The sequence below is a fragment of the Streptomyces sp. BBFR25 genome (assembly GCF_044590125.1).
Classification (GTDB): Bacteria; Actinomycetota; Actinomycetes; order Streptomycetales; family Streptomycetaceae; genus Streptomyces; species Streptomyces canus_D.
This window is the reverse complement of record NZ_CP172447.1, coordinates 3,245,919-3,357,629: the sequence shown is the minus strand read 5'-3', so window position 1 is coordinate 3,357,629 and position 111,711 is coordinate 3,245,919. Positions and strand designations below refer to the sequence as shown.

The 111,711-nt window shown below is 71.6% G+C and carries 110 protein-coding genes, 2 tRNA genes and 1 riboswitch (2 of these 113 running past the window's edge); of the genes, 66 read left to right on the top strand and 46 right to left on the bottom strand.

Features of this window, described 5'->3' with window-relative positions; genetic code table 11:
• Positions 1-68 carry the beginning of a UDP-N-acetylglucosamine 1-carboxyvinyltransferase gene (gene murA / locus ACGH52_RS15230; RefSeq protein WP_059301592.1) on the bottom strand. It extends 1,279 nt beyond the left edge of the window, so only the first 68 of its 1,347 coding nucleotides appear in the window; the start codon lies at positions 66-68; its stop codon lies beyond the left edge, outside the window.
• A gap of 233 nt (positions 69-301) precedes the next feature.
• Here murA and ACGH52_RS15225 point away from each other — a divergent pair, with 233 nt between their 5' ends.
• The 10 genes from ACGH52_RS15225 (at position 302) to ACGH52_RS15180 (ending at position 12,667) form a co-directional block, all read left to right on the top strand.
• On the top strand, positions 302-874 hold the full coding sequence (locus ACGH52_RS15225; RefSeq protein WP_059301591.1) for a YqgE/AlgH family protein: 573 nt from the start codon (positions 302-304) through the stop codon (positions 872-874).
• Between the two features lie 30 nt (positions 875-904).
• Positions 905-1,189: a DUF3039 domain-containing protein gene (locus tag ACGH52_RS15220; protein WP_030402030.1), complete on the top strand. Its 285-nt coding sequence runs from the start codon at positions 905-907 to the stop codon at positions 1,187-1,189.
• Positions 1,190-1,424: 235 nt separating this feature from the next.
• Entirely contained in the window at positions 1,425-2,723 is a 1,299-nt protein-coding gene (locus ACGH52_RS15215) for an extracellular solute-binding protein (RefSeq protein WP_121702079.1), read from the top strand.
• Positions 2,720-3,685, top strand: coding sequence for a carbohydrate ABC transporter permease (locus ACGH52_RS15210; protein WP_059301589.1), 966 nt, complete (start codon positions 2,720-2,722; stop codon positions 3,683-3,685). The genes ACGH52_RS15215 and ACGH52_RS15210 overlap by 4 nt, the downstream gene beginning before the upstream one ends.
• The gene (locus ACGH52_RS15205) at positions 3,682-4,527 is read left to right on the top strand and encodes a carbohydrate ABC transporter permease (RefSeq protein ID WP_076974576.1); all 846 of its coding nucleotides are present in this window, start codon (positions 3,682-3,684) and stop codon (positions 4,525-4,527) included. Before ACGH52_RS15210 ends, ACGH52_RS15205 begins: the two co-directional genes overlap by 4 nt.
• Before the next feature lie 4 nt (positions 4,528-4,531).
• Positions 4,532-6,166: a beta-N-acetylhexosaminidase gene (locus ACGH52_RS15200; RefSeq protein ID WP_121702078.1), complete on the top strand. Its 1,635-nt coding sequence runs from the start codon at positions 4,532-4,534 to the stop codon at positions 6,164-6,166.
• A 290-nt stretch (positions 6,167-6,456) separates the two neighbouring features.
• Positions 6,457-7,350 carry a xanthine dehydrogenase family protein subunit M gene (locus ACGH52_RS15195; RefSeq protein ID WP_076974574.1) on the top strand — a complete coding sequence of 298 codons (894 nt, stop codon included), beginning with the start codon at positions 6,457-6,459 and terminating at the stop codon, positions 7,348-7,350.
• Positions 7,347-9,512, top strand: coding sequence for a 2Fe-2S iron-sulfur cluster-binding protein (locus ACGH52_RS15190; protein ID WP_399939791.1), 2,166 nt, complete (start codon positions 7,347-7,349; stop codon positions 9,510-9,512). The genes ACGH52_RS15195 and ACGH52_RS15190 overlap by 4 nt, the downstream gene beginning before the upstream one ends.
• Positions 9,509-11,818 carry a xanthine dehydrogenase family protein molybdopterin-binding subunit gene (locus ACGH52_RS15185; protein ID WP_399939787.1) on the top strand — a complete coding sequence of 770 codons (2,310 nt, stop codon included), beginning with the start codon at positions 9,509-9,511 and terminating at the stop codon, positions 11,816-11,818. The genes ACGH52_RS15190 and ACGH52_RS15185 overlap by 4 nt, the downstream gene beginning before the upstream one ends.
• Positions 11,819-11,992: 174 nt before the next feature.
• Complete coding sequence (locus tag ACGH52_RS15180; RefSeq protein WP_238696613.1) at positions 11,993-12,667, top strand: SUKH-4 family immunity protein; 675 nt, start codon at positions 11,993-11,995, stop codon at positions 12,665-12,667.
• Here ACGH52_RS15180 and ACGH52_RS15175 read toward each other — a convergent pair.
• Positions 12,636-12,710 (bottom strand) — tRNA-Cys (locus ACGH52_RS15175). The genes ACGH52_RS15180 and ACGH52_RS15175 overlap by 32 nt on opposite strands.
• Before the next feature lie 182 nt (positions 12,711-12,892).
• On the opposite strand from ACGH52_RS15175, the gene ACGH52_RS15170 reads away from it, so the two are divergent.
• The 4 genes from ACGH52_RS15170 (at position 12,893) to ACGH52_RS15155 (ending at position 18,097) form a co-directional block, all read left to right on the top strand.
• The gene (locus ACGH52_RS15170) at positions 12,893-14,347 is read left to right on the top strand and encodes an MFS transporter (protein WP_399939783.1); all 1,455 of its coding nucleotides are present in this window, start codon (positions 12,893-12,895) and stop codon (positions 14,345-14,347) included.
• Positions 14,348-14,501: 154 nt separating this feature from the next.
• Positions 14,502-16,298 carry a DEAD/DEAH box helicase gene (locus tag ACGH52_RS15165; protein ID WP_059301649.1) on the top strand — a complete coding sequence of 599 codons (1,797 nt, stop codon included), beginning with the start codon at positions 14,502-14,504 and terminating at the stop codon, positions 16,296-16,298.
• Between the two features lie 303 nt (positions 16,299-16,601).
• Positions 16,602-17,261 carry an IclR family transcriptional regulator gene (locus ACGH52_RS15160; RefSeq protein ID WP_399939780.1) on the top strand — a complete coding sequence of 220 codons (660 nt, stop codon included), beginning with the start codon at positions 16,602-16,604 and terminating at the stop codon, positions 17,259-17,261.
• 56 nt (positions 17,262-17,317) lie between these two features.
• Positions 17,318-18,097, top strand: coding sequence for a PDZ domain-containing protein (locus ACGH52_RS15155; protein ID WP_076974570.1), 780 nt, complete (start codon positions 17,318-17,320; stop codon positions 18,095-18,097).
• A 12-nt stretch (positions 18,098-18,109) separates the two neighbouring features.
• Here ACGH52_RS15155 and ACGH52_RS15150 read toward each other — a convergent pair whose 3' ends face one another.
• The 5 genes from ACGH52_RS15150 to ACGH52_RS15130 are packed head-to-tail and all read right to left on the bottom strand — an operon-like array spanning position 18,110 to position 22,354.
• On the bottom strand, positions 18,110-19,078 hold the full coding sequence (locus tag ACGH52_RS15150; RefSeq protein WP_121701178.1) for a glycine betaine ABC transporter substrate-binding protein: 969 nt from the start codon (positions 19,076-19,078) through the stop codon (positions 18,110-18,112).
• Entirely contained in the window at positions 19,075-19,947 is an 873-nt protein-coding gene (locus ACGH52_RS15145) for an ABC transporter permease (RefSeq protein ID WP_121701177.1), read from the bottom strand. The genes ACGH52_RS15150 and ACGH52_RS15145 overlap by 4 nt, the downstream gene beginning before the upstream one ends.
• Positions 19,944-21,194, bottom strand: coding sequence for a betaine/proline/choline family ABC transporter ATP-binding protein (locus tag ACGH52_RS15140; RefSeq protein ID WP_121701176.1), 1,251 nt, complete (start codon positions 21,192-21,194; stop codon positions 19,944-19,946). Before ACGH52_RS15140 ends, ACGH52_RS15145 begins: the two co-directional genes overlap by 4 nt.
• Positions 21,187-21,834 (bottom strand): ABC transporter permease, encoded by a 648-nt coding sequence (locus ACGH52_RS15135; protein ID WP_059301578.1) that lies wholly within the window; start codon positions 21,832-21,834, stop codon positions 21,187-21,189. Before ACGH52_RS15135 ends, ACGH52_RS15140 begins: the two co-directional genes overlap by 8 nt.
• Before the next feature lie 28 nt (positions 21,835-21,862).
• Positions 21,863-22,354, bottom strand: a complete 492-nt coding sequence (locus ACGH52_RS15130; protein WP_059301577.1) for an Lrp/AsnC family transcriptional regulator — start codon at positions 22,352-22,354, stop codon at positions 21,863-21,865.
• 126 nt (positions 22,355-22,480) lie between these two features.
• Between ACGH52_RS15130 and hppD the strand changes: the two genes are divergently transcribed.
• Positions 22,481-23,626 carry a 4-hydroxyphenylpyruvate dioxygenase gene (hppD, locus tag ACGH52_RS15125; protein ID WP_059301576.1) on the top strand — a complete coding sequence of 382 codons (1,146 nt, stop codon included), beginning with the start codon at positions 22,481-22,483 and terminating at the stop codon, positions 23,624-23,626.
• Between the two features lie 25 nt (positions 23,627-23,651).
• Here hppD and ACGH52_RS15120 read toward each other — a convergent pair whose 3' ends face one another.
• Entirely contained in the window at positions 23,652-25,064 is a 1,413-nt protein-coding gene (locus ACGH52_RS15120; protein ID WP_193777478.1) for a tetratricopeptide repeat protein, read from the bottom strand.
• A gap of 91 nt (positions 25,065-25,155) precedes the next feature.
• On the opposite strand from ACGH52_RS15120, the gene ACGH52_RS15115 reads away from it, so the two are divergent.
• Positions 25,156-26,598 carry an FAD-binding oxidoreductase gene (locus tag ACGH52_RS15115; RefSeq protein WP_399939771.1) on the top strand — a complete coding sequence of 481 codons (1,443 nt, stop codon included), beginning with the start codon at positions 25,156-25,158 and terminating at the stop codon, positions 26,596-26,598.
• A 13-nt stretch (positions 26,599-26,611) separates the two neighbouring features.
• On the opposite strand, the gene ACGH52_RS15110 is transcribed toward ACGH52_RS15115, so the two are convergent.
• Positions 26,612-27,040: an SsgA family sporulation/cell division regulator gene (locus tag ACGH52_RS15110; RefSeq protein WP_399939768.1), complete on the bottom strand. Its 429-nt coding sequence runs from the start codon at positions 27,038-27,040 to the stop codon at positions 26,612-26,614.
• Between the two features lie 246 nt (positions 27,041-27,286).
• On the opposite strand from ACGH52_RS15110, the gene ACGH52_RS15105 reads away from it, so the two are divergent.
• The gene (locus ACGH52_RS15105; RefSeq protein ID WP_399939764.1) at positions 27,287-28,801 is read left to right on the top strand and encodes an RDD family protein; all 1,515 of its coding nucleotides are present in this window, start codon (positions 27,287-27,289) and stop codon (positions 28,799-28,801) included.
• A gap of 298 nt (positions 28,802-29,099) precedes the next feature.
• Positions 29,100-29,777: an RDD family protein gene (locus tag ACGH52_RS15100; protein ID WP_399939761.1), complete on the top strand. Its 678-nt coding sequence runs from the start codon at positions 29,100-29,102 to the stop codon at positions 29,775-29,777.
• Between the two features lie 13 nt (positions 29,778-29,790).
• Here ACGH52_RS15100 and ACGH52_RS15095 read toward each other — a convergent pair whose 3' ends face one another.
• On the bottom strand, positions 29,791-30,084 hold the full coding sequence (locus ACGH52_RS15095) for a hypothetical protein (protein WP_193777809.1): 294 nt from the start codon (positions 30,082-30,084) through the stop codon (positions 29,791-29,793).
• Positions 30,085-30,521: 437 nt separating this feature from the next.
• On the opposite strand from ACGH52_RS15095, the gene ACGH52_RS15090 reads away from it, so the two are divergent.
• Both ACGH52_RS15090 and ACGH52_RS15085 read left to right on the top strand, forming a co-directional pair.
• Positions 30,522-32,867 (top strand): immune inhibitor A domain-containing protein, encoded by a 2,346-nt coding sequence (locus ACGH52_RS15090; protein ID WP_121703679.1) that lies wholly within the window; start codon positions 30,522-30,524, stop codon positions 32,865-32,867.
• 146 nt (positions 32,868-33,013) lie between these two features.
• Positions 33,014-33,358: a hypothetical protein gene (locus ACGH52_RS15085; protein ID WP_076974560.1), complete on the top strand. Its 345-nt coding sequence runs from the start codon at positions 33,014-33,016 to the stop codon at positions 33,356-33,358.
• 17 nt (positions 33,359-33,375) lie between these two features.
• Here the strand turns inward: ACGH52_RS15085 and ACGH52_RS15080 are convergent, their stop codons facing one another.
• A complete protein-coding gene (locus ACGH52_RS15080; RefSeq protein ID WP_059301567.1) occupies positions 33,376-33,963 on the bottom strand; it encodes a nicotinamidase in 588 nt (195 codons plus the stop codon).
• Between the two features lie 64 nt (positions 33,964-34,027).
• Positions 34,028-35,359, bottom strand: coding sequence for a nicotinate phosphoribosyltransferase (locus tag ACGH52_RS15075; protein WP_121703680.1), 1,332 nt, complete (start codon positions 35,357-35,359; stop codon positions 34,028-34,030).
• 109 nt (positions 35,360-35,468) lie between these two features.
• Between ACGH52_RS15075 and clpS the strand changes: the two genes are divergently transcribed.
• The 7 genes from clpS (at position 35,469) to ACGH52_RS15040 (ending at position 40,312) form a co-directional block, all read left to right on the top strand.
• Entirely contained in the window at positions 35,469-35,786 is a 318-nt protein-coding gene (gene clpS, locus ACGH52_RS15070) for an ATP-dependent Clp protease adapter ClpS (RefSeq protein ID WP_030180153.1), read from the top strand.
• Positions 35,787-35,827: 41 nt separating this feature from the next.
• Complete coding sequence (locus tag ACGH52_RS15065) at positions 35,828-36,436, top strand: DUF2017 domain-containing protein (protein ID WP_059301565.1); 609 nt, start codon at positions 35,828-35,830, stop codon at positions 36,434-36,436.
• Positions 36,437-36,786: 350 nt separating this feature from the next.
• Positions 36,787-38,214, top strand: coding sequence for an amino acid permease (locus ACGH52_RS15060; RefSeq protein ID WP_059301564.1), 1,428 nt, complete (start codon positions 36,787-36,789; stop codon positions 38,212-38,214).
• A 165-nt stretch (positions 38,215-38,379) separates the two neighbouring features.
• A complete protein-coding gene (locus ACGH52_RS15055; RefSeq protein WP_030180146.1) occupies positions 38,380-38,802 on the top strand; it encodes a Mov34/MPN/PAD-1 family protein in 423 nt (140 codons plus the stop codon).
• A 79-nt stretch (positions 38,803-38,881) separates the two neighbouring features.
• On the top strand, positions 38,882-38,977 hold the full coding sequence (locus ACGH52_RS15050; protein ID WP_328657635.1) for a putative leader peptide: 96 nt from the start codon (positions 38,882-38,884) through the stop codon (positions 38,975-38,977).
• A gap of 99 nt (positions 38,978-39,076) precedes the next feature.
• Positions 39,077-39,355 carry a MoaD/ThiS family protein gene (locus ACGH52_RS15045; protein WP_059301563.1) on the top strand — a complete coding sequence of 93 codons (279 nt, stop codon included), beginning with the start codon at positions 39,077-39,079 and terminating at the stop codon, positions 39,353-39,355.
• A 6-nt stretch (positions 39,356-39,361) separates the two neighbouring features.
• Positions 39,362-40,312 (top strand): PLP-dependent cysteine synthase family protein, encoded by a 951-nt coding sequence (locus ACGH52_RS15040; RefSeq protein ID WP_059301562.1) that lies wholly within the window; start codon positions 39,362-39,364, stop codon positions 40,310-40,312.
• Positions 40,313-40,319: 7 nt separating this feature from the next.
• Here the strand turns inward: ACGH52_RS15040 and ACGH52_RS15035 are convergent, their stop codons facing one another.
• Complete coding sequence (locus ACGH52_RS15035) at positions 40,320-40,784, bottom strand: type II toxin-antitoxin system PemK/MazF family toxin (RefSeq protein WP_399939752.1); 465 nt, start codon at positions 40,782-40,784, stop codon at positions 40,320-40,322.
• Between the two features lie 204 nt (positions 40,785-40,988).
• Here ACGH52_RS15035 and ACGH52_RS15030 point away from each other — a divergent pair, with 204 nt between their 5' ends.
• Positions 40,989-41,741, top strand: coding sequence for an MBL fold metallo-hydrolase (locus tag ACGH52_RS15030; RefSeq protein ID WP_121703682.1), 753 nt, complete (start codon positions 40,989-40,991; stop codon positions 41,739-41,741).
• Between the two features lie 82 nt (positions 41,742-41,823).
• Here ACGH52_RS15030 and ACGH52_RS15025 read toward each other — a convergent pair whose 3' ends face one another.
• Positions 41,824-43,074: a PTS transporter subunit EIIC gene (locus ACGH52_RS15025; RefSeq protein ID WP_076974555.1), complete on the bottom strand. Its 1,251-nt coding sequence runs from the start codon at positions 43,072-43,074 to the stop codon at positions 41,824-41,826.
• A gap of 227 nt (positions 43,075-43,301) precedes the next feature.
• Complete coding sequence (locus ACGH52_RS15020; RefSeq protein ID WP_059301558.1) at positions 43,302-44,597, bottom strand: PTS transporter subunit EIIC; 1,296 nt, start codon at positions 44,595-44,597, stop codon at positions 43,302-43,304.
• 158 nt (positions 44,598-44,755) lie between these two features.
• Between ACGH52_RS15020 and ACGH52_RS15015 the strand changes: the two genes are divergently transcribed.
• The 4 genes from ACGH52_RS15015 to rdgB all read left to right on the top strand — a co-directional run bounded on the left by ACGH52_RS15015 (position 44,756) and on the right by rdgB (position 47,044).
• Entirely contained in the window at positions 44,756-44,989 is a 234-nt protein-coding gene (locus ACGH52_RS15015; protein WP_003975905.1) for a glucose PTS transporter subunit EIIB, read from the top strand.
• Between the two features lie 92 nt (positions 44,990-45,081).
• Positions 45,082-45,819: a ribonuclease PH gene (gene rph, locus ACGH52_RS15010; RefSeq protein ID WP_076974553.1), complete on the top strand. Its 738-nt coding sequence runs from the start codon at positions 45,082-45,084 to the stop codon at positions 45,817-45,819.
• A gap of 171 nt (positions 45,820-45,990) precedes the next feature.
• Positions 45,991-46,395, top strand: a complete 405-nt coding sequence (locus tag ACGH52_RS15005; protein WP_399939747.1) for a hypothetical protein — start codon at positions 45,991-45,993, stop codon at positions 46,393-46,395.
• A gap of 46 nt (positions 46,396-46,441) precedes the next feature.
• Positions 46,442-47,044, top strand: a complete 603-nt coding sequence (rdgB, locus tag ACGH52_RS15000; protein ID WP_399939744.1) for an RdgB/HAM1 family non-canonical purine NTP pyrophosphatase — start codon at positions 46,442-46,444, stop codon at positions 47,042-47,044.
• Positions 47,045-47,099: 55 nt separating this feature from the next.
• Here the strand turns inward: rdgB and ACGH52_RS14995 are convergent.
• From ACGH52_RS14995 to bcp, 4 genes are all read right to left on the bottom strand, one after another.
• Positions 47,100-47,175: transfer RNA gene (locus tag ACGH52_RS14995), tRNA-Leu, on the bottom strand.
• A 15-nt stretch (positions 47,176-47,190) separates the two neighbouring features.
• Positions 47,191-47,862, bottom strand: coding sequence for an HNH endonuclease signature motif containing protein (locus ACGH52_RS14990; RefSeq protein ID WP_121703687.1), 672 nt, complete (start codon positions 47,860-47,862; stop codon positions 47,191-47,193).
• Positions 47,859-48,509 (bottom strand): HNH endonuclease signature motif containing protein, encoded by a 651-nt coding sequence (locus tag ACGH52_RS14985; protein WP_121703688.1) that lies wholly within the window; start codon positions 48,507-48,509, stop codon positions 47,859-47,861. Before ACGH52_RS14985 ends, ACGH52_RS14990 begins: the two co-directional genes overlap by 4 nt.
• 133 nt (positions 48,510-48,642) lie before the next feature.
• A complete protein-coding gene (gene bcp / locus ACGH52_RS14980; RefSeq protein WP_121703689.1) occupies positions 48,643-49,110 on the bottom strand; it encodes a thioredoxin-dependent thiol peroxidase in 468 nt (155 codons plus the stop codon).
• A 94-nt stretch (positions 49,111-49,204) separates the two neighbouring features.
• Between bcp and ACGH52_RS14975 the strand changes: the two genes are divergently transcribed.
• The 3 genes from ACGH52_RS14975 to ACGH52_RS14965 all read left to right on the top strand — a co-directional run bounded on the left by ACGH52_RS14975 (position 49,205) and on the right by ACGH52_RS14965 (position 50,387).
• A complete protein-coding gene (locus tag ACGH52_RS14975) occupies positions 49,205-49,537 on the top strand; it encodes a DUF3618 domain-containing protein (RefSeq protein WP_059301552.1) in 333 nt (110 codons plus the stop codon).
• Between the two features lie 23 nt (positions 49,538-49,560).
• The gene (locus ACGH52_RS14970) at positions 49,561-49,917 is read left to right on the top strand and encodes a co-chaperone GroES (protein ID WP_003975911.1); all 357 of its coding nucleotides are present in this window, start codon (positions 49,561-49,563) and stop codon (positions 49,915-49,917) included.
• 51 nt (positions 49,918-49,968) lie between these two features.
• A riboswitch (guanidine-III (ykkC-III) riboswitch) is annotated at positions 49,969-50,036 on the top strand.
• A 30-nt stretch (positions 50,037-50,066) separates the two neighbouring features.
• Complete coding sequence (locus tag ACGH52_RS14965; RefSeq protein ID WP_003975912.1) at positions 50,067-50,387, top strand: multidrug efflux SMR transporter; 321 nt, start codon at positions 50,067-50,069, stop codon at positions 50,385-50,387.
• On the opposite strand, the gene ACGH52_RS14960 is transcribed toward ACGH52_RS14965, so the two are convergent.
• Positions 50,381-52,795: a transglycosylase domain-containing protein gene (locus ACGH52_RS14960; RefSeq protein ID WP_193777810.1), complete on the bottom strand. Its 2,415-nt coding sequence runs from the start codon at positions 52,793-52,795 to the stop codon at positions 50,381-50,383. The two genes, ACGH52_RS14965 and ACGH52_RS14960, sit on opposite strands and share 7 nt — an antisense overlap.
• Before the next feature lie 193 nt (positions 52,796-52,988).
• Between ACGH52_RS14960 and ACGH52_RS14955 the strand changes: the two genes are divergently transcribed.
• From ACGH52_RS14955 to ACGH52_RS14940, 4 genes are read left to right on the top strand one after another with little or no spacing between them, the layout of a single operon-like run.
• A complete protein-coding gene (locus ACGH52_RS14955) occupies positions 52,989-53,795 on the top strand; it encodes an ABC-2 family transporter protein (protein WP_059301551.1) in 807 nt (268 codons plus the stop codon).
• Positions 53,788-54,639: an ABC transporter permease gene (locus ACGH52_RS14950; RefSeq protein ID WP_399939736.1), complete on the top strand. Its 852-nt coding sequence runs from the start codon at positions 53,788-53,790 to the stop codon at positions 54,637-54,639. The genes ACGH52_RS14955 and ACGH52_RS14950 overlap by 8 nt, the downstream gene beginning before the upstream one ends.
• Positions 54,640-54,644: 5 nt before the next feature.
• Entirely contained in the window at positions 54,645-55,667 is a 1,023-nt protein-coding gene (locus tag ACGH52_RS14945; RefSeq protein ID WP_374103212.1) for an ATP-binding cassette domain-containing protein, read from the top strand.
• Positions 55,668-55,700: 33 nt separating this feature from the next.
• Entirely contained in the window at positions 55,701-56,498 is a 798-nt protein-coding gene (locus ACGH52_RS14940; RefSeq protein WP_399939733.1) for a DUF1707 domain-containing protein, read from the top strand.
• A 411-nt stretch (positions 56,499-56,909) separates the two neighbouring features.
• Here ACGH52_RS14940 and ACGH52_RS14935 read toward each other — a convergent pair whose 3' ends face one another.
• Positions 56,910-58,274: an SGNH/GDSL hydrolase family protein gene (locus tag ACGH52_RS14935; protein ID WP_121703692.1), complete on the bottom strand. Its 1,365-nt coding sequence runs from the start codon at positions 58,272-58,274 to the stop codon at positions 56,910-56,912.
• A gap of 197 nt (positions 58,275-58,471) precedes the next feature.
• Between ACGH52_RS14935 and ACGH52_RS14930 the strand changes: the two genes are divergently transcribed.
• From ACGH52_RS14930 to ACGH52_RS14920, 3 genes are all read left to right on the top strand, one after another.
• Positions 58,472-59,842: a DUF445 domain-containing protein gene (locus ACGH52_RS14930; protein ID WP_076974545.1), complete on the top strand. Its 1,371-nt coding sequence runs from the start codon at positions 58,472-58,474 to the stop codon at positions 59,840-59,842.
• 72 nt (positions 59,843-59,914) lie between these two features.
• Complete coding sequence (locus tag ACGH52_RS14925) at positions 59,915-61,429, top strand: MFS transporter (RefSeq protein WP_121703693.1); 1,515 nt, start codon at positions 59,915-59,917, stop codon at positions 61,427-61,429.
• Between the two features lie 52 nt (positions 61,430-61,481).
• The gene (locus tag ACGH52_RS14920; protein ID WP_059301545.1) at positions 61,482-61,841 is read left to right on the top strand and encodes a VOC family protein; all 360 of its coding nucleotides are present in this window, start codon (positions 61,482-61,484) and stop codon (positions 61,839-61,841) included.
• Positions 61,842-61,857: 16 nt separating this feature from the next.
• Here ACGH52_RS14920 and ACGH52_RS14915 read toward each other — a convergent pair whose 3' ends face one another.
• A complete protein-coding gene (locus tag ACGH52_RS14915; RefSeq protein WP_076974543.1) occupies positions 61,858-62,160 on the bottom strand; it encodes a hypothetical protein in 303 nt (100 codons plus the stop codon).
• A 151-nt stretch (positions 62,161-62,311) separates the two neighbouring features.
• Here ACGH52_RS14915 and ACGH52_RS14910 point away from each other — a divergent pair, with 151 nt between their 5' ends.
• Positions 62,312-63,196: an alpha/beta fold hydrolase gene (locus ACGH52_RS14910; RefSeq protein WP_399939726.1), complete on the top strand. Its 885-nt coding sequence runs from the start codon at positions 62,312-62,314 to the stop codon at positions 63,194-63,196.
• A 101-nt stretch (positions 63,197-63,297) separates the two neighbouring features.
• Positions 63,298-63,771, top strand: a complete 474-nt coding sequence (locus ACGH52_RS14905) for a carboxymuconolactone decarboxylase family protein (RefSeq protein WP_059301542.1) — start codon at positions 63,298-63,300, stop codon at positions 63,769-63,771.
• A 59-nt stretch (positions 63,772-63,830) separates the two neighbouring features.
• On the opposite strand, the gene ACGH52_RS14900 is transcribed toward ACGH52_RS14905, so the two are convergent.
• From ACGH52_RS14900 to ACGH52_RS14870, 7 genes are all read right to left on the bottom strand, one after another.
• Complete coding sequence (locus ACGH52_RS14900; protein ID WP_210976324.1) at positions 63,831-65,057, bottom strand: cytochrome P450; 1,227 nt, start codon at positions 65,055-65,057, stop codon at positions 63,831-63,833.
• 11 nt (positions 65,058-65,068) lie between these two features.
• Positions 65,069-66,301 (bottom strand): cytochrome P450, encoded by a 1,233-nt coding sequence (locus ACGH52_RS14895; RefSeq protein WP_059301540.1) that lies wholly within the window; start codon positions 66,299-66,301, stop codon positions 65,069-65,071.
• Complete coding sequence (locus ACGH52_RS14890) at positions 66,298-66,945, bottom strand: ATP/GTP-binding protein (protein WP_171987191.1); 648 nt, start codon at positions 66,943-66,945, stop codon at positions 66,298-66,300. The genes ACGH52_RS14895 and ACGH52_RS14890 overlap by 4 nt, the downstream gene beginning before the upstream one ends.
• Positions 66,923-67,276: a DUF742 domain-containing protein gene (locus ACGH52_RS14885; RefSeq protein WP_059301539.1), complete on the bottom strand. Its 354-nt coding sequence runs from the start codon at positions 67,274-67,276 to the stop codon at positions 66,923-66,925. The genes ACGH52_RS14890 and ACGH52_RS14885 overlap by 23 nt, the downstream gene beginning before the upstream one ends.
• Positions 67,273-67,695, bottom strand: a complete 423-nt coding sequence (locus ACGH52_RS14880; RefSeq protein WP_059301538.1) for a roadblock/LC7 domain-containing protein — start codon at positions 67,693-67,695, stop codon at positions 67,273-67,275. Before ACGH52_RS14880 ends, ACGH52_RS14885 begins: the two co-directional genes overlap by 4 nt.
• Before the next feature lie 2 nt (positions 67,696-67,697).
• Positions 67,698-69,257, bottom strand: coding sequence for an ATP-binding protein (locus tag ACGH52_RS14875; RefSeq protein WP_399939721.1), 1,560 nt, complete (start codon positions 69,255-69,257; stop codon positions 67,698-67,700).
• A 430-nt stretch (positions 69,258-69,687) separates the two neighbouring features.
• Positions 69,688-70,380 (bottom strand): TetR/AcrR family transcriptional regulator, encoded by a 693-nt coding sequence (locus ACGH52_RS14870; RefSeq protein ID WP_399939718.1) that lies wholly within the window; start codon positions 70,378-70,380, stop codon positions 69,688-69,690.
• A 129-nt stretch (positions 70,381-70,509) separates the two neighbouring features.
• On the opposite strand from ACGH52_RS14870, the gene ACGH52_RS14865 reads away from it, so the two are divergent.
• Positions 70,510-71,415 (top strand): SDR family oxidoreductase, encoded by a 906-nt coding sequence (locus tag ACGH52_RS14865; protein ID WP_399939715.1) that lies wholly within the window; start codon positions 70,510-70,512, stop codon positions 71,413-71,415.
• 23 nt (positions 71,416-71,438) lie between these two features.
• Here ACGH52_RS14865 and ACGH52_RS14860 read toward each other — a convergent pair whose 3' ends face one another.
• On the bottom strand, positions 71,439-74,033 hold the full coding sequence (locus ACGH52_RS14860; RefSeq protein WP_238696845.1) for a hypothetical protein: 2,595 nt from the start codon (positions 74,031-74,033) through the stop codon (positions 71,439-71,441).
• A 185-nt stretch (positions 74,034-74,218) separates the two neighbouring features.
• Positions 74,219-74,611 (bottom strand): winged helix-turn-helix transcriptional regulator, encoded by a 393-nt coding sequence (locus ACGH52_RS14855; RefSeq protein ID WP_399939711.1) that lies wholly within the window; start codon positions 74,609-74,611, stop codon positions 74,219-74,221.
• A gap of 106 nt (positions 74,612-74,717) precedes the next feature.
• Here ACGH52_RS14855 and ACGH52_RS14850 point away from each other — a divergent pair, with 106 nt between their 5' ends.
• Positions 74,718-75,557, top strand: a complete 840-nt coding sequence (locus tag ACGH52_RS14850) for an enoyl-CoA hydratase/isomerase family protein (RefSeq protein WP_399939708.1) — start codon at positions 74,718-74,720, stop codon at positions 75,555-75,557.
• A gap of 34 nt (positions 75,558-75,591) precedes the next feature.
• Here the strand turns inward: ACGH52_RS14850 and ACGH52_RS14845 are convergent, their stop codons facing one another.
• Positions 75,592-76,170 (bottom strand): GNAT family N-acetyltransferase, encoded by a 579-nt coding sequence (locus ACGH52_RS14845; RefSeq protein WP_399939705.1) that lies wholly within the window; start codon positions 76,168-76,170, stop codon positions 75,592-75,594.
• Between the two features lie 89 nt (positions 76,171-76,259).
• Positions 76,260-76,682 (bottom strand): MerR family transcriptional regulator, encoded by a 423-nt coding sequence (locus ACGH52_RS14840; protein WP_193777692.1) that lies wholly within the window; start codon positions 76,680-76,682, stop codon positions 76,260-76,262.
• 55 nt (positions 76,683-76,737) lie between these two features.
• On the opposite strand from ACGH52_RS14840, the gene ACGH52_RS14835 reads away from it, so the two are divergent.
• Positions 76,738-77,709, top strand: coding sequence for an SDR family NAD(P)-dependent oxidoreductase (locus tag ACGH52_RS14835; protein WP_399939701.1), 972 nt, complete (start codon positions 76,738-76,740; stop codon positions 77,707-77,709).
• A 210-nt stretch (positions 77,710-77,919) separates the two neighbouring features.
• Positions 77,920-79,197, top strand: coding sequence for a hypothetical protein (locus ACGH52_RS14830; RefSeq protein ID WP_399939698.1), 1,278 nt, complete (start codon positions 77,920-77,922; stop codon positions 79,195-79,197).
• 44 nt (positions 79,198-79,241) lie between these two features.
• Here ACGH52_RS14830 and tgmC read toward each other — a convergent pair whose 3' ends face one another.
• The 3 genes from tgmC to tgmA are packed head-to-tail and all read right to left on the bottom strand — an operon-like array spanning position 79,242 to position 82,255.
• A complete protein-coding gene (gene tgmC / locus ACGH52_RS14825) occupies positions 79,242-80,474 on the bottom strand; it encodes an ATP-grasp peptide maturase system methyltransferase (protein ID WP_399939695.1) in 1,233 nt (410 codons plus the stop codon).
• The gene (gene tgmB / locus ACGH52_RS14820; RefSeq protein ID WP_399939692.1) at positions 80,471-81,451 is read right to left on the bottom strand and encodes an ATP-grasp ribosomal peptide maturase; all 981 of its coding nucleotides are present in this window, start codon (positions 81,449-81,451) and stop codon (positions 80,471-80,473) included. The genes tgmC and tgmB overlap by 4 nt, the downstream gene beginning before the upstream one ends.
• A gap of 3 nt (positions 81,452-81,454) precedes the next feature.
• Positions 81,455-82,255 carry a putative ATP-grasp-modified RiPP gene (gene tgmA, locus ACGH52_RS14815; protein WP_399939689.1) on the bottom strand — a complete coding sequence of 267 codons (801 nt, stop codon included), beginning with the start codon at positions 82,253-82,255 and terminating at the stop codon, positions 81,455-81,457.
• Positions 82,256-82,447: 192 nt separating this feature from the next.
• On the opposite strand from tgmA, the gene ACGH52_RS14810 reads away from it, so the two are divergent.
• Complete coding sequence (locus ACGH52_RS14810) at positions 82,448-83,722, top strand: transcriptional regulator (protein ID WP_361466230.1); 1,275 nt, start codon at positions 82,448-82,450, stop codon at positions 83,720-83,722.
• Here ACGH52_RS14810 and ACGH52_RS14805 read toward each other — a convergent pair.
• On the bottom strand, positions 83,703-84,365 hold the full coding sequence (locus ACGH52_RS14805) for an HAD family hydrolase (RefSeq protein WP_399939686.1): 663 nt from the start codon (positions 84,363-84,365) through the stop codon (positions 83,703-83,705). The genes ACGH52_RS14810 and ACGH52_RS14805 overlap by 20 nt on opposite strands.
• A gap of 112 nt (positions 84,366-84,477) precedes the next feature.
• Complete coding sequence (locus tag ACGH52_RS14800; RefSeq protein WP_399939683.1) at positions 84,478-87,627, bottom strand: DUF3427 domain-containing protein; 3,150 nt, start codon at positions 87,625-87,627, stop codon at positions 84,478-84,480.
• Between the two features lie 113 nt (positions 87,628-87,740).
• On the opposite strand from ACGH52_RS14800, the gene arr reads away from it, so the two are divergent.
• Both arr and ACGH52_RS14790 read left to right on the top strand, forming a co-directional pair.
• Complete coding sequence (gene arr, locus ACGH52_RS14795; RefSeq protein ID WP_399939680.1) at positions 87,741-88,151, top strand: NAD(+)--rifampin ADP-ribosyltransferase; 411 nt, start codon at positions 87,741-87,743, stop codon at positions 88,149-88,151.
• An 80-nt stretch (positions 88,152-88,231) separates the two neighbouring features.
• Positions 88,232-88,753 carry a hypothetical protein gene (locus ACGH52_RS14790; RefSeq protein ID WP_399939677.1) on the top strand — a complete coding sequence of 174 codons (522 nt, stop codon included), beginning with the start codon at positions 88,232-88,234 and terminating at the stop codon, positions 88,751-88,753.
• A gap of 119 nt (positions 88,754-88,872) precedes the next feature.
• On the opposite strand, the gene ACGH52_RS14785 is transcribed toward ACGH52_RS14790, so the two are convergent.
• The 3 genes from ACGH52_RS14785 to ACGH52_RS14775 all read right to left on the bottom strand — a co-directional run bounded on the left by ACGH52_RS14785 (position 88,873) and on the right by ACGH52_RS14775 (position 91,964).
• Positions 88,873-89,313, bottom strand: coding sequence for an SRPBCC domain-containing protein (locus ACGH52_RS14785; protein WP_399939674.1), 441 nt, complete (start codon positions 89,311-89,313; stop codon positions 88,873-88,875).
• Positions 89,314-89,412: 99 nt separating this feature from the next.
• Positions 89,413-90,447, bottom strand: a complete 1,035-nt coding sequence (locus ACGH52_RS14780) for an SEC-C domain-containing protein (protein ID WP_076974518.1) — start codon at positions 90,445-90,447, stop codon at positions 89,413-89,415.
• 110 nt (positions 90,448-90,557) lie between these two features.
• Positions 90,558-91,964, bottom strand: coding sequence for an MFS transporter (locus ACGH52_RS14775; protein WP_399939671.1), 1,407 nt, complete (start codon positions 91,962-91,964; stop codon positions 90,558-90,560).
• Positions 91,965-92,084: 120 nt separating this feature from the next.
• Between ACGH52_RS14775 and ACGH52_RS14770 the strand changes: the two genes are divergently transcribed.
• From ACGH52_RS14770 to ACGH52_RS14755, 4 genes are all read left to right on the top strand, one after another.
• Positions 92,085-92,606, top strand: coding sequence for a winged helix-turn-helix transcriptional regulator (locus ACGH52_RS14770; protein WP_399939668.1), 522 nt, complete (start codon positions 92,085-92,087; stop codon positions 92,604-92,606).
• Between the two features lie 82 nt (positions 92,607-92,688).
• Positions 92,689-93,000, top strand: coding sequence for a DUF6412 domain-containing protein (locus ACGH52_RS14765; protein ID WP_399939665.1), 312 nt, complete (start codon positions 92,689-92,691; stop codon positions 92,998-93,000).
• Positions 93,001-93,121: 121 nt separating this feature from the next.
• Positions 93,122-93,835 (top strand): YidC/Oxa1 family membrane protein insertase, encoded by a 714-nt coding sequence (locus ACGH52_RS14760; RefSeq protein WP_399939662.1) that lies wholly within the window; start codon positions 93,122-93,124, stop codon positions 93,833-93,835.
• Positions 93,836-94,003: 168 nt separating this feature from the next.
• Positions 94,004-94,861 carry a fumarylacetoacetate hydrolase family protein gene (locus ACGH52_RS14755; protein WP_399939659.1) on the top strand — a complete coding sequence of 286 codons (858 nt, stop codon included), beginning with the start codon at positions 94,004-94,006 and terminating at the stop codon, positions 94,859-94,861.
• A gap of 115 nt (positions 94,862-94,976) precedes the next feature.
• Here ACGH52_RS14755 and ACGH52_RS14750 read toward each other — a convergent pair whose 3' ends face one another.
• The 3 genes from ACGH52_RS14750 to ACGH52_RS14740 form a co-directional block, all read right to left on the bottom strand.
• Positions 94,977-95,849, bottom strand: a complete 873-nt coding sequence (locus ACGH52_RS14750) for an LLM class F420-dependent oxidoreductase (RefSeq protein WP_399939656.1) — start codon at positions 95,847-95,849, stop codon at positions 94,977-94,979.
• 107 nt (positions 95,850-95,956) lie between these two features.
• Positions 95,957-96,460 (bottom strand): heme-degrading domain-containing protein, encoded by a 504-nt coding sequence (locus ACGH52_RS14745; RefSeq protein ID WP_076974511.1) that lies wholly within the window; start codon positions 96,458-96,460, stop codon positions 95,957-95,959.
• A complete protein-coding gene (locus ACGH52_RS14740) occupies positions 96,457-97,539 on the bottom strand; it encodes a Gfo/Idh/MocA family oxidoreductase (RefSeq protein WP_399939652.1) in 1,083 nt (360 codons plus the stop codon). Before ACGH52_RS14740 ends, ACGH52_RS14745 begins: the two co-directional genes overlap by 4 nt.
• Positions 97,540-97,595: 56 nt before the next feature.
• Here ACGH52_RS14740 and ACGH52_RS14735 point away from each other — a divergent pair, with 56 nt between their 5' ends.
• Positions 97,596-98,882 (top strand): ROK family protein, encoded by a 1,287-nt coding sequence (locus tag ACGH52_RS14735; RefSeq protein ID WP_399939649.1) that lies wholly within the window; start codon positions 97,596-97,598, stop codon positions 98,880-98,882.
• 202 nt (positions 98,883-99,084) lie between these two features.
• On the opposite strand, the gene ACGH52_RS14730 is transcribed toward ACGH52_RS14735, so the two are convergent.
• Positions 99,085-100,575, bottom strand: coding sequence for a PQQ-dependent sugar dehydrogenase (locus ACGH52_RS14730; protein ID WP_399939646.1), 1,491 nt, complete (start codon positions 100,573-100,575; stop codon positions 99,085-99,087).
• 657 nt (positions 100,576-101,232) lie between these two features.
• Between ACGH52_RS14730 and ACGH52_RS14725 the strand changes: the two genes are divergently transcribed.
• The 10 genes from ACGH52_RS14725 (at position 101,233) to ACGH52_RS14680 (ending at position 110,787) form a co-directional block, all read left to right on the top strand.
• The gene (locus ACGH52_RS14725) at positions 101,233-101,988 is read left to right on the top strand and encodes a GntR family transcriptional regulator (protein ID WP_362769218.1); all 756 of its coding nucleotides are present in this window, start codon (positions 101,233-101,235) and stop codon (positions 101,986-101,988) included.
• 110 nt (positions 101,989-102,098) lie between these two features.
• The gene (locus ACGH52_RS14720; protein WP_399939643.1) at positions 102,099-103,244 is read left to right on the top strand and encodes a TIGR03364 family FAD-dependent oxidoreductase; all 1,146 of its coding nucleotides are present in this window, start codon (positions 102,099-102,101) and stop codon (positions 103,242-103,244) included.
• An 8-nt stretch (positions 103,245-103,252) separates the two neighbouring features.
• Complete coding sequence (locus ACGH52_RS14715; protein WP_193777762.1) at positions 103,253-103,954, top strand: HAD family hydrolase; 702 nt, start codon at positions 103,253-103,255, stop codon at positions 103,952-103,954.
• Entirely contained in the window at positions 103,954-105,021 is a 1,068-nt protein-coding gene (locus ACGH52_RS14710) for an ABC transporter ATP-binding protein (RefSeq protein ID WP_399939639.1), read from the top strand. Before ACGH52_RS14715 ends, ACGH52_RS14710 begins: the two co-directional genes overlap by 1 nt.
• Positions 105,011-105,835, top strand: coding sequence for a 2-aminoethylphosphonate ABC transporter permease subunit (locus tag ACGH52_RS14705; protein ID WP_399939636.1), 825 nt, complete (start codon positions 105,011-105,013; stop codon positions 105,833-105,835). Before ACGH52_RS14710 ends, ACGH52_RS14705 begins: the two co-directional genes overlap by 11 nt.
• Positions 105,822-106,619 carry an ABC transporter permease gene (locus tag ACGH52_RS14700; RefSeq protein WP_193777761.1) on the top strand — a complete coding sequence of 266 codons (798 nt, stop codon included), beginning with the start codon at positions 105,822-105,824 and terminating at the stop codon, positions 106,617-106,619. Before ACGH52_RS14705 ends, ACGH52_RS14700 begins: the two co-directional genes overlap by 14 nt.
• A gap of 36 nt (positions 106,620-106,655) precedes the next feature.
• Complete coding sequence (locus ACGH52_RS14695; RefSeq protein WP_399939633.1) at positions 106,656-107,708, top strand: 2-aminoethylphosphonate ABC transporter substrate-binding protein; 1,053 nt, start codon at positions 106,656-106,658, stop codon at positions 107,706-107,708.
• A 142-nt stretch (positions 107,709-107,850) separates the two neighbouring features.
• Positions 107,851-108,828, top strand: a complete 978-nt coding sequence (locus ACGH52_RS14690) for an ROK family protein (protein ID WP_121703192.1) — start codon at positions 107,851-107,853, stop codon at positions 108,826-108,828.
• Positions 108,829-108,859: 31 nt separating this feature from the next.
• Complete coding sequence (locus ACGH52_RS14685) at positions 108,860-109,798, top strand: HAD family hydrolase (RefSeq protein WP_399939629.1); 939 nt, start codon at positions 108,860-108,862, stop codon at positions 109,796-109,798.
• A complete protein-coding gene (locus tag ACGH52_RS14680; RefSeq protein ID WP_399939626.1) occupies positions 109,795-110,787 on the top strand; it encodes a hypothetical protein in 993 nt (330 codons plus the stop codon). Before ACGH52_RS14685 ends, ACGH52_RS14680 begins: the two co-directional genes overlap by 4 nt.
• A gap of 20 nt (positions 110,788-110,807) precedes the next feature.
• Here ACGH52_RS14680 and ACGH52_RS14675 read toward each other — a convergent pair whose 3' ends face one another.
• Positions 110,808-111,711, bottom strand: the 3' portion of a protein-coding gene (locus tag ACGH52_RS14675) for a hypothetical protein (protein WP_399939624.1). Its footprint extends 215 nt past the window's final position; the window shows 904 of its 1,119 coding nt (coding positions 216-1,119); its start codon lies off the right edge, out of view; its stop codon occupies positions 110,808-110,810.

The window sequence follows — 111,711 nt, the reverse complement described above, 5'->3', positions numbered from 1 at the left end:
CGGATCTCGCCCTCCAGCGGGGTTCCGCCGTGGACAAGCAGTACGTCATCAGCGCCGTTGACGGTCATGAATCTCGCGTTCCGTGGGGTTGGGCAGGGGCCAGAAGGGAAAGGGTAATCGTCTTGTACCCCCCTTCATGGCGCGTCCGCACGGTCCGGCAACGTCATGGATTTGTCACAACACGCGGTGTTCCCCGGCGCGCACGGGGGGTCACGATCGAAGGGCGTGCGCGGGTGCGTGTTCACCCCCGTGCCTCCGATTGCCTCCCCACGGGAGGGGAACATGCGGGATCATGTCTGGCATGACCGAGGTGTCCTCGCTCACGGGGCGGCTGCTCGTGGCAACGCCCGCCCTGGCGGACCCGAACTTCGAGCGTGCGGTGGTGCTCCTCCTCGACCACGACGAGGAGGGCTCCCTCGGTGTTGTCCTCAACCGTCCCACGCCGGTCGACGTGGGCGACATCCTGGAGGACTGGGCGGACCTGGCCGGCGATCCGGGCGTCGTCTTCCAGGGCGGCCCGGTGTCGCTGGACTCGGCCCTCGGTGTCGCCGTCGTCCCCGGCGGGGAGACCGGCGAGCGGGCGCCGCTGGGCTGGCGGCGGGTGCACGGCGCGATCGGCCTCGTGGACCTGGAGGCACCGCCGGAGCTGCTGGCGTCCGCCGTGGGCGCCCTGCGGATCTTCGCCGGGTACGCGGGCTGGGGACCCGGCCAGCTGGAGGACGAGCTGACCGAGGGCGCCTGGTACGTGGTCGAGTCCGAGCCCGGCGACGTCTCCTCGCCGTTCCCGGAGCGGCTCTGGCGCGAGGTGCTGCGCCGCCAGCGGGGCGACCTGGCGATGGTGGCGACGTATCCGGACGACCCGTCGCTCAACTGAAGCGTGTGAGCTTCAGTACCCTTGGCGGTTATGAGCACTCTCGAGCCCGAGCGCGGGACTGGTACGGGAACCCTCGTCGAGCCGACGCCGCAGACGTCCCACGGCGACGGCGATCACGAGCGCTTCGCGCATTACGTCCAGAAGGACAAGATCATGGCGAGCGCCCTCGACGGCACCCCCGTCGTGGCGCTGTGCGGCAAGGTCTGGGTGCCGGGCCGCGATCCCAAGAAGTATCCCGTCTGCCCCATGTGCAAGGAGATCTACGAGTCCATGAGCGGCGGCGGGGACGAGGGCAAGGGCGGCGACAAGAAGTAGGCGTCGAGACGTAGCGCCCCTGCCCGTACAGACCTCTCAGATCGTCCCGAAGGCCCCCGGAGTGTGCCCGCGCGCACTCCGGGGGCCTTCGTGCGTCGGGGCTGATTAACAAAGAGGTTTACGAATTGGTTCAGACCTCTTGTGGACAGGTTCATGTCTCCCTACGCTCCTGGGTGTTGTGCAGAGCGAAACCGTCATTGCATATGTTGCAACGCACGCCCGGAGGAAAGACTCCATGAAGCTCGCCCCCCGCCTGGCCGTACTGCTGGCCGCGGCCGTCGTCGCCGCGACCGCCTGCGCACCCCAGACGTCCGACAACTCCTCCTCCGGCAAGGACGAGAAGAGCGGCACGTTGCGCGTCTGGCTGTTCCAGGAGGTCAACAACAAGCCGAAGGAGAAGGTCGTCGACGCGGCCCTCGCCGACTTCAAGAAGGCGCACGAGGACACGAAGGTCACCCTGGAGTACATCCCGGTCGAGACCCGCGCCCAGCGCATCAAGGCCGCCTTCAACGACCCGAAGAGCGCCCCCGACGTCATCGAGTTCGGCAACACCGACACCGCCGGCTACGTCAAGGACGGCGGACTCGCCGACGTCACCGAGGAGTTCGCGGCCTGGGACGAGGCCAAGGACACCGACCCCACCGCCCGCCAGTCGGTCACCGTGGACGGAAAGGTCTACGGGGCCCCCTACTTCGTCGGCGTCCGCGCCCTCTACTACCGCACCGACGTCTTCGACGAACTCGGTCTCGAACCTCCCAAGTCGCTGGCGGAGCTGGCGTCCACCGCCAAGAAGGTGCACGCCGAGAAGCCCGACCTCTACGGCATCGCGGTCGGCGGCGCCTACACCTACGGCGCGATGCCGTTCATCTGGGCCAACGGCGGCGAACTCGCCACCGGCAAGGGCGGCTCGTACGCCTCCGCCATCGACAGCGCCGCCGCCCGCAAGGGCGTCGAGGCGTACACGTCCCTCTTCGGGGACGACAACTGCCCCGCCGCCAAGTGCGCCGGCATGGGCGGCAACGACACCGTCACCGCCTTCGCCTCCGGCAAGGCGGCCATGGCCATCGGCGGCGACTTCAGCCACCAGGCCGTGGAGGCCGGCAAGGCGAAGGGCAAGTACGCGGTCGTGCCGCTGCCCGGCGTCGAGCCCGGCTCCATCGCCCCCGCCTTCGCGGGCGGCAACAACATCGGCGTCCTGAAGAGCACCTCGCACCGCACCCTCGCCGTCGACCTGATGAAGCGGCTCGCGTCGAAGAAGGCGCAGGGTGAGCTGTTCGACGCGATGGGCTTCCTGCCCACCTTCACGGACGTACGGCAGCAGGTGGCGGCGCGGGAGCCGTTCGTGAAGCCGTTCGTCGACACGCTCGCCGCGGGCACGAAGTTCGTGCCGGCCTCGCCCGCGTGGGCGACGATCGACTCCTCGCAGGTGCTGCCGACGATGTTCCAGGAGGTGGTCAGCGGCAAGAAGGAGGTGGGCGCTGCCGCTGGGGACGCCGCGAAGAAGATGGACGACGCGTTTGGCTCCGCCGGATGAGTGTGTCGCCTTCCAGCTCGGGGGGTGCGGTGCGTTCGCGGGTGCGGCGGCGTCGTGGCTTGTCGCGCAGTTCCCCGCGCCCCTTCGGGCGCTCCTCCGCCACCCCCTGGATATATCTCGCGCCTGCTCTTGTCGTCCTTGGTGGGCTGCTGGTCTATCCCGTTTACCAGCTCGGGCTGATCTCGTTTCTGGAGTACACGCAGGCTCAGGTCAGTGGTGGGGAGCCGGCGACCTTCCAGGGGTTCGGGAACTACGCCGAGCTGTTCGGGGACGGGGAGTTCTGGCGGGTGCTGCTCGCCACCGTCGTGTTCGCCGCGGCCTGTGTGGTGTCCACGTTGGCCGTCGGGTGTGCGCTCGCCGTGCTGCTGACGCGGGTGCGGGCCGTGCCGCGGCTGGTGCTGATGCTGGCCGGGCTCGGCGCGTGGGCGACCCCGGCGGTCACCGGGTCCACGGTGTGGCTGCTGCTGTTCGACCCGGACTTCGGGCCCGTCAACCGGATGCTGGGCCTCGGCGACCACTCGTGGACGTACGGACGCTACAGCGCCTTCCTGCTCGTGCTGCTCGAAGTGGTCTGGTGCTCCTTCCCGTTCGTCATGGTGACCGTCTACGCCGGGATACGGGCCGTACCGGCCGAGGTGCTGGAGGCCGCCTCGCTCGACGGGGCCTCGCAGTGGCGGATCTGGCGCTCGGTGCTCGCGCCGATGCTCCGGCCGATCCTCGTCGTCGTCACCATCCAGTCGGTCATCTGGGACTTCAAGGTCTTCACCCAGATCTACGTCATGACCAACGGCGGCGGCATCGCCGGCCAGAACCTCGTCCTCAACGTCTACGCCTATCAGAAGGCCTTCGCGTCCTCGCAGTACAGCCTCGGCTCCGCCATCGGCGTGGTCATGCTGCTGATCCTGCTCGCCGTGACGCTGGTCTACCTGCGGCTGCTGCGCCGCCAGGGGGAGGAGCTGTGAATCTTCTGCGCGCGCGGGTGCGCCGTCCGTGGCGGCTCGCGGCCGAGGTGTCCGCGCTGCTCATCGCGGTGGTCGTCGCCTTCCCGCTGTACTGGATGGTGCTGAGCGCCTTCAAACCGGCCGGGGAGATCGAGTCGAGCGAGCCCCGGCCCTGGACGCTGACCCCCTCGCTGGATTCCTTCCGGCGGGTGTTCGAACAGCAGGAATTCGGCCGCTACTTTCTCAACAGCCTGATCGTGGCGGGTTGTGTGGTGATCGCCTCGGCGCTGATCGCGTTCCTCGCGGCGACCGCGGTGACGCGTTTCCGGTTCCGTTTCCGGACCACCCTGCTGATCATGTTCCTGGTGGCCCAGATGGTGCCCGTGGAGGCGCTCACGATCCCGCTGTTCTTCCTCATGCGGGACTTCGGCCAGCTGAACACGCTGGGTTCGCTGATCCTGCCCCACATCGCCTTCTCGCTGCCCTTCGCGATCTGGATGCTGCGGGGCTTCGTGAAAGCGGTGCCGGAGGCACTGGAGGAGGCCGCCTACATCGACGGGGCGAGCCGGACGCGCTTTCTGTGGCAGATCCTTTTCCCGCTGGTCCTCCCGGGTCTCGTGGCCACCAGCGTCTTCTCCTTCATCTCGACCTGGAACGACTTCCTGTTCGCCAAGTCGTTCATCATCAGCGACACCTCCCAGTCGACGCTGCCGATGGCGCTGCTGGTCTTCTACAAGCCGGACGATCCCGACTGGGGCGGCGTCATGGCCGCGTCCACGGTGATGACGATCCCGGTGCTGGTCTTCTTCGTACTCGTACAACGACGACTCGTCTCCGGCCTCGGCGGAGCGGTGAAGGACTGACAACGTGACCGACGTGACGCACTCGACCGACGTGATCCCCCAGCCGCGTCAAGTGGCCGCCCCGGACGCCGACTCCTTCTTCGACCTCGGCCCGGACACCGCTCTGGTGGCCGGAGAAGGCGCCGAGCACACCGAACGCTGGCTGCGCGCCACGCTGGGCGCGGCCACCGGCCTGCCGCTGGCGCCCGGGGCGGGGGACGGCGGCCTCGTCCGGCTGGACCTCGACGGCGAACTGGCCGAAGAGGGCTACCGCCTCGACATCGCGCCGGAGGGCGTGCACCTCACCGGCGGCGGTCCGGCCGGCCTCTTCTGGGGCGCCCAGACACTGCGCCAGCTGCTCGGCCCGGACGCCTTCCGGCGCGCCCCGCTGCCCGACCGCCGGTGGCGGCTGCCGCTGGGCCGCATCGAGGACGCGCCCCGCTTCCGCTGGCGCGGACTGATGCTGGACGTCTCCCGGCACTTCATGCCGAAGGACGGCGTCCTGCGCTACCTGGACCTGATGGCCGCCCACAAACTCAACGTCCTGCACTTCCACCTGACGGACGACCAGGGCTGGCGCGTGGAGATCAAACGCCATCCGAAGCTCACCGAGACCGGCTCCTGGCGGTCGCGCACCAAATTCGGCCACCGGGCCTCGCCGCTGTGGGAGGACAAACCCCACGGCGGCTACTACACCCAGGAGGACATCCGGGAGATCGTCGCCTACGCCGCCGCACGGCACATCACCGTCGTCCCCGAAATCGACGTACCCGGGCACTCGCAGGCCGCCATCGCCGCGTATCCGGAACTGGGCAACACGGATGTGATCGACACCACCGCCCTGTCCGTCTGGGACACCTGGGGCGTCTGCCCGAACGTGCTCAACCCTTCCGAGAACACCCTGCGCTTCTACGAGGGCGTGTTCGAGGAACTCCTGGAGCTTTTCCCCTCGGAGTTCGTCCACATCGGCGGCGACGAATGCCCCAAGGACCAGTGGCGGGCCTCCGCCACCGCGCAGGCGCGGATCGCGGAACTCGGCCTCGCCGACGAGGACGAACTCCAGTCCTGGTTCATCCAGCACTTCGACACCTGGCTCAGCGCGCGCGGACGCCGGCTCATCGGCTGGGACGAGATCCTGGAGGGCGGACTCGCCAAGGGCGCGGCCGTCTCCTCCTGGCGCGGTTACGCGGGCGGGATCGCCGCCGCGCGCGCGGGGCACGACGTCGTGATGTGCCCCGAGCAGCAGGTGTACCTGAACTTCCGGGAGGACGGCGGCGAGGACGAACCCGTGCCGATCGCCTACGTGCGCACCCTGGAGGACGTCTACCGGTTCGAGCCGGTTCCGGCGGAGCTGACCCCTGAGGAGGCCGGACACGTGATCGGCACCCAGGCGAACCTGTGGACCGAGGTGACGGAGAACCAGGAGCGGGTGGACTACCAGCTCTTCCCGAGGCTCGCCGCCTTCGCCGAGGTCGCCTGGAGCGCCCTGCCCGCCCCCGCCGACCGGGACTACGGCGCCTTCGAGCGGCGGATGGCCACCCACTACCGGCGGCTCGACGCCCTGGGCGTCGCCTACCGTCCGCCCGCCGGTCCGCGGCCCTGGCAGCGGCGGCCCGGCGTGCTCGGCCGTCCGATGGACGGGCCGCCGCCGAACATGTGAACAGGCGGCCAAGTGAGCGGGTGACCAAGTGAGTACGTGAGCAAGCAAGGGAAACGCCCCTAAACGACACCGAAGAGTGGCAACTCGTACGCATCACGCGTAACTCCGATCGTCGGAGATCCCGTGTGAAAACGGACCATCTCGCCGACGAGGTGGGCGAATGCCTCCTAGCGGACCCCTGCGTTCGGGCCCTGCGAAGATGTGCCAGAGTTGCCACGTCCGCCCTGTCAGGTCGTACCGTACGGCCACATGGGCGGGACCAGGTGGGACAGCGGGAAGGGGCAGTCGGTTTGACCACGCACGCACCGCAGGCGGCGCAGGCCGTCACGCTGCCCACGACACTGGACGAGGCCGTGGCGGCGCTCACCGCGATGCCCGCGGCCGTTCCGGTCGCGGGCGGCACCGACCTGATGGCGGCCGTCAACTCCGGTCAGCTCAGGCCCGCCGCGCTGGTGGGCCTCGGCCGGATCAGCGAGATCCGCGGCTGGCAGTACCAGGACGGGCACGCGCTGCTCGGCGCGGGCCTCACCCACGCCCGCATGGGCCGCCCCGACTTCGCCGCGCTCATCCCGGCGCTCGCCGCCGCCGCGCGGGCCGCCGGACCGCCGCAGATCCGCAACGCGGGCACCCTGGGCGGCAACATCGCCTCGGCCGCCCCCACCGGGGACGCGCTGCCGGTGCTGGCCGCCCTGGAGGCGACCCTGATCATCGCGGGCCCGGACGGCGCCCGCCGGGAGATGCCGGTCTCGCACCTGCTGGCGGGCATGGAGATGCTCCGCGCGGGAGAACTCATCGGCTACGTGCGCGTGCCGCTGCTGCACGCGCCGCAGGTCTTCCTGAAGGCGACCGGCCGCACCGGACCCGGCCGCGCGACGGCCTCCGTGGCGCTGGTCCTCGACCCCGCCCGGCGCGGAGTGCGGTGCGCGGTGGGCGCCATCGCGCCGATGCCGCTGCGGCCCCTGGAGGCCGAGCAGTGGGTGGCCTCGCTCATCGACTGGGACAACGGCCGCGCCGTCGTCCCGGAGGCGCTGCACGGATTCGGCGAGTACGTCGCCGCGGCCTGCATCCCCGACGCGGCCCCGGACGACGACGGCTCCGTGCCGCAGCTTCCGCCCGCCGTACTGCACCTGCGGCGCACCGTCGCCGCGCTGGCCCGACGAGCACTGGGGAGGGCGCTGTCATGACCGACGACCAGCACGGCGACCCGCACGGAGATCAGCACGCGGGGGGCACACCCCCCGGCGGCAGCCGCTGGGACCCGCTGCCCCAGGGCGACTACGACGACGGCGCCACCGCCTTCGTGAAACTCCCCGAGGGCGGTGTGGACGCGCTCCTCGCCTCCTCCGAGAGCCCGCTCGCCGCGCCCGGACACGGGTACGTGCCGCCCCAGATCACGGTCGCGCCCGCCACCACCGCCGGTACCGACCCGGCCGCCACCGGCTCCTGGGCGGTGCCGTCGGCCCCGTCCGCGCCCGTGGACGGCACCCAGTGGCAGACCCCGGACACCGGTCAGGACCCGGCCGCCCACCAGGGGTACGGCGACTACGCGGCCCAGCAGGACCCCTACGGCGGGGCGGCGCCCTACGGCGGGCACGCCGGGCAGGACGACCGGTTCGCCTACCAGCCCGGCGCCACCGGCCAGTGGGACTTCTCGCAGACACCGCAGGCACCGCAGGCCGACCCGGAGGCCGCGGCGTCCCGGCCCGCGCCGGGCCAGGACGTGACCGGGCAGTGGTCCATCCCCGTGGCCGACGGCGACCTGCCGGACGAGTCGGGCGAGTTCACCACCTCGTCCCTGGCCGAGCAGTGGGGCACCGGCGCTCCCGCCACCCTCCCCGGCGGCGCTCCCGCGCCCTGGGCGACCCAGCCGCCCGGCCAGCCGTGGGGCGAGGCCACGGAGCCGACCGGCCCGTCCGACGAGGAGCGGTCCGCCGCGAGCGGACACGGATACGGCTTTGTCGCGGGTGAGCACGGGCAGGGACACGGACCCGACTCCGGCGTCGGCGCGGACCCCGCGTCCGACCCCGCTGCCGGTCCACGGGAGCCGGACCCGACCCCGCACGGGCACGGGCACGGATACGAGTCCGCCCCCGCGGGCGGGCACGGGCACGAGTCCGACTCCGGCGTCGGCGCGGACCACGGCCCAGACACCGCTGCCGACCCACACGAGCCGGACGCGACCGCGACCCCGCACCGGCGCGACCCCGGCGCGAGCCTTGACGGCTCCCGTCCTGCCGACGGTCCGTACGCCCATGTGCCCGGCGACGCCGCCGAGCCCGTGACCGAAGCCGCCGCCGGGCTCGCCGCTGAGACTGGGACGGTCACCGACGGGCCGCATGGGGCCGAGGAGGCCGCTGAGGGCCCGGCAGGGCGTTCCGCGGGCCCTGCCGAGGAGGCGAGGGCGGCATCCCGTCCGGAGGCCGCTGACGGCCCCCTGGCGGCCCCGGCACCCACCGCCGCTGGGGAGCGCACCCCCGAGCCCGTCGACGAGCCCGGAGGGCCACCCGTGGGAGGGCCGCGGCCCGAGACCCCGGACGCCCCCGGGGACGACGCGGCCGACGCCGGTACGGGCCCGGACGCGGACGGGACCGACGCGGACACCACCGAGGCCGGCCCCGACGGCGCCCAGGAGCCGTCGGCCCCCGCCGGTTCGCGGGAGGAACACCCCCTTGCCTCCTACGTGCTGCGCGTCAACGGCGCCGACCGGCCCGTCACCGACGCCTGGATCGGCGAATCGCTGCTGTACGTGCTGCGCGAGCGGCTCGGCCTCGCGGGCGCCAAGGACGGCTGCTCGCAGGGTGAGTGCGGCGCCTGCAACGTGCAGGTCGACGGACGGCTCGTCGCCTCCTGCCTGGTCCCGTCCGTGACCGCGGCCGGCAGCGAGGTGCGCACCGTCGAGGGCCTGGCCACCGACGGACAGCCCTCGGACGTGCAGCGGGCCCTCGCCCGGCGCGGCGCCGTGCAGTGCGGCTTCTGCGTGCCCGGCATGGCGATGACCGTGCACAACCTCCTGGAGGGCAACCCGGCCCCGACCGAGCTGGAGGCCCGCCAGGCCCTGTGCGGCAACCTGTGCCGCTGCTCCGGCTACCGGGGCGTCCTGGAGGCCGTCCAGGAGGTCGTCGCCGAACGCGAGGCGCACGCCGACGCCGACGCCCAGGCGGGCGCCGGCACCGAGGAGCCCCGCATCCCGCACCAGGCAGGCCCCGGCGCGGGCGGCGTCAACCCGGCGGCGTTCGCGTCCCAGCCACCGCCCGGGGCGCAGGACCCGACAGGACCGCACGACCAGCCGCCGTACGGCGACCACGGCGACCACGGCACCCACGGCCGGGACGGAGGCCACGCGTGAGCAACGACGCCGCGACTGCGGAGGCCGAGGGAACCGCCGAGGCGGCGACCCCGGCCCCCGAACCGATCCCGCACGGCCTCGGCGCGTCCCTGCCGCCCGCCGACGCCCGCGCCAAGACCGAGGGCACCTTCCCCTACGCCGCCGACCTGTGGGCCGAGGGCCTGCTGTGGGCGGCCGTGCTGCGCTCACCGCACCCGCACGCGCGCATCGTGTCCATCGACACCACCCACGCGCGCGAGATGCCCGGCGTACGGGCCGTCGTCACCCACGAGGACGTGCCGGGCACCCCGCTGCACGGCCGCGGCTCCCGCGCCGACCGCCCGGTCTTCGCCTCCGAGGTCGTACGCCACCACGGCGAGCCCCTCGCCGCCGTCGCCGCCGACCACCCGGACACCGCGCGGATGGCCGCCGCCGCCGTCATCGTCGAGTACGAGGTGCTCGACCCGGTCACCGACCCGGAGCAGGCCTTCGAGGCCGAGCCGCTGCACCCCGACGGCAACCTGATCCGGCACATCCCGCTGCGCCAAGGCGACCCGGAGGCGGCCGGCGAGATCGTCGTCGAGGGCCTGTACCGCATCGGCCGTCAGGACCCGGCGCCCATAGGGGCCGAGGCGGGTCTCGCCGTACCGCGCCCCGACGGCGGCGTGGAGCTGTACCTGGCCTCCACCGACCCGCACGGCGACCGCGAGATCGCCGCCGCCTGCTACGGCCTGCCCCCCGAGCAGGTGAAGATCGTGGTCACCGGGGTGCCGGGCGCCACCGCCGACCGCGAGGACCAGGGCTTCCAGCTGCCGCTCGGCCTGCTCGCGCTGAAGACCGGCTGCCCGGTGAAACTGACCGCCACGCGCGAGGAGTCCTTCCTCGGGCACACCCACCGCCACCCCACCCTCCTGCGCTACCGCCACCACGCGGACGCCGAGGGCCGGGTCGTGAAGGTCGAGGCGCAGATCCTGCTCGACGCGGGCGCCTACGCGGACACCTCCTCCGACGCCCTGGCCGCCGCGGTCGCCTTCGCCTGCGGCCCCTACGTCGTCCCGAACGCCTTCATCGAGGGCTGGGCCGTACGCACCAACAACCCGCCCTCCGGCCATGTGCGCGGCGAGGGCGCCATGCAGGTCTGCGCCGCGTACGAGGCGCAGATGGACAAGGTCGCCAAGAAGCTCGGCCTCGACCCGGCCGAGGTGCGGCTGCGCAACGTCCTGGCCACCGGCGACGTGCTGCCCACCGGCCAGACGGTCACCTGCCCCGCCCCGGTCGCCGAACTCCTCCAGGCGGTCCGCGACTTCCCGCTGCCCGCGCCGCCCGAGGACGAGTGGCTGCTGCCCGGCGGCCCCGAGGGCGCGGGCGAACCGGGCGCGGTGCGCCGGGGCGTGGGCTACGGCATCGGCATGGTGCACATGCTCGGCGCGGAGGGCGCGGACGAGGTCTCCACGGCCACGGTGAAGGTCCAGGACGGCGTGGCGACGGTGCTGTGCGCGGCCGTCGAGACCGGCCAGGGTTTCACCACGCTGGCCCGGCAGATCGTGCAGGACACCCTCGGCGTCGACGAGGTGCAGGTGGCACCCGTCGACACCGACCAGCCCCCGGCCGGACCGGGCTGCCGGGGCCGGCACACCTGGGTGTCGGGCGGCGCGGTGGAGCGGGCGGCCAAGATGGTCCGCACCCAGCTCCTCCAGCCGCTGGCGCACCAGTTCGGGATGTCGACCGAGCTGCTCCAGATCGCCGACGGCAAGATCACCTCGTACGACGGCGTGCTCTCGACGACCGTCAGCGAGGCGCTGGACGGCAAGGAGCTGTGGGCCACCGCCCAGTGCCGCCCGCACCCGACCGAGCCGCTGGACGAGGCCGGGCAGGGCGACGCGTTCGTCGGGATGGCCTTCTGCGCGATCCGCGCGGTGGTGGACGTGGACATCGAGATCGGCTCGGTACGGGTCGTGGAGCTGGCCGTCGCCCAGGACGTCGGCCGGGTCCTGAACCCGGCCCAGCTGACCGCCCGGATCGAGGCGGGCGTCACCCAGGGCGTCGGCATCGCGCTCACGGAGAACCTCCGCACCCCGCGCGGTCTGATCCGCCACCCCGACCTGACCGGCTACGCCCTCCCGACGGCACTCGACACCCCCGACATCCGGATCGTGAAGCTCGTCGAGGAGCGTGACGTGGTCGCCCCCTTCGGCGCCAAGGCCGTCAGCGCGGCACCCGTGGTCGCGTCCCCGGCGGCCGTCGCCTCCGCGGTGCGCGCGGCCACCGGACGCCCGGTCAACCGCCTCCCGATCCGCCCGCAGGCGGCGGTGGCCACCGGCCACTGAGCCTCACGCGCACGAGCCGCCCGCGCGCGTGAGGCAACGCGTGCGGGGTCCGGCGCGTCCTCAAGGGCGAACGGGGTCCGTGCGCAGGTGCGTTGTCAGTGGTGGCGCGTAGTCTCCGAAGGAGTGCGAACGGCGGCCGTCGGCACCCGGACGGCCTGACAACTCGGGGGAGACATGCACGCGGTCACCGGCGGTACGACGACCACGCGGGACGCGGCGACGGACGTCCGCACGCCGCCTTCCTCGCTGGTCTCCCGGGTCCGCCTCGCCACGTCAGTGGAGGACCCGTCGTGGACGCGCGGCGCCACCCGACGGCCCCAGGGGAGCTGCGAGCGCCCCTCCCTGTGGAACACGTCCACCCTGATGAGCTGCCTGCTCCTGGCGGTGAGCCACCGCGCGGAGCCGGGGACCTCCCGCGACCTGCCGTCCCGGTTCCTGGACCGGGAGTTCGGCCGTCACCGCGTGACGCGCTTCGAGGACATCGACTTCCCCCGGACCCTCACCCACGAGCCCACCCGCCGCTTCCTGCGCGAGACGGGCCTGCCCGAGGACGCCCACCCCTTCCGGCTGGACGCGGACGACCTGCCCCTGCCGACGCTCGCGGAGTACGGCGAGGAGCACCCCGGGCATCCGGTCCCGGCCGACGCGGAGCGCCTCGTACGCCTGGGACGGCTCGCGGACGGCGCGCACGTGGTCGTCGACGGCACGACGGGCGCCGTCCTGACCTGGAGGACGCCCGACGGCACCCTCCACCCCCTGGTGGCGGACGTCTCCGCCCTCGCCCTCACCCTCTGGGCGTTGCGCCGCGCGGCGCTGCTGGAGGCCGTGGCGGGGATCGAACCCGCGTAACTCGCTTTGCAGGCGAGCCCCTCAACCACTCGGGCACACGGCCGTGTCCGACTTCGTGACTCGACGGTAGGCGGAGCGGGGGAGCGGCTCAAGGAATCCGGCGGGGCCGCAACACGACTGCCATACCGCGTTCACGAAGCAGGGGAGGTCGTACGACCAAGGTCCCGGTCCCGTACCGTCTCCCGACAGGGGTCAAGGCGGTCCTTGGCCCTTACTCTGGCGACCATGACCGTCCCTGAGCCCCGCGACACCGATGTCGCGGCCCCCGCCGAGCCCTCCGTCACCCCTGCTGCCGCACCCGCCGACACCGTGCTGAGCCGCGCCTACCGGGCGCTGAGCATCGGCATCGTCTCCGTCATCGTGCTGATCGCCTTCGAGGCGACGGCGGTCGGCACCGCGATGCCGGTGGCGGCGCGGGAGCTGGACGGGGTGTCGCTGTACGCGTTCGCGTTCTCGGGGTACTTCACGACCAGCTTGTTCGGGATGGTGCTCTCCGGGCAGTGGTCGGACCGGCGCGGGCCGCTGGCCCCGCTGACGACCGGCATCGCCTCCTTCGCGGCCGGTCTCGTGCTGTCCGGGACGGCGGGCGCGATGTGGCTGTTCATCCTGGGGCGGGCCGTGCAGGGGCTCGGCGGCGGGCTCGTCATCGTCGCGCTGTACGTCGTCGTGGGGCGGGCCTACCCGGAGCGGCTGCGGCCCGCGATCATGGCGGCGTTCGCGGCGGGCTGGGTGGTCCCGTCCGTCGTCGGCCCGCTGGCCGCCGGCGCGGTGACCGAGCACCTCGGCTGGCGCTGGGTGTTCGTCGGCATCCCGGTGCTGGTCGTCGTCCCGCTGGCCCTCGCGCTGCCGCAGATACGCAGCCGCGCGTCCGGCGCCGTGGGGGGAGGGGAGACGCCCGCCTCCTTCGACCGCCGCCGGATCCGCCTCGCCCTCGCCATCTCGCTGGGCGCGGGTCTGCTCCAGTACGCCGCCCAGGACCTGCGGTGGGTGTCGCTGCTGCCCGGCGCGGTGGGCGTGGCTCTGCTCGTCCCCGCCGTCCTCGGACTGCTGCCGCGCGGCACCTACCGGGCGGTGCGCGGCCTGCCCTCCGTGGTCCTGCTGCGTGGGGTGGCCGCGGGGTCCTTCATCGCCGCCGAGTCCTTCGTCCCGCTGATGCTGGTCACGCAGCGGGGCCTCAGCCCGACCCTCGCCGGACTCTCCCTCGCGGCGGGCGGCGCGACCTGGGCCGCCGGTTCCTGGCTCCAGTCCCGGCCCCGCCTGGAGTCGCACCGGGAGCGCCTGATGGCCCTCGGCATGCTCCTGGTCGCGGCGGCCGTCACCACGGCCCCCAGCGTGCTGATCGACGCCGTCCCCGCCTGGACGGTGGCCGTCGCCTGGGCCTTCGGCTGCTTCGGCATGGGCCTGGTGATCTCCTCCACCAGCGTGCTCCTGCTCAAGCTCTCCGCCCCCGAGGAGGCCGGCACCAACTCCGCCGCCCTGCAGATCTCCGACGGCCTGTCCAACGTCGTCCTGCTGTCCATCGGCGGCGCCGCGTTCGCGGCCCTCGGCGGCGGCACGGTGAGCCACGCGGCCACCGAGGCGACCGGCTCCCACCCGGCGGCCTTCGCGGCGGTGTTCCTGCCGATGGCGGCGGTGGCGCTGGTGGGGGCGTGGGTCGCGACGCGGGTGCGGGAGAAGTGAGCCGCGGACGAACCGACGGGGTGGACGGGGCGGCTGTGACGTCCGTCCCACCCGGGGGTGACCCGACCCCGTGCGCGCGTTGATCGCGTCGGCCCGCCGGTAGGGTGGCCCGGTTGTCATACGTGGCCGAGCCGTTCTACCCCCTTCGGAGACCGTGACTACCACCGCCAGCTCCAGCACCTCGCACCACCTGTCCCCGGCCTTCCCCGGCCGTGCCCCCTGGGGCACCGCCGGCAAGCTGCGGGCCTGGCAGGAGGGGGCGATGGAGAAGTACCTCCAGGACCAGCCCCGGGACTTCCTGGCCGTCGCCACCCCCGGCGCCGGGAAGACGACCTTCGCGCTGACGCTGGCGTCCTGGCTGCTGCACCACCACGTCGTGCAGCAGGTGACCGTCGTCGCGCCGACCGAGCACCTGAAGAAGCAGTGGGCCGAGGCCGCGGCGCGGATAGGCATCAAGCTGGACCCCGAGTACAGCGCGGGCCCGCTCAGCCGCGAGTACCAGGGCATCGCCATCACCTACGCGGGCGTCGGCGTACGGCCCATGCTGCACCGCAACCGCGTCGAGCAGCGCAAGACGCTCGTCATCCTCGACGAGATCCACCACGCCGGTGACTCCAAGTCCTGGGGCGAGGCCTGCCTGGAGGCGTTCGAGCCGGCCACCCGGCGCCTCGCGCTCACCGGCACGCCCTTCCGCTCCGACACCAACCCGATCCCCTTCGTGGCGTACGAGGAGGGCAACGACGGCATCCGCCGCTCCGCCGCCGACTACACCTACGGCTACGGCTCCGCGCTCTCCGACGGCGTCGTGCGCCCCGTCATCTTCATGAGCTACAGCGGCAACATGCGCTGGCGCACCAAGGCGGGCGACGAGATCGCCGCCCGGCTCGGCGAGCCGATGACCAAGGACGCCGTCAGCCAGGCCTGGCGCACCGCGCTCGACCCGCGCGGCGAGTGGATGCCGGCCGTGCTGCGCGCCGCCGACCAGCGGCTGACCGAGGTCAGGAAGGCCATCCCGGACGCCGGGGCGCTCGTCATCGCCGCCGACCAGGACTCCGCCCGCGCCTACGCCAAGCTGATCCGGGAGATCACCGGCGACAAGGCCACGGTCGTGCTGTCCGACGACGCGGGCGCCTCGAAGAACATCGACACCTTCAGCCAGAGCACCGACCGCTGGATGGTCGCCGTCCGCATGGTGTCCGAGGGCGTCGACGTCCCCCGCCTCGCGGTCGGGGTCTACGCCACGACGATCTCCACGCCCCTCTTCTTCGCCCAGGCCGTCGGCCGGTTCGTCCGGTCCCGCCGCCGCGGCGAGACCGCGTCCGTCTTCCTCCCCACCGTGCCCGACCTGCTCACCTTCGCCAACGAGATGGAGCGCGAGCGGGACCACGTCCTCGACAAGCCCAAGAAGGAGGGCGAGGAGGACCCCTACGCCGAGTCCGAGAAGGAGATGGACGAGGCGAACCGGGAACAGGACGAGGACACCGGCGAGCAGGAGCAGTTCGCCTTCGAGGCGCTGGAGTCCGAGGCCACCTTCGACCGCGTCATGTACAACGGCGCGGAGTTCGGGATGCAGGCCCACCCGGGCAGCGAGGAGGAGCAGGACTACCTCGGCATCCCGGGCCTGCTGGAGCCCGACCAGGTGCAGTTGCTGCTCCAGAAGCGGCAGGCCCGGCAGATCGCGCACAGCCGCAAGAAGCCGGACGAGGAGGCCGACCTGCTCGAACTGCCCGCCGAGCGGCGCCCGGTGGTCTCCCACAAGGAGCTGATGGAGCTGCGCAAGCAGCTCAACACCATGGTCGGCGCCTACGTCCACCAGAGCGGCAAACCGCACGGCGTGATCCACACCGAACTGCGCCGGGTGTGCGGCGGCCCGCCCAGCGCCGAGGCGACCGGCGGACAGCTGCGCCAGCGCATCGCCAAGGTGCAGGAGTGGGCGACGCGGATGAAGTGACGCGCGGGTGCTGCGGTACCGGAGGCGTGCGCGGAACGTACCGGGACAAACACCGGCAGTCGATAACGGTTGGCGCCCGGATTCTGGACGGAGCCTTCCGCTGAGCGGACCTGGTAGTTACTGTCCCGCTACGCACACGCCCCGTGGCAGCGCCGCCGCGGAGCGCAGCCGTGAAGCGACTGGGCCCGGGACAAGGCCGGGCCGTCAGCCGATCGGCGGCCTCTGAAGCGCGTCACTGACGGGACTCGGTGACGCACACCCCGCGAGGAGGGCCGCCGACCTCACCACTAAGGAGTGGGCGTCGTGACCGCGGAGACCTCTCAGACGCTCGACCGGGGACTGCGGGTCCTCAAACTGCTGGCCGATACGGACCACGGGCTGACCGTCACCGAGCTGTCCCACAAACTGGGCGTCAACCGGACCGTCGTGTACCGGTTGCTCGCCACGCTGGAGCAGCACGCACTCGTACGCCGCGACCTGGGCGGCCGCGCCCGCGTCGGCCTGGGCGTACTGGGCCTCGGCCGCCAGGTGCACCCCCTGGTCCGCGAGGCCGCGATGCCGGCCCTGCGGGCCCTCGCCGAGGACATCGGGGCGACGGCCCACCTGACCCTGGTGGACGGCGCGGAAGCCCTGGCCGTGGCGGTCGTGGAGCCGACCTGGACCGACTACCACGTCGCCTACCGCGCGGGCTTCCGCCACCCCCTGGAACGGGGCGCCGCCGGCAAGGCCATCCTGTCCGCCCGCCGCCCGCCCCAGCCCCCCGGCGAGGACACGGACGCCCCCGGCTACACCCTCACCCACGGCGAACTGGAAGCCGGCGCCTGCGGAGCGGCGGCGCCGCTCCTCGGGGTCACGGGCGTCGAGGGCAGCGTCGGCGTCGTCATGCTGGCCGACGTCGTCCCCGAACGAGTCGGCGAACGCGTGATGCACGCGGCCCGAGAGGTGGCGGAGGCGCTGCGGTGAGACGGGTCGTGCCGGGCGTCGGAGCCCCGCGGATCAGGCCACGTTAGATTGACCCCGTGCTCTCTCGTCTCACGCGTCCCCAGTTTCTCGCCGTCTGCGGTCTGCCCGTCGTGGCGTTGCTCGCGACCGCCGTGTTCGCGCCGTTGCCGTTCTCCGTGGCGCAGCCGGGGCTGACGGCCGATGTGCTGGGGGAGAACCGGGGGGCCGAGGTGATCACGGTCAGCGGCGCGCCGACGCACGAGACCAGCGGGCAGCTGCGGATGACGACGATCGAGGCGACCGGGCCGGACGCGAGCATCCGCCTCGGGGACGTGCTCGGCAGCTGGTTCGACACCGACCGGGCCGTGATGCCGCGCGACGCGGTCTACCCGAGCGGCGACGACGTGAGCGAGATCGAGCAGTACAACCAGGAGCAGATGAAGGAGTCGCAGGACACCGCCACCACGGCCGCGCTCCGGTACCTCCGGCTGGACAAGGGCGACGTCGACGTCGAGCTGCGGCTGGAGGACGTCGGCGGGCCCAGCGCCGGGCTGCTCTTCTCGCTCGGCATCGTCGACAAGCTCGGCGCCGGTGACCTCACCGGCGGCAAGGTCGTCGCCGGGACCGGGACCATCACCGGGGACGGCAAGGTCGGCGCCGTCGGCGGGGTTCCGCTCAAGACGCAGGCCGCCCGGCGGGACGGGGCCACCGTGTTCCTCGTACCGAAGGCGGAGTGCTCGGACGCGCAGGCCGAGCTGCCGAAGGGGCTCCGGCTGATCCCGGTGACGACGCTCAAGGGCGCGATCGACTCGCTCAAGGCGCTGGAGAGCGGGAAGGGGAGCGTCCCCGCCTGCTGAGCGGACCGGGTCCTACCCCTCCTTGACGAAGCCCCTCTCCTTCATCCAGTCCAGCGCCACCTGGTGCGGGTCCTCGCCGTCCACGTCGACCTTCGCGTTCAAAGTCCGCGCCACGTCGTTGGTCAGCGCCTTCGTGACCGGGTCCAGGACGGACGCGATGGCCGGCCACTTCTTCAGGGTGGCCGTGCGGACCATGGGCGCCGCGTTGTAGTTCGGGAAGAACTTCTTGTCGTCCTCCATCACCACCAGGTTCATGGACTTGATCCGCCCGTCGGTGGTGTACACCTCGCCGTAGGTGCAGGCGCCCTTCGCGGTCTGGGTGTAGATGATCCCGGTGTCCATCTGGGTGATGTTCCCGGCGGGCAGCGACATGCCGTACGCCTTCTCCAGGCCGGGCAGGCCGTCCGCGCGGTTGGCGAACTCGCCCTCCACACACAGCGTCACCGCACCCGGGTCCGACTTCGACAGGGCGGTGACCTCCGAGAGGGTCTTCGTCCGGTACTTCTTGTAGTTGGCCTGGTTCATCGCCAGCGCGTACGTGTTGTTCAGACGGGCCGGGGGCAGCCAGGTCAGGCCCTTCTTCGCGTCGGCCTCCTTCACCGCCACCCACTGCTGCTTCGGGTCGGGGATCGGCCTGCTGTTGCCCAGGTAGGTGATCCAGGCGGTGCCCGTGTACTCGTACGTGGCGTCGGCGTCGCCGTTCTCGACCGCCGCGCGGGTGCCGACCGAGCCCTGGATGCCGGTGCGGTCGAGCACCTCCGCGCCGGCCGCCTCGAAGGCGATGCCCATGATCGCGCCGAGCACCAGCTGCTCGGTGAACTCCTTCGAGGTGACCGTGAGATCGGCCCCTTCCAGTGGCTTCCCCTCACCGATGCTGCCGGGCTCGACGTCGTCGACCATCGGGGAGCCGCTGGTGAGACCGCACCCGGCAGAGGCACAAAGGAGTGCGGCTGCCAGCGCCCAGCGGGTACGCCGCCTCATGTGCCCACCTCCAAGCCCCGCGGCCGCAGCAGCAGCTCCGCCAGCGACGCCAGCCAGTCCACCAGCAGCGCCAGGGCCACGGTGAGGATCGAGCCCAGCACCAGCACCGGCATCCGCTGGCTGGTGATGCCGGTGGTGATCAGCACGCCCAGGCCGCCGCCGCCGCCGAAGGTCGCCAGCGTCGCCGTACCGACGTTCAGGACCAGGGCCGTGCGCACACCGGCCAGGATGAGCGGGACGGCCAGGGGGAGTTCCACCCGGGTGAGCACGCCCAGCGGGGACATCCCGATGCCGCGGGCCGCCTCCAGGAGCGTCGGGTCGTTCGCGTTCAGGCCGGCGATGGTGTTGGAGAGCACGGGCAGGACGGCGTAGATGATGATGCCGATGAGGGCGGCCCTGCGGCCGATGCCCAGCCAGATCACCAGCAGCGCCAGCAGACCGATCGCCGGGGTCGCCTGGCCCATGTTGGCGAACGCCATCGCGAACGGCGTGGCCTTCCGGAACGCCTTGCGGGTGAGCAGGATGCCCAGCGGGATCGCGATGATCAGCACGAAGAAGGTGGAGATCACCGTCAGCTGGACGTGCTGCCACAGGGCCTTGGTGACCTGGCCGTTGCCGAGGGCGTTCCGGCTGAGCGCGTCCAGGTCGGCCTGCCGGTACCACAGCCAGGTCGCCAGCAGTACGGCGATCAGGACGACGGGCAGGAAGGTCAGCTTGCGCCAGCCGACCCGGGGGCCCGCCGCCACCGGGGACGGCGGGGCAGCCCCGCCCTCTTCCTCCTCGTCCCGGTCGTCCCGGAAGGCGAGCCCCGTGACCTCGTGCTCGCCCGTGGGGCGGCGGCCGGGGGAGGGGCGCGAGGAGCCGCTCACGCGCGGCCTCCGACCCCGCCGAAGCCCTCCTGCTCGCTGTGCGTCTGCGTGGCCCGGGTCTCCTCCAGGTCGTGCTGGTGCTCCAGCGCGTCCAGCCGGTCGGCCTCCAGCAGTTCGTGCACGGAGTTCATCAGCGTCTCCATGTCCACGACGCCCTCGTACGTGCCGTGCCGCCCGGTGACCGCGACCCGCCCCGCGTTGTCGGTGAGCACCGCCTCCAGCGCGTCCCGCAGCGTCGCGTCCCGGGTCACCGTGTCGTGGACCAGCGTCCCGGCCCGCGCCAGCGAGCCCCTGGCCCGCATCAGGTCGCCGCGCCGCAGCCACTTGTAGGGGCGCCCGCGCCGGTCCAGGAGCAGGATCTCGTTGGTGCCCGACTCCCGCAGCCGGTCGAAGATGTGCTGCAGCGGGTCCTCCACGGTGACCGTCGGGTAGTCCGTGATGCCCACGTCCCGCACCCGGGTCAGGTTCAGGCGCTTGAGGGCCGCGCCCGCGCCCACGAAGCCGGAGACGAAGTCGTCCGCCGGGTTGGTGAGGATCGCCTCCGGGGTGTCGAACTGGGCGATGTGGGAGCGTTCGCGCAGCACGGCGATCCGGTCGCCCAGCTTGATCGCCTCGTCGAAGTCGTGGGTGACGAAGACGATCGTCTTGTGCAGTTCGTGCTGGAGGCGGATCAGCTCGTCCTGGAGGTGGTCCCGGGTGATCGGGTCGACCGCGCCGAACGGCTCGTCCATCAGCAGCACCGGCGGATCGGCCGCCAGCGCCCGCGCCACGCCCACCCGCTGCTGCTGGCCGCCGGAGAGCTGGCGCGGATAGCGGCCGTGGAACTCCCCGGCGTCCAGGCCGACCAGGTCCAGCATCTCCTCCACCCGCGCGCGGATGCGGGACTTGGACCAGCCGATCATCTTCGGCACCAGGGCGATGTTCTGGGCGACGGTCATGTGCGGGAAGAGACCGGAGGACTGGATCGCGTAGCCGACCTTGCGGCGCAGCTTCACCGGGTCGATGTCGGTGACGTCCTCGCCGTTGATGCGGATGCGTCCGCCGCTGGGCTCGATCAGCCGGTTGATCATCTTCAGGGTGGTGGACTTCCCGCAGCCCGAGGGGCCCACGAAGATGACCGTCTCCCCGGCCTTGATCTCCATCGACACGTTCTCGACGGCGGGCTGCGGGCTGCCCGGGTAGCGCTTGGTGAGGGAGTCCAGCTCGATGGTCGCGCCGGTGGTGCCGTCGTGGCCGTTCTCAGACACGGATCCCCCTCGGAATGGTCAGCCGTCCCAGCAGCACGTACGCCGCGTCGAACAGCAGGGCCAGGACGATGATCCCGAGCGTGCCCGCGAGGACCTGGTTGAGCGCGTTCTTGCTGCCCAGCGAGGCGATCCCGCGGAAGATCTCGTTGCCGAGGCCCGGCCCCGAGGCGTAGGCGGCGATCGCCGCGATGCCCATCAGCATCTGCGTGGAGACCCGGATGCCGGTCAGGATCGGCGGCCACGCCAGCGGCAGCTCCACCCGCAGCAGCCGCGCCGGACGCGACATCCCGATGCCCTTGGCGGCGTCCACCAGCGCCGGGTCGACCCCGCGCAGGCCCACGATCGAGTTCCGCACGATCGGCAGCAGCCCGTACAGGGTCAGCGCGGTCACCGTCGGCGGCACGCCGAGGCCGACGATCGGGATGAGCAGACCGATCATGGCCAGCGACGGGATGGTGAGGATCGTCGACGTGGTCAGGGTGGCCAGGTTCCCCGCCCAGTCGCTGCGGTAGGTGAGGACGCCGATCATCACCCCGAGCAGGGTCGCCACCACCATGCACTGGAAGACGGCGCTGGCGTGCTGATAGGCGTCGGCGAGCAGTTGCTGGTGGCGGCTGCCCAGGAAGTCCCAGAAGTTCACGTCCGCTCACCTCCGGGTCCGGCCCGCCTCAGTCGTGTCCGTCGCTGTCCCCGGCCGCCTGCTCCACCAGCGGGATGATCCGCAGCGGAACGGGGTTCTCCATGACGATCGCCGTGGCGGCCCGGACGATGCCATCAAAACCGACAACCCGGTCGATCACCCGCTGGAGATCGGCGTTCGAGCGGGCCACGAGGCGGCACAGCATGTCCCCGGTACCGGTCGTGGTGTGCAGCTCCAGGACCTCCGGCACGTTCGCCAAGTGCGCGCGTACGTCGGCTCCTTGGCCCTGCCGGATCTCCAGCGTGGCGAACGCGGTGACCGGGTAGCCGAGGGCCGCCGGGTCCACCTCCGGACCGAAGCCGCGGATGACTCCGTTCGACTGAAGCCGGTCGAGCCGCGCCTGCGCCGTGCCGCGCGCCACCCCCAGCCGCCGGGACATCTCCAGCACCCCGATCCGCGGCTCCCGCGCCAGCAGAGAGATGATCCGCCCATCCAGTCGGTCGATCCCCGTACCCGCCACACCCCTCACCCTCCCGGCTGGTCATCCTGTACAGATCGCCTGCCCCTACCGGCGTATCACTGGTCAGGTTGCCCACTGAAAACGCAAACTATTGCGCACCTTGCGGACACGGGAGAACCTGCGGCTATGACGCAGACCACACACCACACTCCCGACACCGCCCGGCAGGCCGACCCCTTCCCGGTCAAGGGAATGGACGCGGTCGTCTTCGCCGTGGGCAACGCCAAGCAGGCCGCGCACTACTACTCCACCGCCTTCGGCATGAAACTGGTCGCCTACTCCGGACCGGAGAACGGCAGCCGCGAGACCGCGAGCTACGTCCTGGAGAGCGGCTCCGCCCGCTTCGTGTTCACCTCGGTGATCAAGCCCTCGACCGACTGGGGCACCTTCCTCGCCCAGCACGTCGCAGAGCACGGCGACGGCGTCGTCGACCTCGCCATCGAGGTCCCGGACGCGCGCGCCGCCCACGCCTACGCCGTCGAGCACGGCGCCCGCTCGCTCGCCGAGCCGCACGAGGTCAAGGACGAGCACGGCACCGTCGTCCTCGCCGCCATCGCCACCTACGGCGAGACCCGGCACACCCTCGTCGAGCGCACCGGCTACGACGGCCCGTACCTGCCCGGGTACGTCCCCGCCAAGCCGATGGTCGCCCCGCCGGAGCAGCGCGTCTTCCAGGCCGTGGACCACTGCGTCGGCAACGTCGAACTCGGCCGCATGAACGAGTGGGTCGGCTTCTACAACAAGGTCATGGGCTTCACGAACATGAAGGAGTTCGTGGGCGACGACATCGCCACCGAGTACAGCGCGCTGATGTCGAAGGTCGTGGCCGACGGCACGCTCAAGGTCAAGTTCCCGATCAACGAGCCCGCCGTCGCCAAGAAGAAGTCCCAGATCGACGAGTACCTGGAGTTCTACGGCGGCGCCGGCGTCCAGCACATCGCGCTGAACACCAACGACATCGTGGCGACCGTCCGCGCGATGAAGGCGGCCGGGGTCGAGTTCCTGGACACCCCCGACTCGTACTACGACACGCTCGGCGAGTGGGCCGGCGAGACCCGGGTGCCCGTCGACATCCTGCGCGAGCTGAAGATCCTCGTCGACCGCGACGAGGACGGCTACCTGCTGCAGATCTTCACCAAGCCGGTCCAGGACCGTCCGACCGTCTTCTTCGAGATGATCGAACGCCACGGCTCGATGGGCTTCGGCAAGGGCAACTTCAAGGCCCTGTTCGAGGCGATCGAGCGCGAGCAGGAGAAGCGCGGCAACCTCTGAGACGCCCGGTGACACCTGGTGCCCTCTAGTCGGGCGGGCCCTCCACCGAGGGCTCGCCCAGCTCCGCCAGCGCCCGCTTCGCCTCCGGCGCCCGCAGCGGCGAGAAGTACGGGTTGATCGTCAGCGCCTCGCGCAGATGCCGCCGCGCGGGCCCGGACCGCCCCAGGTCCCGCTCGATCACGCCCCGGTGGAACGCGTACAGCGCGCTGCGCACCCCGCCGCCCTTGTCGCCGTCGGTCGCGATCGTCGCGAACTCCAGCGCCTCCTCGTCGGCACCGGTGCGGTGCAGCGCCCAGCCCAGCGCGTCGGCGACCGCGGTCCCCGGCTGCCGTCCCCACTCGGTCCGCAGCCGCTCCACCGCCGCCGCCGGATCGCCGTGGTCGGCGTCGAGCCGCCCCAGCACCAACTGCTCGTCGGCCCCGGCCGCCTCGGCGTCCCGCACCCGCTCCCGCAGCAGGTCGTACTCCACCCGCGCCGCCTGCCCGAGGCCCAGCGACTCGTACAGCTCGCCCAGCTCCAGCGCGTACTCGGGGCTGGGCCGCTTGGCCAGTGCCGCCTGGTACGCGGACAGCGCCTCCGTCGTCCGGCCCAGCGCCGCCAGCGCCCTGCCCTGCCCGGCCTGCGCGGCCCGCTGGTCGGGGTCGGTGCGCAGCGCCTCCTGGAAGAACCGCAGGGCCTCCTCCCGCTCCCCGCGCTCGAACGCCAGCCGCCCGGCCTGCTCCAGGTACGCCGCCCGCTCCGCCGGTGCCTCGGCGGCCGCCGCCGCGTCCGAGATCCGCGCCGCCGCGTCCTCCCGCCAGCCCCGGTCCCGGTAGACACCCGCGGCCAGCGCGTCCGCAACCGGGGTGCCCGGACGCAGCTCCGTCACCTTGTCCAGGGCCCGGCCCACGCCCTTGTCGTCGCCGAGCCCGGTGTACGCGCCGATCAGCACCGCGTGCGCCGTCCACCGCTTCGGCGCCGCCTTCACCGCGCTCTCGCCCCACTTCTTCGCCGCCGGGAAGTCCCGGCGCGCCACCGCCAGCGCGGCGAGCCCCTCCAGGGCCTGCGGATTGCGCTCCGGCCCGGTCTTCAGCGAGGTGCGCAGCGCCTTCTCGGCCTTCGGCCAGTTCGCGCCGTCCGCCGTACGGCGGCCCCGCTCGACGTAGGCCGCGCCGAGCACCGCCCACGCCGCCCCGTCCAGCGGATGCGCCCGCAGATGGGTCTCCCGGTCGCCGATCAGCGCCGCCAGGTCCGGCAGCGCGGCCGGCACCCCCGTGGTGACCGCCCCGCGCGCCAGCGCCGCGGGCCCCGGCGCAGGCGGGGGAGCGTCGCCGCCCTCCCGGGGGAGCAGCACCAGGACCCCGCCGAGCACGGCGGTCCCGGCGACGGAGGCGATCAGCACCCGGCGCCCGCGGCGCGACCGCCGGCCGGTTCCGGTCTCCCTCTGCATGGCGTCCATGGCGCTCACTGTGCGCCCATACGACGATCACACCGGGCAGGTGGCGGATGCCGCCCACGGGGTTCACACCGATGGCCGTGGATGCGAGCCTGTGATCATGAGCCGTATCGAAGCGCCTCGCGACGAAGACGACGCAGCCGCGACGGTCCACCGCACCCCCGGCGACCGGAGCACGCTCGTCGACCGCCTGCTGGCCGGTCTTCCCGCCGGGGCCGTCCTCACCGACCCCGACGTCACGGCCTCCTACGCCAACGACATGGCGAGCTTCTGCCCGGCCGGCGCCCCCGCCGTGGTCGTCCTGCCGCGCACCGTGGCGGACGTCCAGCACGTCATGTGCACCGCCACCGAGCTGCGCGTCCCGGTGGTCCCGCAGGGCGCCCGCACCGGCCTGTCCGGCGCGGCCAACGCCACCGACGGCTGCGTGGTCCTCTCCCTGACGAAGATGGACCGCATCCTGGAGATCAACCCGGTCGACCGCGTCGCCGTCGTCGAACCGGGCGTCGTCAACGCCACGCTCTCCCGCGCGGTGAACGAACACGGCCTCTACTACCCGCCGGACCCCTCCAGCTGGGAGATGTGCACCATCGGCGGCAACATCGGCACCGCCTCCGGCGGCCTGTGCTGCGTCAAGTACGGGGTGACCGCCGAGTACGTCCTCGGCCTCGACGTCGTCCTCGCCGACGGCCGCCTGATGTCCACCGGGCGCCGCACCGCCAAGGGCGTCGCCGGGTACGACCTCACCCGGCTCTTCGTCGGCTCCGAGGGTTCCCTCGGCATCGTCGTGAAGGCGGTCCTCGGACTGCGCCCCCAGCCGCCCCAGCAGCTGGTGCTGGCCGCCGAGTTCCCCTCCGCGTCCGCCGCCTGCGACGCGATCTGCCGGATCATGGAGGGCGGGCACGTGCCGTCCCTCCTCGAACTGATGGACCGTACGACCGTCAAGGCGGTCAACGACCTCGCCCACATGGGGCTGCCGGAGACCACCGAGGCGCTCCTGCTCGCGGCCTTCGACACCACCGACCCGGCCGCCGACCTCGCCGCCGTCGGCGCGCTGTGCGAGGCCGCGGGTGCCACGCAGGTGGTCCCGGCCGAGGACGCGGCCGAGTCCGAACTCCTCCTCCAGGCAAGGCGCCTGGCCCTCACCGCCCTCGAAGCCGTCAAGGGCACCACGATGATCGACGACGTGTGCGTGCCCCGCTCCCGGCTCGGCGACATGCTGGAAGGCATCGACCGCGTCGCCGCCAAGTACGGCCTCACCATCGGGGTCTGCGCCCACGCGGGCGACGGCAACACCCACCCCACCGTCTGCTTCGACGCCCAGGACCCCGACGAGTCCCGGCGGGCCCGCGAGTCCTTCGACGAGATCATGGCGCTCGGCCTGGAACTGGGCGGCACCATCACCGGCGAGCACGGCGTGGGCGTCCTGAAGAAGGAGTGGCTGGCGCGGGAGATCGGCCCGGTGGGCCTGGAGATGCAGCGGGCCGTCAAACAGGTCTTCGACCCGCTGGGCCTCCTCAACCCGGGCAAGCTCTTCTGACCGCTGCCCCTCCTCACCGGGCGAGCAGCTCGGCCAGCCCGTCGTCGATCCCGAGCCACGCGCCCTCGGCCCCCGGCGGCACCGCCCGCAGGGTCCGCTCCAGCCAGGCCGACACCTGGGGCGTGGGCGCCTCCAGAAGGGCGTCGCCGTCCGGGCTGCTCAGCGCGATCAGCACGACGCTGCGGCCCTCCGCCTTCGACGGCCACACCCGCACGTCCCCGTGCCCGGAGGGGCGGAAGACGCCCTCCACCAGGAGATCGCGGGCGAACGTCCAGTGCACCGGCCGGCCGGAGTCGATGTGGAAGGTGATGTGGACGGCGTAGGGGTCGTCGGTGTGGTAACCGAGCCTGGCCGGCACCGGGATGCCGCGCTCGGGCGACAGGACGAGCCTCAGCTCCAGCTCGCGTTCCACGACGGTGGGGCCGGTGGGGTTGGGGTGCATGGCGGGTTCCTCTCCCGGATCTCGTGCGGTCCTTTGCCGGGGAGACCGGCCGGGGGCCGGAGCATTACGCGGGTTCGGGGAATTTTTTTCCGCGCGCGGGGCCAGGGCGCGGCCCGGATGTGAAGGTCCCGGCACGAGGTTGCCCGGAAAGGGGTGGGTACGGCGGGACCGGCGGTGCGGATTGCGCCCGTCTGATAGATGTTGAGGCCCCCCTATCAACCCCCGAGCAGATACGGGACGACGGACATGAGCGCCCCAACCCCGGCCCCCGGCGACGACCGGCCCCGCGAAGGGTATTACCCGGACCCGTCCATTCCCGGATACGTCCGGTACTGGAACGGCGCCTCCTGGGTGGCGGGCACGAGCCGCCCCGCCCCCAAGGACGGCGAGCCGCTCGCGCCTCCGCCCGGCGCGCGGCCCTCCGTCGAGGAGACCGGGCCGCACTTCTTCGACGAGGACCCGGTCGAGGACCCCCCGCCCGCCGCCGCGGCCCAGCACGGCAGCCGCCCGGAGTCCGCCACCGCCTGGGGCGCCGACCGCTCCGGCCCGTCCGGCGGTCCCACCGACGCCCCGGAACCGCCCGTCGCCTGGCCGGGCACGGCGCGGGGCGCGGACCCGCGGGTCCCGCACGCCCGGCAGGAGGCCCCGCCCGCCCAGGGCGCCGCCGAGGCCGCCGCCTCCGCATCACCGGAGGCGGAAACGGGGGCGGAGGAGGAGCAGTCCGGCAACACCTTCGTCTTCCGCCGCCCGGCGGCGGGCCGGCGGAGCGCCCCCGCCGCCGAGGACGAGGGCACCATGACCTTCCGCGCGGTCACCCCGCGCACGGGCCCGCAGCCGGGCGGACCCGGTCCCGCTCCCGCCCCGGCTCCCGCTCCCGCCCCGGCTCCCGCTCCCGGCTCCGTTCCGGCTCCCGCTTCCGGTCCCGCCCCGGCTCCCGCTCCCGGCTCCGTTCCGGCTCCCGCTTCCGGCTCCGTTCCGGCTCCCGCTCCCGGCTCCGGACCCGGATTCAGCGCCGGCAAGGCGGCCGCCGCCCGGGCCGCCGCCGCGCAGGCTCAGGCTCCCGCGACGCCCGCCGCCCCCGCGGTGCCCCACCAGGCGCCCCCGCAGCAGCAGCCCGCCGCCTCCCCGCCGGTCGCGGCGGGCGGTCCCGGCGGCGGCCAGACCTCCTGGGCGCAGCAGGTGCACCGGCTGGCCGGGGCGGGCGGCGACGAGCAGCCCGTCGCACCGTGGAAGCCGCCGGTCGAGGACGTGTTCCAGGCCGCCGCCCGGCGCCAGGCCTCGGCCCGGCCCGCCGGGCTCGGCAAGCGGCTGGCCGCCCGGCTGATCGACACGGTCGTCCTCGCGGGCGTCACCGCCGTGGCCGCCGTCCCGCTCGGCGTCAAGGCGATGGACCACGTCAACGACAAGATCGACGAGGCCAAGCTGTCCGGCGAGACCGTCACGGTCTGGCTGCTGGACGGCACGACGTCCACGTACCTGGGCATCGTGCTGGCCGTCCTGCTGCTCTTCGGCGTCGCCTACGAGGCGCTGCCCACCGCCAAGTGGGGCCGCACCCTGGGCAAGCGGCTGCTCGGCCTGGAGGTGCGGGACATCGAGGCCCACGAGCCGCCGTCCTTCGGCGCGGCCCTGCGCCGCTGGCTGGTCTACAGCGTCCCCGGCCTCCTGGCCGTCGGCGTGGTCGGCGTCGCGTGGTGCCTCTTCGACCGCCCCTGGCACCAGTGCTGGCACGACAAGGCCGCCAACACGTTCGTTGCGGGCTAGCTGGGCGGGTGGGGTCCGGGAGCGCGGGTCTCGTCTTCGGGTGCGGGTGCGGGTGCGTGGGGGCTGGTCGCGCAGTTCCCCGCGCCCCTCGAGGTACGTGTACTGAACGCCCCTGAAAGGGGCGCGGGGCTGTATCGAATATGCGGCTCCGCCGCGCGGGCGCGAGCAACCACAACGCGCCCGCACCCGCCGACGCACCGTCATTCCCCGCCCGGACGGCGTCGGATCACGAACCCTCGCTACTCCGGACGGCCGCTCGCCGGATGCGAGGAGACAGACTCCGGGTTCGACTCGGGACATGAGCAGCGAACCGCCCCCCGGCTCCGGCGGGCAGCAGCCGCCGGACGACGACCCGCTGAGGAAGAACCCCTACGACAACCCGCCGCCGCCCCCCGGCGGAGGCGGCCCTTACGGCGGCCCCCCGCCCCCCGGCGGCGGAGGTCCCTACGGTGGGCCTCCTCCCGGCGGCGGCCCCTACGGCGGTGACCCGTACGGCGGTGGCGGCCGCCCCGGCGATCCGCCGGCCGGGATACCCCCGCTCGCCGACAGCGGGCGGCGCACGCTCGCGCGGATCGTCGACATGATCCTCGTGGGCATCGTGGTCTGGTTGCTCAGCTGGGCCTTCAACGTCCAGGAGTACACGGTGGACGGCGACGACGTCTCCGTGGGCAAGTCCTTCGGGCAGTCCGTGATCGCCGCCGTGCTCTACATCGCGTACGACACCTACATGACCACGAGGACGGGCCAGACCCTCGGCAAGAAGTGGCTCGGGATGCGGGTGGCCAACCTGGACAACGGGGCGACGCCCTCCGTGCAGACGTCGCTGATCCGGGCCCTGGTGCTGTGGATTCCGTTCGCCTTCTGCTGCGCCTGCGTGTGGACGATCATCGCGGGCGGCTGGAGCTTCTTCGACAGGCCCTACAAGCAGGGCCTGCACGACAAGGCGGCGAAGACGGTCGTGGTCAGCACCCGCTGACGGCCGCGGACGCTCAGGCGGCCCGCCCGCGCGTGGCCTCGCCCGCACCCGCGGAGACCCGGGCCCCCGCGGACACCTGCACCGGCTCCCGGTCCGCGCCGAACCGGTGGGCCGGCACGGCGGTCACCGCGCGCGTCCTGGGCTGGGGGACCGTCATGGCGACCAGCAGCCCGAGGGCGAGGGCCGCGACGGCGATGAGGGCGACTCCGGGACCCGAACTCGTCTGCGACAGCAGCAGCATGGCGAGCGTCGAGAAGATCACGGTGCACGAACCGTAGGCGAACTGGGCGGCAGTCGGACGGGGCATGGCCATCGTGTCCTCGGAAGACAATCATCGGGTGAGACGGGCTGTCGGCCTGGCTTTCCGCCGGCTTCCGGGCGTTCCGCCAAGCGACTCTAACCCGCTGTGTGCCCGAGTGGAACCGGCAGTAAGCACGACCTAACCGGCACGGCCGATGCACGGGGGGCGCACGGATTCATGACGTCCGGGAAGTGGACGGTCCCGCGCGCCCGTCGGGCCCCGGCCGGGCCCCGCGGGACCGGGCGAAGGTCACGATCCGGTGTCCGCAAAGCGAACGGCGACTCCGCATAGTGCACTTGTTCTGCTCAAGTCAAGGTCTGTCTTTTCCGTCGAACCTCTAGTCAAATGTCGTCACTTGATTACACGCGTTGATCACGTGTGCGCGGACTATGCACTGTCCTAGGTCCCCCTTCCGCGCGCGTGGACGCGGGGGAGGAACTCAAGTGACCAGAAGATCCTGGACGTTCAGAACCGCGGCGACCACCGTCGCACTCGCCGCCGCGACCGCCACGCTCTCGGCGGCCGGCGTGGCGCAGGCGGACTCGCCGTCCCGGCCGGAGGCCGTGAACCGCCACGATCCCAGCCCGGACAAGACGGCGCGCTCCCACGACCTCAAGGGCCCCCTGAGCGACACTCGGGCCGCCCAGCGTGAGGAGGCCCTGAAGCAGGTCATATCCGGCAACGCCTCGGTGAAGAAGAAGGACGGCTCCAACGTCGTCCAGCTGAAGAGCAAGAAGGGCGACGCCAAGTACGTCGAGCTGGGCCGGGAGAAGACCGACAAGATCTTCACCATCCTGGTCGAGTTCGGCGACCAGGTCGACAGCCGCTACGGCGGCACCCCCGGTCCGCTGCACAACGAGATAGCCAAGCCGAACCGCAAGACGGACAACTCCACAGCCTGGCAGGAGGACTACGACCAGGAGCACTTCCAGGACCTGTACTTCGGTTCCGGCGAGGGCGTCAACTCGGTCAAGACCTACTACGAGAAGCAGTCCTCCGGCCGCTACTCGGTCGACGGCGAGGTCTCCGACTGGGTCAAGGTCCCCTACAACGAGGCCCGCTACGGCTCCAACAAGTGCGACCCCGACAACTGCGCCTGGTACGCGGTGCAGGACGGCGTCACCGCCTGGGTCGCCGACCAGAAGGCGGCCGGCCGCACCGAGGCCCAGATCAAGTCCCAGCTGACCCAGTACGACCAGTGGGACCGCTACGACTTCGACGGCGACGGCGACTTCAACGAGCCCGACGGCTACATCGACCACTTCCAGATCGTGCACGCCGGCGAGGACGAGTCCGCCGGTGGCGGCGCGCAGGGCGAGGACGCCATCTGGGCCCACCGCTGGTACGCCTTCGGCACCGACGCCGGCGCCACCGGCCCCGCCGACAACAAGCTCGGCGGCACCCAGATCGGCGACACCGGCATCTGGGTCGGCGACTACACCATCCAGCCGGAGAACGGCGGACTCGGCGTCTACGCGCACGAGTACGGCCACGACCTCGGCCTGCCGGACCACTACGACACCGCCGGCGGCGACAACTCCACCGGCTTCTGGACGCTGATGTCGTCCGGCTCGTGGCTGGGCACCGGACGCAACGAGATCGGCGACCTGCCCGGCGACATGACCGCCTGGGACAAGCTCCAGCTGGGCTGGCTGAACTACGACACCGCCAAGGCGGGCGTCAATTCCTGGCACAAGCTGGGCGTGTCGGAGTACAACACCAAGCACAAGCAGGGCCTGGTCGTCGAACTGCCGAAGGAGAAGGTCACCACCGAGATCGTGCCTCCCGCCGAGGGCGAGACCCAGTGGTGGAGCGGCAGCGGCAACGACCTCAAGAACACCCTGAGCCGCAGCGTCGACCTCACCGGCAAGTCGTCCGCCTCCCTCACCCTGGACGGCTGGTACGACATCGAGGCCGACTACGACTTCCTCTACACCGAGGTGTCCACCGACGGCGGCGCCAACTGGACCGCGATCGACGGCACGTTCGACGGGCAGCCGATCCAGCGCGACGGCAGTGACAAGCCCGCCCTGAGCGCCACTGTGGACGCCTACGGCAAGCTGGTCTACCCGCTGGACGCCTACGCCGGCAAGAAGATCGACCTGCGCTTCCGCTACCAGACCGACGGCGGCCTGGCCATGAAGGGCTTCACCGCCGACCGGATCGCGGTGACGGCCGACGGCGAGACGCTCTTCTCGGACAACGCGGAGACCGAGGACGCCGCGTGGACGGCGAACGGCTTCACCCGCAAGGGCGCCTCCTTCACCAAGGAGTACGCGCAGTACTACATCGCCGAGAACCGGCAGTACGTGTCGTACGACAAGACGCTGAAGACCGGCCCGTACAACTTCGGCTTCTCGGAGCGCCCGAACTGGGTCGAGCACTACGCGTACCAGAACGGCCTGCTGATCTGGAAGTGGGACACCTCCCAGGCGGACAACAACACCAGCCAGCACCCGGGCAAGGGTCTGGTCCTGCCGATCGACTCGCACCCGACCGCGCTGAAGTGGAAGGACGGCACGCTCATGCGCAACCGCATGCAGGCGTACGACTCGCCGTTCAGCCTCTACCGCACGGACGGCATGACGCTGCACAAGGCGGACGTCGCGAAGTACGTCCCGGGCTCGAAGGGCGTCTCGGTCTTCAACGACCGCAAGAACGACTACTACGACCCGGCGAACCCGACCGGCGGTGTCAAGATCACTGACACCAACACGAAGATCAAGATTCTGAAGGAGGCCAAGAACGGCTCGACGATCGAGCTCGAGGTTGGCCCCGCGGGCAGGTAAATAGCATCTGCCCAGGTCAGAGCATGATCGGCGGTGACCCCCTGGCGGGTCGCCGCCGATCCGTGTTTAGGTGCGTCCTGTGGTTCTCTTATTGACACCGGGCCCGGGGCCCGGACCGACCCAGGCTGACTCGGGGGTATGACCGCATGGCCGCAGGAGGCTTCTGCAAGCTGCCGAACGGCACGGTGGTGGTGGCACTGAACCTGCCCAGCCCCGCCCCGTCGAGCGGCGGCAGCGTGCGTTTTCTCGTCCACGCCCAGAACCGGGCGCGCGCCCTGACCAGGCTGCGCAACCTGGGGCTGCGCAGCGTCTACCTGCGGGGCAACGCGGCCCCGCCGAGCCCGGACGAGATCACCGCGGTCCTGCACCACCCGGACGGCCTGATATGGCGCACGGCACCGGTGGCGGGGTCCGTGGGCGGCCCGGACCTGGTCCAGGAGCTGTGGCACCCGATCCGCGCCCTGCTCAGACGCCCGACCGCCCAGACCTAGGACAGGCCCTGGGGGAGCTACTGCACGACCGGCTTCCCGGACAGCTCCACGCCCGCCTCCCGCAGCTCCTCCAGCGCCCGCTCGGTGGTCTCCGCCGCCACTCCGGCGGTCAGGTCGAGCAGCACCTGCGTACGGAAGCCCGCGCGGGCGGCGTCCAGGGCGGTGGCCCGCACGCAGTGGTCGGTGGCGATGCCCACGACGTCGACCTCGTCGATCTCGCGGGACCGCAGCCACTCGGCGAGGCCCGTGCCGTTCTCGTCGGCGCCCTCGAAGCCGCTGTAGGCGGCCGCGTACGCCCCCTTGTCGAAGACGGCGTCTATCGCGCCGGAGGCGACGGCGGGGGCGAAGTTCGGGTGGAAGCCGACCCCCTCGGTACCGGCGACGCAGTGCGCCGGCCAGGAGTGGACGTAGTCCGGGTTGTCCGCGAAGTGGCCGCCCGGCGCGACGTGGTGGTCGCGGGTGGCCACCACGTGGCGGTAGCCGGCGGGCGCCTGCCCGATCAGCTCGGTGATGGCGGCGGCCACGTCCGCACCGCCGGACACGGCGAGGCTGCCCCCCTCGCAGAAGTCGTTCTGCACGTCTACGACGATCAAGGCGCGGCGCATGGTCGGTGTCCTTCGACTGGTTCGGATGTGCGGTTGGGGGGCACCAGCTTTAGCTACCCGACCCTCACTGTGCGTACTCCGTCGGAATGACGGGTTCCCCTCGGGAGAGCTGGGTGGCGGACAGCGGGAGGTTGGCGCGGGCGGCGGCGTGCCGGTCCCGGGCGGCGTCCAGCGGCTCGCGGGCGACGACCTCGCCGCCCTTGACCAGCTCGACCAGGAGCTGCCGGTCGGCCAGCGCGTCGGGCACAGGACCGGTGCCCACCACCTCGGCCTCGGCGTAGCCGTCCGCGTCCAGGCGCCGCGCGGCCCACTTGCGGCCGCCGATGGAGGTCTTGCCGCCGCTGGACTTCTTGGCCACCGGCACCAGCGGCGCGCCCTCCTCGCCGGACTCGGCGCGGGCGACCAGCTTGTAGACCATCGAGGCCGTCGGGTGCCCGGAACCGGTCACCAGCTGGGTGCCGACGCCGTAGGCGTCCACGGGCGCCGCCGCCAGGGAGGCGATGGCGTACTCGTCCAGGTCCGAGGTCACCACGATCTTCGTCCCGGTGGCGCCCAGCTCGTCGAGCTGCTGGCGCACCCGGTGGGCGACCAGGAGCAGGTCGCCGGAGTCGATGCGCACCGCGCCCAGCTCGGGCCCGGCGACCTCCACGGCCGTGCGGACGGCCTCGGTGACGTCGTAGGTGTCCACGAGCAGCGTGGTGTCCCGGCCCAGCGCGTCCACCTGGGCGCGGAAGGCGTCCCGCTCGTGGTCGTGCAGCAGGGTGAAGGCGTGGGCGGAGGTGCCGACGGTGGGGATGTTGTAGCGGAAGCCGGCGGCCAGGTCGGAGGTGGTCGCGAAGCCGCCGACGTAGGCGGAGCGGGCGGCGGCGACGGCGGCCAGCTCGTGGGTGCGGCGGGCGCCCATCTCGATCAGCGGCCGGTCACCGGCGGCGGAGGACATGCGGGAGGCGGCGGCGGCGATCGCCGAGTCGTGGTTGAGGATGGAGAGGATCACCGTCTCCAGCAGCACGCACTCGCCGAAGGTGCCCTCGACCCGCATGATCGGCGAGCCGGGGAAGTACACCTCGCCCTCCGGGTAGCCCCAGATGTCCCCGCCGAAGCGGTACTGGGCGAGCCACTCCAGGGTCTCCTCGTCGACGATGTCCTTCTCGCGCAGGAAGCGCAGGACGTCCGCGTCGAAGCGGAAGTTCTCCACCGCGTCCAGCACCCGTCCGGTGCCCGCCACGACGCCGTAGCGGCGGCCGTCGGGCAGTCGCCGGGTGAAGACCTCGAACACGCTCCGCCGCCCGGCCGTACCGGCCTTCAGCGCGGCTCGGAGCATGGTCAGCTCGTACTGGTCCGTGAAGAGCGCCGTCGAGGGGACGTCCACCGGCAGCCCAAGGTCCGCTGTGTTCATACGAGGGATCGTACCCCCATTTCGTCACTCTGACGATTTTGGTTCCGGTCGGGTTCGCGTGGCGCCCGCCACAGGCCCGTTTGTGCGGGTGCCCCCCTGTGGTGGCAGCATGGGGCTTGTGACGGCAGCCGCACCCATGGAGATCGAGAAGACCGAGTCGGCGGAGGAGGTCTTCGCCGTACCCGAGCCCGACGTGCCCTGGGTGACGATCGTCCACAACGACCCCGTGAACCTCATGAGCTATGTGACGTACGTCTTCCAGTCGTACTTCGGCTACTCCAAGGACAAGGCCACCAAGCTCATGATGGACGTCCACCACAAGGGCCGGGCGGTCGTGTCCAGCGGCAGCCGGGAGGAGATGGAACGGGACGTACAGGCCATGCACGGCTACGGCCTGTGGGCCACCCTCCAGCAGGACCGGAAATGACCCACGCCCGCCCGCAGGACGGAAGCAGCTGACTCGCCTTCATGCCCGGACAATTCGAACCGCTCCCCGGCGGCGGCGCGGCCGTCGCGCTCGACGAGGTCGAGATCTCCATCATCCGCTCCCTGGCCGTGCAGCTCCTGGAGCTGATCGGCCCCGGGCCCGCCGAGGACGCCTCCGACGACCCGCTCGCCGAGCTGTTCGCCGAGGGCCCGAGCGAGCCGCCCTCCGACCCGGTGCTGCGCCGCCTGTTCCCGGACGCCTACGGCGACCCCGAGGGCGCCCCGCAGGCCCGGGAGGCCGAGGAGCAGCGGGCGCACTCCGCGGAGTTCCGCCGCTACACCGAGAACGACCTGCGGGCGGGCAAGCGGGACAACGCGCTGGCGGTGGTCCGCACCCTGGACGCCCTCTCCTCGGCGTCGGCGGGCGAGGAGGGCGCGGTGCTGAAGCTGTCGCCCGAGGAGTCCCAGCAGTGGCTGCGCGCCCTGAACGACCTGCGCCTGGCGATCGGCTCCCGCCTGGAGATCGCCGACGAGGACGACACCGACCTGCTCTACCGGCTCCCCGACGAGGACCCGCGCAAGCCGATGGTGATGGCGTACCTGTGGCTCGGCGGGCTCCAGGAGTCGCTCGTCGCGACCCTTATGCCCTGAGCGAGGCGGTTTCGTCACTCTCCGTGTCCGCTCAGCGGAGCCTCAAATCCGGATAACGATCCCGTCAAAGCCGCGCCTTTTTTGCCCCGCAGGTGCGGCTTTTGTCCGCTTCTACCTGTGTGACACGTCACAGTCGGCCCCTGTGATCAGCGTCGCCGTCGTGGTAAATCTTCACGACCGCCCGGCGAACACCACCCGAATGTTCGGCCGGGTGCGCCACCGAGCCGGCAACCGTCGGCCAGGCACCGAGCGGGATGTGAGGCCCGCTCAGCTCCATCATCCGGGGGGATCGAGACCCGATCCGCGGCCGAGTCAAGGCCCGGGTCGGCATGGAGAAAGGCGCACCACACATGACCTCTGCGCAGGTCGACACGGACAAGGCCCCCGAAGAGGGCTACGAGCGCGGTCTCAACAGCCGCCAGGTCCAGATGATCGCGATCGGCGGCGCCATCGGCGTCGGCCTCTTCCTGGGCGCCGGGGCCAACATCGCCAAGGCCGGCCCCAGCATCATCCTCATGTACGCCCTCGCGGGTGTGATCATCTTCTTCATCATGCGGGCGCTCGGCGAGCTGCTCCTGTACCGACCCGTCTCCGGCTCCTTCGCCGAGTACTCGCGCGAGTTCCTCGGCCCCTTCTTCGGCTACTTCACCGGCTGGACGTACTGGCTGATGTGGGTGGTGACCGGCATGGCGGAACTCACCGCCGCCGCCATCTACATCCACTACTGGTTCCCGGACATCCCGCAATGGGTCTCGGCCCTGGTCTTCCTGGTGCTGCTGTTCGTGGCCAACCTGATCTCGGTGAAGCTGTTCGGCGAGATCGAGTTCTGGTTCTCGATGGTCAAGGTCACCGCCATCATCGGCATGATCGTGATCGGCATCGGTGTGCTCACCTTCGGCTTCAGCCAGGCCGGCGACACCGCCGCCGTCTCCAACCTGTGGGAGTTCGACGGCTTCTTCCCCAAGGGCATCGGCTCGTCCCTGATGACCCTCCAGGGCGTCATGTTCGCCTACCTCGCCGTCGAGCTGGTCGGCGTCACCGCCGGTGAGTCCGAGAACCCGGAGAAGACCCTCCCCAAGGCGATCAACACCCTGCCCTGGCGCATCGCCCTCTTCTACGTCGGCGCCCTCACCGTCATCCTGGCGGTGGTCAAGTGGACCGAGTTCGCCGAGGGCGTCAGCCCCTTCGTGGAGGCCTTCGCGGTCATCGGCATCCCGGCCGGCGCGGGCATCGTCAACTTCGTCGTGCTCACCGCGGCCCTGTCGTCCTGCAACTCCGGCATGTACTCCACGGGCCGGATGCTGCGCACCCTCGCGGACAACGGCGAGGCCCCCAGGGTCTTCAACAAGCTGTCCTCGACGAAGACCCCGGCCATCGGCATCGCCGTCTCGGTGGTCTTCATGGCCATCGGCGTGGTCCTGAACTACCTGGTCCCGGAGAAGGCCTTCGGCTACGTCACCTCCGTCGCCACCGCCGCCGGCATCTGGACCTGGCTGATGATCCTGATCAGCCACGTGCTGTACCGCCGCAAGGTCGTCGCGGGCCGGCTGCCCGCCTCCTCCTTCCCGGCGCCGGGCGGCTCGGTCTGCTCCTACATCGCCATCGCCTTCCTCCTCTTCGTCACCTGCCTGATCGCCTACGACGCCGACGCCCGCGTCTGCCTGTACGTGATGGCCGGCTGGGCCGCCGCCCTCGGCATCGGCTGGGCGGTGCTCAAGAGCCGCAACCCGCAGATCACCGAACGGCCCGGCGAGCCGGAGTTCGAGAAGATCGGCTGACGGCCGAACCGACTGCTGTGACCAGCGCGTTCGCGCGCACCACGGACGTCCGGCCGCACGGGGTGCTCGTGGCATCCGGCGCGTCCACCGCTCAGGATGTCCGGCATGCGGGCCTCTCCGTACCACCCATCGGTACGGAGGGGCCCGTCTGCTTATCCTGGCCGCATGCTGACCATCACCCAGGCCCTGTACGACCAGATCGTCGCCCACGCGCGCGAGGACCACCCCGACGAGGCGTGCGGCGTGGTGGCCGGTCCCGTCGGCGAGGGCCGCCCCGAGCGGTTCATCCCCATGCTCAACGCCGCCCGCTCGCCCACCTTCTACGAGTTCGACTCGCAGGACCTCCTCAAGCTCTACCGCGAGATGGACGACCGCGACGAGGAGCCGGTGGTCATCTACCACTCGCACACCGCCACCGAGGCCCACCCCTCCCGCACCGACATCTCCTACGCCAACGAGCCCGGCGCCCACTACGTCCTCGTCTCCACCGCGGACACCGACGGTGCCGGTGAGTTCCAGTTCCGCTCGTTCCGCATCGTGGAGGGCGAGGTCACGGAAGAGGAGGTCAAGGTCGTCGAGGCGTACTGATCTCACTCAGCGGACGAAAATCATCCAGCAGGTGAGATCACACTCCGGATGCCGGACCGGGAATCGATACGATGAGCCCATGGTTCTTCTCGACGTGAGTGACAAGGCGCCGGGCACGCTGCTCGTGGCGCGGCTGCACGTCGACCTGTGCAGGCTGAAAAGCGCCATCTGTTGATCTTCCTTGCCGCCGTACGGCCGTGAGCCGCGGCGTGCTGACGTGTGCCGCCGCGCGCCCTACGAACCCACGACAAACTTCCGACAGGAGCACTCAGCCATGGCCATCGAGGTCCGCATCCCGACCATCCTCCGCCAGTACACCGACGGCCAGAAGGCGGTGGAGGGCTCCGGGGACACCCTCGCCCAGCTCTTCGCCGACCTCGAGACCCGGCACACGGGCATCCAGGCCCGCATCGTCGACGGTGAGCAGCTCCGCCGCTTCGTCAACGTCTACCTGAACGACGAGGACGTCCGCTTCCTCGACGGCATCAACACCAAGCTCGGCGACGGCGACAGCATCACGATCCTGCCGGCCGTCGCCGGCGGCATGGCCTGATCGCCGATGCGCTACGACTCCCCGCTGGCCGCGGTGGGCAACACCCCCCTGGTGCGCCTGCCGCGGCTGTCGCCGTCCGACGACGTCCGCATCTGGGCCAAGCTGGAGGACCGCAACCCGACCGGCTCGATCAAGGACCGCCCCGCGCTCCACATGATCGAGCAGGCGGAGAAGGACGGCCGCCTCACCAAGGGCTGCACCATCCTGGAGCCGACCAGCGGAAACACCGGCATCTCGCTGGCCATGGCCGCCAGGCTCAAGGGCTACCGCATCGTCTGCGTGATGCCCGAGAACACCTCCCAGGAGCGCCGGGACCTGCTCGCCATGTGGGGCGCGGAGATCATCTCCTCCCCGGCCGCGGGCGGCTCCAACACCGCCGTCCGGGTGGCCAAGGAACTCTCCGCCGAGCACCCGGACTGGGTGATGCTCTACCAGTACGGCAACCCGGACAACGCCGGCGCCCACTACGCGGGCACCGGCCCCGAGATCCTCGCCGACCTGCCGTCCCTCACCCACTTCGTGGCCGGGCTCGGCACCACGGGCACCCTCATGGGCGTCGGCCGCTACCTGCGCGAACACAAGCCGGACGTGAAGATCGTCGCCGCCGAACCGCGCTATGACGACCTGGTGTACGGCCTGCGCAACCTCGACGAGGGCTTCGTACCCGAGCTGTACGACGCCTCCGTCCTCACCACCCGCTTCTCGGTGGGCTCCGCCGACGCGGTCACCCGCACCCGCGAGCTGCTCCAGCAGGAGGGCATCTTCGCGGGCGTCTCCACCGGCGCCGCCCTGCACGCCGCGATCGGCGTCGGCAACAAGGCGGTCAAGGCGGGGGAGAGCGCGGACATCGTCTTCGTCGTCGCCGACGGCGGCTGGAAGTACCTCTCCACCGGCGTCTACACCGCGGCCACCACCGAAGAGGCCATCGAAACCCTCCAGGGCCAGCTCTGGGCCTGAGGGCGCCCTACCCGGCGAGGTGACGGACCCGGTCCCACAGGGCCGGGTCCACCACCCGCACCCGGCGCCGGAAGTCACCCACCGGCACCTCGCGCAGCTCGTCGGTCTCCAGGTAGCTCGACCGCCCCCGCGCGTCGCCGACCGAACCCGGCGGCAGCGCGATCACCCCGGCCCGCCCGTCCCGGTGCCGCGTGGTGATCTTCGCGACCAGCGCCCGCCGCCCGCGCACCGCGATCACCAGACACGGCCGGTCCTTCGCACCGCCGGAGTCCTCGTACGGCACGTTCGCCCACCAGATCTCCGCGGGCCGCGGCCGCACCGCCCGCCCTCCCGGCCCCCGGGGACGACCCGGTGGCCGCCGGACACCGCCCGGCCGAGGCGGCCGCCGGCCCCGGCCCCAGCCGTCGACGACCGTGGCGACGAGCGCGAGCAGCACCACCGCCGCGAAGACGAGCCACCAGGACGTGTCCATACCGACGACGGTACCGGCGCGCGCCGCAACCGCGCGCCCCTTCCAGGGCCCCGCGCTCCCCGGTTCCAGCCGAACCGGTGATCCCGCAGGTGAGTTCGCCCACAACGGCCCCTGGCGGAGGAGCGACCGCAGGTTTTGCGCCTTACGCTCGACGGACCGCACGACCCCCGTCTCTCCACACGCGCCAGCGGAGGTTTCTGCTTCATGAAGCTCACCGTCGTCGGCTGCTCGGGGTCGTTCCCGTCCGCGGAATCGGCCTGCTCGAGCTACCTCGTCGAGGCCGACGGCTTCCGGCTGCTACTCGACATGGGCAACGGTGCCCTCGGCGAGTTGCAGCGCCACTGCGGTCTCTACGACCTCGACGCGATCTTCCTCAGCCATCTGCACGCCGACCACTGCATCGACATGTGCGCCTACTTCGTGGCGCGCTACTACCGGCACAACGGCGGCCGCTGCGCCCCGCTCCCGGTCTACGGACCCGAGGGCACCGAGCACCGGCTGACCACCGCCTACGCCGACACCCCCTCGGCCTCCTCCATGAGCGAGGTGTTCGACTTCCACACGGTCAAGCCCTCCACCTTCGAGGTCGGCCCGTTCACCGTGCACACCGAGCGCGTCGCCCACCCCGTGGAGGCCTACGCCATCCGCGTCGAGCACGGCGGCCGTTCACTGACGTACTCCGGCGACACGGGCACCACCCCGGTGCTGGACGAACTCGCCCGCGACACCGACCTGTTCCTGTGCGAGGCCGCCTTCACGCACGGCAAGGAGAACATCCCCGACCTGCACCTCAACGGACGCGAGGCGGGCGAGAGCGCGGCCCGGGCCGGTGCCCGGCGCCTGGTGCTCACCCACATCCCGCCGTGGACCGACCCCGCGGTCAACCTGGCCGACGCGCGCGAGGTGTACGACGGGACGGTGGAGGTCGCCACCACCGGCGCGGTGTACGAGATCTGAGCCCGCGTCGCCCGGCACACACGGGAAAAGGCCCCGGAACCTTCGCGGTTCCGGGGCCTTCCGCACGCCGTACGGCCGGGGCTCACGCCTTGGTGAGGTCCTCGACCTCCTCCTCGGGCTCGCGGCCCGGGGTCTTCAGGTTGAACTTGACGATCGCGAAACGGAACGTCACGTAGTAGATCGCCGCGAACACCAGACCGATCGGGATGATCAGCCATGGCTTGGTGGCGAGGTGCCAGTTCAGCGCGTAGTCGATGAAACCGGCCGAGAAGTTGAACCCGGCGTGCACACCCAGGCCCCACGTGATCGCCATCGAGATCGCGGTGAGCACCGCGTGCAGCACGTACAGGACCGGCGCGATGAACATGAAGGAGAACTCGATCGGCTCGGTCACACCGGTCACGAACGAGGTCGCGGCCAGCGAGACCATCATGCCGAGGACGGCCTTGCGGCGCTCCGGACGGGCGGTGTGCGCCATGGCCAGGGCGGCGGCCGGCAGACCGAACATCATGATCGGGAAGAAGCCCGCCTGGAAGATGCCGGCGGAGGGGTCACCCGCCAGGAAGCGGGTGATGTCGCCGTGCACCACGTCACCGGCGGAGTTGGTGAAGTCGCCGAGCTGGAACCAGGCCACCGTGTTCACGAACTGGTGCATGCCGACCGGGATCAGCGCGCGGTTCACGCCGCCGAACAGGGCCGCGCCGCCGGAGCCGAGGCCGGTCATCCACTCGCCGAAGTTCGAGATGCCGTCGCCGATGGGCTCCCAGACCAGACCGAAGAAGACACCCACGACGATGCCGACGAAGGCCATGATGATCGGCACGAGGCGGCGGCCGTTGAAGAAGCCGAGCCAGTCCACCAGCTTCTTGCGGTGGTACCGCTGCCACAGCACGGCGGCGAGCAGACCCATGATGATGCCGCCGAGCACACCCGGGTCGTTGTAGGTCGCGGCGACGTCCTCGCCGTTCTTGACCACCGCCTCGGTGACCGGGAAGGCCTCGAGCACCTTGCTGTAGACGAGGAAGCCCACCACCGCGGCCAGCGCGGTCGAGCCATCGGCCTTCTTGGCGAAGCCGATGGCCACGCCTATGCAGAACAGGATCGGCAGCGAGCCGGTGAGGGCGCCGCCCGCGTTGTTGAAGACCGCGGCGACCTTGTCCCAGCCGAGGCCGTCCTTGCCGAAGATGTCGTCCTGGCCGAGCCGGACCATGATGCCCGCCGCCGGAAGAACGGCGATCGGGAGCTGGAGGCTGCGGCCTACCTTCTGCAGCCCCTGGAAAAGACCGGATCCCCGCTTCTTTGCGGGGGCCGCCGTGTCGGTGGCGGTGCTCATGCTTCCTCCATCGGGTGGTGGTCTACACCACTCAGTGGTGTAGACCTGTTGTAGCACGATGAAGGCGGCGTAAGGAACCCGTGATTCCGCGACCGGACCGCTACGCGCAGTACCCGGTCAAGTCCCCTGGTCACAGGCGCGGGAGCGCGCGGAGAAGGCCCCCGGACCGACGGTCCGGGGGCCTTCGCGAGACCACTCCCAAAGGGTACGTGAGGAACGGGAGAGGTCTACACCTTGGTGACGTCCTCCACGTCTTCCTCCGGTTCCCGCCCCGGAGTCTTCAGATCGAACTTCGTGATCGCGAACCGGAAGACCGCGTAGTACACCACCGCGAAACACAGCCCGATCGGAATGATCAGCCACGGCTTGGTCGCCAGATTCCAGTTGATGACGTAGTCGATCAGCCCCGCCGAGAAGCTGAACCCGTCCTTCACCCCCAGCGCCCACGTCACCGCCATCGACACACCCGTCAGCACCGCGTGCGCCGCGTACAAGAGGGGAGCGATGAACAGGAACGAGTACTCCAGCGGCTCCGTGATCCCCGTCACGAACGACGTCAGACCCACCGACAGCATCAGTCCGCCGACCTCCTTGCGCCGGTGCGGCTTGGCGCAGTGGGTGATCGCCAGCGCCGCCGCAGGCAGCGCGAACATCATGATCGGGAAGAAGCCCGACGTGAACTGCCCCGCGTCCGGGTCGCCCGCCAGGAACATGTTGATGTCGCCGTGCACCACCGTGCCGTCCGGCTTCGTGTACGAACCGAACTGGAACCACATCGGCACGTTCAGGAACTGATGCAGACCGATCACCAGCAACGCCCGGTTCGCCAGACCGAAGACGCCCGAGCCCCACGCGCCGATCCCGTTCAGCCAGTCGCTGAAACTCTCCAGCGCGTCACCGATCGGCGGCCACACCCACAGGCACAGCGCCGCGAACACGATCGCCACGAACGCCATGATGATCGGCACCAGCCGGCGCCCGTTGAAGAAGCCCAGCCAGTCCACCAGCCTCGTGCGGTGGAAGCGCTGCCAGAAGTACGCCGTCAGCAGCCCCATCACGATGCCGCCGAACACCCCCGGATTCTGGAAGACGAACGCGGTCACCTCGCCCGAACCGTCGGTGACCTGGCAGCCGATCTGCGGGACCACCTCCGACCCCTCGGGACAGTCCTCCGGGAACTGCCGCAGCACGTTGTAGTAGACGAGGAACCCCGCCACCGCCGCGAGCGCCGTCGAACCGTCGGACTTCTTCGCCATCCCGATGGCCACGCCCACACAGAACAGCAGCGGCAGCCCCAGCGACCCGTCGAGCAGCGCACCGCCCGCGCCCGTCATCACCTTCGAGACGTTCGTCCAGCCCAGACCGTCGTCCCCGAACACGTCCGGCTGCCCCAGCCGGTTGAGAATGCCGGCGGCGGGCAGGACCGCGATGGGCAACTGAAGGCTGCGACCCATCTTCTGCAACCCTTGGAACGCGGTGTTCCAACGGGCGCGGGCGGGGCTGACCGCACTCTCGGCACTCATCCGGTCTCCATCCGGTCGCCGGTACACTGGTGTAGACCAGTTGACAGACGGCACCGCCGTCGTGACGCCATCATTCGGTACGCACCGCATGACCGCTCGCGAAGATGGGCCAACTGTGGGTTACTGCGACAAAGCGGCTCGGATCAGGGAGAACGAACATGGCCAGCAAGGCTGAGAAGATCGTCGCCGGCCTCGGCGGCATCGACAACATCGACGAGATCGAAGGCTGCATCACCCGACTCCGCACCGAGGTCAACGACCCCGCGCTGGTCAACGAAGCCGCCCTCAAGGCCGCCGGCGCCCACGGCGTCGTCAAGATGGGCACCGCCATCCAGGTCGTCATCGGCACCGACGCCGACCCGATCGCGGCGGAGATCGAAGACATGATGTGAGCCACCGGCTCACCGCTTCACCGCATCATCGGCAAGGGGCCTCCTCCACCGCGGGGAAGGCCCCTTCCCCGTGGGCCGCTAGGCTCACCCGCATGTCACGCATCGACGGCCGCACCCCCCAGCAGCTCCGCCCCGTCACCATCGAACGCGGCTGGAGCAAGCACGCCGAAGGCTCCGTCCTCGTCTCCTTCGGCGACACCAAGGTCCTCTGCAACGCCTCGGTCACCGAAGGCGTCCCGCGCTGGCGCAAGGGCAGCGGCGAAGGCTGGGTCACCGCCGAGTACGCCATGCTCCCGCGCGCCACCAACACCCGCGGCGACCGCGAGTCCGTCAAGGGCCGCATCGGCGGCCGCACCCACGAGATCAGCCGCCTCATCGGCCGGTCCCTGCGCGCCGTCATCGACTACAAGGCACTCGGCGAGAACACCGTCGTCCTGGACTGCGACGTCCTCCAGGCCGACGGCGGCACCCGCACCGCCGCCATCACCGGCGCCTACGTCGCCCTCGCCGACGCCATCGGCTGGGCCCAGGGCAGGAAGCTGATCAAGGCCAACCGCAAGCCGCTCACCGGCACCGTCTCCGCCGTCTCCGTCGGCATCGTCGACGGCACCCCGCTCCTCGACCTGCGCTACGAGGAGGACGTCCGCGCCGACACCGACATGAACGTCGTCTGCACCGGCGACGGCCGCTTCGTCGAGGTCCAGGGCACCGCCGAGGCCGAGCCCTTCTCCCGCGACGAGCTCAACACCCTGCTCGACCTCGCCGCCGGGGGCTGCACGGAACTGGCCGACCTCCAGCGCAAGGCACTCGAGACGGTCCTCGAAAGGTGAGCGAGAAAAGGTAAAGCGAGTAAAGGGAACGCCAAAGGCAGGCAACTGGGCAGCCCGCAGGCGCGTCCCTAGCAGTACAGCACCACGGGCGTACGGCAGACCTTGCCGTACGCCCGACGCCGCACCGCACACGGGCCGCCCGGCCCTGTCCCAAGGGGAGGACCGAGACCCATGGCCGCGAGCCGCCACCGCCGCCTTCGCCGCACCGCCACCGCCGTCGCCACCGCGGCGACCATCGCCCTGACGGTCGGCCTCACCACCGGCTGCGACGCCGTCGACAAGGCACTCGACTGCGTGCGCACGGCCGACGCGATAGCCGACAGCGTCACCGAACTCCAGCAGGCCGTGGAGAACGTGGACGACCCCACCCAGTGGGAGGAGTCCCTCGACTCCATCGACAAGAACCTCGACAAGATCGGCGACCAGACCGACAACACCGACGTCAACAAGGCCGTCGACGACCTCGGCAAGGCCGTCGACACCGTCCGCACCTCGGTGAAGAACGGCGACGAGACCCCCGACCTCAGCCCCGTCACCGACGCGGCGGGCGAGTTGACGAAGGTCTGCACGCCGTAGGGGGAGGGGGCAGGGACAGGCACGGGGGTCCGGAATACTGACCCCCATGAGCCGCCTGATCCTCGCCACCCGCAACGCCGGAAAGATCACCGAACTGAGGGCCATCCTCGCCGACGCGGGCCTGCCCCACGACCTCGTCGGCGCGGACGCCTACCCGCACATCCCCGACGTCAAGGAAACCGGCGTCACCTTCGCCGAGAACGCCCTGCTCAAGGCCCACGCCCTCGCGCAGGCCACCGGCCTCCCCGCCGTCGCCGACGACTCCGGCCTCTGCGTCGACGTCCTGAACGGCGCCCCGGGCATCTTCTCCGCCCGCTGGGCCGGCCGCCACGGCGACGACAAGGCCAACCTCGACCTCCTCCTCGCCCAGATCGGCGACATCGCCGACGAACACCGCGGCGCGTACTTCGCCTGCGCGGCGGCCCTGGCCCTGCCCGACGGCACGGAACGGGTGGTCGAGGGCCAGTTGAAGGGCACCCTCCGCCACGCCCCCGCCGGCACCGGCGGCTTCGGCTACGACCCGATCCTCCAGCCGGACGGCGAGACCCGCACCTGCGCGGAACTGACGGCGGCGGAGAAGAACGCGATCAGCCACCGCGGCAAGGCGTTCCGGGCGCTGGTACCGGTGGTACGGGAGCTGTTGGGCTGACTATGGAACAGAGCCCCGTACCAACGAATCGAAGGTACGGGGCTCCTCCGCCTTGTGGGCCCGGTGGGACTCGAACCCACGACACACCGGACCTAAACCGGCGCCCTCTTGGCCAGCTGGGGTACGGGCCCTTGGCGATGGCTACTCTACTGGGCGCGATGCGTGGTTCGTCGCCCTCCCCTGCACCACGTGCTGGTGATCGCGTGGCAGTTAGGACAGAGCAAGCGCAGGTTCTCGCGCCGATTGTCGCTCCAGTTCCCGTTGATGTGGTCCACCTCCAGCGTCATGGGCTTGCCGAACCATTCCGAGGCAACTCCGCACCTGGCGCACTCCTCGCAAACACCGACTTCGCGAAGCGCGCGGCGCAGGAGCGAGGTCTTTGTTCGACGACTGTTCTCCTTCTTCACCAAGATGTCCTCGGCGCGCTTGGCCGTTGAGCTTGCCCTGCCCCGCTGGTGTGCCTGCCCTAGGAAGTGGGAGGTGTCTACGCCGTCATCTGCGACCCACTGGTGAAACAGCCTGCGAAACCGGCCGTTGCCCGGCTTGCCCAAGGCCTCCAGAGCACCCGCTATGGAAATCGCTCCCGCCACCGCGCCTCGTAGCTCGTCCACTGTTGGTCTCGGGGAAGGGACCGGACCGCGTCGCCGACGCGGGAAGTGTGAGACGTCGATACCGAAGTGCTCGAAGCGCTTGTACAGATATCGACGGAGACTGCCGTAGGCCTGGGTGCCGAAGAAGGCGATGACCTCGTCGATGTCCGAACACCGGGTCGCGGCTTCGGCCAGCCGCTCGCGGGTGTAGTGCGTGCCCACGGTCACGAGGCGCGCCCCTTGCTGCGGCCTCGGTATGTGTCCGTCGCTGAGTGGCAGTTGGGACAGAGCATCCGGAGATTCTCGATCCGGTTGTTTCGCCAGTCGCCGTCGATGTGGTCGACCTCGAGCGGTAGCGGTTCTCCGAGCCACACTGCCTCGTTGCCGCAGAGCGCGCAGCGCTCCTTCATGCCAAGTTCGCGCATCGCCTTCTTCAACCGGCTGCCCGGGATGCGCCTGGCGTGGGCCGACGTGACCTCGATGAGGATTTCCTCGGGGGTTCGGCGCCGCTGGTTGTGTCGCTGTCGTTCCGTGCGGACCACCGATGTGAAGTGCGAGGTGTCGATGCCGTATGCCTTGATGCGTCGGGAGATGTTCGTGTGGTGTCCTCCGACCGGGTCGAGTCCGAGCCGCCGCAGGACCTCGTTGACGCTGGTCGACGCAGCGACGACGGGCTCAAGAACCTCCCTGGTCCACTTGGCCCCCTCGCGCTCGAAGTGCGAGACATCCACCCCCAGCTTCCTCATCCGGTCGAAGACGTACCGGCGCTTCCAGCTCTTCGGGTCCACCCCCAGCCGCCCCAACGCCTGCGACAACGTCCGCGCCCCACGAGCCGCCTCCTCCAACCGCTCCCGGCTGTACGTACTGGCTCCCATCGAATCCCCTCCGTCCCCGGCCACGCGTTCGCGGCCTCGTACGGAGTAACGAACCGGTTATCGGACAGTCACGTACGGCATGCGGAAGGGCCCGTACCGGAGAGGTCCGGTGCGGGCCCTGTCGAGAGGGGACTCAGATGCCCAGGTCCTTGATGATCTTGGCCACGTGGCCCGTCGCGCGGACGTTGTACAGGGCGCGTTCCACCTTGCCCTCCTCGTCGACGACGATCGTGGAGCGGATGACGCCCATGTAGGTCTTGCCGTAGTTCTTCTTCTCACCGAAGGCCGCGTAGGCGTCCAGGACCTTCTTGTCCGGGTCGGCGAGGAGGGTGACCTTCAGGGACTCGGCCTCGCGGAACTTGGCCAGCTTCTCCGGCTTGTCGGGGGAGATGCCGAGCACGTCGTACCCGGCGCCGGTCAGCAGCTCCAGGTTGTCCGTGAAGTCGCAGGCCTGCTTCGTGCAGCCGGGGGTAAGCGCGGCAGGGTAGAAGTAGACGATGACCTTGCGGCCCTTGTGGTCGGACAGGGACACCTCGTTGCCGTCGGCGTCCGGGAGGGTGAAGGCGGGGGCCGTGTCCCCGGGCTGGAGTCGCTCGCTCATCGATCCAGCGTAACGGGGGGTCCTGACAGTGCGGAGAAGCAAGTAGCTGACAGACTGTCCGGGACAGCGTCAGAGCGGACTTCGGAGGCGTACGGTGGCGGACACGTCGGACATCAGGACCCCGGCGCAGATCGAGGCGGACATCAAGCGCCGCCGCGAGGTGCTGGCCGAGACGCTCGACGAGCTAGGGATGCGGGTGCACCCGAAGACGATCGTCGACGATGCGAAGGCCAAGGTCGCTTCCAGCGTCGACCACACCCTCGGCCGGGCGTACGTCCAGGTCAACCGGGTGGTCAGCGATGTGAAGTCGCAGTTCGTGGACGAGCAGGGCTCCCCGCGGATGGAGCGCGTCGTGCCCGCCGCGCTGGTGGTGGCCGGGGTCGTCGGGCTGCTCGTCCTGGGCGGCACCCGGCGGCGCGGGCGCTGAGCGCGGGCAGGTAGGTTCAGGGCGTGAGCGCCAAGAGAAACGAGCACGGTCCCCAGGACGACAAGCTGCCCATCCGGATGCTGCACGACCGCGTACTCGTGCGGCAGGACACCGGCGAGGGCGAGCGGCGTTCCGGGGGCGGGATCCTGATCCCCGCGACGGCGGCCGTCGGCAAGCGGCTGGCCTGGGCCGAGGTGGTCGCGGTCGGGCAGAACGTACGGACCGTGGAGCCGGGCGACCGGGTGCTGTACGACCCGGAGGACCGGGCCGAGGTCGAGGTGCGGGGTGTGGGCTACGTGCTCATGCGCGAGCGTGATCTGCACGCCGTGGCCGCGGACCGGTTCGAGGGGTCGGAGGACTCCACCGGGCTGTACCTGTAAGCAGTAGGGCGGTAGGGCCTGGTGATCAGTCTCACCAGGCCCTTTCTCCTGCCTTTGCTATCTTGGGAAGCACCCCGACGAGACGCGCCGTACCGGGCTGAAGGAAAAGACGACGCACCCCGTTCAGTTCGTTCACGGAGGTGCCTGTCATGGCGTGGGTCTTGTTGTTCGTCGCCGGTCTGCTCGAGGTCGGCTGGTCGATCGGGATGAAGTACACCGACGGTTTCACCCGGCTGTGGCCCAGTGTGTTCACGGGCGCCGGGATCGTCGCGAGCATGATGCTGCTGTCGTACGCGGCGCGGACGCTGCCCATCGGTACCGCCTACGGCGTGTGGGTGGGCATCGGCGCGGCCGGGGCGGCGGTGCTCGGCATGGTGGTGCTGGGGGAGCCGGCGACCGCCGCCCGGATCTTCTTCATCTGTCTGCTGCTGGTCGCCGTGGTGGGTCTGAAGGCGACCTCCGGTCACTGACGCCGGGGTGTGACGGGGAGGCCGGCGACCGTGCCGGCGGTGGTGCCCGCGCTGTCGGCGTCCCCGCCGCCCGCGCCGCTGGTGTCCCCGCCGCCCGGTCCCGTGCCCGTCCCCCCGTTCGAGGAGTCGTCGCCGCCTCCGTCGCCGCCGCCCGTGGGGCCCGGCTCGGTGCTGGCGCCGCCCGTGGTGGGGGTGCCGCCGCCGGTCGACGGGGGCTCGGACTCGGTGCCGCCGGAGTCGCCGGGCTCGGTGCTGCCGCCGGAGTCGCCCGGGGTCTCGGTGGAGGAACCGTCCTCGTCGCCGGTGGAGTTCTCGTCGGCCTCGCCGCTGCCGCTCTCGTCGCCGTCGCCCGGTTCGTCCGAGGCGTCGCCGGACGGGGGCGCGGTGACGTCGGCGCCGTCCTGGAGCTGGAGGTCGAAGTCGCTGACCGGTTCGCCCTTCAGGGCGTTGCGGGTGTACTGCCCCCAGATCTCGGCGGGGGCGCCGCCGCCGTTGACGCGGGCGAGGCCCATGGCGCCGTACAGGGGCTTGTGGGCGGCGGTCTTCGGGTCCTGGCCCATGACGGCGACGACGGTGGCGAGGTCCGGGGTGTAGCCGGCGAACCAGGCGGCCGTGTCCTCCTCGGCGGTGCCGGTCTTGCCCGCGGCGGGGCGGCCCGCGGCCTGGGCGGCGGTGGCGGTGCCGTTCTGGACGACGCTGCGCAGGACGGACGTGGTGGTGTCGGCGGCCTCGCGGCTGACGGCCTGGTGCTCGCGCCGCTCGGGCAGCTCGACCTCGTGCTTGCCGTCCTTCATGACCTTCTCGACGAAGGTGTACGTGCCGTGCCGGCCGTGGTTGGCGAGGGTGGCGTAGGCCTCGGCCATGTCGAGGGGGCTGGCGGTGGCGACGCCGAGGGCGATGGAGGGGGAGGGGGTCAGCTCGGGGGTGTTCTTGGACAGGCCGAGGTCGATCGCCGTCTGCTGGACCTTGTCGGAGCCGACGTCGACGGCCATCTGGGCGTACACGGCGTTGATGGACTTGTCGGTGGCCTCGCGGACGGTGACGTCGCCGTAGTCGCGGTGGTCCTCGTTCTCGGGGGCGTAGCGGCCGCCGCTCCAGCCCTGGACGGGGCGTTCGCTGGTGCCGTCGTAGCGCGTGTTCGGGTTGATCGTCTGGCCGCTCTGCGTCTCGGAGTGGTTCTCGACGGCGGAGGTGAACACGAAGGGCTTGAAGGTGGAGCCGACCTGGAAGTCGCGGCGGACGGCGTTGGGTGTGTACTGCTTGACGTAGTCGATGCCGTTGTACATCGCGACGACCTTGCCGGTCTTCGGGTCGACGGAGGCGCCGCCCGCGCGGACGTAGGTGTCGACCTTGCGTTCCTTCTTGTCCAGCCGGGACATCAGCTTGTCGTCGACGGCCTTGACGAAGGCGTCCTGCTTGTCCTTCTGGAGGGTGGTGGTGATGCGGTAGCCGCCGCGGTCGAGTTCCTCCTCGTCGACGATGTCGTTCTCGATCAGGTACTTCTTGACGATGTTGACGACGTAGCCGCGCTGTCCGGACATGCCGGTGGAGACGGTGGACTGCTTGGGCTTGGGGAACTTCGCGGCGGCGCGGTCGGCGGGGCTGAGCCAGCCCTTGTCGACCATGCCCTTCATGACGTAGTTCCAGCGGGCCTCGGCGGCGGGCCTGTTCTCGGGGTGGGCGACGACGTCGTACTGGCTGGGGGCGTTGAGCAGGGAGGCGAGGTAGGCGCCCTGGGCGGCGGTGAGGTCCTTGGCGTCGACGCCGAAGTAGGCCTGGGCGGCGGCCTGGATGCCGTAGGCGCCGCGGCCGAAGAAGCTGGTGTTGAGGTAGCCCTCGAGGATCTCGCTCTTGCTCTTCTCCCGGTCGAGCTTGATCGAGATGAAGAACTCCTTCACCTTGCGGGTGACGGTCTGCTCCTGGCCCAGGTAGTAGTTCTTGACGTACTGCTGGGTGATCGTGGAGCCGGACTGCTTGCCCTTGCCGGTGGCGGTGTTCCAGCCGGCCCGGACCATCGCCCCGGGGTCGATGGCGGACTCGGTGTAGAAGTCGCGGTCCTCGGCGGCGAGGACGGCGTGCTGGGCGTCCTTGGAGATGCGGGCGAGGCCGACGCTCTCGCGGTTGACCTCGCCGTCGCGGGCGAGGACGCTGCCGTCGGCGTACAGGTAGACGTTGGACTGCTTGGTGGCGAGCGCGTTGGCGGCCGGGATCTGGACGAGGTGGTAGCCGAGGAAGAAGCCGCCGACGATCAGCAGGAGGCCGACGACGACGGTGCTCAGCGTGATGCGCCAGGTCGGGATCAGACGGCGCCATCCGGTGCGCTTGGGCCGCTTGGGCTTCTTCGCCTTCCCGGACGGCTCTTCCGAGGCCCAGCCCGGGCGCTGCGGCTGCTGCGGCTCGTCGCTCATCTCGTGCACGGACTCCTGTTTCGGCTGCTGCTTCGCTTCGTACGGTTTTCGGAACGTCTGAGTTCTTCTGGAGAAGACTCTCGCACCGTGGGTTCCGTTCCCACTCGACGGCACACCCGTGAAATTCCGTGGCAGGCGTCCCCCCGGGCGCACTAGGCTCTTGCGCTTTGGTGCCGGTCACAGGGGAGGGGCAGTGCGTACGGGTTCGGGGCGGTTGTACGTGGCCGTCGCGGCGGGTGGATTCCGACGGTACGCGACGTATCGGGCGGCCACCGCCGCCGGGGTGTTCACCAACACCGTCTTCGGACTGATCCTGGTGTACACCTATCTGGCGCTGTGGGACGAGAAACCCCAGCTCGGCGGGTACGACCAGGCGCAGGCCGTGACGTTCGTGTGGCTGGGGCAGGCGCTGCTGGCGGCGCTGGCGATCGGGGGCGGCGGGTTCGAGGACGAGTTGATGGAGCGCATCCGTTCGGGTGATGTGGCCGTCGACCTGTACCGGCCGGCGGACCTCCAGCTGTGGTGGCTGGCGGCGGACGTGGGCCGGGCGCTGTTCCAGTTGCTGGGCCGAGGGCTGGTGCCGTTCGTGTTCGGGTCGCTGTTCTTCCCGGTGGCGCTGCCGCGGGAGGCGTCCGTGTGGGCGGCGTTCCTGGTGACGCTGCTGCTGGCGATGCTGGTGGGTTTCGCGCTGCGCTATCTGGTGGCGCTCTCGGCGTTCTGGCTGCTCGACGGGACCGGGGTGACGCAGATGGCGTGGCTGGCGGGGCTGTTCTGCTCGGGGATGCTGCTGCCGCTGAACGTGTTCCCGGGGGTGCTCGGCGAGGTGGTGCGGGCGCTGCCGTGGTCGTCGCTGCTCCAGGCACCGGCGGACGTGCTGCTGGGGGAGGCGGACCCGCTGGGGACGTATCTCTTCCAGGCGTCCTGGGCGGTGGCGCTGCTGGCGCTGGGCCGGCTGGTGCAGTCGGCGGCGACGCGACGGGTGGTGGTCCAGGGTGGCTGAGGTGACGCGGGCGGCCGAGGCGGAGGTGCGGCGCGGGCGGGTCGTCGAGGGGGTGCGCGCGTACGGGTTGATCGCCGGGATGTGGATCAGGTCGACGATGGCGTACCGGACGTCCTTCGTGCTGACGACGTTCGGGAACTTCGCGATGACCGCGCTGGACTTCGTGGCGATCCTGCTGATGTTCTCCCGGGTCGACGCGCTGGGCGGCTGGGCGCTGCCCGAGGTGGCGTTCCTGTACGGGCTGTCCGCGGTGTCCTTCGGGCTGGCGGACCTGTCGATCGGCTCGATGGAGCGGCTGGGGCGCCGGGTGCGGGACGGCACGCTGGACACGCTGCTGGTGCGTCCGGTGCCGGTGCTGGCGCAGGTGGCGGCGGACCGGTTCGGGCTGCGCCGTCTCGGCCGGGTGGTGCAGGGGCTGCTGGTGCTCGGGTACGCGCTGTGGGTCGTCGACGTCGACTGGACGGTGGCGAAGCTGCTGCTGATGCCGGTGGCGCTGCTCAGCGGGGCCGGGATCTTCTGCGCGGTGTTCGTGGCGGCGGCGGCGTTCCAGTTCGTGGCGCAGGACGCCTCGGAGGTGTCCAACGCCTTCACCTACGGCGGTACGACGATGCTGCAGTACCCGCCGACGGTGTTCGCGCTGGACCTGGTGCGGGGGGCGACGTTCGTGGTGCCGCTGGCGTTCGTGAACTGGCTGCCGGCGAGCCATGTGCTGGGGCGGCCGTACCCGCTGGACCTGCCGGGGTGGGTGGCGTTCACGCCGCCGCTGGTGGCCGCGGCCTGCTGTGCGCTGGCGGGTCTCGCCTGGCGGGCGGGCCTGCGTTCGTACCGGAGTACGGGGAGCTGACGGAGATGGCGGAGATGGCGGAGACGGCGGAGTCCGGGACGGATACGGCGACGGAGGTGGACGCGGGGGCCTTCATCGAGCTGGACGGCGTCGAGAAGGTCTTCGACGTGCGCAAGAAGACCGGATTCCTGAAGCGGGAGCGGCGGCAGGTGCGGGCCGTGGACGGGCTGTCGTTCACGGTGTCGCGCGGCGAGATGGTCGGGTACATCGGCCCGAACGGCGCCGGGAAGTCGACGACGATCAAGATGCTCACCGGCATCCTGACGCCCAGCGGCGGGCGGCTGCGGGTGGCCGGCATCGACCCGTCCCGGGAGCGGACCCGGCTGGCGCACCGCATGGGGGTCGTCTTCGGGCAGCGGACGACGCTGTGGTGGGACCTGCCGCTGATCGACTCCTACCGGCTGATGCACCGCATGTACCGCATCCCGGACGCCCGTTACCGCGAGAACCTGGACCGCTGCGTCGAACTCCTCCAGCTGGCGGAGCTGCTGGACGTGCCGGTGCGGCAGCTGTCGCTCGGCCAGCGGATGCGCGGCGACATCGCGGCGGCGCTGCTGCACGACCCGGAGGTGCTGTACCTGGACGAGCCGACGATCGGCCTGGACGTGGTCTCCAAGGCCAAGGTGCGGGGGTTCCTGCGGGACTTGAACGCCGAGCGCGGCACGACGGTGCTGCTGACCACGCACGACCTCCAGGACATCGAGCAGCTCTGCTCGCGCGTGATGGTCATCGACCACGGGCGGCTGATGTACGACGGCCCGCTGGACGGCCTGCACGAGGCGGGGGAGAGCGAACGCACCCTGGTGGTGGACCTGGAACGGGAGTTGCCGCCGATCGAGGCGCCGGAGCCCGCGCGGGTGGTGCGGGTGGAGGGGCCGCGGCAGTGGCTGGCGTTCCCGGCGTCGGCGTCGGCGGCCGGGCTGGTGGCGCGGATCGCGGCGGAGTATCCGCTGGTGGATCTGTCGGTGCGGGAGCCGGACATCGAGGCGGTGATCGCGAAGATGTACGCGGAACGCGCGGGCGCGTAGTGCCGGGCGCGGTGACCTCGTAGGCTGCTGTCCATGACCGACGACGCCCGGGAACTCCGCGCCTCCGACGCCGACCGTGAACGAGTCGCCGAGGTCCTGCGCGACGCCCTCGCCGAGGGGCGGCTGGACATGACCGAGTTCGAGGAGCGGCTGGACGCCACCTACCGGGCGCGGACGTACGGGGAGCTGGCGCCGATCACCCGGGACCTGCCGGTCGGCGAGGTGGCCGCGGCGCCCCGGGTGTCGATGACCAAGGAGCCCGCGCGAGGCGGCGGCTGGGCGGGGCGGATCACCGGCGCGGAGCCCTCGTCGACCTGGGCGGTCGCCGTGATGTCCGGCTTCCAGCGCAAGGGGCGCTGGACGGCGCCGGGGCGGTTCAACTGCTTCGCGTTCTGGGGCGGCGGGGAGATCGACCTGCGCGAGGCGGACTTCTCGACGGGCGAGGTCGTGATCAACTGCGTCGCGATCATGGGCGGGATGAACGTGGTCGTGCCGCCGGGCGTCGAGGTCGTCGTGCGCGGCATCGGCATCATGGGCGGCTTCGACCACAGTGAGGAGGGCGTCCCGGGAGACCCGGGCGCCCCGCGCGTGGTCGTGACGGGCTTCGCCTTCTGGGGCGGCGTCGGCGTCGAGCGCAAGGTGACGCGGGCGGAGCGGCAGCGGCTGAAGGAGGAGCGCCGGCAGGAGAAGCTGGAGCGCAAGGCCGCGCAGCGGGAGCTGCACGACTCCGTCCGGGAGAGCGTGGAGGGGACCCACCGCAGGATGCTGGACGGCCACCGGGACATGCTGCGCGAGCAGCGTGACGACCGCCGCAGGCGGGGCGAGGACTGAGCGGGGCGCGGGCGGCGCCCCTGCTTTCCGGTCTGTCCGGCTCCGCGACCGGTGCCGCGCCCTTGACGTGGCGGACGCGCACCGCGGGATGCTGGACGGGGACCGGGACATGGTGCGCGAGCACCGTGACGCCCGCCGCGAGGAGCGCGACGGGCGCAGGTGCGGGGGCGAGGGCTGAGGGGGCGCGGGCGGCGCCCCCGGCTGCGGGGCGGTCCGGCTACGCCGCCACCGGGGCCGCGCCCTTCAGCGGTCCGGGATGACGTGGCGGACGCGCACCGCGGGATGCTGGACGGGGATCGGGACATGGTGCGCGAGCACCGTGACGCCCGCTGCGAGGAGCGCGACGGGCGCAGGTGCGGGGGCGAGGGCTGAGGGGGCGCGGGCGGCGCCCCCGGCTTCGGGGCGGTCCGGCTACGCCGCGACCGGGGCCGCGCCCTTCAGGGCGTCCAGGTCGAGGACCTGGCCCATGCGGGCGTACCCCTTGTCGCTGGGGTGCAGGTGGTCGCCGCTGTCGTAGTCGGAGCGCAGGCTGCGCGGGTCGTAGGGGTCGCGCAGGGCCTTGTCGAAGTCGACGACCGTGTCGAAGACGCGGCCGGAGCGGATCTCCTCGTTGATCTCCTGCCGCATCGTCTCGCGGGCCTTCGTGTAACCGCGGTGGCCGCCGAACGGCATGATCGTCGCGCCCACGACCCGCAGCCCCCGGGCGTGCGCCTGGTCGACGAGGGTGCGCAGGCCGGTGAGGATGCCGTCGCGGTCGGCGAGTTCCGGGCTGTTCAGGATGTCGTTGACGCCGAGGACGATGACGACGGCCTTGACGTTGGTGCGCTCCAGCACATCGCGTTCGAAGCGGCTGAGCCCGCTCGGGTTGTCGGCCGGGCGGCCCGACCTGCTGGTCAGGATCCGGTTGCCGCTGATGCCCTCGTTCACGACGCTGTAGCGGGGCGTGTCCCGGCCGGTGCCGGCTGCCTCGTGGAGGCGCGCGGCGAGGATGTCGGTCCAGCGGTGGTTGGCGTCGGTCTCGGCGCCGAGGCCGTCGGTGATCGAGTCGCCGAACGCGACCAGCGTGCCGTCGGCCTCGTGGCTCAGCACGTCCAGCGCGGTCAGGTACCGCCAGTACGGCGTGGGGGTGGTGTACGCGACGGCGGTGACGTCGGCCGTGCGGTCGCCGTCGGCGAGGTAGCTGGTCTGCCGGGCCTGCGGGTGGTAGGTCACCGGCCCGGACGGGACCGGGGAGTACGTGGTGACCAGGACGTTCGCCCCGTAGGGGATGGCGATGCGGGCGATGTCGCTCATCACCTGGCCGCCCGCCGGGATGATCACCCGGGTGTTGCCGCCGAAGGTCAGCACGCGCATGGTGTCGGGGACCGCGGCGGCCGTGTCGGGGCCCGCGGCCAGGGCGATCGAGGCGTGCGTGACGGTCAGCGGCGACTGGCCGTACAGGTTGGACAGGGTGATCCGCGCGCTGGTGCCGCCGACGGAGGTGTGCACGACGTTGCGCACGGAGCGGCCCGCCATGCCGGTCGTCTCGGTGCCCGGCTCGGCCGCGGCCGGTGCGGTGGCCCAGGCGCCCACCCAGGCGCCGGTGGAGGCGGGGGCGGCGTCGCCCCGTGGGAGACGGCCTCCGGCCTGCAGTGCGTGGTCCCTGCTGCCGTCGTCCGCGGACGCTCCGGCGTATATGGCCGCGGAGATCGCCACTATCAAGGTGACGATCGCCGCTAGCAGGGCACGGTGCTTGGTGGGAGGCGCCCCCGCACCCCCGTCACGACCCCGGGTCATGCTGTTCTGTTCTCCTCGGGCGAGGGGAGCCCCGAGGCTCCGGTCCGATGAACCCATGATGCGTCATGGGCGGAGGAAAGGCCGCAGGAGCCCCGGGCGTTCCCCCTCCCGGACAGACGCCGGGAACTTGTGTTCCGTTCCGGGAGTCGGTCAGGAAGGGACAATGTGTGAGGCACCTATCAGCGAACGGTGGAGCGATGGAACGCACGAGAGCGGAACTGCCTGAGGGCGCGGGGGGTGCTGGTGGTTCCGGCGGTGCCGGTGGTTCCGGGGGTGCCGGCGCGGGTGCGGTCCGCGACCGCGCGATGACGTCGTTCAGCCCGGCCGACGAGGTCAAGCGCCGCGGCGTGCGCCGGATGAAGCTCACCGCCACCGGCCTGCTGCTGTTCGTCGCCGTGGTCTACGTCCTGGCCGAGTGGGCCTCCCACCGGGGCGCGGGCGCCTGGGCGGGCTATGTGTCGGCCGCCGCCGAGGCCGGCATGGTCGGCGCGCTCGCCGACTGGTTCGCGGTCACCGCCCTCTTCCGCCACCCGCTGGGCATCCCCATCCCGCACACCGCGATCATCCCGAAGAAGAAGGACCAGCTCGGCGTCTCGCTGGGCGAGTTCGTCGGGGAGAACTTCCTCTCCGAGGCCGTCGTGCGCCAGCGGCTGCGCGCCGTCGGCATCGGCAGCCGCCTCGGCGCCTGGCTCGCCGTGCCCGAACACGCCGACCGGGTGACGGCGGAGCTGTCCGCCGCCCTGCGCGGCGCCCTCACCGTGCTGCGCGACTCCGACGTCCAGGCGGTGGTCGGCGAGGCCATCACGCGTCGCGCCGACGCCCAGGAGATCGCCCCCGGCATCGGCAAGATGCTGGACCGGGTGGTCTCCGACGGCGGTCACAAGCGCGCCGTCGACCTGATCGTCTCCCGCGCCCACGACTGGCTGATCCTGCACGGCGACTCCGTGATGGACGCCGTACAGGGCGGGGCGCCCGGATGGACGCCCCGGTTCGTCGACCGGAAGATCGGCGACCGGGTCTACAAGGAGCTGCTGCGCTTCGTCACCGAGATGCGCGACATGCCCGCCCACCCCGCGCGCGGCGCCCTGGACCGCTTCCTCACCGACTTCGCCGCCGACCTCCAGTCCGACACGGAGACCCGCGCGCGCGTCGAGCGGCTGAAGACCGAGGTGCTGGGCCGCGGCGAGGTCCAGGACCTGATCGCGTCCGCCTGGACGGCCGTACGATCCATGATCGTCTCGGCGGCGGAGGACGAGCGCAGCGAACTGCGCCTCAGGGTGCGCGCCTCGCTGCTGTCCCTGGGCTCCCGGATGGCCTCCGACCCCAAGGTGCAGGGCAAGGTCGACCGCTGGGTGGAGAGCGCCGCGGTGTACGTCGTCACCACCTACCGCAAGGAGATCACCTCGCTGATCACGGACACGGTGGCGGGCTGGGACGCCGAGCACACCACGAAGAAGATCGAGGCGAACATCGGCCGCGATCTGCAGTTCATCCGCATCAACGGCACGGTGGTCGGCTCGCTGGCCGGGCTGCTGATCTACACGGTCTCCCGCATCCTGGGGGCGTAGCCTCCGGCGCCGCGGGCGTGTTTCCTCCGGCGTCGGGCACATGTGAGGCGTTCGCTCGACGGAGAGGGAGCCATGACAGCACAAGCGTCGTCGTCGGGCTCGATGCCCGCCTCCACGGGGACGGTCACCACGGCCGTCCCCGCCCGCCTGGACCGGCTGCCCTGGTCGCGCTGGCACTGGATGATCGTGATCGGTCTGGGCACCGTCTGGATCCTGGACGGCCTGGAAGTCACGATCGTCGGCAACGTCGCCGGGCGCATCGCCGAGGACGGCAGCGGCCTGGACATCAGCGCCGCCCAGATCACCGGCCTCGCCGCCGCCCTGTACGTGGCCGGGGCGTGTTCCGGGGCCCTGTTCTTCGGCTGGCTGACCGACCGTTACGGCCGCAAGAAGCTGTTCATGATCACACTGGTGGTCTATCTGGCGGCCACCGCGCTGACCGCGGTCTCCTTCGAGTCCTGGTGGTTCTTCCTCTTCCGCTTCCTCACCGGCTTCGGCATCGGCGGCGAGTACGCGGCGATCAACTCCGCCATCGACGAGCTGATCCCCTCCAACTACCGGGGCCGGGTCGACCTCATCATCAACGGCAGCTACTGGCTGGGCGCGATCGGCGGCGCCCTGCTGTCCATCGTGATGCTGGACACCGACATCTTCCCGAAGGACCTCGGCTGGCGGCTCAGCTTCGCCCTCGGCGTGGTCCTCGGCCTGGTCATCCTCCTCGTGCGGCGGCACGTCCCGGAGAGTCCGCGCTGGCAGTTCATCCACGGCCAGGGCGAGAAGGCGGACACCCTCGTCTCCTCCGTCGAACGGGAGATCGAGGAGGAGAAGGGCGAGAAGCTGCCGCCGCCCGCCGGTGAGATCACCATCCACCAGCGCAAGTCCATCGGCTTCGGCCTGATCGCCAAGACCGTCTTCCGCCGCTACCCGCGGCGCGCGGTCCTCGGCCTGTCCCTCTTCATCGGCCAGGCCTTCCTCTACAACGCGATCACCTTCGGCTTCGGCACCATCCTCATCACCTTCTTCGACGTGCCCACCGGCTCCACCGGCTACTACTTCGCCGTCATCGCCGCCGGCAACTTCTGCGGCCCGCTGCTGCTCGGCCCGCTCTTCGACACCGTCGGCCGCCGGATCATGATCTCCAGCACCTATCTGCTCTCCGGCATCCTGCTCTTCGGCACGGCCTGGCTCTTCGACCGGGGCTCGCTCACGGCGACGACCATGACCGCCTGCTGGTGCGTGGTGCTGTTCTTCGCCTCGGCGGGCGCCTCCAGCGCCTACCTGACCGTCTCCGAGATCTTCCCGATGGAGACCCGCGCCATGGCCATCGCCTTCTTCTACGCCCTCGGCACCGCCGCCGGCGGTATCAGTGGCCCGCTGCTCTTCGCCGACCTGACCGAGTCCGGCGTGGTCGGCGACACGGTCCTGGCCTTCCAGATCGGCGCCGGGCTGATGTGCGCGGCCGGTCTGGTCGCGGCGTTCCTCGCGGTGAAGGCGGAACGCCGCTCGCTGGAGGACATCGCGGAACCGCTGTCGACGGCGGCGCCGGACTCGCCGGGGACGGCGGGCTCCGCGGCCAAGACCGCGTAGCGTCGCGGAGGCCGGCCCGACCCGACCCGGCACAGACGTCGAGGAGCCCCCGATGAGCATCCGCAGGATCGTCCCCAACATCCACGTCGAGGCCGAGGGGCGGTGGAACACCAGCCGGGAGTTCTACGGCCTGCTCGGCTTCGAGGAGGTCATGGACATGGGCTGGGTGACGACCCTGGCCTCCCCGTCCAACCCGACCGCCCAGATCAGCCTCTTCACCGAGGAGCGCACGGCGCCCGTCGTCCCCGACCTGAGCGTCGAGGTCGAGGACGTCGACGCGGTCTACGCCCAGGTGGTCGCGTCGGGCGCCGAGATCGTACGGGAGCCGCGGGACGAGGAGTGGGGCGTACGGCGCTTCTTCGTACGCGACCCCAACGGCAAGGTGGTCAACGTCCTCACCCACCGCTCCTGACCGGCGCCGCGGGCGCTCAGGCGCGCCGGTCGGCGACCGCCCACGAGGCCAGGGCCACGGCGCCCGCGACACCGAAGACGGCGGGCCAGGCGCCCACCTTCTTGGCCAGCGGGTGCGACCCGGCGAAGCCCGCGACGTACGCCGCCGTCAGCGCGCCCGCGGCCCGCCCGCCGGCCCGCGCCCGCCACTGCTGCGCGGCGGCGGCCCCGGCGACGGCGAGCACGGCCCCGCCGAGCTGCCGCTTCTTCGTCCAGCGGGCCACGCCGTACCCGCCGACGAGACCGCCCGCGGCGACCACCGCGCTGGGAACCTTCGCCATCTCTGCCTCCTGCTCCACCGGACCGACTCCGGCCGTACCGACTTGTCGGGACCGAGGCTAATCCCCGCCCCTTTCGGCCGAACACCGAGCCCTGATCGTGTCCCTTGCGGGTATCCGATCCGTTGAGGGGGCGAGCACCCGGAGGAGAGCGATGACCACACAGCGTCCCGCCACGTACGACCCGCCCCGCCCCCGCACGGTCACGGTGGACGGCGCCCGCGTCGCCTGCTGGGAGTCGGGACCGCCGCACGCCGAGCCCGTCCTGCTCCTGCACGGCTACCCCGCCGACCACCGGTGCTGGCGCCACCAGGTCCCGGCCCTGGCGGCCCGCCACCGGGTCATCACGCCGGACCTCCTGGGCTGGGGGGCGTCCGAGCGCCCCCTGCACCTGTCCTTCGACTACGACACGGAGGTCGCCCGGCTCGGCAGGCTCCTGGACGCGCTGGAGCTGGACTCGGTGAACCTGGTCGGCCACGACTACGGCGGCTTCCTCGCCCTCGGCCTCACCGAGAACCACCCCGGCCGGGTCCGCAGGCTGGCGCTCCTCAACAGCCGCGCGCACGCCACCTTCACCCGCCGCTGGTACGCCGTGTTCAGCCTGCTCGGCCTCGCCGGACGCAGCCCCGCGCTCCGCCGCCCGGCACGGCACCTGCCGTACGCCGCCCTGCACCGCCGTTCCTTCGCGCCGCTGGTGCGCGCCGGGCATCTGGACCCGCACGTCCTGGACGGGTACGTCGGCTGGATGGACACGCCCGAGGGCCGCCGCTGGCTGCTCCACTACTTCAGCGAGTACCGCACCCCGGCCCGCCCCGAACTGCGCCGGCGGCTGCGCGAGGTCACCTGCCCGACGGCGGTCGTCTGGGGCCGCGCGGACCCGTACCTGAGCCCGGCCATCGCGACCGAGCTGGCCGGGTCGCTGCCCCGCGCCGAGCTGACGATGCTGGACGACGCCGGCCACTGGGTGATGGACGAACGCCCGGCCGCCGTGACCGAGGCACTGGGCCGGCTGCTGGAACGGACGACCCGCAGCGGGTGAGACGCAGGTCACAAGCGGGCCGGGCCCCGGCCCGTCACATCGTGCCGCCGGCATCCGTCGTAGCGGTGTACGGCCAACCGGCGACGACGGAGGAAACCATCATGGAAGCGCGTCTCGACATCTTCACCAACCCGCTCGCGGGCAAGCTGCTGCGGCACATCAACTCCGCGGGCAAGGCCGTGGCCGACTCGGCGCTGCCCGCCACGACCCAGGAACTGGTCAAGATCCGCGCCAGCCAGATCAACGGCTGCGGCTTCTGCCTCGACATGCACACCAAGGACGCCGCGGAGGCGGGGGAGACCTCGCTGCGCCTCAACCTGATCGCCGCCTGGCGGGAGGCCAAGGTGTTCACCGACGCGGAGCGCGCCGCCCTCGAACTGACCGAGCAGGGCACCCGCCTCGCAGACGCCTCCGGCGGCGTCACCGACGAGGCCTGGGCGAACGCGGCGAAGCACTACGACGAGGAGCAGCTCACCGCCCTCGTCGGACTGATCGCCGTCATCAACACCTACAACCGCCTGAACGTCATCACCCAGCAGCCGGCCGGAGACTACGTGCCGGGGATGTTCGGCTGAAGCCGTCGGCTCCGGCCGTCATCCCCGGCTTCCCGGTTCCTGGTCTTGCGGCGCGCCGCTCAGTCGGCGTGCAGCAGGACCGGGAGCCGCTGGTGGCCGTTGCTGATCAGCGAGGGCACCGGCGGCAGCTCCTCGGCCGGATCGGCGAGGCGGATGTCGGGGAAGCGGCCGAAGAGGCTCTCCAGCGCGAGGGTCACCTCCATGCGGGCCAGCGGTGCGCCCAGGCAGAAGTGGACGCCGTGGCCGAACGCCAGGTGCTCCTTGAGCGTGCGGGTCGCGTCGAAGGTGTCGGCGTCCTCGTGCCAGTCCGGGTGGCGGTTGGCGGCGGCGTACGAGGCGAGGATCGCCTCCCCGCGGGCGATGGTCCGCCCGTCCGGCAGCGGGATGTCCCTGACCGCGTACCGCAACGGCAGGTGTTTCACCGCCGGTTCGTGGCGCAGCGTCTCCTCCACCACGTCCCCCCAGGTGACCTCGCCCTTGCGGACCAGCGCGAGCTGGTCGGGACGGGTCAGCAGGGTGTGCACGGCCTGGTCGATGACGTTGACGGTGGTCTCGTACCCGGCGCTGATCATCAGCAGCAGGGTGTCGCGCAGCTCCTCGGGGGAGAGGCGGTCGCCGTCCCCCTCGTCGTCCCGCGCGGCGATGAGCAGGGACGTCATGTCGTCGCCCGGGGTGGCGCGCTTGGCGGCGATGAGCTGGTCCAGGACCCCGTACAGGCGCGCGGTGTTGGCCTGTGCCTCGGCCTGGTCCAGGGTGGTGTCGAAGACGCCGTCCACGAGGGCGCGGAAGCCGTCGCGCCGGTCCTCGGGCACGCCCATGAGGTGCCCGATCACCGCGATGGGCAGCGGGTAGGCCAGCTCCTGGCGCAGGTCCACCGGCTCACCGGCGGGCAGCTCCGCGAGCCGGTCGACGAGCCCGGTCACCATCGACTGGACGGCCGGGCGCATCGCGGCTATCCGGCGGGCGCTGAAGGCGGGCGCCACCAGCCGGCGCAGCTTGCGGTGGCCCTGCCCGTACGCGGTGAACATGTTCTCCACCGCCACCCACAGGGCCAGCGGCCAGGTGGTGACGACCTCGCCGAAGGCGGGCCAGTGCGCCCGGGCGTCCTTGGAGACGTCGGGGCTGGTGAGCAGCTGTTTGAGGAGGGTGGGGTCGCTGACCGACCAGGCCTCGACCCCGAGGACGTCCACCCGGGTGGCCGGGCCGCCCGCCCGCAGGGTGCGGTGCTCGGCGTGGTGACCGGCGCCGGTGGGGTCGAGGACGAGGGCGGGCTGCTGGGTCGCCATGGCCTGGCTCCTTAGTGTGCGGCGGGTTGCGCGGCGGGGAAGGTGACGGGCAGGGATTCGAGGGCGCGGTGGAACGGGCCGGGGCGCCACGTCAGTTCGGCGGCGGGACGGGCGAGGTCCGTCTCCGGCAGCGCGTCCAGGAGGTGGGTGACCGCGGTCTCGGCGATCAGGTAGGCGTGCGAGCGGGCTGGGCAGGTGTGCGGGCCGGTGCTCCAGGCCAGGTGGGCGCGGTTGCCGCCGTGCTGACCCTGGGGCACGCCCTCGGTGAGGGCCGGGTCGTTGTTCGCGGCGGCCATCGAGATCACCACCGGCTGGTCGGCCGGCAGCAGCACGCCCTCCACGTCGATGGGATACGGGGGGTAGGAGATGCAGTAGTTCGCCATCGGCGGGTCGGTGTAGAGGACGGCGTCGAGCGCGTCGCGCACCGTGGAGAGCCCGGCGTGCAGGTCCGCGGAGAACTCCTCGTCGGTGAGGATCTTCAGGATCGTGTTGCTGATCAGGTTGGTCATGGGTTCGATCCCGGCGCCGTAGAGCGTGACGAGCTGGTGGCTCATCTCCTCGTCGCTCAGCCCGACGGGGTGCTGGGTCAGCCGGGAGGTGATGTCGTCGCCCGGGTGGGTCCGGCGCAGGGTCACGAGGTCGGACACGGCCTGGGCGAGGATCACGTTGCCCTGATCGGCGTTGGTGGTGTCGAAGATCTTCGCCATGCCGTCGGCGATGCGCTGCCCGATCTCGTCCGGGCAGCCGAGCAGCGCGCTCAGCACGCGGAAGGCGATGGGGAAGGAGTACTGGGTGAGCAGGTCCGCCGAGCCGGCGGCACGGAACCCGTCGATGGCACCGTCGGCGACCTGCTCGACGAGGGCGCGCAGCCCGTGCTGGTCGACCTGGTCGATGGCCTGGGTGTTGGCCGCCCGGTAGCGGGCGTGCTCGGCGCCGCCCGAGCGCAGCGCGTTGGGCCGCCACTCCATCATCGGCCGCACCGGGCAGGTCGCCGGGATCAGCTTCTCCCAGGCGCGCGGGTCGGCCGGGAAGTGCAGCGGGTCGTTCAGGATGCGGCGGGCCTGGTAGTAGCCGATCACCAGGGTCGCGGGGACGCCGGGCGCCAGGTCGACCGGGACGAGCGGACCGTGGGTGCGGCGCATGCTCCGGTAGGCGGCGTGCGGGTCGGCGGCGAACTCCGGTGCGTACAGGGCGATCCGGCCCGGCTCACGCGGCGGCGCGGTCTCGGTGGAGGGCAACGTCATCGGCGGGTCTCCAGGAGGGCGGCTGAACGGTGCTCGGAGAGGTACTCGGTGAGCGTGATCAGGGCGTGCAGGGAGGAGGTGCGGTCGCGGGCGTCGCAGTACGTCAGCGGCGTGGCCGGGTCCAGGGCCAGCGCCTCGCGCAGCTCGGCCTCGGGGTAGGCGGGCGCGCCGGGGAAGGTGTTGATGGCGACGGCGTACGGGATGCCCGCGCCGTCCAGCAGGCCGAGGGCGTCGTGGGAGGCGTCGAGGTCGCGGGTGTCGGCCAGGACGAGACAGCCGAGGGCGCCCTCGGCCAGGTCCTCCCACAGCGGCTGGAAACGGGACTGACCCGGCAGCCCGAACAGGTACAGCGCGAGCCGGCCGCCCGCCATGTGGATGCGGCCGAAGTCCATGGCCACGGTGGTCGTCGTCTTGTGCGGGGTGCCGCGCAGGTCGTCCACACCGGCGCTGGCCTGCGTGATCGGCTCCTCCATCCGCAGCGGCCGTACTTCCGAGACGCTGCCGATCAGTGTCGTCTTGCCGACGCCGAAGCCGCCCGCGACCACGATCTTGGCCGACCGGGTCACCGTGGCGGGGACGTAGGTGACGGCCCGTTCGGACTCGTCGGTCCGGCCGGCCCGGTCAGACGAGGGAGCGAAGTCCACGGAGTACCTCCTGCAGCAGGTCGAAGTCGGGCTGGTCGTCGATCGCGGCGACCGGGCTGGAGAGGTGGCCGGAGTCCATCAGGGAGGAGACGAGGATGCGCACCGTGGAGGGCGGCAGTTCCAGCGCGGCCGCGATGTCGGCGACGGCCAGGCCGCCGTTGGCACCGGCGAAGAGCCGCATCACCCGGCGGGCGTCCGGGCCGAGGGTGTCCGTGGGGCCGGTCGCGGCGATGACCACGCTCTCCAGGCGCACGTCCCCGCGCGCGCGGATCCGGCCCCCGGTGCGGACGTAGGGCCGGACCATGTCGGGATCGCGCCGCGGCCCGCTCATACCGGTGAGCCGCCGTCCGCGGCCGGCACGCGCTCCTCCGTGGCCAGCTCGTGTCCCACCCGGGTGGCGAGCCGCACCATGTGGTGCGAGATCAGCCCGACGTCGGCGTCGGGACCGGTCGTGCACACCGACAGCATGGTGTTCTTCGCGGCGGTCGTCGTCAGGCCGATGCAGCCGACCGACTCGATCAGCAGCTGCCGCATCCCCGCGCCGCCGGTGAACTCGTCCCAGGCCTTGCCCGCCGCGCGCAGCGCCGCCGTCAGCGCGGCGAACTTCTCCCCGTCGTCCTGGCCGATCGTCTGGGTGCGGGCCTTCAGCAGGCCGTCGCTGCTCATCAGCACGGCGTACCGGACGCCCTCGACGCTGCCGAGTTCCTGGTCCAGCAGCCAGCCCAGGCTGTTGGTGTGTGTGTCTTGCACGATCAGTGTCCTTCGTCGTCAGCGGCGTCGTGGGGGGTGGTGCGGTCGGCCGTGTCGGTGGCGGTGCGGGGGATGTCGGCGGAGGCCGCCGAGGGCCGCTCCCCCTCCCGGCCGCGGCGGGTGCCGGCCGCCCAGGCGGCGGCGACGGCGGGACGGCCGGGCTCGGTGTCGTCGGGGGCGGCGGGGCGGCGCGCGGGGGTGGGCGCGGGGGAGCGCCGGCGGACGGTCAGGCCGCTGGCGGTGGTGGTCGAGGGGGTGGCGGCCGCGGGCGTGGCGGCCGCGGGGGTGGCGGCGGCGTGTGCCGCGGTCGGCTCGGGTACCGGCTCGGCGGCGGGGGCCGCGGCATGAGCGGGTACGGGGGCGGCCTCCGGCGGATCGGCGGGCGCGCTCTGCGGCGCTTCGGCGGGCGCGGCGGGCGCGACGGGCCGGGACACCGCCTGCGGCACCGGCTGGGCCGACCCCGGGTCGACGATCAGGTTCTTCGGCAGGACGACCATGGCCCGGGTCCCCTGGTAGATGTTGGGCGCGGTCAGCTCCACGCGGAAGCCGTAGTTCTCCGCCAGCAGGGACGCGACCCGCAACCCGGTCTGGGGGTGGGCGCCCAGGCGCGTGATGTCGTCGCGCTGCTCGCCCGACATCACGTCGCTGGCCCACAGCAGCCGCTCGTCGTCCATGCGCAGCCCGGCGTCGTCCACGATCAAAAAGCAGGCGTGGTGCCCCTGTTCCAGCGAGACGTGGACGCTGGCGGCGGGCGGCGAGTAGCGCAGCGCGTTGTCCAGCAGTACGGCGAGGGCGTGCACGACCGCCTCCACGGCGCGGCCCTCGACCACCACGGACCCCATCTCGGGGTGCTTGATCCGCTCGTACCCCTCGATCCGGCCCATGGCCGCGCGCACGATGTCGGTCAACGTGGTGGCGGGCCAGCGCCGGGACAGCTTGTCCCCGGCGAGCACGGAGTACCCCGACGCGGTGAGCAGCATCTGCTGCGCGAGGTGGTCGATCTCCACGAGCGTCGCGTACGCCTCGTCGGAGATGTGCCGCCGTACACCCTGGCTGACGGCCCGGCCCAGCCGCGCCGACCGGGCCACGATGTTGTTGGCGAAGCCGCGCACGGCGGCCCGGGCCACGCCGACGGACTCGCGCCGTACCTGCGCGATCTGCCGCTCGGTGTCCTGCCGTACCTGGTCGGCGGCGTGGGCCGCGGCCCGTTCGGCGCCCGCCCGCTCCTGCGCCCGTACGTCCCCCACCGCGGAGGCCACCGCGCCGGGTACGGCACGCAGCCGCTCGGCGAGCGGTGTCCCGTCGAGCTGCGCCGGTACGAGCAGCGCGCCCTCGGGGCCCGCGCCGCCGGGCCCGGCCTTCGCCGCCGCCGGGATCACGGTGGTCGCGAGGTGCCCCACGCACTGCTCGGCCGCGACGAGTTGCAGGGTGAGCCGGTCCGCGTGCTCGCGCAGCTGCTCGGCCCGGCGCCGGGCCTGCTCGCCCTTGCGCCGGAAGTACCACGCGGCCCCGACTCCGACCACCGCCAGCACGGCGGTGGCGGTCACTATCAGTTCAGTCATCAGGTCATCAGGTCCTCACGGATCGGAAGCCGTCGGTCGGGCTCTCAGCGGGCCGGAGCGGACCGGTGTCTCCCGCGGCCACCCGGTGCCGCGGAGTCAGCAGCGATGCGGAGGACGGCGAAGGCGCACGACATGGATCTCCCGGGAACACGCGAGGGCCGGTACGAAGCAGGGGGTGCCGATTTCGCGGACTCGAAACGGCACGGGACCGCACGACCCGAGGCGCCTCGAACTCCCGTATCCACGACCGGCGTTCGACGTACGGGAAGGGACCCTACCGCTTGTGCTCACGTCGTGCTCACTCGTCGTGTCGGTCTCGTGACCACGATCCGGAACGGCCGGGGGTTTGACGCGAAAAATACGCCGATGACGGCCTAACCCCTTTGGCCGAAAACGGAGTTGGCCCCGAAAGCGACCCGCTGGTAAAGGCTCAGTCGCCGTCGGCGAGGCGCTTGAGCCACTCGCCCAGCAGTCGCTGCTCCGCCTCGCTGAGCGCCGTCTGCTCGGGGAGGGTGGCGCGCAGCGCGCGGGCGGCGCCCGCCGGACCGGCGTCCCGCACGGCAGGGCGCTCGTGGGTGACGGCGGCGACCATGGACTCGCGCAGGGTGGTGAACAGGGCCGGGTCGCGCCGGTCCTCGGGCAGCGACAGCCAGGTGAGCACCGCGCCGCGCGCCGTGGCGTGGATGATCTGGGCCGCCAGCTCCTCGTCCACGCGGAGCCATCCGCCGGCGGCGAGCCGCCGCATGCGGCCCATGAGGATCTCCGTGCCGGCCTTGAAGGCGGCCGAACCCGTCCGCGCGGGCTCGGTGTACATCAGCGTGTACAGCGCGGGATTGGCCAGACCGAACTCGATCGCGAGGTCCCAGCCGGCCCGCAGGTCCTCGATGGGGTCCCGCGGGTCGGGGTCGACGTGCTTGGCGGCGAGGAAACTCGCGAAGCCGTACTCGGCGACCGCGTCGAGCAGCCCGTCCTTGTCGCCGAACAGCCGGTAGATGGCCGGCGGTTGCAGCCCCGCCGCCTCGGCGACCGCACGCGTGGTGACGGCGTCGCGGCCGCCGCGCGTCAGCAGGCCGATGGCGGCCTCGATGACCCGCTGCCGGGTCTGGTCGGAACGAGAGGACATGTACCGACGATACCGCGGATATCGAATCTGTGTTGCCACCGTGAATATCGCTGTTACTGTGTAAGTGGTTCCGATGGAAACACCGGGACGTCGAAAGCATGCCACCGACCGTGACCGCAGGAGCGAACCATGATCATCGTGACCGGAGCCACCGGACAGCTGGGCCGTCGGATCGTCGAGCACCTGCTCACCCGGGTGCCGGCGGAGCAGATAGGCGTCAGCGTCCGCGACCCGGGCCATCCGCAGGCGCGGACCTTCGCCGACCGGGGGGTGCGGGTGCGCAGGGGCGACTTCGCGGACGCCGGGAGCCTCGCCCACGCCTTCGAGGACGCCACCCAGGTCCTCGTCGTCTCCGTGGACAAACTCGGCGAGGAGTGCGTCAAGCAGCACCGCACCGCGATCGGGGCGGCCGTCACTGCGGGCGCCCGCCGCGTCCTCTACACCAGCCAGATGGGCGCCGGTGCGGCGTCCCACTTCCAGGCCTGCCGCGACCACGCCGCCACCGAGGAGATCCTGCGCGGCTGCGGAGTCCCCTTCACCTCACTGCGCAACGGCTTCTACGCCGCCAGCGCGACACGCTTCCTCGACCACGCCCTGGAGACCGGCGAGATCCTGCTCCCCGCCGACGGCCCGGTCGCCTGGACCACGCACGCCGACCTCGCCGAGGCCACCGCCGCCGTACTCGCCGACGAGGGCCGCTTCGAGGGTCCCACCCCGCCCCTCACCGCCTCGCGGGCGCTGACCTTCGACGACATCGCGGCCCTGGCATGCGAGGTGACGGGCCGGCAGTTCACGCGGAGCACCGCTCCCGAGGCCGTCTTCCGCGACCAGTTGGTGGCCCAGGGCGTCCCCGCGCACTATGCCGACCAGTTCCTGGGCATCTTCGCCGCCGCCCGCGCCGGTGAGTTCGCCACGGCCGACCCGACGCTGGCCGCGCTGCTGGGCCGGGAACCGGTCGGCATGCGGGAGGTGCTGCGGGAGGTGCTGGGGGAGGCGCTGCGGGAGGCGCCGGGCGAGCATCCGTCCGACGGCTGAGCGGGCCGGTTCCCGCCGCCTCATCAACTGGAGGCGAGCTGGTCTGTGATCTCCTTGATCCAGTCGCCCTTCTTCGCCGGTTGCCTGAGGCTCGCCTCCCACTCGTCCCGTTCCAGCTTGTGGTCCGTGGGACCGGCCTTGATCAGGATCAGCAATTGCAGGGCGGAGGCGCGCAGGGCGGGATCGGTGCCCTCCCGCGCGACCATGTTGTAGATCTTGTGTGCCGCCAGCTGGCGCTTGTACCTCGTGATCTTCTTCCAGAACTTCATGGCGTGCAGCAGTGAATCCCCGGAGCCCTTGGCCGTCGGTATCGGCTCGCCCTCCGGCGTGTACAGCTCGGGGTGGTGGGCCTCTTGGAATCGTCCGTAGGCCGCACTGCCTCCCTTGTAGGCGGCGGTGGTGAGGACGAGGCCCGCCCCTACCGCGGCAGTGATCCAACCCGCCGGGTTGGACGCCAGGGCCCCGGTGGCGACGATGGCCACGGTGGCGATGCCGCCCGCTCCCTTGAGGCCCTCGCCCACGACGCCGCCCCCCATTTCCTTGGCCGCCTGGCTGACCTTCCTGCTCTTCGCGAGATTGGTGGCGAAGTTCAGGTCCTCCAGGTCCCGCGCGTTACTGAGGAAGTCGGCCTTGGCCCGGGCCTCGATCAGCGCCACCTGCTCGTACGCGGCCCCGGCGGCCTTGATGCCCGCCGCCCACTCCTCCTCCGTACGGCCTTCGCGGTCGTTCCTCGCCCGCTCTACGGCCTCGCGGGCGAAACGGGCGTTCAGTTCGGCGGTGTTGGCCTCGGCCTCCAGTCGCAGCAGCCGTTTGGAGTGGGCGGCGTTGTCCTTCTGGAGCCGCCTCAGACCGTGGATCTTCTCGATCGCACCCTTGGACTTGAAAGCGGCCCGGACGCTCTTGGCCACACCGGCGACGCCGCTGAGCACACCGCTCGCCTCGGTGGCGGCCACGGTGCTTGTCACACCCTGGAGCTTGACCGCCTCCTTGGCGATGGTGCCGGCGTTGGCGCCCGTACTGGCGACGCTGACGCCCGCGTCGGTCGCCTTGGTCTTGCCCTTTTTATGAGCGTTGTGGTACCCGGCCCCGCTCCCCTTTTCCAGGGCGGTCCTCAGGTTCCTGAACGAATCCGCGACGCTGGCCCCGAAGGAGAGGAGTTCCGTGACGGCGCTCAGCGATGCGCCGGAGACCCCGGCCGCGGAGGCGTCGTGCTTCAGGGCGGAAGCGTTCGCGGTGGCGGCGGTGTCGTCCTTCGGGGCGGCGGCCGCCGCTTCGGTGGCCTCCTGGCCGAGACCTGCGGCGGTGGGAGCCTGGACGCCCTTGCCCAGGGCGTCCCCGGGCTCCAGGAGCTTCTTCCCCTGGTCCGCGTTCTCGGCGACCGCCTTCAGGCGATCGCTCCTGGCCTCCGCCCTGGCATCGGCGGCGGCGCGTGCGTCGTCCGTGGCCGTGTCGGTGTGTTCCGAGGGAGCGGCGCCGACGTCCGTGTACCGGATGCCGGAGTCGGAGCCGCGCCGGGTGAGATCGGCGGGGTCGGGCCGGTGGTCGAGGTCCGAGCCGCGTCGCGTGCGGCCCGACGGGGCGAAGCGGGCCGCGAGTTCGGCGAGGCGTGCGTCTCTGGCCGCGCGTTCCTCGGGCGTGAGCGTGACCTCCTCGACGGCGGTGCGTGCCTCTTCCTCCTCTTCGACCGGGGCGCGTACCGCTGCTTCGCCTTCCTCTTCGACGGCGGAGTGTGTTTCCTCCACGACGGCCGGACGTGCTTCCTCTTCGCGGCGGCGGCGCCGATCCGCCTCGGCGGCTGCTTCCGCCTCGCGGCGCAGCCGGTCTTCTTCCGCTGCCGCCGCTTCGGCTGCCGCGATGCGCTCCCGTGCCTTGGCCGCCGCCGCTTCCGCCCCCGCGCGACGCCGTCGCTCTGTTTCCGCCGCTTCCGCCGCGACTGCTTCCGCCTCCGCAAGGAGACGTGCTCCCTTCGCCGCCGCTTCGCCTGCCGCCTTCTTCGCCGTGTTGCGGTTCCGTGCCGTGGCCGCGGTCGCCTCCGCCCCCGCGCGCACGCGTCGTCGCGTTTCCGCCGCTTCCTCGGCCGCCGCCTTCTCCTCGGCGGCGCGCCTCGCGGCGGCGGCCTGCTCCCGGAGGGCGGGGTCGGCCTCCATGCCGTGGGTGCCGGACTCGGAGCCGCGTCGGGCGGGACCGGCGGGGCCGGGCCGGGTGTCGGTGTCGGAGCCGCGTCGGGTGCGGCCCGAAGGAGGGAACCCGGCGGCGAGGGCCGCGCGCCTCGCGGCGGTGGCCTGTTCCCGGAGGGCGGGGTCGGCTTCCATGCCGTGCGTGCCGGACTCGGACCCCCGGCGGGTGGGACCGGCCGGGTCGCGCCGGGCGCCGGGCGCCGAGCCGGGACGGGCGGTGTCGGTCCCCGGGGCCCGCTCGAGCGTCCTGCCCCTGGCGCGCTGCACCGTGGCGGCCGCCGCCTGGTTTCCGATGCTGGACTGGAGCCCGAGTAACGCCCGTTCCGCCGAGGTCCCGGACCCGGAGGAGCCGCCGGTCCGCCCTTCCTCCCGACGCTGCCGGGCCGCTGCCAGGGCGGCTGCGGAAGGCCGTTCGGAGGTGCGGTGGACAGGGGCGCTCATGGACATACCTCTCCTGCTGCCGGACCGGGCCACGCGAAGGTAGCCAGGCACGGCGAACAGAAGGGGTGTGGCGGGGAAACACTTCAGGGACACGTGCGGAACGCGTTGCGGCCCGAGCCTTCGGCGCAGCGCTCGCACCGGCTCACCGCAGGCTCCGCAGCATCGGCGGCCCGGGCGGGCCTCTGTTACGCGCCGGTCCTGCTGTCGTACTCCCGGCGGCAGTTGTGGATCTCCTTGCTGTGCTCGACGGTCCAGTCGTAGAGACGCCCGAAGGGCTCACGCAGGGATTCGCCCAGCGCCGTGAGCGAGTACTCGACACCGACCGGTGAGGTCGGCAGTACCTTGCGCCGGATCATTCCGTTCCGCTCCAGGCGGCGCAGCGTCTGGGTGAGGACGCGCTGCGTCACACCTTCCAGGCGGCGTTTCAGCTCGTTGAACCGCATCGGCCGCTCCAGGAGCGCCATCACCATCATCGACCACTTGTCCGCGATCTGGTCGAGGATCGGCCGACTGGGGCAGTCCGCCCGGAAAACGACGGATGTGCCCGCGTCGACACCGCGCGGATCGGTATCCCTCATGATCCCTGGTTCTCCCGAAGTGCGTTCTTGACGGTCCCGACGGCCTCGCCGACGGTAGGTATGCATCGCAAACCTACACACCCTTCAGTAACCGATGGAGAGCCTCTTGAACACCCCTGGCTACAAAACCCTGCGCGCGGACGTCGAAGACGGCGTCGCCCGCATCGTCCTCGACAACCCGCCGGTCAACGTGCTCGACGCGACGATGATGCGCGAACTGCGCACCGTACTGGACGACTTCAGGGACGATGCGTCGATCCGGGTGATCGTCTTCTCCAGCGCCGACCCGGAGTTCTTCCTCGCCCACGTGGACATGCGCATCGCGGAGGACATGGACGTACTGGAGGAGCTGGCCGCGTCGGCGCCGCCGGACGTCAACGTCTTTCAGGCCCTGGGCGAACTCCTGCGCCACCAGCCCCAGGTGACCATCGTCAAGCTCGCCGGGAAGGCCCGGGGCGGCGGTGCGGAGTTCGTGGCCGCGGCGGACATGGCGTTCGCCGCCGTCGAGACCGCCGGACTCGGCCAGATCGAGGCGCTCATGGGCATCGTCCCCGGCGGCGGAGGAACGCAGTACCTCCGTGAGCGCGTGGGCCGCAACCGCGCGCTGGAGGCGCTACTCACCGCGGACCTCTTCGACGCCGAGACCGCGGCGTCCTACGGCTGGATCAACCGGGCCCTTCCCGCCGACCGACTCGACGCGTACGTCGACCGCGTCGCCCGCGACATCGCCGCCCTGCCCGAGGGTGTCGTCGAAGCGGCCAAGCGCGCGTTGCCCGCCGAGGACCTCACGGACGGACTCTCCCGCGAGAACGAGGCATGGGCCGCTCGGATCGCCCTGCCCGCCGTTCGGCAGTTGATCGCCCGAGGCCTGCGCGACGGGGCCCAGACCCCCAGCGGCGAACGCGACCTGGAGGGACTGATGCGCGGAGCGGCACTGCGTCGATGACGAGGCCGCCGAGGGAAGGGGACGCGAGGTCCACTCAACGGGCCTGGTCCGGGGCCGGGGCGGCCGACGGCCGCCACTCCCGCCGGAGTAGCCCGTACACCCAGGAGTCGGACACCTCGCCGCCCACGACGCAGTCCTCTCGCAGCGTCCCTTCGCGCACGAAGCCGATCTTCTCCAGCACCCGTGCGGAGGCGGCGTTGCGCGTATCCGCCTCGGCCTGGACCCGGTTCAGGTCCAGCGTGCCGAAGGCCCACGTCAGCAGGGCGTGCGCGGCCTCCGTCGCGTAACCACGGCCCCACATCGCCTCGTCGAGGCAGTAGCCCAGCGACGCGCTGCGGTAGTCCGGGTTCCATTCGACCAGGCAGCACCATCCGACGAGGGCCCCGTCGGAGGCGCGCTCGACGGCCACCCGCACTCCGGTGCCCTCGTCCGCCATCGTCCGGCTCATCGCGAGGAAGCGTCCGGCGCGAGCCCGTTCGGTCCACGGCGGGGAGTCCCAGTAGCGCATCACGTGGGCGTTGCTGTGCAGGGCGTAGAGGAAGTCCGCGTCAGCCTCGGCGAAGGGCCGCAGCCGCAGGCGATCGGTGTCCAGGGTGGGGGTGGCCAGCGTCATGGCCGTCATCCTGCGCCCTCAGGGGGCGGGCGGGACAGCGAATATCCGTCCGAGGCGTCGCTGGAGCGCTCGACCGGGACCCGACGGCCTCAGGCCGTGGGGTCCCAGAGCCCACCGGCTTCACCGCGCGCCAGGTGCTCGGCGTAGACACCGACCTTCCAGGCGATGACGGACCGGCACTCCTCCAGCGCCTGGATCTGCGCGTCGACGCGCCGCTGATGGGCGTCGAGCAACTCCAGGCGTTCCGCCTCGTTGCCCGGTCCCTGGCGCACCAGTTCGGCGAACCGCTTGAGGTCGGCCAGCGGCATGCCGGATTCGCGGAGCTTGACGCAGATCAGCAGCCAGTCGACGTCGAAGGAGCTGTACCGCCGCCTGCCGCCCGACGTGCGCCGGACCGGCCCGACGAGCAGACCCTCGCGCTCGTAGAAGCGCAGCGCGTGCACGCTCAGTCCGGTCCGTTCGGCCACCTCGCCGATGCTCAGCGACCGCCCGGACACTTCGGTGCTGGTCACGCCGATCACCCCTGGACTTGATCTAGACCACGCTCTAGATCGTAGCGTCGGCGGCATGACCCACACAGACCAGCAGCCGCTCGGCTCACCGTTCTCCGCCGCCACCACCGCCGAGGACGTGATGGCCGGCCACGACCTCTCGGGCGTGACCGCCGTGGTGACCGGGGGCTACTCCGGGCTCGGCCTCGAGAGCACCCGGGCCCTGACGGCCGCCGGGGCCCGCGTCCTCGTTCCCGCCCGCCGCCCCGACGTCGCCCTAGCCGCCCTTCAGGAGGTGAAGGGCAGCGAGGTCGTGCCCATGGACCTGACCGACCTCGACGACGTGCGTTCCGCCGCCGCGCACATCGGCGACCGTATCGACCGGATCGACCTCCTGATGACCGCCGCCGGAGTCATGGCCACCCCGGAGCGGCGCGTCGGGCCCGGCTGGGAATTCCAGCTCACCGCCAACCACTTCGGGCACTTCACGCTCGCCTGCGAGCTCTACCCGCTCCTGGCCGCCGCGGGCGGAGCGCGTGTCGTGGCGTACAGCTCCGCCGGACACGCCATGACCGACATCCGCCGGCACGACCCGCACTTCCGCACCGGCTACGACAGGTGGCTGGCCTACGGCCAGGCCAAGACCGCCAACGTCCTGTTCGCCGTGCACCTCGACGCCCTCGGCAAGGACGACGGCGTCCGCGCGTTCGCCCTCCACCCCGGGAAGATCATCACCGGTCTCCAGCGGGAGATGACCCTCCGGGAACAGATCGACGCCGGGTGGGTGGACGAGCACGGCAACGTCGTCGGCGCCGACTTCAAGACCCCCTCACAGGGCGCCGCCACGGGCCTGTGGGCCGCCACCTCCCCGCTCCTCGACGACCGCGGCGGCCTCTACCTGGCGGACTGCGAGGTCGCCCGCGTCTTCGCCCCCGACACCCCCATGGACGACAACGGCGTACGCGCGTACGCCGTCGACCCGGACAACGCCGCCCGGCTCTGGGAGATGTCCCTCGCCGCGACCGGTGCCTCGCCGACAACCAGCTGACCTCGCGCTCCGCGTCGTGCCGCGCCCTGGTGCCACTCTGCTCGACGGCTGGCAACGATCTCCGCCACGATCTCCGCCACGATCTCCGCCGAGGGCGGAATAAGCCCCTCCGTGATCATTTGTGGCTAGTTCGGGCCTCACACCCCCACCCCGTGTGGCCGCTACATTCACCCCGACCGAGCCCACTCGACCAGGGGGGAACAGGCAACGATGCGCTCCACAGGACCCGTCAGCCGCATCGGCAGATCACTCATGGCGGTGACCGCCACGGCGGCCGCTTCGGCGGTCACCGTCGTGAGCCTCGCCGCCTCACCGGTTGCCGCGGCACCCGCCGCCACCACGGCGCCCCGGCCCGGCGACAGCTGTACGGCGGCCGACCTCGGCACTCGCCACCCGTACATCAAGACCACCGAGGTGTCGCCGACGATCACCCACTTCAAGGGCTGGTACGTCACCGAGGGCACCACCGGCCAGCAGACCGTCAGCACCGACACCACGACGGTCATCGCGGTCTCCGTCGGCCTCAACGACACGATCGAGACCGGTTTCGCGGTCGAGGCGCTCAGCGAGGTCAAGGCGACCGTCGGCCTGGACGTGAAGCTGTCGTACACCTCCACCAGCGTGGAGTCGAACTCGGTCACCTGGAACCTGACCCAGCCGGGCTACTACGGCTTCTACAAGGGCACCAAGAAGGTCACCGGCACGTACGGCAGCCTCAACTGCAACCGCGCCCAACAGGACGACGGAAGCTGGGCGCTGGAGTGGACCGAGGGGCCCGGCAGCGGCAGCTTCACCACCTTCACCACCCTTGAGGAAGGCGCGGTGCGCTGCCAGGACAGCGTGCCCGCCGACAGCATCATGGCCAAGGCACAGGCCCTCCTCGACTGCGGCTCGGCGGCCGCGAAGGCTGACCACCCGGCGGGTGCGGTGGCGCCGACGGCGCGGCAGGAGCAGGACCGCCCCGCCCCCAGCCCGGCTCCCACCAGTGGTCCCTCCGCCGAACAGCCCGGGGCCACCGGAGCCGGTGCGCGCGCCGCCCTCGACTGCTCGGCCGAGGCGTACAAGATCGCCGTACCCGGCAAGCCCCTGTCCTGGGGCGCGCCGCTCCTGGCGGACGACGGTGTCCGGCTGCGGCCCTCGACGATCTTCAGCGCCCACCTGGACCACTGGCGCCTGTGCGACGTGACGGAGAGCAACGGGGTCATCGAGGCGTCCCTGTGGAACTGGGGCAACGGTGGATGCGCGACCCTCGCCGAGGCGAACGCGGCCACCGACCGGGCGGTCCTGATGACGGCCCCCTGCGCGGAGGACGACCTCCAGCGGTTCTACATCTACCGCGACGTACCCGGCAGCTCGAAGATCGGTGTGCAGAACAAGTACACCGGTTCCATGATGGGCTACGACCGGTACGCCGACGGTGAGTTCATACGCCAGTACTCCACGGGCAGGCAGGACGGTACGGGCACGTTCAACCTGACCGGGGTCTGACGGCCCGCCCCCGCGAGGGGCCCCGCACGCGGCTGCCCGGGCGACTAGCCCGCGGGCAGCCGCAACCGGGGGAGGCCTGAATGCAGCAGCCGCTGTCCGTCGCCGTCCACCCGCAGGGTGAACGTCTCCGGCCCGGGCCGTCCCGCGGCGTCGAAGGCGTCGATGAAGTCCTCGATCCGGCTCCACAACTTCAGCGGGCCGCCTTCCCGGACACTCCAGGCCCCACCGTCGGGAGTGAGCGTGGCGACGGACCCGGAGACCACGTCGATGAGATGCGGCACCCCGTCGAGGGTGACCAGATGCGCGTCCGGTACGACACCCTGGGCGAGGAACCGCAAGTGGAAGGCCTCCTCGGTCGCGGCCGTGATCCGCTCCGGTGCGTGCCGCGCCGACCGGGACTGCTCCTCGCACAGCCCCGCGACCCAGTCGGCGGGATTCCCGTACGGCGGTGCCGCATGGGCCCGGGCCGACATGAAGGAGATGGTCCCGGGCAGCAAGGGGCCCTCGGCGGTGCCGTCCCCGGCGACCGTGAGCAGGACGCGGGCGTTGCCGTAGAGCCACCCCGACAGGGGGAGCAGGACCTTCCCGCCGGGGCGGGTCTGGCGGAGCAGCGCGGGCGGCACGGACCGGAAGGAACAGGCGGCCACGATCCGGTCGAACCAGGCTTCGGGCCAGTACCCGTACAACCCGTCGGCCCGGGCGAGCGTCGGGGTGTAGCCACACCCGTACAGGGCGTCGGCCGCCCCTTTCAGCCGTACGGCGTCGACCTCGACGCTGGTCACATGGGACGAACCCAGCCGTTCGCAGGCGAGCGCGGTCGAGTATCCGGTCCCAGTCCCGATCTCCAGGACCGTGTGTCCCTCGACGACATCCGCGTCCGACCACATGCGCAGGACGAGGGAGGGGAGCGTCGACGACGACGTGGGCGCTCCTCCGTGCCGGGCGACCGGCTGCTCCCAGTCGGTCTCCTCGCCGTCGAACTGGGTGACCAGCGTGGTGTCCGAGTACGAGGCGGCGAGCCAGCGCCCGTAGTCGAGCTTCGACGTCACCGGCTCCCACACCGGCAGCCCCTGCGGGTCGGGTGCGTCGGCGGGAAGGTAGAAGCCGGGCACGAAGGCGTGGCGGGGCACCTTCCCCGCGGCCACCAGCCAGGCCGAGTGGAACGTGGCACCGGCACCGGCACCGGCATCGGCATCGGCATCGGCTGCGGCGAGGTCCTTCACCATGGCGGCGCGCAGCGCCCTCGCGTCGTTGTCGAGGTCCGTGGTCAGAGTCATGAGCTGCCGGTTCCTTCCGTGGTCAGAATGTCGGCGAAGGCCTGAGTGATCGCGGGCGCGTCCGGGAGCCAGCCCCACTGCCCGTTCGGGTTGCACTCGATTGCCCACCAGTCGTCCGGAGAACTCCCGTCACCGGTGAGCGCGAAGTCGAAGCATCCGAAGACCAGACCGGAGGCGGCCAGGTAGCCGTGGAGGGCGGTCTCGATGACCGCGGGGACGGTGACGGGGGCATGGACCAGGTCGTTCCAGTCACCGCGCCGCCAGTCGACGGCACCGCGCGGGGCAGTGATCCGCTGGGCGAAGACGCGCTGGCCGACCACGGTGACCCGCACGTCTCCGACCTTCGGAACCTCGGCCTGGAACAAGTGCGCCGTCACCGAGAGCGAGTCGTCGAAGTCGTCGGAGTGAACACGCTGAGTCCAGATCGCACCGGCACGGCCGTCCTCCCCGGGCGGCAACCCTCGAAAGGTCTTGCAGACGACGGACGGATGCTCCGCGGCGAACTCCCGGGCCGCCACGACATCGTTGGTGACCAGGGTCGTGGGAATCCGCAACCCCAGCTCCACGAACCTCTGGAGCTGCCCCGGCTTGAACTCCGCGCGCGCCACGGCCGCCGGATGGTTCACGTACAGGGCGGAACGCAGCTCGTGCAGGACACCGCTAAGTCCGTGTCTCGCCTCGGCCGCGGCGAACTCCCGCTGCTGACGCGGCAACCGTGCGAACCGGTTCCTGTAGGGAGTAGGGCGCCGATGGTAGACGGCGCCGACCTCTCCCAGATTCACTTCCCGGCTCTCGGTGCGCAGCAGTCCGCTCCAGACAGCCTCGTCGGCGCCGAGGCGGAAACCGAAGGCCAGGTGCGGTCCGACGTCCGCGGGGTCCACCCTCACCACCGGCACCCCGCGCTCGTTCAGGGCGGCGATGACCCAGTCCGCGGTCACGTCCTCCAGGGCGGTGACCACCAGAACGGTACGAGCCATCGTTCAGTCCGACTCGTAGTCGGTCGTCGTGTCGTCCTGTGACTGAGACTGCGGCTGCTGCCCGTCCCCGCCGCCCGACACGGACGCCGTACCACTGGTCCGCGAGGTCCCGTGCTTGCCCATCTCGACCACCTGGCCGGTGGCGTCGGTGTATCGGGCGGTCTGGGTGGTGGCGTCCAGAGTGGCGGAGGAGTAGGGGACTGGGGAGACAGGGAGCCGGTCGGTGACCAAGCGTAGGGCCCAGGGGGATCGTGCCATTGCGCGAGTCATCTGCTCACTCCTTTTCGCACAGGAAGGGGAAGCGAGAGTCCCGACCCGTTCGGTTAGCTGAGCGAGTCGCGTGTGGCCGTCCCGTACCAACGCCGTGATCGCACGAGGAGCACACAGGTCGCCCTCGTATCGGGGTGGAACCACCCAGTAGGTGCCGGGTGGCTGCTGCCGGTCGATGCGAGGAACGCCGAGGTAGGTGCCGTGACCGAGACAGGTCGCGATGTCGTCGTACGGCCATGCGAGGGCGGCATGGCCCTGGATCAGCGCGTAGTACGTGCCGCCCGCCACTCGTCGGTCGTGGATGACCGACCCTCCGAGCGACTCGCCTAGAGCCACAGCGACTTGGTCGCGGTCCTCGGACCGCAACGCCGCATGAACGACGTGCGCGGGTAAGCGCACAGCCGCGAAGCGTTCCCCGAGCGGCAGCAGCGCGACGCCCTGGGTAGCCCACTCCCGCCGAGCCTGCTCCGGATGGGGGCTACTGCGAGCCAGCCACTCGGAAATGACCCTGTCTAGAGCCTCCTGCGTGAACACTGACGCCTCCTGCGTTTCCTCACGGTGGGATACGCGGCTCAGACTCCACGAGTGGTGGCGCCGGGGATAGGTCTTTTGGCGGCCTTCAAAAGGACTTGGAGCGGGCGCATTCGCCAGCTTGAGGGTGATTGAAGGCTGTGTAGCGGACTTGCTGTGGGAGGCTGGAACGAGTCGAACCTTCAGGAGGTGCCCGTGACCAGGCCGACAGGGAACGTCCGTCTCAAAGCCGCACGCGTGGCCGCCGGGTTCAACTCGCAGCAGGACCTCGCCGACGCCCTTTCGGACCATGCGAAGCGCATGGGGATCCGCGGCCTCTCCATCGGAGCCAGGCAGGTCCGGCGCTGGGAGTCGGACAACCCGCCGTGGCCCCAGCCGGATTGCCAACGCGTACTGGCGCAGTTGCTGGGCCAGAGCCTGGAGGCACTCGGATTCACCCCACCATGGGGCACCGACGGACTGAGTTCCGCCCCGGGGCAGCATCCACCCGTTCCCGGAGCAGCCGTTTCCTCGCGACTGCCAGGTGTCCCGGTCAGGAAGACAGCAGCGTCCCATCCGGCAATCGTGGGGACTGACTTCCATGCGGTGACCAAGTCACACCGGCGGCTCTACTGGTCGGTCGCACCGGCCGTCCTGCATCCCGCCGTTCAGGCTCACGCCACGTTGGGCTGCGTCCTGCTCCGAGAGGCTGCCGAGCCCACTCGAAGCGTGATCGCCGCGGCGCTGGCGGAGACGTACCTCCTGGCGGGCCGGATCGAATTCTTCGACCTGCGAGAGCCCGGCCTCGCTCACGAGACGCTCCTCCTGGCCCTGCAAGCGGCGGGTGAGGCCGACGCACACCTGCTCGGCTCGGCGGTCATCGCGCACATGGCCTTCATTCCCGGCTGGGTCGGGGACCGCGACGCGGCACGTGAGCGTATGACCGCCGCACGCACCTACGCCCGCCGTACCGACGCGTCGGCGGAATTCCTGGCCTGGTTGGATGCCGTCGAGGCGGAGTGCGAGACGCGATGCGGTGACACGCGTACCGCTCTCAACTTGATTAGCCACGCCGAAGACGTATTGAAGGACGGCGACGCGCACCCGTCGCCGGAGTGGATGGACTGGTTCTCCCCGGCAAGGCTCGCAGCGTTCAAAGGCAACACTCAACTGCTGGCCGGGCACCTTCCACAGGCCCGCGTGACCCTACTGGAGGCACTGGAGGCCATGGCCCGCGGTGAAGAGAAACAACGCTCCGTCATCTACGGCGATCTGGCAGCCGTAGAAGCCGCGGCCGGGAATCCGGAAGAAGCATGCTCGTACGCCGGACAGGCGCTGGACCAGCTCGCCCTCACCTGGTACGCGACCGGCATGGACCGAGTTCGTGAGGTCCGACGTGCGCTCACTCCCCACCAACATGAGCGCTGCGTTCGCGACCTGGACGACCGTCTCTACGACTGGGCGACCACGGTCAGCGCACTGAGCCGTTGAACTGGCGGATCCGGTCGCTAAGTTCAGCCAGACTCTCGATCCGGAAGGTCGGCAGTTCCCGGGCCTCTGCGCTCTCCCACTGGATGGTGGCCCAAGGGCCACGACGGACGAGAGCGGTCTGCATCCCCGCCTCGCGGGCCGGCCGGATGTCGTTGTCGCACCGATCGCCCACGTACAGAATCTCGCCGACCTCGAAGGGAACGGCGTCCCCGACCCGCTTGAAGAACTCCAGGTCGGGTTTGCTGGCACCCCAGTCGTCGGAGGTGCCGATGAGGTCGACGTCGGAGGTGAACAGCTCGCGGAGGATGCGACCGGCGCGGACCGTCTGGTTCCCGGCGATGCCAAGCCACAGGCCATCGGCCCGAAGCCGTTGCAGGCACGTTCGGACGTCCCCGTACAGGTCTCCTTCGCCGAAGGCCTCGGGTTGCCCGGCAGCGGCTCTCTTCTCCCGCTCCGCGTAGAGGTCGAATCCCGGGCGGAACTCGTCGAAAACCTCACGGTAGTCGCGGCCTTGAGCGATCACGGCGCCGAACATCGCGTGAAAGGTGTGTCGCGGCACCCCAAGCCAGTCCGCCCACGTCCCGTACTCTCTGGTCTCGTCCACGAGACACTCACCGACGTCGAAAACCACTGCGCGGATCATGGGCGCAGGATATCGAGCCGGTCCACGAGGCCCTATGAGTACGGGGGTATCCCACCCGAGTGACCCTGGGACGCCAGGCACCGGATACCGGCCATGGGCCGACGCGGGTGGGTCAACTCGCCTGGATCGCCGCCGAGTAGGACCACACATCAGCCGGGATCGGGTGATCGAGATGCCACGTGATCGCCATCGGCTTGCTGCCGGTGTGCTCCACGTAGGTTGCCGGTCCCAGGAGCATCCACGGCTGCGACTTACCCGTGTCCGTATTCGCGTAGCGGCGCATGAACAGCAGGACGTGGGTGCCGCGATCGGCGTGCTGCCGGTAGCGCTTGCCCGTGGCGGAGTCGGGGGAAGTCGCGTTCTGGGACTCCCAGTGGAAGAGGTTCGGGCTGATCGCGTAGTCCTTGTACCGGACCGTGGGTGAGAAGTCCTTCTCGTCCTTCTCAAGTGTGATCAGCAGTGCGTCGGTCTGGAACTGCTCCGCCCACTGCACGCCCTGGGCGAAGGATCTCGGCATCTGACCACCGAATCGGGCGATGCCGAGGGCGGCGAGGATCTCCGACCGGTTGTACGAGCTGTGGACCTTCAACGGCACGGTGCCGAGGCCGTTGGACAGCGGGATCGGGACGTGGTCGGCTCGGTCGATGACGTACGACAGCACCTGCCGCAGTTCATCCCTCAGGGCTCGCTGCGGACGTAGCGCCGCGAGGCCCTCCGTATAGGTGGTGAACCCGCCTGCGTTGTCCCACAGGTTGAAGAACAGCATGCGGGCGTAGGCCTGGCCGGTCTGGTCGAGCTCCTCGTACGACGGGGCGTCGTCCGCCAAAAGGCTCAGGTATGCCTGCGCACGCTCGGGATCGTCCACGTGCAGGAAGGCGTGAACCCGCTTGAGTAGCGTTTCCTCGCCCGGGGGAGCCGGTTCGGCGGCCAGGCCGGCACGGCGTAGGACGAGGGTCCAGGAGTTGCTGCTCTTGTACAGCTCCTTGATCTCCCGGCGGCTTTCGCGGAGGTAGTCGGCGAGGAGCGGAGTGCTGTACTCCTTGACCTCCTTCACCAGCGTCTTCACCGTGGCGGACAACTGGGTCCTGATGTTGTCGAGGACCAGCTTCCTCGCCTTGCCCTCCAGGATGATCTGGCAGCCGGACGGCAGCTGGGGAAAGCCCCGCTCGATGTGCTCGACCAACCGATTGCGCGACAGGTTGGTCATGGCCCGGAACTGCTCCTCGAAGCGGAACTCCGCTCGGTGCTGGCCGATGAAGTCCAGGACCGTGAGTACCGGCTTCGTCTCCGTGCGCCGCAGTCCCCGTCCCAATTGCTGGAGGAAGACGGTGGCGCTGTTGGTGGGCCGCAGCAAAAGGAGTGTGTCCACGTCAGGGATGTCGAGCCCCTCGTTGAACAGGTCGACCGAGAAGATGACCTGGAGCTCGCCAGCCTGAAGGTCGGACAGTGCTCGGGCGCGTACCTCGGCCGAGGAGTCGCTGTCGAGTGCAGCAGCCTGGAACCCGGCCTTGCGGAAGTAGTCGGCCATGAAGTGGGCGTGCGCCTTCGTGACGCAGAAGCCGAGCGCGCGCATGCTACCGGGGTCGGAGATCTTGTCCCGGATCTGCTTGACGATGATGCGGGCTCGCGCGTCGTTGCCCGTCAAGAGGTTTCCAAGCTCCTGATCGGCGTACGACCCCTTCTGCCAGGTGAGGTTCGTGAGGTCGGTGCCGTCCGGGATACCGAAGTAGTGGAAGGGAGACAGCAGGTCGTTCTCCAGGGCCTCCCAAAGCCTCATCTCGGCGGCGATGCGGCCATCGAAGAACTCGTCCTGGACATTGAGCCCGTCCATCCGCTCGGGTGTGGCGGTGAGCCCCAGCAACTCCTTCGGGGTGAAGTGCTCGATCACCCGACGGTACGTACTGGCCGTGGCGTGGTGGAACTCGTCGATGACGATGACGTCGAAGTGGTCCGGCGCCAGTTGCTCCAGCCTCTGGACGTTGAGCGATTGGACGCTGGCGAAGACGTGGTTCCAATCCTGGGGATCGGCGCCGCCGTGCAGCAACTCGCCGAACGAGGCGTCGACCAGCACTTCGCGGTACGTACGCAAGGACTGCTTGAGGATCTCCTTGCGGTGTGCCACGAACAGCAGCCTGGGCCGACCGGAGGCCGCCTGCTTGCTCAGCTCGCGATAGTCGAGGGCGGCCATTACGGTCTTCCCCGTCCCGGTGGCCGCGACCAGCAGGTTGCGATGCCGCCCCCGGATATCGCGCTCCGCGCTGAGCCGCTCCAGCATGTCCCGCTGGTGCGGGAAGGGACGCACCTGGAGCCCGGAAATATTAATCTTGAAGTCGGTGGGCGACGCCGTCCCACCCGCCTGGGCCAGTGCTTCGTCGAGGCGATCGCTGTCGGAATCCGGGTCGTACGTCTCGAAAGCCACGTCGTTCCAGTACGCGTCGAAGGTGGCTTCGAACTTGTCTATCACCGCCGGTGTGGCCACCGACGACAGGCGTACGTTCCACTCAAGGCCGTCGAGCAGCGCCGCGCGGGAGAGATTCGAGCTGCCGACGTACGCCGTGTCGAAACCCGTCCTGCGTCGGAAGAGCCATGCCTTGGCGTGCAGCCGGGTCGATCGGGTCTCGTAATTCACCTTCACGGTGGCGCCGAATTCGCGCACGAGCCGGTCGAGCGCGAGGCGGTCCGTGGCACCCATGTAGGTCGTGGTGATGATCCGGATCGGGATGCCCCGCTCCTTCGCTGCGAGGAGCGAGTCCTCCAGCACGCGGATGCCGTACCACTTCACGAATGCGCAGAGCAGATCGATGCGATCAGCCGTGGCCAACTCGGCCCGCAGCTCCGCGCCCAGGTTGAGGTCTTCAGGGGAGTTGGTGAGCAGGGATGTTTCGGAGAGGGGCGTGAGCGGACGGATCGCATAGGCGCCCGGTGCCTCCTGCTCTGCCAGCGCCAGCAACTGGCGGGGCCCTTCGACGATCGTGCTGAGGGACTCTGCACCGCTCTGCCCACCGACATCGGCTGCCAGGGACTCAAGTACGCGATTCGCGAAGGGGACTCGGTCCTCGGGCCTGAGTTGGCTGAGATGGCGTGCCACTATGTCGCCGACGTGGCGGGCCAGCACATGGGGTGACGATTCTGCACCGACCTCGGCTTCGATGGCCTTCCACCCCGCGGTCTCCAATCGATCCAGATCACCGCGCACGCGATCCGTCACCAACTGTTCGTATACCCCCGCGACCGGCCCCTCCGGACTCCCCGCCTGCTCCACCCCGACCCCTCTCGGCACCACGTTGATGTGGATGCAGTTGTAGCAGGAGCCACTGACACCCAGGTGCAGGGAACGGCAAGTGGTCGCGGCAGCGTGGTTGGTAGCCTGCCGCGATGGACGAGGTACTGGACGAGGGGCCCTTCTTTCACGGCACGAAGGCCGACTTGCGGATCGGGGATCACCTCACCGCGGGCTTTCCTTCGAACTACCGGCCCGAGGTCCTTATGAACCACATCTACTTCACCGCGTTGCGCGACGGCGCAGGCCTCGCCGCCGAGCTTGCCGCCGGGGACGGGGAACCGCGGGTGTACGCCGTCGAGCCGACCGGGGAGTTCGAGAACGACCCGAACGTCACCGACAAGAAGTTTCCCGGAAACCCCACCCGCTCCTACCGAAGCAAGGAGCCGATCCGGATCGTCGGTGAGGTCACCGACTGGACGCGACAGACCCCCGAAGCGCTCCAGATGTGGCGGGACCGGCTGGCCGTGATGGCGCAGGAGGGGCGGGCCGAGATCATCAACTGACTCGGTCTCCGACGGCGGTGTCTGCCGACTGCTCGGTCGGAATGCCCTCGCCGTGCAGGCGTTGCTGGCACCCTCTTCCCGTGGACGCAGGGACAGCAGCGGTACTGGGTGCCGGGGTCGGTGTGGTCGGGACTGCCCTGGCGGCGGCCATCGCCGGGATGGCGGGGCAGCGGCAGGTGCGGGCCGAGCATCGGCACTGGCGGCGCCAGTTGCGCCGTGATGCGTATGCCGCCTTCACGGTCAAGGCCGACGAGGTCTACGAGGCGCTGCGCGGGGTCGAGGCCGAGCTGGGCAGGCCGGGGCATGATCTCGACGGGGTGCGCGCGACGCTCGACGCGACCCGCAGGCTGGTTCGAGGGGGACTGCACGATGCGCAGACCGCCGTCGAGTTGGAGGGGCCGGAGGAGCTGGCGCGGATGGCCGGGGAGCTGGCCAAGTCCCTGTCCGCCTGCGTCGCGGCGATCGAGGCGAGGATCGTGGGGCGGGAGGGCGGCGACGCGCTGGATGCCAACGACTCGTACCGTATCCGGCGCTTCCTCAACCACGCGTCGAAGAAGCGGGAGCACTTCGTGAGCCATGCTCGTGACGCCATCGACGTGTGATCCGCCCCGCCGGAAGCGCTCGCCCTGCGATGGAGCAAGGTGTGAACCCTGTACTGCGAAGTGCTCACGCCTCGCGACGCCGGGGCGGCCCTGGCAGCGGGCGCGGTCGGACGGGGCGGTCAGTCCTTCGCCCCGTCCGACAGAAACCCCGTCAACCCGTCCAGCAGCATGTTGCTGCCCTGCTCCGCGCCGTCCCGTTCCTCCTTCGTGTCGCAGGTCTGGTGGAGGGTGATGACCGTGTTGCGGGGGCCCTGTTCCGTGAGTTCGACGGTCATCGTGGCCGGGTCCGGGCGGCCCGGGACGTCCATGCCGATGGTCAGGGCCCGGTGCTCGGCGACCTCGATGTAGGAGCCGGTCAACGGGAACTCCGCGCCCTCCGGAGTGCGCATTGTGGCCTTCCAGGCGCCGCCGGGGCGGACGTCCATCTCCACGGTGCCGGGGACGGCGTAGGCCCACTGGGCGTACTGGTCGGGGATGGTCCAGGCCTGCCAGACCTGGGCCGCGGGGGCGTCCAGGGTGCGGGTCAGGGTGTAGGAGAAGCCGTTCTGCTCGGTGCTCATGTCGTGTCTCCCAGGTCTGCTCGGGTTCCGGCGCCCGCCCCGCGGTGTGCGGCTCTCGGCGAGGCTCTCGCACCTGTAGACGCCCGGCGGCCCCGAATCTCATCGGCCCCCGGCGACGTCCTGCCCGTGGCACTCCCCGTACGTCCGCCCCGACCCGCACCAGCACGCCGCCCCGCGCTGCGGCGGCCACGCCACCGCGAGGCCCCGGGCCGCCAGGGTCGTCGCGTACTGGGGGAGCAGGGTCGGGTCGGCCGGGGACGCGCCCTCGGACGCCGCGAAGGCCTCGTAGGAGGGGACCGTGCCCGGGACCACGCCCAGGTTCGGGGTGCCCGACGAGGCCAGTTCGCGCAGGGCGGCCTCTATCGACGCCAGGTGGTCGTCGTAGGAGGGGTACTCGGCGGCGAGGGAGGGGTACGCCTCGGTCAGTTCCGTCAGTTCACCGGCCGGCCAGTGGAGCATGGCCACCGGGAACGGACGGGACAGGGCCTCGCGGTAGGCGCCCAGCTCGGCGCGCAGGCGGGAGATCTCCGCCTCCAGGTCCGCCGGGTTGTCCGAGCCCAGGGACCAGACGCGCTTCGGGTCGTGCAGCTCGTCCAGGGAGACCGGCATCGAGTGCAGGGTGTCGGCCAGGGTGTCCCACTCGTCGTGGGCCAGGCCCAGCATCCTGCGGACGCGGTGGCGGCCGTAGAGGAGCGGGTGGGTCGGGTACGGGGGCTCCGGTACGTCCGTCAGGAGCAGGCGGGCGCCCTCCGTGAACGTCTCGTGCGCCGCCTCCAGCTCGTCGTGGGCCTCCAGGGCCTCGGCCACGATCACCCAGGGGGCCGGGTCGCGCGGCGACGCCGCACGCACGCCGTCGATGATCGCCCTGGCCTCCGCCTCGTGGTCGTACTCCCACAGGTTCGACGCCTTCAGGGCGCGGACCAGGGACGGGTTGTCCAGCGGTGCGGAGGTCCCGGCGGACAGCAGGCGGTCGTAGAGCTTGGTGGCGGCCGGGCGGTCGCCGGACAGTTCCAGGTGGGCGGCGGCGCGCAGGAGCAGGGCCTCGGCGTCCTCCGGGTAGAGGCCGGCGGTCCGTTCCAGGCGGGCCGCCTCGGCGGCGTGGTCGACGTTTTCGGCGGGCGTGTCGGGGCGCATGGGGGACACCGTACTGCCGTGAGGTGACCGGGGGCAGCCTCCCCGGGGGACGCCGCCCGGCCCGAGGGCGGGGAGTGGTGCCGAGGAGGGGCGAGACGGCGTCGGTCCGCTCAGCGCCGTTCCCGCAGCGTCCCCACCAGCACCGCCGCCGCCACGGCCAGCCCCGCCGACACCCACAGCGCCACGTCCGTGCCCGCCCCCGGGCTCCCCGCCGACGTCGCGATGGCGACCGTCAGGGCGACCCCGGCGCACGAGCCGATGTAGCGGAACGTCTGCTGCGCGCCCGAGCCCATGGCCGCGCGTGCCGCCGGTACCGACTCCACCGCGAGCAGCGGCAGCGCGGCGTTGAGCAGGCCGCTGCCGACGCCCGCCAGCACCAGGCCGGGCAGCAGCCGGACCCAGGAGCCCGCGCCGACCGCGCCGAGCATGGTCAGGACGCCGACCGCGTGCAGGGCGAAGCCGACGGTCAACTGGTGGCGCGCGGAGACGCGGTGGGCGATGCGGCGGGCCTGGAGGGCCACCGCGAAGGCGAGCCCGGCCCAGACCAGAAAGAGCAGCGCCGTGTCCATCGGGGACAGGCCGAGCGCCCGTTGCAGCACCGTCGGCAGGAAGCTGAAGAGGCCGATCACCGACAGGCCCGTGAACAGCCCGCCCGCGGAGGACGCCAGGAAGAGCGGGCGGCGCAGCAGCGACAGGTCGATCATCGGGGTGGCCGCGCGGCGCTCCAGTACGGCGAACAGGGCGCCGAGGAGGACGGCCGCCGCCAGCAGCAGGCCCACCGGCGCGCGCAGCCACCCGTCCCGGCCCAGCGTCAGCGCCGCCACCAGCGCGACCAGCGCCGGTCCGAACGTCAGCGCCCCGGAGAGGTCCGGCCGGCCCTCCCGCGGTGAGCGCGACTCCGACAGGGACCGCGCGCCGAGCCCCGCCACCACCAGCGCGGCGGCGCCGAGGACGCCGTGCGCCACGCGCCAGTCGGGTATCGCCCCGACGACAACGGGGCCCACGGCTATCCCACCGCTGACGAAGGCGCCCCACACGCCGGTCGCGCGCAGGCGTCCGGCCGGGGTGGGGAAGGCGTGGACGAGCAGGCCGAGGCTGCTGGCCAGCAGCGCCGCGCTCGCCGCGCCCTGGGCGATGCGGGCCAGCGTGAACAGCCAGGTCGTGGAGGCGAAGGCGCCGAGGACGGTGGTGACGCCGAGGGCCAGCGTGCCGGAGACGAAGAGCCGGCGGCGTCCGTAGTCGTCGGCCAGGCTGCCGGCCACCAGGAGCAGGGCGGCAAGGCCCAGCGGGGTGCCGTTCAGCAGCCAGGCCTGGGCGGACAGCGGGGTGTGCAGATCGGCGGCGGTCTCGGGGAGCGTGACCATCGGCGCGGTGAACGCCATCAGGGCCACGGCGGTCGCGGCGCTGGTCAGCGCGAGGGTGCGGCCGGGGTGCGGGGGCGGCGAGGCCCGTTCCGGGGTGGCGGCCGGGGGCGTCGGTGTCGCGGTGGTCGGGGAGTCCGTGCCGGTGTCGGTCATGGCTGGCTGTCCGCTCCGCTTTGTGTGGGTTCGCTCAATGAACTGACCTGAGGCGGACCAACCTAGCACCGTCGGTTCGATGACTGAACCGAATGGCGAAAGGTGGCTACAGTGGACGGCATGGCACTGGGCAAGGACTACGCGACGCAGGAGTGCTCGATCGCCCGCGCGCTGGAGGTCGTCGGCGAGCGCTGGACGCTGCTGGTGATCCGCGACGCGCTCTACGGCGTCCGGCGGTACAACGACTTCCTCGTCCACCTCGGCATCCCGCGCGCCGTCCTGGCCAACCGCCTCCAGGCGCTCACCGCCGAGGGGATCCTGGAGAAGCGCAGGTACCAGGAGTCGCCGCCCCGGGACGAGTACGTCGTCACGGACCGCGGCATCGCCCTGTGGCCCGCCCTGCGGGCGCTCGGCGTCTGGGGGCGCGAGCAGCTCGGCGGCGAGCCGATGCGCACCTTCTGGCACGCCGACTGCGGCACGGAACTCACTCCCCTCGGGTCCTGCCCCGCCTGCGGGAGCCTCGTCGCCGTGCGCGACATCGACATGCGGCCGGGTCCCGGGCTCGACCCCGACCCGGCGGACCCGGTCAGCCGGGCGCTGCTCGGTCCCCGGCGGCTCCTCCAGCCGGTCGAGGCCGAGTAGCAGGGTCCCGCGCAACGCCGTCCCGCACAAGCGGTCGTCCTGTATAACTGGGGCAAACACGCGTACGAGAGGGGGAGTGGCCATGAACCGGGAACGGACCGGCCCGCGCCCCTTCCTCGTCCTGCTGCTGGTCCTCCTGCCCGTCGCGCTCGTCGACGTCGGCAGCCTCTCCGCCACCGTCGCGCTCGCCGCGACCGCCGCGGTCGGTTCCGCGCTCGCCGTGTGCGCCGTCATCGCCGCGCGCTGCGCGCCCGCCGTGCCCCCCACGCGGGTGCGTACGGCCATCAGGGACCGGGACCTGCGTACGGCCTTCCTGCCCCAACGCGATCCCGACGCGCCCGGCCGCCGCCGGCCCCGAGCGCCCGGACACGCCCTCCCGGCGACCGCCGCGTAGGGCACCCCCTTCCACCAGGGCACATCCCCGCGCGGGCCGTGTCGTCATGCCGCCATTCGCCGGCCGCACGCCGGCTTCACCGTCACCGGCACGACGAGACCCCCGGAGGGTTCACCCGCCCATGTCCGTTTTCGCCAGCCTGGTCGAGCACCTCGCCGACCTGCTCCAGCCCGTGTTCGGCGCCTCCGCCGCGGCCGCCGCCATCGTCCTGTTCACCGCCCTCGTACGGCTCCTGGTCCATCCGCTCTCCCGGGCCGCCGCCCGCGGCCAGAAGGCGCGCACCGCACTCCAGCCGCGGATCGCCGAGCTGCGCCGCAAGCACGCGAAGAACCCCGAGAAGCTCCAGCGGGCCGTGCTCGCCCTGCACACCGAGGAGAAGGTCTCCCCGCTGTCGGGCTGCCTGCCCAGCCTCTGCCAGGTCCCCGCCTTCTTCCTGCTCTACCACCTCTTCTCCAGCTCGACGATCGGCGGCGAGGCCAACGAACTCCTCTCCCACCGGCTCCTGGCCGCGCCGCTCGGCGGACGCTGGGCCGACGTGTTCGGAGACGGCGGGCTCACCGGCGGGGCCGGGCTCGTGTACGTGGCGCTGTTCGCGGTCGTCGCCGCGGTCGCCACCTTCAGCTACCGGCTCACCAAGCGGACGATGGCCGACCGGCCGGTGCTGCCCGCCGGTGGCGGGGAGGCGGTCCCGGGCGTCGGCGCGATCACCCGGGTCATGCCGTTCATGTCCTTCTTCACCCTCGTCACCGTGGCCGTGGTGCCGCTGGCCGCCGCGCTGTACATGGTCACCAGCACGACGTGGAGCGCCGTCGAGCGGGCCGTGCTCTACCGCTGAACGCGGGGCGGGGCGGCCGCGTGGCTACGGTCCAGTACGTGAACGGGGTATTGCGGAGTGGAACCGGGCCTTGGAGGATCGACCAGTCCTCCGACGGCTGTCGCGTCGCTGCCGCACCCAGGTCGCGCATCGTCGGGCGGGCTGCCCGCGATCGAGGAGTTGGGGATCATGAAGCTGTTGCGAGTCGGTACGGCGGGGTCGGAGCGGCCCGCGCTGCTCGACGCCGACGGAACCCTGCGAGACCTGTCGGGCGTCGTGGCGGACATCGACGGCGGCCTGCTCGCCGACGAGGGCGCGCTCGACCGGATCCGGTCCGCCGCCGCGGCCGGTGAGCTGCCCGCCCTGGACGGCACCGGGCTGCGCGTCGGACCGCCGGTGGGACGCATCGGCAAGATCGTGTGCATCGGGCTGAACTACCACGACCACGCCCGCGAGACCGGCGCCGAGCCGCCCGCCGAGCCGGTCGTCTTCTTCAAGGCGCCGGACACGGTGGTCGGCCCGCACGACACGGTGCTCGTGCCGCGCGGTTCCACCAAGACCGACTGGGAGGTGGAGCTGGCGGTCGTCATCGGGCGCACCGCCCGCTACCTGGAGTCGGCGGAGGAGGGGCTCGCGTGTGTCGCGGGGTACGCGGTCGCGCACGACGTGTCCGAGCGGGAGTTCCAGATCGAGCGCGGCGGGACCTGGGACAAGGGCAAGAACTGCGAGACGTTCAACCCGCTGGGCCCGTGGCTGGTGACCGCCGACGAGGTGCCCGACCCGCAGCGGCTGGCTCTGCGGCTGTGGGTGAACGGCGAGTTGAAGCAGGACGGCACGACCGCCGAGCAGATCTTCCCCGTGGGCGAGGTCGTGCGGTACCTGAGCCGGTTCATGGTGCTGCGCCCCGGTGACGTCATCAACACCGGGACGCCGGCGGGGGTGGCGATGGGGCAGCCCGAGCCGAAGCCGTACCTGCGGGCCGGGGACGTGGTCGAGCTGGAGGTCGAGGGGCTGGGGCGGCAGCGGCAGGAGTTGAAGAACGCGTAGGCGCTCCGCTGGGGCGCTGGGGGACTGGGCCACTGGCGCCCTGTGGCGCGTCGACGGCTGACGGCGCGTCGTGGCTGGTCGCGCAGTTCCCAGCGCCCCTTCGGGGCGCGTGCTCTCACCTCAGTAGGGAAGCGAGCCGGCGCCAGCCCTCCCGCGGGAGGCGGGTCATGTCGTCCTCCACCAGCTGGAGGGCGACATGGTCGGCGCCCGCGTCGTGGAAGGCGTCGATGCGGGCGCGGACCGTGGCCTCGTCGCCCCAGGCGAAGACGGCGTCGATGAGGCGGTCGCTGCCGCCGCCGCTGACGTCGGCGTCGGTGAAGCCGAGGTTGAGGAAGTTCTTCGTGTAGTTCGGCAGCTTCAGGTACATCGCCAGATAGGCGCGGGCCGTCGCGCGGGCACGGGACGGGTCGGAGTCGAGGACGACCTTGAACTCCGGGGCCAGCAGCGCGCCCTCGCCGAGCCGCTCGCGGGCCTGCGCGGTGTGCTCGGGCGTGACCAGGTACGGGATGGCGCCCGCCGCCCGGTCCCGGGACAGGTCCAGCATCTTCGGGCCGAGCGCGGCCAGCACCCGGTGGCCGGAGCCCATCCCGGCCCGGTCCAGCTCGTCCAGGTAGCCGACCATCGTCGAGTACGGGCGGCGGTACCCCTCCGCGATCGGGGCGTGGCTCACGCCGAGGCCCAGCACGAAGCGGCCCGGGTGGGACACCTCCAGCTCGGCGAAGCTCGCCGCCGCCTCGGACGCCTTGTGCTCCCAGATGCTCTGGATGCTGGTGCCGACGACGATCCGCTCGGTGGCCCCGATCAGCGGCGCGGCGAGCCGGGCGGCGGTGTTGCCGCCGAGCCACAGGGCGCCGAAGCCGAGCCGTTCCAACTCGGCGACCGCCTCGGCGCGTTCGGGCGCGCCCTCCGGGTCGTCGGAGCGAAACCCGCCGCTCCAGACGCCGTACCGTCCGACCGATTCCTTCAGCGAAACCGTCGCCTCGTTCATCGCTTGCGATCCCTCCGGTGGGCACCGTGATCATCCTGTGTCTCTGCCAGACAACCACGGGTACCCACCACCGATTCCCCGACCACGCCCGCCCGGGGCCGGTCGGGCTACTCGCCCAGGAACCGCTCCAGCGCCTCGACGACCAGCCGGTGGTCCTCCACCTGCGGCAGCCCGGAGACCGTCACCGCACCGACGACGCCGACGTCGGCGACCGTGAGCGGGAAGGAGCCGCCGTGCGCCGCGTACGTATCGGGGTCGAGCCGCGAGGACTCCTCGAAGGTCGTGCCCTTGGCCCGGAAGCGCGAGCCGACCAGGTACGACGCCGAGCCGTACCGCTCCACGACCCGGCGTTTGCGGGCGATCCAGGCGTCGTTGTCGGGGGTCGAGCCGGGCAGCGCGGCGTGGAAGAGCTGCTGTCCGGCGCGGTGGATGTCGATGGCGACCGGGGCCTCGCGCTCCCGGGCCAGCTCGACGAGCAGGGAGCCCAGCGCCCAGGCGTCGTCGTGGGTGAACCGGCGGAAGACCAGGCGGCGTTCCTGCTCCTCCAGCTCCGCCACGGACGGTACCGACGGTTCGGACGCCTCGGGTGCGGTCGGCTTCGCGGCGCTCACAGGGACACCACCACTGCGTCGCGGGCCGAGCGGCGGGCCGCCTCCAGTACGTCCAGGGCGGCGGCGGCCTCCAGCGCGTCCACCGGGTTCGGGCCGCCCTCGCGCAGGGCCTCGGCCACGGCCGCGTAGTACGCGGGGTAGTCGCCCGGGACGGTCGCCGCCACCTGCCCGCCGCCGGTCAGCGGGGAGTCCCCGGCGCCGACGCGGCCCCACAGCGACTCGTCCTCCTCGCCCCAGCCGGGGCCCGGCCGCTTGCCCTCGCGCAGCGCCGCCTCCTGCGGGTCGAGGCCGTGCTTGACGTAGCCCGCCTTCGAGCCGAGCACCCGGAAGCGGGGGCCGAGCTGGGCGGCGGTGGAGGAGACGTAGAGGTGGGAACGGACGCCGTTCGCGTGGGTGAGCGCGAGGAACGTGTCGTCGTCCGCCTCCGCGCCGGCCCGCCGGACCACGGACTCGGCGTACACCTGCGTGACCGGGCCGAACAGGACGAGGGCCTGGTCGACGACGTGGCTGCCGAGGTCGTACAGGAGACCGCCGATCTCCGCCGGGTCGCCGGACTCGCGCCAGCCGCCCTTCGGCTGCGGGCGCCAGCGCTCGAAGCGGGACTCGAAGCGCCACACCTCGCCCAGCGCGTCCTCGGCGAGCAGCTTGCGGAGGGTGAGGAAGTCGTTGTCCCAGCGGCGGTTCTGGAAGACGGAGAGCAGCAGGCCGCGCTCCTCGGCCAGTGTCGCCAGCGCGCGGGCCTCGGCGGCCGTGCCCGCCACCGGCTTGTCCACCACGACCGGCAGACCGGCCTCCAGGGCCCGCGTCGCGAGCGGCACGTGCGTCTTGTTCGGGGACGCGACGACGACCAGGTCCAGCTCACCGGCCCGGTCGAACAGCTCGTCGGGCGCGGCGACGGTGCGCACGTCCGGGAACTCGGCGCGGACCTGCCGCTGCCGCTCCGGGTTCGAGGTGACGACCGTGTCCAGGGCCAGGCCCTCGGTGGCGGCGATCAGCGGGGCGTGGAAGACGGAACCCGCGAGGCCGTAGCCGACGAGGCCGACGCGCAGAGGGGGATTGCCGGGAGGAGTACCAGTCATGCGTCCTACTTTCGCAACGGTGTTGCCAAAGTGCAAGCGCCGGGGACAATGGGGGCGTGAAGAGGAGCGACGGCGGAGGTACGGCTGCGGGGCGCGACCCGGAGGCTCCCGGGTGCCCGGGCGGGCCGGGGCCGGGCGCCGCCCCCGCGGGGCCCGGTGGTGCCGCGAGGGGTGTCGCCGGTGGTGCCGGGGACAGTGTCGCCGGGGGCGCCGTGCCGGGTGCGGCGGGCGGAGCCAACCTGCTCGCCCCGCGCAGCCACAACGCCGCCCTCGTGCTCGACCTGCTGCGCACCGCCGGCGCCGGCGGCATCAGCCGGCTCGAACTCGCCGAGCGGACCGGCCTCACCCCGCAGGCGGTCAGCAAGATCACCGCGCGGCTCCGGGAGGACGGGCTCGCCGCCGAGGCCGGACGGCGTGCGTCCACGGGAGGCAAGCCGCGTACGGTACTGCGCCTGGTCCCGGAGGCCGGCCACGCGCTCGGCGTGCACCTGGACCGGGACGAGCTGCGGGCGGTACTGGTCGACCTGGACGGCGCCGTGGTGGGGGAGCGGCGCCGCGCCCTGGACCTCGGAGCGGGAGCGCAGGCCGTGGTGGAGGGGGTGGCGCGGGCCGCGGGGGAGCTGGTGGCCGACACGCTGCGGCCGTCGGACCGTGCGCTCGCCGACGTCCCCGGCCTGCTCGGCCTCGGCGTCGCCCTCCCGGGGCCGCTCGACCACGTCCGCGGCGTGCTGCACCGCGTCACCGGTTTCCCGGAGTGGGACGGGTTCCCGCTGCGGGACGCGCTGGCCCGGCGGCTCGGCGTGCCGGTCGTCGTCGACAAGGACACCAACGCGGCGGCGCTCGGCCTCGCGGTCGGCGGCGCGGGCGGCGACAGCCGGTCGTTCGCCTACCTGCACCTCGGTACGGGACTCGGAGCCGGACTCGTGATCGGCGGGGGCGTGCACCGGGGCGCGCGGACCGGAGCCGGGGAGTTCGGGCACCAGGTCATCCAGCTGGACGGTCCGCCCTGCACCTGCGGCGCCCGCGGCTGCATAGAGGCCCTGTGCCTCGGTGCGGTCGCCCGCGGTGACCTCGCGGAGGCGGCCAGGGTGCTGGGCGCGGGCGTTGCGAACCTCGCAGGGCTGCTGGACATCGACCTGGTCCTGCTCGGGGGCCGCACGGTCGCCGCCGCGCCCGAGGCGTTCGTCCGCGGGGTCGGCGCCGTCCTCGACGCCCGAGCACGGCGCGAGGGCGGTCAGGACGGCGCCGTACCGGTGCGGGTGGCGCCCGGCGGGACACGGGGGGTGGCTGAGGGCGCCGCCCAGTTGCTGCTCGCGCCGCTCTTCGGGCGGGGCGACGCCTGACCGGTCATGGCTTGCGCCGCTCCAGGCGGCGGGCGGCGCCGACCTGATCCGAACGCCAACCCCCTGGCTCTCGGGGCGGCGCCCGACGGGGGCACGCCCGCACTCCTCGTCGGGCGGGCGACGCCTGGCGGGACACGGGTGGCGCCCCGACGCCGAGCCCTGTCCTGGACTCGGCGTCGGCCCGCGGCGGATGCCCGCCGGCTCAGCGGCCCACCGCGCACGCGTCCCCGTTGAGGGTGAACCGTGGCGGCGGCGACGCGTCGCCGGTGTGCTCCGCCAGGTATCCCAGCGTGACGCTCGCACCCGGCGCGATCGTGGTGTTGTGCGGGGCGGCGGCCGCCGAGATCGTGTTGCTGAGCTGGGTCAGCTCCGTGTTCCAGTCGGAGACGACCGTCTGCCCGAAGGACAGCGGGAACTCCAGCGTCCAGCCGCTCACCGGGGCATCGCCCGTGTTGGTGACCGTGAGGTCGACGGTCGTCCCGGTACCCCAGGACGTCACCGCGCGGTCCACCCGGCAGGCCGGTTCCTCCCGGCTGAACGACACGCGGTGCAGGCCGCCCGGCAGGTCGTTGACCACGTAGAACTCCCCGTCGACGGTCGTGCCCACCGACGTCACCTGCGTCGGCATCCCACCGATCTCGGCCTGCTCGTAGCCGCCCCGCCCGTCGGGGCGCAGCGCCCAGACGGTGGACGAGCAGTAGTCGGTCGCGATGTACACGCCGCCCACCAGGTCGGCGTACTCCCGGCCCCGGTAGACGTGGCCCCCGATGACCGAACAGCCGCCGGTGTACGGGGAGTAGCTGAAGACCGGCGCGGTGTACTGCTCACCGGGCGCGCAGTCGCCGCCCTCGAACTTCTCCAGGCCCTCGTAGCAGGACCAGCCCAGGTTCAGACCGCCCTGCCCGGCGGGGAGGTGGTCGACCTCCTCCCAGTGGCCCTGGCCGACATCGCCGATCCACAGGGAGCCGTCGGCGCGGTCGAAGGAGAAGCGCCACGGGTTGCGCAGGCCGTACAGCCAGATCTCCGGACGGGCGCCGGCGGTACCGACGAAGGGGTTGTCGCCGGGGACGCAGTAGGCGAGCGGGGCGCAGGCACGGCTCACGTCGATGCGCAGGATCTTGCCGAGCAGGGTGTCCAGCCGCTGCCCGGAGCGGAAGGGGTCCCCGGAACCGCCGCCGTCGCCGATGCTCCAGTAGAGGTTGCCGTCGGGCCCGAAGGCGAGCTGGCCGCCATTGTGATTGTTGAACTCGGCGTGCGGCTGGGAGAGCAGGGGCTCCAGACGGGCCTCGTCGAGCCGGTAGCGGGCCAGGGTCACCGCGCCGTCGGGCAGTGCGGTGTACGCCAGGTACAGGTCCTGGCTGTCGGCGAAGTCGGGCGGGAGGGCGATGCCGAGCAGGCCGCGCTCGTTGCCCGACTCGTCGACGGCCGGGGTGATGTCGAGCAGCGGGGCGGACGCCAGGCCGGTGTCCGGGTGGTAGACGCGGATCCTGCCGGACTTCTCGGTGATGAACAACCGGTCCGTGCCGTCGTCGGGGGCGACCAGGGCGGTGGGCCGTCTCAGCCCGGACGCGACCTGGGTGGTGGTCGCGTGGAGCGAGGACAGTGGGACGGGGGACGGGTCCGCCGCCGCGGCGGGCAAGGGGGCGAGGATCGTCAGGAGAAGGGCCGGGACGGCCAGGAGGAGGGTGCTCACCAGGAGTGTCAAGCGGCGCCCCCGGACGACGAGGTGAGCATGTATATGACAACGCTGCATGTGGACTCCTTCGCGTGTGTGGGAGCGCTCCCGCCCCTCAGGCTGGGGCTCTGTGCACGGACCGGCAACACGCGATCGAGCCACTTTCGCACCGGCTGGCGCGAACGCGATGGATGCCCGGTCCGGTGGATCTTCGGGGAGGGGTGAGCGTCGGGGTCCGCATCCGGTCGGGGGGCGCGGCGTGACAGTCGCGTGAACGCAATGAGCGTGCCGACGCATCGCGGTCCCGGGCGCCGCCGACGGCGGCTGCGGCGCCTGGTGCCCGGACCTCGCCAACATCACGTCCCGCGCCTGCGAGGGCGTCCACCCGGTCGTCGTCCGCGTCGACGGGAACGGGCGCTGGAGCCGTCGCAGCCCGCCTCGAGCCCTGCGACGAGGGCCGCCCGCACCCCGCCGACGCCGCGGCCGTCCGGCGCCGCGACGGCGACGGCGAGTGGATCGGCCGGTCGAACGACCAATGCCTCCGCTTGCACATACGCTTCCCCATCCGCGACGGACAGTGACCCCGCCACCCCCCCCCGTCATCCCCCATCCCCGCCACCCCCGTCAGTCCCCCACGCCGCACGCCCCCCGCCCCGCGTCTGCGACCATCCCTGCGTGGACTATCCGAACGACCAGGCCCCCGGCGCCCCCGTCCGCTCCGGGATTCCCGAGCACGGGCGTGTGCCGAAGTACTACGCCGTCAAGGCGCGGATCGACCGGCTCGTCGGTGAGCTGGGGGAGGGCAGCGCCATCCCCACCGAGCGGGATCTGTCCGAGCGTTACGGGGTCGCCCGCGAGACCGTGCGGCAGGCCCTGCGTGAACTCGTGCTGGAGGGCAAGCTGCGCCGGCAGGGACGCGGCACCGTGGTCGCGGGGCCGAAGTTGGCGCAGCCGCTGTCCCTGGCCAGCTACACCGAGGGCGTCCGGCGCCAGGGGCGCACCCCCGGCCGTGCGCTCGTCACCCTCGACCGCTTCCCCTGCCCCGACGCGCTCGCCGCCGAGACCGGCCTCACGCGCGGGGAGCCCGTCTGGCACCTGGAGCGCGTGCTGCTCGCCGACGACGAGCGGGTCGGACTGGAGAGCACCTACGTCGCCGTGGCCCGCATCCCCGACCTGGACAGCGCCTTCGACCCGGACTCGTCCTTCTACGCCCACCTCGCCGCGCAGGGCATCGCCTTCGGGGACGCCGACGAACGCATCGAGACCGTGCTCGCCACCCCGCGCGAGGCCCTGCTCATCGGCACCCCGCCGGCCCTGCCGATGCTGCTCATCCACCGCGTCTCCCGGGACACCGGGGGCCGCCCGCTGGAGCGGGTGCGCACGCTCTACCGGGGCGACCGGTTCTCCTTCACGGCCCATCTGCGCGGCTGAAAGACGCCCTCACCGACCGCCCATCGAAGTAACGAAAAGATAACGGGTCTAGCCCAAACGTGTTGACCAGTTCACGCTCTCGTTGTCAGCCGGATTCCTCCGGTTCCCCGATGCCAAGGAGCGTGGCGGTCGTGAGAGTGATAGTCGTCGGAGCCGGCGTGGTGGGCACCATGCACGCCTGGCACGCAGTGAACCGCGGCCACGAGGTCGTACAGATCGAGCGCGAGACCGAGGCCCGTGGCGCCTCGCTGCGCAATTTCGGCCAGATCTGGGTCAGTGGCCGAGCGGGTGGAGAGGAGCTGGAGACCGCGCTGCGGGCGCGGGAGCTGTGGGAGGAGATCGGCGGCCGGATCCCGGCGCTTGGCTTCCGCGCCAACGGCTCCCTGACCCCGCTCCGCGGCGACCTGGAGCGCGCCGTCGCCGAGGCGGCCGTCGCCCGCCCGGACGCCGCCGCCCGCGGCCACAAACTCCTCACCCCCGGTGAGGCCCGCGCCCTGAACCCGGCCCTGCGCGGCGACTTCGACGCCGCGCTGTACTGCGAGCGCGACGCCGCCGTGGAACCGCGCACCGCCCAGCTCGCCCTGCGCGCCGAACTGAACAAGTCCCCGCGCTACACCTTCCTGCCCGGCCGCGAGGTCCGCGACGTCGTCGGCGACCACGCCGTCCGCGACGACCACGGTGACGTGCACACCGGCGACGTCGTCGTCCTCGCCACCGGCGCCTGGCTCGGCGGCCTCGTGCGCGAACTGGCCGGACCCGACCTGCCCGTGCGCCGGGTGCGGCTCCAGATGATGCAGACCGACCCCCTCGGCGAACCGCTCACCACCTCGGTCGCCGACGCCGACAGCTTCCGCTACTACCCGGCGTACGGCTCGCCCGCCCTGGACGAGCTGAACGCACGGCAGCCGCAGCCGGCCACGGCCGCGGAGCACAGGATGCAGCTGCTCATGGTCCAGCGCGCCGACGGCGGACTGACCATCGGCGACACCCACGAGTACGAGCACCCCTTCGCCTTCGACACCCTCGAAGACCCCTACGAGCACCTCACCGGCGTCGTCGAGTCCCTCCTCGGCCGCCCGCTGCCCCGCATCCGCCGCCGCTGGGCCGGCGTGTACGCGCAGTGCACCGACAAGAGCCGCGTCGTGCACCGGCAGCGGGTGCGCGACGGCGTGTGGCTGGTCACCGGGCCCGGCGGGCGCGGCATGACCTGCTCACCCGCGATAGCCGAGACCACCGCGAACGAACTGGGCTGGTGAACACCCCGATGACCACGACCTCCCCCGACATCCGCCTCGTCGTCCTCGACATGGCCGGCACCACCGTCGCCGACGGCGGCCTCGTCGAGCGCGCCTTCGACACGGCCGCCCGCGCACTCGGCGTCGAGCCCGGCACCCCGGACCACGCCGAGAAGCTCGCCTACGTCCGCGCCACCATGGGCGAGTCCAAGATCTCCGTCTTCCGGCACCTGTTCGGCGACGAGGACCGCGCCCAGCGCGCCAACACCGCCTTCGAGAAGGCGTACGGCGAACTCGTCGACGGCGGCCTGATCGCCCCGGTCCCCGGCGCCCGCGAGGCCGTCGAGGAGCTGGCCGCCGACGGCCGCACCGTCGTCCTCACCACCGGCTTCGCCCGTGTCACCCAGGACGCCATCCTCGCCGCCCTCGGCTGGCAGGACCTGGTGCCGCTCACCCTGTGCCCCGCCGACGCGGGCGGGCGCGGACGGCCCTACCCGGACATGGTGCTGGCGGCCTTCCTGCGCACCGGCGCCGCCGACGACGTACGCCAGGTCGCCGTCGTCGGCGACACCTCGTACGACGTGCTCAGCGGCGTACGCGCCGGAGCGGGACTGGTCGCCGGGGTGCGCACCGGAGCGCACGGCGACGACGCCTTCCGCGAGGCGGGCGCGAGCCACGTGCTGGACTCCGTCGCCGGTCTGCCCGCCCTCCTGCGGGGAGCATCCGGCTGATGAGCACCACAAGCAGCGGCATCCGCTTCGACTCGGTCACCGTCGCCTACGACGGCAACGTCGTCCTCGACGCCCTCGACCTCACCGTCGAACCCGGCGAGGTCATGGCGCTGCTCGGGCCGTCGGGATCCGGCAAGACCACCGCGCTGCGGGCGGTCGCCGGGTTCGTACGGCCCGCCTCCGGGCGGGTGTTCCTCGGCGACCGCGACGTCACCGGACTGCCCCCGCACCGGCGGGGCATCGGCATGGTCGTCCAGCAGTACGCCCTGTTCCCGCACATGCGGGTGGAGGACAACGTCGCCTTCGGACTCAAGGCCCGCAAGGTGGCCAAGGCCGAGATCCGGACCCGGGTGTCCGAGGCGCTGGAGATGACCGGCATGGGCGCCTACGCCCGCCGCCACCCCCGCGAGCTGTCCGGCGGCCAGCAGCAGCGCGTCGCCATCGCCCGCGCGCTCGCCGTCCGCCCGGACGTCCTGCTCCTCGACGAGCCGCTGTCCGCCCTCGACGCCCAGCTGCGCTCCGGCATGCTCGCCGAACTGGCCCGCCTGCACCGCGAGCTGCCCGAGGTGTCGATCCTGTACGTCACCCACGACCAGGTGGAGGCCCTCACCCTCGCCGACCGGATCGCGGTGATGGACCGGGCCCGCCTCCAGGCCTGCGGCACCCCGCGCGAGCTGTACCGGGCACCGGCCAACGCGTTCACCGCGTCCTTCGTCGGCAACGCGAACCTGCTGCCGGTGACCGTCCGCGCCGGGGGAGTGTCCTTCGGGGACGCGGAGATCGAGGTGGACACGGGAGGGGCCGCGGCGGGCGCCACGGCCACCCTGTGCGTACGCCCGCACCTCGTCGGACTCGGCGACGGCCCCAACCGGATCACCGGCACGGTGCGGGAGATCCAGTGGCGGGGCGCCACCCACCGCCTCTACGTCGAGGTGGACGGCCACCGCGTCATGGCGGACGTGCGCGAGCTGAAGGCTCCGCCGGTGCACGGGGAGCCGGTGAGCCTGCACTTCGCCCCCGAGGACGCCGTGCTGCTGCCCGCGGGGGTGAGCACCGGTGAGGAGTAAAACGGCGTACCTGTGGACCCTGCCGCCCGTGGCCCTGCTCGCCCTCTTCTTCCTCTACCCCCTCGCCCTCGTCGTCCAGCAGTCCTTCCAGCCGGACACCGGCGGCACCTCGCTCCAGCCGTACGCCGACGTCTTCGCCTCGGGGGCGTTCCGCGAGGCGCTGTGGACCACCGTGTGGCTGGCGGTGGCGGCCACCGCCGGCTGCCTGGTGCTCGGGTTCGTCCTGGCGCTGGTCATCGCCTTCGTGCCGTTCCCCGGGTCGAAGGCGGTGGCCCGCTTCATCGACGTCTTCCTGTCCTTCCCGTCCTTCCTGATCACGCTCGCGCTGCTGTTCGTCTACGGCACCGTCGGCATGGCCAACGGCGCGTGGACCGACGTGACGGGCGCGGCCGAGGGGCCGTTCCAGTTCCTCACCACGCCCTGGGGCGTGCTGCTCGCGGAGATCACGTACTTCACGCCGTTCGTGATGCGCCCGCTGCTCGCCGCCTTCTCGCAGCTCGACACGGCCCAGCTGGAGGCCGCCGGTTCGCTGGGCGCCCGCGCGCCGCGCATCGTCCGGCAGATCATCCTGCCCGAGGCGCTGCCCGCCCTCGCGGCCGGCGGCAGCCTGGTCCTCGTCCTGTGCCTGAACGAGTTCGGCATCGTCCTGTTCACCGGCGCCAAGGGCGTCACGACCCTGCCGACCCTCGTCTACGGCAAGGCGATCCTGGAGTCCGACTACCCGGGCGCCTGCGTGGTCGCCGTCGTCAACGTCCTGATCTCCGTGGGCCTCTATGGCCTCTACCGGGTGGTGAGCCGCCGTGCTGGTGCATAACCGCGCAGCGAGGTGGGCCGTGTGGGCGGTCTTCCTCGTCCTCTTCCTGCCGCTGTTCGCCCTTCCGCTCCTCGTGGTCCTCGGCGCCTCCTTCGCCACCCACTGGTCCAGCGTCCTGCCCTCCGGCTTCACCACCGCGCACTACGAGTCCGCCACCCGCGGCGAGGCCCTCCAGGCGCTCACCACCAGCCTGGTCACCGCCGCCACCGCCAGCCTCCTCGCCCTCGCGACCGGAACCTGGGCCGCGCTCGCCGCGGCGGCGCTCAGACAGCGGCACCGCAAGGCGCTCGACGCCCTGTTCGTGCTGCCCCTCGCCGTGCCCTCCGTCGTCGTCGGCCTCGCCACGCTGGTCGCCTTCTCCCAGCCGCCGATGCTGCTCAACGGCACCCGCTGGATCGTGATCATCGCCCACACCGTGCTGGTCACCGCCTTCGCCCACCAGTCCGTGTCCGCCGCCCTCACCCGCCTCGACCCGGCCTACGAGCAGGCCGCCGCCTCCCTCGGCGCCTCCCCGGCGTACGTCCTGTGGCGGGTGCGGCTCCCGCTGCTGCTGCCGTCCCTGACCGCCGCCGCCGGCCTCTGCTTCGCCCTGTCCATGGGCGAGCTGAGCGCCACGATGATGCTCTACCCGCCCGACTGGACCCCGCTGCCCGTCCTGATCTACGCGGCCACCGACCGCGGCGCCCTGTTCACCGGCTCCGCCGTCGCCGTGGTCCTCATGACGGCCACCCTGCTGGTGCTGCTCGCCGTCTCCCGGATCCGCACCAGAGCCTCGTACCGCTAGCCCTTCCCCACCGCCTCGCAAGGAGCGCACCTCGCCATGCCCAACAAGCCCCTCCTGCCGCTCGCCGCCCTCTGCCTCCTCGCCCTCCCGCTCACCGCCTGCGGCACCGGCACCGCCGCCTCCGACGAGAACGTCGTCACCGTCTACAGCGCCGACGGCCTCAAGGGCGAGAACGGCGACGGCTGGTACGACCGGGTCTTCAAGGACTTCGAGAAGGAGACCGGCATCAAGGTCGAGTACGTCGAGGGCGGCTCCGGCGAGATGGTGCAGCGCACCGTCCGCGAGAAGCGCAACCCGCAGGCCGACGTCCTCGTCACCCTCCCGCCCTTCATCCAGCAGGCAGACACCAAGGGCCTGCTCCAGCAGTACGCCCCGAAGGGCGTCGACCGGGTCAGCGGCGCCGACAAGGCCGCGAACGGCACCTGGACCGCCGTCATCAACAACTACTTCGGGTTCATACACAACACCAAGGAGCTGAAGCAGACCCCCGCCACCTGGGAGGACCTGCTCGACGGGAAGTACAAGAACAAGCTCCAGTACTCCACCCCCGGCGTCGCCGGGGACGGCACCGCCGTCCTCATCAAGGCCATGCACGACTTCGGCGGCGAGAAGCCCGCCATGGAGTACCTGAAGAAGCTCCAGGCCAACAACGTCGGCCCGTCCGCCTCCACCGGCAAGCTCGCCCCCAAGGTCGACAAGGGCGAACTGCTCGTCGCCAACGGGGACGTGCAGATGAACTACGCCCAGTCCAAGTCCATGCCGAACCTCGGCATCTGGTTCCCGGCCCGCGAGGGCAGGAATCCCACCACCTTCGCCCTGCCGTACGCGGCCGGCCTGGTCACCGACGCCCCGCACAGCGAGAACGGCAGGAAGCTCCTCGACTACCTGCTGGGCCAGAGGGCACAGGCCCAGGTCAGCGAGATCGGCGGCGGCTTCGCGGCCCGCCAGGACGTCAAGGCCACCGACGCCAACGCCATCGCGCTCACCAAGCTGATGGACGGCGTGGAGGTCTTCGAGCCCGACTGGAACGACATCGAGGAGAACCTCACCTCCTACATCGAGGCCTGGAAGGAGGCGACGGGGAACTGACCCGGCCGGGGCCGACCCGGACGCGAATGATCACGGATCGTCAACTTCCTTCCGTTTGGCGCCGGTTGCCCGTCACGCCCTATCCGGAGCCGCTCCCGTGTGGCTATTCTTGGCGCCCCCAGTGCTTCCGCGGGAGGAAGGCATGGCCGAGCGGTTGACCGTGGGAATCGACGTGGGGGGCACGAAGACCGCCGCGGTTCTCCTGTCCGGTACCGGAGAAGTACTGGCGACGGTGACCGAACCCACGGACCGCTCCGGTTCTCCGCGGCAATGCGCCGACCACGCGGTGGCGCTGACCGACGGACTGCTGAGAACCGTCGGTCGTCCACGTGACGCCCTCGGCGCCGTCGGAGTCGGCCTTCCCGGACTGATCGCGCCCGACCGGACTTTTCGCGACTCCATCATTCTGCCCGCTTGGCGGAACGTGGACTTCGGGGCCTGTCTTGAACCCCGTCTGAACATTCCCGTGGTGGTCGACAATGACGCGACCATGACGGCCCTCGGACATCTGTCCGGCATTCCGGAACGGCAACGTCCGAGCTGTCTCGTCTGCCTCACCCTCGGCACCGGAGTGGGAGGCGCCGTGCTGCTCCACGGAGTGCCGATGAGAGGCCCCGACGGGACGGCCGGCCAGATCGGGCACACGACCGTCGATCCCACCGGCCGCCGGTGCGCGTGCGGAGCGACGGGGTGTCTCAACGCCTACGCCTCCGGTACGGCCATCACCTCCCGCTACCGCGAGTTGAGAGCGGATGCGCGGTCCGGCGACGGCGGTGGGCAGGACACCGCACCGGGCGCCGTGAGCTTCGAGGAGTCCCTGCGCCGGCGGGACCCCTCGGCACGGCGCGCCCTCGACGAGGCGGTGCGGGCTCTCGTCATCTCGATCTCCGGCGTCGTCAACGTGCTCAATCCCGAACTGGTCGTCCTCGGCGGGGGAGTGGCAGACCTCGGTCCGTCGCTCACGGACCCCGTGCAGGCGGGCGTCTCCCGGCGCTCCTTTCCGGCCCCCGCACGGCGCGTACGCGTCTGCCGGGCCGCACACGGGTCGCTGACCGGGGCGATGGGCGCCGCCGTCACGGCCGCCGGGCCCGAGGGCGCCGGACGCGGAGACCTGCCGTAGACCGAGACCGCACCGCCCGAGGAGACAGCCGATGACCCCGGAAGACGTCACACAGTGGATGCGGTCCGCTCTTCCGCGGCCGGACCTGCCCGTCGTGTGGCTGTTCGACGTCGACGACACGCTCACGGACACGCAGTCCATGCATCATCGGGCGGCCGAGTCCCTGGAGTCCGGGCTGGCGGCCTCCATGGGTGCGGACCGCGCCTCCTCCGTCTCGCGCCGCTTCCGCACGGTCTTCGACGAACTCCTCCTGGTCCACCAGCAGAGCCCGGTCGACGACGAGAGGCTGCGTTCCCTCCGGGAACTGGAGGAGCGCGTCCGGGACGCCCAGCGGGAGATCTCCGAGAAGTGGGGCACCACACGGCTCTTCAGCCGGGAGATCCTGTTGCACCTCGCCGCCGAGGACTGCGGGGTGCCGCTCGCTCCTGACGAGCTGCGGCAGGCCGTGGACCACTACTGGGACCACATGCTGAAGCATCCCCTCGTCTATCCCGACGCGGTGCGCATGCTCCGGAAACTGGAATCCCGCCGGGCACCGGTGTATCTCATGACCTCCAGCGACGCCCGCTACCGGCCGAAAGCCGACGGGGGGTTCGGTTATGACCCGCGCGCGTCACGTCACGACAAACGCCGCCGGATGGTGAACCTCCGGGAACACGGAATCCGATACGCGAAGTCCTTCATCGGCGACCCGACGGACAAACCGTCGGAAGAATTCTTCGACCTGGTGTTCTCGGGCATCGCGGAGGATCTCGGCTCGCCGCGCGGTGAATTCTCCGTCGTCGCCGTGGGCGACTCCTACCGGTCCGACATCCAGACCCCGCTCGCGCTGGTCGAAGAGGCCGTCGGCATTCTCTGCCGGCGCAAGCAGCCCGCGGCCCGCGTGGAGAGCGACCGGGCCCTGTCCGTAGGAGATCTGGACATGGTCACGGAATACCTGGACGGGACCGAGAGGGGGCACGGCGGATGAAGGTGGCCGTCATCGTCGACGACCTGGACCCCGCCCGGCGCAGAAGGTGCTTCTGGGAGGAGCAGCTCTCGGCCGTGTCCGGCGTCGAGTGCACCCTCGTCAGCCTGCTGGCGAACATGGAGAGCCGTCGCTTCTTCAACGTCTACGAGTTCGACGTCGTCATATTCAACTGGTGCGTCCTCGACGGCGCGGTGATGTACGCGTCCGACCGCGCCCGGGACATCCTCGCCTTCTACGACGACCACTTCTTCCAGTACGTCCGCCGGGGCGGCGTGGTCATCATGGAGAACCAGCCCAAACGCTGGCGCCCCGCTCAGCAGGCCTACGACGTCCTCTTCCCGGGCCAGCTCGTCGTCACCCAGGGCGAGACCTACGTCTACGGCTCCACCGTCCAGACCAACGCCGCCCTGCGGGGACACCCGCTCCTCCAGGGCATTCCCGGCACCGTCAACTCCGCCTACTCCCATCCCCTCGACACGTCCTGGTTCCCGCCGGGGTCGACGAGTCCGCGGTCGATCGAGGAACTGCACCCGACCAAGATGTACACGGGCGCCTTCCGGAGCTGGTCGAGGGGCTGGCTTCCGCTGCTCTACACGGAGGACCGGCGCAACCCCGTCCTGCTGGTGAAGACCGAGGGGCTCGGTCTGTGGATCGTCTCGACCATGTTCCTCGCCTCGTCCAACGTCGCCGACCTCATAGAGTCGCTGGTCGTGGGGGCGCGCAGCCACTCCCACGCCATCCACCACTTCCACGACGCCCAGGAACGCAAGCGGCGCGTCAGGACCGTCGCCGGCGTCGCCGGTGTGCTCGCACTCGGCGCCGGTCTCTTCCTGCTGCTGCAGTCGGGCGCGCTCACCTCCACCATCCCGTACGGCGACACCTGGGCGGGTAACTTCGCGACGAGCCTGCTGTTCGCGGCCCTGGTGAGCGGCGTCACCTTCCTCCGCGGCTTTCTCTTCCTGACCTGGCGCTCACTGCGCCATCGCTGACCGCGACGGACCCGGGCGCGTCAGGCGTTCACGGAGACGACCGCCTTGCGGTAGGGCGCGGTGGCCGCGTCGCCGCGGGCGAGCACGAGAGCGCGGACGAGACGAGGGGCCTCGTCGAGTGGCACGACATCGGTGATGATCTTCCGGAAGACCGCCGGGTGCTCCGCGAGCAGCCGCATCGCGTCCTCCAGATGCCGCCGGGACGTGCCGCGGTGCCCCGTGAGACCGAGCGGTTTGCCACCGGTCGCGGTCACCGGCGCGACCCGGCCCGGCCAGGGCCGACCGCACACGTTGGCCCGGCGGACGCCGTGCGGATCCGCTCCGGGGAGCGCCCACGGGGTCTCCCCGGGCGGGAAGCCCGTGACGAGGTCGATCCGGGCACCGGGCGCCGCCACGCGGACGGCCTCGGCCAGCGCGCCCTGCCGGTGCTCCCGGCCCACGCACAGGGCCACGGCGTCCGGGGCGAAGCCCTCGTCCAGCCGACCCGATGCCGTGGCCGACGCGAGGTGGTCCGCCACCAGTCCGCGCTCCGTGGCGTACCGGACCCTCCGGTCGGAACGGTCGGCCAGGGCGACCTCCGGCACGCCGAGGAGCCGGGCCGCCACCGCGGTGAGCAGGCCCATGGGCCCCGCCCCGACGACGAGAAGCCGCTCGGGCGGCCGTGGACGGGCCAGCAGCCCGATGCCGTAGACCGCCACACCCAGCGGCTCGGAGAGCACGGCCGGCAGGGGGTCGAGGCCGGGGCGGACCGGGACCAGCAGCCCGCTCCAGGCGGCGGAACCCGGTATCCGCACCGCTTCCTGCAGCATGCCCTCCTCGCTGTGCCCGATGATCCGGTCCTGGTCCTCGCCGTTGACGGGGTTGACGAGGAAGCGGGCGCCGAGCGTGTCCCCGGGGCCGTCGGGCGGGTGGCCGGACACGATC

Excerpts from the sequence above, each read along its gene's own strand:
- ACGH52_RS14760 (WP_399939662.1), top strand. The coding sequence starts at position 93,122 with ATGTCCGTTTTCGCCAGCCTGGTCGAGCACCTCGCCGACCTGCTCCAG.
- ACGH52_RS15025 (WP_076974555.1), bottom strand. The coding sequence starts at position 43,074 with ATGAGCACCGCCACCGACACGGCGGCCCCCGCAAAGAAGCGGGGATCC.
- ACGH52_RS14875 (WP_399939721.1), bottom strand. The coding sequence starts at position 69,257 with ATGACTGAACTGATAGTGACCGCCACCGCCGTGCTGGCGGTGGTCGGA.
- ACGH52_RS15050 (WP_328657635.1), top strand. The coding sequence starts at position 38,882 with ATGGTTCTTCTCGACGTGAGTGACAAGGCGCCGGGCACGCTGCTCGTG.
- ACGH52_RS14695 (WP_399939633.1), top strand. The coding sequence starts at position 106,656 with ATGCCCAACAAGCCCCTCCTGCCGCTCGCCGCCCTCTGCCTCCTCGCC.
- ACGH52_RS15045 (WP_059301563.1), top strand. The coding sequence starts at position 39,077 with ATGGCCATCGAGGTCCGCATCCCGACCATCCTCCGCCAGTACACCGAC.
- ACGH52_RS15225 (WP_059301591.1), top strand. The coding sequence starts at position 302 with ATGACCGAGGTGTCCTCGCTCACGGGGCGGCTGCTCGTGGCAACGCCC.
- ACGH52_RS14895 (WP_059301540.1), bottom strand. The coding sequence starts at position 66,301 with ATGACGTTGCCCTCCACCGAGACCGCGCCGCCGCGTGAGCCGGGCCGG.
- ACGH52_RS15120 (WP_193777478.1), bottom strand. The coding sequence starts at position 25,064 with ATGGACGCCATGCAGAGGGAGACCGGAACCGGCCGGCGGTCGCGCCGC.
- ACGH52_RS14930 (WP_076974545.1), top strand. The coding sequence starts at position 58,472 with ATGGAACGCACGAGAGCGGAACTGCCTGAGGGCGCGGGGGGTGCTGGT.
- clpS (WP_030180153.1), top strand. The coding sequence starts at position 35,469 with ATGGGGCTTGTGACGGCAGCCGCACCCATGGAGATCGAGAAGACCGAG.
- ACGH52_RS15210 (WP_059301589.1), top strand. The coding sequence starts at position 2,720 with ATGAGTGTGTCGCCTTCCAGCTCGGGGGGTGCGGTGCGTTCGCGGGTG.
- ACGH52_RS14940 (WP_399939733.1), top strand. The coding sequence starts at position 55,701 with ATGACCGACGACGCCCGGGAACTCCGCGCCTCCGACGCCGACCGTGAA.
- ACGH52_RS15220 (WP_030402030.1), top strand. The coding sequence starts at position 905 with ATGAGCACTCTCGAGCCCGAGCGCGGGACTGGTACGGGAACCCTCGTC.
- ACGH52_RS15180 (WP_238696613.1), top strand. The coding sequence starts at position 11,993 with ATGCACGCGGTCACCGGCGGTACGACGACCACGCGGGACGCGGCGACG.
- ACGH52_RS14740 (WP_399939652.1), bottom strand. The coding sequence starts at position 97,539 with ATGACTGGTACTCCTCCCGGCAATCCCCCTCTGCGCGTCGGCCTCGTC.
- ACGH52_RS14855 (WP_399939711.1), bottom strand. The coding sequence starts at position 74,611 with ATGAGGGATACCGATCCGCGCGGTGTCGACGCGGGCACATCCGTCGTT.
- ACGH52_RS14770 (WP_399939668.1), top strand. The coding sequence starts at position 92,085 with ATGGCACTGGGCAAGGACTACGCGACGCAGGAGTGCTCGATCGCCCGC.
- ACGH52_RS15040 (WP_059301562.1), top strand. The coding sequence starts at position 39,362 with ATGCGCTACGACTCCCCGCTGGCCGCGGTGGGCAACACCCCCCTGGTG.
- ACGH52_RS15055 (WP_030180146.1), top strand. The coding sequence starts at position 38,380 with ATGCTGACCATCACCCAGGCCCTGTACGACCAGATCGTCGCCCACGCG.
- ACGH52_RS14710 (WP_399939639.1), top strand. The coding sequence starts at position 103,954 with ATGAGCACCACAAGCAGCGGCATCCGCTTCGACTCGGTCACCGTCGCC.
- ACGH52_RS14720 (WP_399939643.1), top strand. The coding sequence starts at position 102,099 with ATGCCAAGGAGCGTGGCGGTCGTGAGAGTGATAGTCGTCGGAGCCGGC.
- ACGH52_RS14910 (WP_399939726.1), top strand. The coding sequence starts at position 62,312 with ATGACCACACAGCGTCCCGCCACGTACGACCCGCCCCGCCCCCGCACG.
- ACGH52_RS14905 (WP_059301542.1), top strand. The coding sequence starts at position 63,298 with ATGGAAGCGCGTCTCGACATCTTCACCAACCCGCTCGCGGGCAAGCTG.
- ACGH52_RS15030 (WP_121703682.1), top strand. The coding sequence starts at position 40,989 with ATGAAGCTCACCGTCGTCGGCTGCTCGGGGTCGTTCCCGTCCGCGGAA.
- arr (WP_399939680.1), top strand. The coding sequence starts at position 87,741 with ATGGACGAGGTACTGGACGAGGGGCCCTTCTTTCACGGCACGAAGGCC.
- ACGH52_RS15075 (WP_121703680.1), bottom strand. The coding sequence starts at position 35,359 with ATGAACACAGCGGACCTTGGGCTGCCGGTGGACGTCCCCTCGACGGCG.
- ACGH52_RS15060 (WP_059301564.1), top strand. The coding sequence starts at position 36,787 with ATGACCTCTGCGCAGGTCGACACGGACAAGGCCCCCGAAGAGGGCTAC.
- ACGH52_RS15005 (WP_399939747.1), top strand. The coding sequence starts at position 45,991 with ATGGCCGCGAGCCGCCACCGCCGCCTTCGCCGCACCGCCACCGCCGTC.
- ACGH52_RS14985 (WP_121703688.1), bottom strand. The coding sequence starts at position 48,509 with ATGGGAGCCAGTACGTACAGCCGGGAGCGGTTGGAGGAGGCGGCTCGT.
- ACGH52_RS14945 (WP_374103212.1), top strand. The coding sequence starts at position 54,645 with ATGGCGGAGATGGCGGAGACGGCGGAGTCCGGGACGGATACGGCGACG.
- ACGH52_RS14750 (WP_399939656.1), bottom strand. The coding sequence starts at position 95,849 with ATGAACGAGGCGACGGTTTCGCTGAAGGAATCGGTCGGACGGTACGGC.
- ACGH52_RS14715 (WP_193777762.1), top strand. The coding sequence starts at position 103,253 with ATGACCACGACCTCCCCCGACATCCGCCTCGTCGTCCTCGACATGGCC.
- ACGH52_RS14845 (WP_399939705.1), bottom strand. The coding sequence starts at position 76,170 with ATGACGCTGGCCACCCCCACCCTGGACACCGATCGCCTGCGGCTGCGG.
- ACGH52_RS14690 (WP_121703192.1), top strand. The coding sequence starts at position 107,851 with ATGGCCGAGCGGTTGACCGTGGGAATCGACGTGGGGGGCACGAAGACC.
- ACGH52_RS15110 (WP_399939768.1), bottom strand. The coding sequence starts at position 27,040 with ATGCACCCCAACCCCACCGGCCCCACCGTCGTGGAACGCGAGCTGGAG.
- ACGH52_RS14765 (WP_399939665.1), top strand. The coding sequence starts at position 92,689 with ATGAACCGGGAACGGACCGGCCCGCGCCCCTTCCTCGTCCTGCTGCTG.
- rdgB (WP_399939744.1), top strand. The coding sequence starts at position 46,442 with ATGAGCCGCCTGATCCTCGCCACCCGCAACGCCGGAAAGATCACCGAA.
- ACGH52_RS15035 (WP_399939752.1), bottom strand. The coding sequence starts at position 40,784 with ATGGACACGTCCTGGTGGCTCGTCTTCGCGGCGGTGGTGCTGCTCGCG.
- ACGH52_RS15215 (WP_121702079.1), top strand. The coding sequence starts at position 1,425 with ATGAAGCTCGCCCCCCGCCTGGCCGTACTGCTGGCCGCGGCCGTCGTC.
- ACGH52_RS15100 (WP_399939761.1), top strand. The coding sequence starts at position 29,100 with ATGAGCAGCGAACCGCCCCCCGGCTCCGGCGGGCAGCAGCCGCCGGAC.
- ACGH52_RS14920 (WP_059301545.1), top strand. The coding sequence starts at position 61,482 with ATGAGCATCCGCAGGATCGTCCCCAACATCCACGTCGAGGCCGAGGGG.
- ACGH52_RS14860 (WP_238696845.1), bottom strand. The coding sequence starts at position 74,033 with ATGAGCGCCCCTGTCCACCGCACCTCCGAACGGCCTTCCGCAGCCGCC.
- ACGH52_RS14680 (WP_399939626.1), top strand. The coding sequence starts at position 109,795 with ATGAAGGTGGCCGTCATCGTCGACGACCTGGACCCCGCCCGGCGCAGA.
- ACGH52_RS14865 (WP_399939715.1), top strand. The coding sequence starts at position 70,510 with ATGATCATCGTGACCGGAGCCACCGGACAGCTGGGCCGTCGGATCGTC.
- ACGH52_RS14685 (WP_399939629.1), top strand. The coding sequence starts at position 108,860 with ATGACCCCGGAAGACGTCACACAGTGGATGCGGTCCGCTCTTCCGCGG.
- ACGH52_RS14775 (WP_399939671.1), bottom strand. The coding sequence starts at position 91,964 with ATGACCGACACCGGCACGGACTCCCCGACCACCGCGACACCGACGCCC.
- ACGH52_RS15190 (WP_399939791.1), top strand. The coding sequence starts at position 7,347 with ATGACCGACGACCAGCACGGCGACCCGCACGGAGATCAGCACGCGGGG.
- ACGH52_RS14960 (WP_193777810.1), bottom strand. The coding sequence starts at position 52,795 with ATGAGCGACGAGCCGCAGCAGCCGCAGCGCCCGGGCTGGGCCTCGGAA.
- ACGH52_RS14915 (WP_076974543.1), bottom strand. The coding sequence starts at position 62,160 with ATGGCGAAGGTTCCCAGCGCGGTGGTCGCCGCGGGCGGTCTCGTCGGC.
- ACGH52_RS14925 (WP_121703693.1), top strand. The coding sequence starts at position 59,915 with ATGACAGCACAAGCGTCGTCGTCGGGCTCGATGCCCGCCTCCACGGGG.
- rph (WP_076974553.1), top strand. The coding sequence starts at position 45,082 with ATGTCACGCATCGACGGCCGCACCCCCCAGCAGCTCCGCCCCGTCACC.
- ACGH52_RS14830 (WP_399939698.1), top strand. The coding sequence starts at position 77,920 with ATGCGCTCCACAGGACCCGTCAGCCGCATCGGCAGATCACTCATGGCG.
- ACGH52_RS15150 (WP_121701178.1), bottom strand. The coding sequence starts at position 19,078 with ATGAGGCGGCGTACCCGCTGGGCGCTGGCAGCCGCACTCCTTTGTGCC.
- ACGH52_RS15095 (WP_193777809.1), bottom strand. The coding sequence starts at position 30,084 with ATGCCCCGTCCGACTGCCGCCCAGTTCGCCTACGGTTCGTGCACCGTG.
- ACGH52_RS14785 (WP_399939674.1), bottom strand. The coding sequence starts at position 89,313 with ATGAGCACCGAGCAGAACGGCTTCTCCTACACCCTGACCCGCACCCTG.
- ACGH52_RS15015 (WP_003975905.1), top strand. The coding sequence starts at position 44,756 with ATGGCCAGCAAGGCTGAGAAGATCGTCGCCGGCCTCGGCGGCATCGAC.
- ACGH52_RS14885 (WP_059301539.1), bottom strand. The coding sequence starts at position 67,276 with ATGAGCGGGCCGCGGCGCGATCCCGACATGGTCCGGCCCTACGTCCGC.
- ACGH52_RS14900 (WP_210976324.1), bottom strand. The coding sequence starts at position 65,057 with ATGGCGACCCAGCAGCCCGCCCTCGTCCTCGACCCCACCGGCGCCGGT.
- ACGH52_RS14755 (WP_399939659.1), top strand. The coding sequence starts at position 94,004 with ATGAAGCTGTTGCGAGTCGGTACGGCGGGGTCGGAGCGGCCCGCGCTG.
- ACGH52_RS14965 (WP_003975912.1), top strand. The coding sequence starts at position 50,067 with ATGGCGTGGGTCTTGTTGTTCGTCGCCGGTCTGCTCGAGGTCGGCTGG.
- ACGH52_RS15170 (WP_399939783.1), top strand. The coding sequence starts at position 12,893 with ATGACCGTCCCTGAGCCCCGCGACACCGATGTCGCGGCCCCCGCCGAG.
- ACGH52_RS15065 (WP_059301565.1), top strand. The coding sequence starts at position 35,828 with ATGCCCGGACAATTCGAACCGCTCCCCGGCGGCGGCGCGGCCGTCGCG.
- hppD (WP_059301576.1), top strand. The coding sequence starts at position 22,481 with ATGACGCAGACCACACACCACACTCCCGACACCGCCCGGCAGGCCGAC.
- ACGH52_RS15080 (WP_059301567.1), bottom strand. The coding sequence starts at position 33,963 with ATGCGCCGCGCCTTGATCGTCGTAGACGTGCAGAACGACTTCTGCGAG.
- ACGH52_RS14805 (WP_399939686.1), bottom strand. The coding sequence starts at position 84,365 with ATGATCCGCGCAGTGGTTTTCGACGTCGGTGAGTGTCTCGTGGACGAG.
- ACGH52_RS15105 (WP_399939764.1), top strand. The coding sequence starts at position 27,287 with ATGAGCGCCCCAACCCCGGCCCCCGGCGACGACCGGCCCCGCGAAGGG.
- ACGH52_RS15085 (WP_076974560.1), top strand. The coding sequence starts at position 33,014 with ATGGCCGCAGGAGGCTTCTGCAAGCTGCCGAACGGCACGGTGGTGGTG.
- ACGH52_RS15020 (WP_059301558.1), bottom strand. The coding sequence starts at position 44,597 with ATGAGTGCCGAGAGTGCGGTCAGCCCCGCCCGCGCCCGTTGGAACACC.
- bcp (WP_121703689.1), bottom strand. The coding sequence starts at position 49,110 with ATGAGCGAGCGACTCCAGCCCGGGGACACGGCCCCCGCCTTCACCCTC.
- ACGH52_RS14870 (WP_399939718.1), bottom strand. The coding sequence starts at position 70,380 with ATGTCCTCTCGTTCCGACCAGACCCGGCAGCGGGTCATCGAGGCCGCC.
- ACGH52_RS14835 (WP_399939701.1), top strand. The coding sequence starts at position 76,738 with ATGACCCACACAGACCAGCAGCCGCTCGGCTCACCGTTCTCCGCCGCC.
- tgmC (WP_399939695.1), bottom strand. The coding sequence starts at position 80,474 with ATGACTCTGACCACGGACCTCGACAACGACGCGAGGGCGCTGCGCGCC.
- ACGH52_RS14935 (WP_121703692.1), bottom strand. The coding sequence starts at position 58,274 with ATGACCCGGGGTCGTGACGGGGGTGCGGGGGCGCCTCCCACCAAGCAC.
- tgmB (WP_399939692.1), bottom strand. The coding sequence starts at position 81,451 with ATGGCTCGTACCGTTCTGGTGGTCACCGCCCTGGAGGACGTGACCGCG.
- ACGH52_RS14780 (WP_076974518.1), bottom strand. The coding sequence starts at position 90,447 with ATGCGCCCCGACACGCCCGCCGAAAACGTCGACCACGCCGCCGAGGCG.